The following is a 115,343-nucleotide window of genomic DNA, read 5'->3' as shown; positions in this document are numbered from 1 at the left end:
ACTACCGAAGGCGGTAAGGCTGAGGTTATTACGGCGTTAAAAGCCGGAGTTAATAACTATATAGTTAAGCCATTTACTCCGCAAGTACTTAAAGAAAAACTTGAAGACGTTCTTAATTAATGAAAGAAAAGTTTTTTGAACTAAAAGTTTTAAGCCGTAAAAGCGATGTTCTAAAAGAGTTTGCGTTTGAACTAGGCGCTACTTGCATAGAAGAGATAGAAAACGGCTTTATACTAAGAGATGAAGACGATCTAAGCAATATATCCTGGGGTTTAGAGGAATTTGCTGGACGAATCGGATCTGATATATCCACCAGCTTAGAGATCAAAGATAATATAGATTGGATCAATGAGTATAAAAAAGGCATTAAGCCTGTATCCTCCGGTAAATTCTATATAAGACCTAGCTGGGAAGAACAAAAAGATGGTTTTATAGATATAATTATAGATCCTGCTCTTGCATTTGGCTCTGGTCATCATGAAAGCACAAGCTCCTGCTTAAATTTGATTAGTAAATATATAAATTTAAAAGAGTGCAAGATAGCTTTAGATGTGGGCTGCGGGAGCGGAATTTTAAGTATAGCTTTAGCAAAATTAGGACTCGCGGTAGATGCTTGCGATACCGATGAACAAGCTGTTTTAAGCAGCACTGATAATGCAAGAAAAAACGGTATTAAATTTAATAACATATGGACCGGTTCTATCACAGACTCTAATGGCAGATATGATGTTGTAGTGGCAAATATCATAGCTGATGTGATTTTACTACTTTCTAAAGATCTAAAAATGCATGTAAATAATAATGGATATCTGATATTATCTGGTATATTAACAAAATACAAAGATAGAATCTTACAGGCTTTTGGGGATTTAGAGCTTGTTTGGAATATCACTCAAAATGAGTGGGAGAGTTTTATATTCAAAAATAAGGATAAAAATGGAAAATAATGAGAATAAAAACGGGCAAAATAATAATAACGGAAACTTTTTTAACAAAAATCCTATTATGGTTTTTGCGATTTTTGCAATAATAATAGTTGTCGTATTTAGAAGTTTTAACCCAGACGGTATGAACGAATTCGGAGATAGTACTAGTTCTAAAAATATTACATATTCGGAGTTAAAACAGCTTATAAAATCAAAGCAGATAAATAATGTAGTAATAGGACAGACTACTATAAAAGCCACCGGAAATGGTGTAACTTATGTAGCAAAGAAAGTAAATGACCAGACGCTTGTTCCGCTTCTTGAGAGTGAAGGAGTAAGCTACGGAGCTTATAATGAGACAAACTGGCTTAGCGATATGCTGTTTTCATGGGTAATTCCTATATTTATATTTTTTGGAATTTGGATGTTTCTTGCTAGCAGAATGCAAAAAAATATGGGCGGTGGAATACTTGGAATGGGTAGCAGTAAAAAGCTTGTAAACAGCGAGAGACCAAAGGTTAAATTTAATGATGTAGCCGGAGTCGAAGAGGCAAAAGAAGAGGTTAAAGAAATAGTTGATTTCTTAAAAAATCCAGATAGATATATAAGACTTGGTGCAAAAATTCCTAAAGGCGTACTTTTAGTAGGACCTCCAGGAACCGGTAAAACTCTTCTTGCAAAAGCGGTTGCCGGTGAAGCTGATGTTCCTTTTTTCTCAGTTTCTGGATCAAGCTTTATAGAGATGTTTGTAGGAGTTGGAGCTAGTAGAGTCAGAGATTTATTTGAAAATGCGAAAAAAGAAGCTCCTGCTATCGTATTTATAGATGAAATAGATGCTATAGGAAAAAGCAGAGCAGCTGGAGCCATGATGGGCGGGAATGACGAGAGAGAGCAAACTCTAAATCAACTTTTGGCTGAGATGGATGGATTTGATAGTGATAAAAGTCCGGTTATAGTTTTAGCAGCTACAAACAGACCTGAGGTTTTAGATGCCGCTCTCCTTCGTCCAGGACGTTTCGATAGACAAGTTTTAGTTGATAAACCTGATTTTAAAGGTCGTGTGGATATATTAAAGGTTCATAGTAAAGAGGTAAAACTTGCTAATAACGTAAATATGGATGATATAGGTCGTTTAACTGCTGGACTTGCAGGCGCTGATCTAGCAAATATCATAAATGAAGCAGCCCTTTTAGCAGGTCGTGCTAGCAAAGAGTATATTGAACAACAAGATCTTATAGAAGCCGTTGAGAGAGCTATCGCGGGACTTGAGAAAAAATCTCGCCGTATAAATCCAAAAGAGAAAAAGATAGTTACTTATCATGAGTGCGGTCACGCTCTTATCGCTGAAACTACAAAAGGTGCAGATAAAGTTACTAAAGTTTCGGTTATACCAAGGGGAATTGCAGCTCTTGGATATACGCTAAATGCTCCAGAAGAGAATAAATTTTTAATGCAAAAACACGAGCTTATCGCAAAAGTTGATGTTCTTTTAGGAGGTCGCGCGGCAGAGCATGTGTTTATAAAAGAGATAAGTACGGGAGCTAGCAATGATCTAGAGCGAGCAACAGATATCATAAAAGCTATGGTTTCTATGTATGGAATGACAGATGTTGCAGGTCTTATGGTGCTTGAAAAGCAAAGAAACGTATTTTTAAATGGTGGGCAAACTTTAAAAGATTATAGCGATGATATGGCCCATAAACTAGATGAGTATGTAAAAAACTTTTTAAATGAAAGATTTAATGCCGTAGTGGCCACTCTTGAGCTTTATCGCGGAGCTATAGAAAAGATGGTTGATTCTTTATACGAAGAAGAGACTATAGAAGGCTCAAAGGTTAGAGAGATTATCAGAAGTTATGAAGAAGAAAACAATATTCCAAGCCGTTTAATAGTCGAAGAAGACGGTAATAGCGATATAAAAAAAGCAAAAGATAAGGAATAGCTATGGATAATTTAAGAGTGATAAGTAAGTATGGATATTGCAGTATCGGTTTGTTTGGAGTCATATTTCTATTATCACTCTTATTTGATACTTTTATATTTCTATCTGCTATTTTGCTGATTTTTGTAGTGTTTATATATAGAAACCCAGAAAGACTTCCTAATGTGGAGAGTATGGACGCCATATTATCTCCTATAGACGGCGTTATCGAAGATATAAGAAAAAGTAGTTATAATGGTGTTTTATATACCGAAGTTGTTATAAAAAACTCTATTTTTGATTCTGGAGTATTGCGAGCTGTAGCAAATTTAAAAGTCGATGAGATTAAATCTAAAAACGGTCTAAATCTAGCGACAACTAGCTTAGATAAAAATCTATTAAATAATAGAATAGCTTATATATGCTCTGTTGGAGATAAGCAAGTTATCATAAGAATCAACTCCGGCGCAATGAGTAGAAAAATACATCTTGAAAAAACAAAAGAGTTAAAAGCCGGTAGAAGATTTGGGTTTATTTTAGATGGAAGGGTAAGCTTATTTTTACCTCTTACTACAAAATTAAATGTTTCGGTTGGTAACAGAGTAAAAGCAGCTGATTTAATAGGCTTTTTAGAGGAATAAAATAATGGAAAATAAGCCGAAATTAATATATATATTGCCAAATTTATTTACAGCAGGTAGTGCTTTTTTAGGTATTATCAGCATTTTAGCGTCTGCTAATGGTGAATATATGAAGGCTATAATTTATATAGTTTTATCTTTGATATTAGATGGTTTGGATGGAAGAGTTGCTAGACTTACGAAAACCACTTCTAAATTCGGAGTCGAATTTGATAGTTTAGCTGATTTAGTCGCGTTTGGCGTGGCTCCGGCTTTACTTTTTTATTTCAGTATAGGTTATAATTTCGGTCGTTTCGGAGCACTTTTAACAGCTATGTTTGTAGTATTTGGCGCTATAAGGCTTGCTAGATTTAATGTTATGAGCGGAACTTGTGAACCAAATGTTTTTATAGGGCTTCCTATACCAAGTGCTGCTATAGTGAGCGCTTTTTGGGTTGGAATTTATAATAATTATGATTTTATGCACGGTTTTGAGCCTATTTTTATAGTGATTATGGCCGGACTTTCCGTACTTATGGTATCAAATGTTAGATATCCGAGTTTTAAAAAAGTTGATTTTAAAAGAGCAAATTATTTAAAAACACTTGTTTATTTAGTAATAATATTTTCTATGTTATACTTATGCCCGTTAGAAAGCGCAACAATTCTTATTACTATTTACACAATTTATGGTATAATTAGAGCCATATGGGCAAGATTTTTTGCTAAAAATATAAAATTAACCAAGGAGAACAGATGACCACGCCATTTTCACAAAAAAAATATATATTTATCTACAAACTCTCTCTCCTTAACCTGCTGTAAAACTTAATTTTTTTAATAACCCCAATATACAAAACACAAGGTGATTTTAAATCTTTACACTTAGCAATATGCTAAATTTAAAAAAGAGGATAACAAAATGGATAATAATAAAATAATAGTTTTTGATACTACTTTAAGAGATGGTGAGCAAAGCCCGGGTGCTTCAATGAATACTGAAGAGAAAATTCAGATCGCATTGCAGCTTGAGCGCTTAGGTGTTGATGTTATGGAAGCAGGATTTGCCACGGCAAGCCCCGGTGATTTTGATGCTATAAATCAAATAGCAAAACAAATTCACTCCATTCGCATAGCAAGCCTTGCTAGGGCTTTAGAAAAAGACATTAAAGCCGCAGGGGAAGCGATATCTCCAGCAAAAAATAGGCGTATACATACGTTTATAGCTACGAGTCCTATTCATATGGAGCATAAATTAAAAATGACTCCGGATGAAGTTATTAAAAGAGCAGTCGAGGCTGTAAAATACGCTAAGACTTTTGTAGATGATGTTGAGTTTAGCTGTGAAGATGCTGGAAGAAGCGATATAGTATTTTTAAAAGAGATTTGTGCTGCTGTTGTTGAAGCTGGAGCTAGAACTCTGAATTTACCTGATACTGTTGGGTTTAGAATGCCAGACGAGATATATAATATGGTAAAATCAATGGTAGATTTTATAGGAGATAGAGCTATTATTTCTGTGCATAATCATAATGATTTAGGTTTGGCTGTAGCAAATACTTTAGCAAGTATCAAAGCTGGTGCAAGACAAGTAGAATGTACTATTAACGGACTTGGCGAGAGAGCAGGAAACGCCGCTCTTGAAGAGATTGTTATGACTATAAGAACTAGAAGTGATGAGTTTGCTCCGCTTTATACGGATATAGTGACAAAAGAGATCTACGCCACCAGCAGACTGGTTGCTAGTATAACAGGCATTGAGCCGCAACCAAACAAAGCTATAGTCGGTAAAAATGCTTTTGCTCACGAAAGTGGTATTCATCAAGATGGTATGTTAAAATGCGCTCAGACTTATGAGATCATAAAAGCTGAAGATATAGGCGCTGAGAAAAATAGTTTAGTTTTGGGTAAGCACAGCGGCAGACACGCATTCAAAGATAAACTTATAAATTTAGGTTTTGATCTTGATGATAATGAGATAAATGAAGCATTTATTAAATTTAAAGAGTTATGCGATAAGAAAAAAGAGATCTTTGATGATGATATAAGAGCGCTTGTTAGCCATGAGATTATAAAAATACCAGAAATTTACTCTATACAAACTTTAAGCACAAGCTCATGTAATGCCGGACACTCAAGTGCCGCTGTGAGCATCAAATTTAGCGATAATATAATAAGCGACGCAGCTCTTGGAAACGGTACTGCTGATGCGATATTTAAGGTGATTGATAGGATCAGTGGAATTAGCGGAGAGTTGAAAGATTATAAAGTCAATGCTGTTTCGCAAGGAAAGGATGCACTTGCAAAGATCACTGTTAAGGTTGTTTTTGAAGGTTCAAGCTGCGCTACAATCGGTCATGGGCTTGATATTGATACTATGATGGCAAGCGCTAAAGCATATGTAAGCGCTTTAAATAGCTACTTATCTATGAAAAATAGATAGTAGCCAAATTTAATTAATTTACCAGCTCAAAAGTGAAAAATTCACTTTTGTAGCTTGTATTTCCTATATTTTCGTATTGTGATATCGCCGCGTCTATATTTCCTACTTCTTGATAAAGCATACCAAGAGCTAATCTATCTTCTATAGATGTTGGATCTACTAATTTTGATAGCTCTAAATACCCAATCGCACTTTCTGGATGTCTTGCTCCTATACTTGCTACGCTAGCTAAGAATAGCGTGTTTGGATCATTTACGTTTTTATTATCTATTAGCTCATTGTATATACTGTACGACTCTTCAAAATTTGCGGTAAATAGATCTATATAAGCTAAAGTTTGGAGTATATTTTGTGCGTTTTGAGTAGAAATTTCTAAATCAGATTTTATGCGATCTCTTTCTACATTAAGAAGTCCCGCTATTTGCAATAGTTTGATATATTGAATTCTTATGATATTTGCTCCACCGTATAGCGCCTTTTTATTGACATTGTTATTAAAAAATCCATGTTGAATATCTCTAGCGTAATCTTTTATATTATTATCTGTAAATCTTGCTGTTGAGTAAAGAATATTTGCCATAATATCATTAGGTAAAATCTCTTTAAGCTTGTCTGTTTTTGATATTATAATATCTTTCCTGCCTGTTATCTGAGCCGCTATGATATCAAAAACTATATTTAAGATATTTGTACTATTATCCGTATCAAGCCATCTTTGAAGTACACCGTTATTGCCCAGTACTAGCTGCACCATTGAGTCATATATATTTTCTTGATTTAAATTTGAATCTTCGTTTAGATTATCAAGTATTTCTGATATAAGTTTTTTATTATCTTTTCCTATCATTGAGGATGTCATAACTGCATAAACTCCTGCTAAATAGTTTGTAGAATCTAAATGGTAGCTTGTGATAAAGTGTCTATATGCCTCAGAAAAATTACCGAGTTGAGCATAAGTTAGTGCTAGATTATAGTGGAGTATCGAGTGGCCCGAGTAAATTTTAATAATATTTAAGAACTCCTTATTTGCCTCTCTTAGGTTATAATTTAGTGCCGTTGCTATAGTTTTTGATAAATTTAAATTTACTTTTGATATAGCTCCGCTTGTTTTTAGATACTCATCGGCTTGCGTGTTCTCATCGATAAATACACTGATTCCGCCTTTTCTTATGTAATTTATAGTCTGCTTAGCATCAAATACTTTATATGGAGTAAAATAAAATAGTATCTGATATATGTTGTCTTTACTAAAAAGCATATCTACGCTGAATTTTTTTTGTGCCATATTTATATCAAACAGTTCAGGATTTAATATAGTTTTTATAGGATACGTTTCAGATATAAATGTAGAGTTTTTATCGTTTATATCTTTTAAATTTAGCGCAGCAGAGCCGAATTGTCCTGTTTTTATATCGATTAAAGCTAAAGCAAGTTTTGTTGAGTCGGCATTATTTTCATCAACTAAAGCTTTGTTCAGATATTTTCTTGCTAGATCATATTCGCCAAGCCTAGCATACAAAAGTCCCATAGGTATATTCGTATCGAACGTATTTGTGTTCTCAAGGGCTTTTATGGACTGTTTATCTTGATATATATAGCTTAGTATTTTTGATCTAAGATAGTTTTTTTGACCTTCATAATACCGATTTTTTGAGCTATCTAATATATGCAAAGCTTCTATATAGTAGCCTTTGTAGTAGTTTATTAACGCGTTATAATAGTCGTATAAACTAGAGTCTGATTCTTTACTTAAAAAAGCATTTGCTAATTCTATATAGTATTTAAACAACGGTTCGTTATTTATCTCAAGTGCACTTACGGCAGCGTTTAGAGCGCTTACGGAAGTGTTTTCATTGTTTTCTATAGCTTTTTTAAATGAACTGATCGCGTCTTCAAATTTTGATTGATTCATTTGAGATACGCCAAGATTGTAATTCGATAAGGCTTCATTATATATTGCTACGTTTTCATAAATTTTGAGTGCTTCGAATTTATTTCCGCTTTCATAGAGACTGTTTGCTTTTTTTAGCATATCATCGATTTTTGATGGGCTAAATTTTTGCGTTATGACTTGCGTCTGTTTGGGCTGCTCTAAATTTTTAGTTGGTTGCTCTTTTGTTTCATCTTTTTTTAGTAATAAAATAATCGCAATCAACAAAATTAAAGCTATTGCACCGCTTGCGGCTGCTATTATAAAAATATTTTTTTTAGGTTTTTTTTGCGGTTTCGGAGTTTCTACCTGCTCCTCTTTTTTATCTAGATCTTCAAGCGGAGTTATATCCCCATCATCTTTTTCTAGTATTACTATCTCTTCTTTTTGAACTTCATTTTGCTCATCTGCCAAAGCTTATCCTTACATATATTTTTTAAGAACTTCTGGGATATTTATAGAGCCGTCGCTATTTTGGTAATTTTCCATGATCGCTATAAGAGTTCTACCGACTGCCAAGCTTGAACCATTTAGAGTATGAACTAAAGCATTTTTTTACCGTCTTTATATCTGATTTTTGCTCGTCTGGCTTGAAAATCTCTGGTATTTGAGATAGAGCTTATTTCTCTGTATTTGCCTTGTCCTGGAAGCCAAACTTCAAGATCTATAGTTTTTGCCGCACCAAATCCAAGATCTGCGCTACAAAGCATCATATGACGATGAGGAAGCCCCAACTCTTTTAGCATATCAGAAGCGCAGCTTACCATTTCGTCAAGTATTTTCGCGCTATCTTCTGGTTTGCTTATGCTTACCAGCTCGACTTTTTCAAACTGGTGCTGACGTATCATTCCTCTGGTATCTCGTCCCGCGCTTCCTGCTTCTTGTCTAAAACATGCTGAGTAACAAGTCATTTTTATAGGTAAATTTTCAACCGGAATTATCTCGTTATTGTAGATGTTTGTAACTGGAACTTCGCTTGTGGGAATAAGATATAAGTCTTCATCTCTTATTTTATACAGATCTTCTTCAAATTTAGGAAGTTGTCCTGTGCCATAAAGCGTGTTTGAGTTTACCAAAAACGGTACGTTTACTAGCTCAAAACCTCTAGCGGTATTGAAATCTATCATAAAATTTACTAAAGCTCTACTAAGTCTAGCTCCATCGCTCCTAAGCACAGTAAAGCGACTACCTGAGAGCTTTGCTCCTGTTGCAAAATCCAACCAGCCGAGATTTTCTCCAAGCTCAAAATGCTCTTTTGGGGTAAAGTTAAACTCTCTAGGCTCAAGTATGGTTTTTATACAGACGTTATCGTCTTCGTCTTTGCCTAATGGCACGTCATCATCTATCACGTTAGGCACTCTACTAGCTACCGTGTCTAGTTTTGTTTCAAGCTCGCTTACTAAATTTGAAGCGGTTTGCATAAGTTTTTTATTTTCTTCGAGTTCGGTTTTTAGTAGCGTTGTGTCCGCGCCGCTTCTAGCTAGTATGCCTACTTCTTTTGATTTTGCGTTTTGCACGGCTTGAAGATTTTCTAACTCTTGTTTTTTGATTTTTAGTTCATTGTACGTATCAAGTAAATTTTTTAAAACGCCTTCATCAACTTTTTTCACTTTTAATTTAGCGTTAAACTCATCAAAATTCGTCTCTATTAGTTTTAAATTTATCATAATTTTCCTTTATCTATAAATTCCCACAGCGTCTCTTACTTTTTGCATCGTCTGGGACGCTACGTTGTTAGCTTTTTTTGCTCCAGCATCAAGAATATCATAAACTTCGTTTTTATGACTTAAGTAGTATTCAAATTTTTCTCTAGCTTCCGCAAAATAGTTCCAAACAAGCTCGTTTAGATACATTTTAAAATGTCCATAACCCTCGCCACCTTTTTCATATCTAGCTGCGAGTGCCTCTTGTTCTTCGGTGTTTAAAAATAGTTTTGCTATGTTAAAGATGTTGCAGTTTCTCCACTGCTTTGGAGCTTCTAGAGCAGTGGAGTCGGTCACTATGGAACTGCACTGTTTTTTTAGTGTTTTTGCATCGCTGAAAATATCTATCGTATTTCCGTAGCTTTTACTCATTTTAGCTCCGTCAATCCCTGGAACTGTAGCTACGTTTTGCTGAACCCCGGCTTCAGGAATAGTAAATATATCTCCGTGCGCATTGTTAAATTTGATAGCTATGTCGCGCGCTATCTCGACGTGCTGAATTTGATCTTTTCCTACCGGAACTATGTTTGAGTTAAAAAGCAAGATGTCTGCAGCCATCAAAACAGGATAGCTAAAAAGTCCGTGATGAGCTTCAAATCCTTTTGCGACTTTGTCTTTATAAGCATGAGCGCGCTCGACTAAACCCATGGGAGTTAGTTGGCTTAGTATCCAGTAAAGTTCAAGCACGTCTTTGACGTCGCTTTGAACCCAAAATGTAGATTTGTTCGGATCTATGCCAAGTGCTAAAAACGCGCACGCGGCTTCAAAAGTGCTCTCTTTTAGCTTTTTTGCTTCATTTACCGAAGTCATAGCGTGATAGTTCGCGATAAACATAAACATATCGTCATTGCCTAAGTTTTGAGTATCGACCATAGGTTTTATGCTAGCAAAATAATTTCCTAAATGTAGTTTTCCTGAAGGTTGAAGTCCTGTTAAAGTTCTCAAATTTTATCCTTTGGCTTTTTGTGAATTTAGTAATTTCACTATTTGATTTGTTATCTGTTTTGCTGTTTTATCTTCAACCAAAATAGAAAAATCAGCTTTTTTCTCATACTCTTTATCTCTACTAGCGTGTATATTTTTGGCTTCTTCTAAATTTGAAAGAAGTGGGCGTTTGGCGAATTTTTTCTCGCTATTGCTTGAGTTTTTTAAACGCTCGATTATCTTTTCAAAGCTTGATTTTAGATAGATCACGGTGCCTATTTTTTTTAAATTTTTTACCTTATAAAATCCGCCGCCTGTGGATATAACGGCTCCTTTTACTGAGTTTTCTAAAAATTTAGCTAAATTTTTTTCTATCTTTCGAAATGCTTCTTCACCGTCGTCTTCGAAAATAGTTTTTATTTTTTTATTTGCAAAACTTTCTATCATATCATCGCCGTCTATAGCAAATACGCCTAATTTTTCAGCCAAAGCTCTTGCTATAGTGCCTTTTCCGACTCCCATAAATCCTATTAAAACTATATTTTTATCAATTTTCATTTTCTGTGCTCTCTTTTTGACTACGATTTTTAGGTATTAAAATCACCGGGGTTCCGCTTAGCTCATAGTTTTCTCTTAATTTATTTAGCAGATATCTTTTATAACTAAAGTGTAAAGACCTCGGTTTATTCATTATGAGGGCGATTTTCGGAGGCGCGAATCCAAACTGAACTCCATAATAAATTTTAACTATTTTTCCATGATCTCTAGGGATCGGATGAGTTCTAATGGCTTCTTCTAAAACTTCATTTAGCCTTGAAGTTTTCATTTTTTGAGTGTAATTTTTATAAACTTCAAGTATAAGCGGATAGAGTTTATGAACTCTTTTTCCGCCGAGTGCGCTAACGCTGATGATAGGAGCGTAAGCTAGAAATTTAAATTTATCTCTTAGCTCATATACGACTTTATCAAATTCGCCATGATCTTTATCCCATTTATTTAAAACTATAATGAGTCCCAGCTCAAACTTAGCTCCAAGACCGGCTATCCTCTCATCTAACTCCGTAAGCGGCTCACTTGCATCAAGAACAAGCAATGCTATATCTGCTTCTTCTAATATTTTTTCTGTTCTATGTAGCGCAAGTCTTTCTATGCCTTCTATCTTTCCGCGTTTTCTGATACCTGCTGTATCAACAAATTCAAAAACCCTATCTTCATAAACATAGCTTTCATTAACAGGATCTATCGTAGTTCCGGCGATTTTGCTTACGACTGAACGATCTTCTTTGACAAGAGCGTTTAGAAGGCTTGATTTTCCTACATTTACTCTGCCGATTATCCCGATTTTTATATTTTTTGTTTCGTAATCAACAGACGGCAATCCCATTTCTCCGTTTTCATTAACACAGTCCAAAAATTCGTCAAAATCATCACTCGTATCAGCTTTTATCTTGCTTTTAGGAATAAGTTTATATATCCAATCACGTAGTTCGTCGGTTCCTAAATTATGGCTAACAGATAGGTTAAAAATGTATTTCGCGCCAAATTCGTTAAACTCCCAACTTCTCTCTTCGTCTTTTTTGCTATCGACTTTATTTACTACTAGAGCTATAGGTTTATTTAAATTTGAAAGCTCATAGAAAAATCTTTTGTCTATTTCATCTGGAAAATTTTTTCCATCTACCATAAAAACGATTATATCAGCATTTTTAGCCTCATTTAGCGTGTTTATTTTTACATTTTTAAATAGCTCATTACTATCATCAAGACCGCCGCTGTCTATCAAAATACAGTTTTTATCATCAATAAAAATTTCAGCTTTATTCGTATCTCTTGTCGTACCGCTAACGTCACTTGTTATGGCTATTCTCTGTTTTGCTAAACGATTAAATAGCGAACTTTTTCCGACATTTGGACGTCCTACTAGTATGATTTTTTTCATATTTTTCCTTTTAAAACTTTCAATTATAGCGAAAAATAGCTAAATTTATAAAAAATTATGTATCATCGTGGTAATATTGCAACTAAAATTTTCCATAAAATTTAAAAAATGAATGCAGGTTAGATCTATGTATAATCACTTTTTAATGAGGCACCTTGGTATATATTATATGCTTGTAGCTTCTATATGTTTTGCTGCTACTGGAGCATTTGCGAAGATGTTAAGTAGCGATATGAGTTCAATCGAAGTTGTATTTTTTAGAAATTTAGTAGGATTCATTCTTATTATTATCGCGCTTTATAAAAAACCGCTGCATCAAAAAGGCGGGCGTCCGTTCTTGCTTATTTTTCGTGGAGTCATCGGCACGCTTGGACTACTTGCGTTCTTTTACAATATAGCAAATATAAATTTAGCCGCAGCTTTCACGTTTTCAAAGACGAGTCCGATTTTTACCGCTCTTTTGGCTGCATTTATATTTAAAGAAAAATTAAGTTCCAAAGGTTGGTTTGCTATTTTTATAGGCTTTTTGGGAATTTTATTTATCATTCAACCAAATTTAGGCGTTAGTAAAAATGATCTTATAGGATTATTAAGCGGTATAGGCGCAGCTCTTGCATATACAAGTATAAGGGAGCTTAGAAAGTATTACAATACTGGAGTTATAGTGCTTTCATTTATGATATTTGGCACATTTATACCTTTGTTGTGCATGATTTTAGCCGAGTTTTATACTGTTTCTTATTTAGATTTTATGCTTGCCCCTTTTATAATGCCTGATACTAAAGGTTGGATATTTATAGCTTTGATGGGAATCTGCGGAACATGGTTTCAAATTTATATGACAAAAGCTTACGCAGCTAGCCGAAAAGCAGGAGCTGTTGCAGCTGTTAGTTATAGCGATGTTGTTTTTAGTATGATTTTTGGTTTGATGCTTGGAGATTCTTTTCCGAATTTTATAGTATTTTGCGGAATAGCCCTTATCGTTTTAGGCGGAGTTTTGGTCGCCAAAGAGAAATAGTAAGCAAATATTTATAGGATTTTGGCTATAATCGGTAAAAATTTAGGAAATATAATTATGGTTTTGATAGCAGGACCTTGTGTCATTGAAAGTAGGGATTTAGTTTTTAAAGTTGCCGAGAAGTTGTCTAAATTTAACGAAATGGGCTGGATAGATTTTTATTTCAAATCCAGTTTTGATAAAGCAAACCGCACAAGCATAAGCAGCTTTAGAGGACCGGGGCTTGAAGAAGGCTGTAAAATTCTATCTGAAGTTAAAAAAGAATTCGGATTTAAAATATTAACAGATATCCATGAAAGTTATCAAGCAACACCTGTTTCACAGGTCGCTGATGCTTTGCAAATTCCCGCTTTTTTGTGTCGGCAAACAGATCTTTTGGTAGCTGCTGCAAAGACAAAAGCTATGGTAAATATCAAAAAAGGTCAATTTTTATCTCCGGACGCTATGAAATATAGCGTTAAAAAGGTGCTTGAGACACGCGGAATTAATGAGTTTGGTTATGAGATCGCAAAACAAAACGGAGTGTATCTTTGCGAAAGAGGAAGTACGTTCGGTTATGGAAATTTGGTTGTAGATATGAGAAGTTTGGTTATCATGAAAGAATTTGCTCCGGTAATATTTGACGCAACTCATAGCGTACAAATGCCTAGCGCAAACGGCGCTACTAGCGGAGGAGATAGCAGATTCGTACCGTACTTAGCAAGGGCAGCAGCAGCTGTTGGAGTAGATGGATTTTTCTATGAAACTCACATAAATCCTTGCGATGCGCTTTGCGATGGAGCCAATATGCTTACTCTTGAAGCATTAGAAAAAAATATAAACGACATTAAAAATATTAAAGAGGTTTTATAGCCAGATGTCAAATAAGGGACTCTTTTTCGTAATATTTGGAGCCATAGTAGAAGGCGGCTGGGCTTATGGATTAAAATACGCTGATTCAAATTTAGAATATCTAATAACAATTATTTTAATATGCTGTAGTTTTTTCTCATTTATGGCAGCATTTAAATATCTTCCAGCTAGTGTGGCTTATACTCTTTTTATAGGATTCGGAACTCTTTTTATAGTAGGAACGGAGATAATAAGCGACTATTTTCGAGGAAGTAGCATAGACTTTTTGCGCATAGTTTTTATATTTACTTTGATAATTGGTGTTTTGGGGTTAAAAAGGAGTGAGAGTTAATGCATCTTTTGGCTCTTTTATTGGCTGGGGGATGTGAAGTTTTAGGAATTGTATTTCTAAATAAATTTTCACATTCAAACGGAATTAGAAAAATAGTTAATTTCATGTTTATAGTGGCCACATTCGGCTTTTCTCTTAGTCTTTTAAGATATGCTATGCAAGTTTTGCCCATGTCGGTGAGTTATGCTATTTGGACTGGAATCGGAGCAATCGGAGCCGTTTTTGTAGGCGTAGTGTTTAATCATGAAAAATTAGGGATAAAAAAGTGCGTTTATCTATTTTTGATAGTTTTTAGTGTTATAATGTTGAAATTAATTTAATGTTGCTTTGGATAAAGCTCGTTTGTTTAGTTATGAATTATTAAGGAGAAAATATGAATATAATAGAAGGAAATCTGCATTTAAACGGAGATGAAAAAGTAGCTATAATAAATGGTAGATTTAATCATATAATAACAGATAGATTAGTAGAAGGCGCAAAAGACGCTTTTTTAAGACATGGCGGAAAAGAAGAAAATTTAGATCTTATTTTGGTACCTGGTGCATTTGAAATACCTATGGCATTAGAAAAAGTTTTAAGTAGTGGGAAATGGGACGCTGTTTGCTGCGTTGGGGCCGTTATCAGAGGGAGTACGCCGCATTTCGATTATGTTAGTGCTGAGACTACGAAAGGTATAGCAAATGTTACTTTGAAATATGGTAAACCAGTTACTTTTGGAGTTCTAACTGTAGATAGTATAGAACAAGCCATTGAAAGAGCAGGTAGCAAAGCTGGAAATAAAGGTTTTGAAGCAATGACTAGTGTGGTTGAGCTTTTAAATTTATATAAAAATATAAAGGCTTAAGATGGCTACTAGACATCAGGTAAGACAGAGTGTTGTAAGCTTGCTTTATGCAAATGAAATGGGCAGTGAGATGGAAGAGTTTTCAAATGAATTTTTAGAAGAAAAAAAGATACGAAATGATCAAAAAAGCTTTACGCTAACTCTTTATAACGGTGTTTTAGACAATTTAAATTTGATAGACGAAGCGTTAGACGCTCATCTTGGAAAGTGGAAACTCGGCGAAATAGGAGCTGTTGAGCGAGCTATACTTAGACTCGGAGCTTATGAAATTAAATTTACTAATACCCAAAGTGCGATAGTGATTAACGAAGCAATTTTGTTGGCAAATGAGCTTGGCTCGGATTCATCTACAAGATTTATAAATGGCGTACTTGATGCTATAAGTAAGGTGAACTAATGAAATTATGCGTAGCATTAGATCTTGTGAACTCTGATGAGTGTTTAAGAGTGGCAAGAGAGCTAAAAGGTCTTGACGTATGGCTTAAAGTCGGACTTAGAGCTTATTTAAGAGATGGTTTTAAATTTATAAATGAACTTAAAAATGTAGATGATTTTAAAATATTTTTAGATCTCAAAGTGCATGATATACCAAATACTATGGCTGATGCTTGTGAGGTTATCTCACAAATAGGCGCAGATATGATAAATATCCATGCAAGCGCCGGAAGAGTTGCTATGAATAGTGTTATGGAGAGATTGTCGAAATTAAATAATCGTCCTTTGGTGTTGGCGGTTTCTGCTCTAACTAGTTTTGATGAAGAGAGTTTTAGTGAGATTTATGCAGCGCATATCAAAGAAAGTGTAGTTAAATTTTCAAAAATTTCTTATGAATGCGGTCTTGATGGAATGGTATGTTCTGTTTATGAGAGCTTAGATATAAAAAATGCTACTAGTAGCAATTTTCTTACTCTTACTCCTGGAATTAGACCTTTTGGCGAGTCAAATGATGATCAAAAGAGAGTAGCAAATTTAAAAACAGCGATGAGCAACAAATCGGATTTTATAGTTGTAGGACGACCTATATATCAATCTAAAAATCCAAGAGAAATTACTGAAAAAATCCTATATAATATAACTTAAAGCTAAATTAAGCATAATATAAGGAATTAAAAAGTATAATTTCATTTCACTTTTTATGGACAGATGGGTGAGCGGCTGAAACCACACCCCTGCTAAGGGTGCAAGTCTTAATCGGGCTTCGAGGGTTCAAATCCCTCTCTGTCCGCCACTACACTTTATATTTATTTAAATCAATAAAAATTATAGTTTAATTAGTTTTAGTATTTCATTAATTTATTCTCTATTTAATAATTACTGTTAAAATTTTCTTATATTTTAAAAATTAAAGGGGATATATGAGTAAAATAAGTTTTATTAGCGCATTGCTAGCTACTGCTTTATTTGGAGCAACTCATGGCGAACAAAGTTCTCCATTAAATAGCTTTGATCCAAAATCCGTAGATCATATCGTTATCAAAATGAGTGCTCTTAGCGCAAATGGAGATAAAAGCGTAGGCGAAGTCGTAGCTATAAATACAGCAGATGGCGTTGCATTTTTTCCTAGACTTTCTGGATTATCTGCACCAGGTATGCATGGATTTCATGTTCATACAAACCCAGATTGCGGATCTAGTGATAAAGGACTTGGTATGAAAGCTGGTGGTCACTGGGATCCTCAAAATACCGGTAAACACTCATTTTCTTGGGATAATGATGGTCATAAAGGAGATCTTCCCGCCTTATATGTAGATACAAACGGAGATGCAAATTATCCGGTTTTATCAACAAAAATTAAAAATATAAATGAGCTAAAAGGACACTCTTTAATGGTTCATTTAGGTGCGGATAATCATAGTGATAGCCCAAAACCTTTAGGTGGAGGCGGTGCTAGACTTGTTTGTGGAGTTATAAATTAATCTAAATTGCAGCCTAGTAATCAATTAGGCTGCTTTAAAATTTAAATTTATATTTAGTACTATTAAATTTGGAATTTTTAAATTTTAAAATAATATTCTTAATATCTTAATTGATTTTTATTAAATTTGTTAAAAACTCTTGACATAGTATAAAAAATAAGATATAATTCCAGCTCACAAGTTAAGGGTGCTGGTGTAGCTCAGTTGGTAGAGCAACTGCCTTGTAAGCAGTAGGTCGGCGGTTCGACTCCGTTCACCAGCTCCATTTATTTTAACAGTGTTTGACCAGATATTTATAGCAATCAAAAAAATTTTATTTAAGGTGAGATACTCAAGCGGCCAACGAGGGCAGACTGTAAATCTGCTGACTTTGTCTTCCGTGGTTCGAATCCACGTCTCACCACCATTGCTATTGCGGGAGTAGCTCAGTTGGCTAGAGCATCAGCCTTCCAAGCTGAGGGTCGCGGGTTCGAGTCCCGTTTCCCGCTCCATTTTGGATTTTGACTGGGAGCTGTATTCTAATTTACTATTCTTTAAATTATACAGTTATTCTAGTTGATTAAGTTATTGGTGTTTGTATTATTTTTGTAAAACTCTGTTTTGCCACACGAAGTTTCTTATTTAGAAACGCTCATATGGCTCAGAGGTAGAGCACTTCCTTGGTAAGGAAGAGGTCGTGGGTTCAAGTCCCACTATGAGCTCCATAAAAGTTAAAATAAGAAAATACATGATATACAAACTTTAAATTTTAAAAGTTAAAATTTATAACGGAGGATACAATGGCTAAGGAAAAATTTTCACGTAATAAGCCACACGTAAACATCGGTACTATTGGTCACGTTGACCACGGTAAAACAACTCTAACAGCTGCTATTTCTGCTGTTCTTTCAAGACGTGGTCTTGCTGAGCTTAAAGATTATGATAATATCGATAATGCTCCAGAAGAAAAAGAGAGAGGTATTACAATTGCTACTTCTCACATTGAGTATGAAACAGAAAATCGCCACTATGCGCACGTTGATTGCCCAGGACACGCCGATTATGTTAAAAATATGATTACAGGTGCTGCTCAAATGGACGGTGCCATACTAGTTGTTTCTGCAGCTGATGGCCCAATGCCACAAACTAGAGAGCACATTTTGCTATCTCGTCAAGTTGGTGTTCCATATATAGTTGTTTTTATGAACAAAGCTGATATGGTAGATGACGCAGAGTTGCTAGAATTAGTTGAAATGGAGATCAGAGAGTTATTAAGCGAATATGACTTCCCTGGTGATGATACTCCTATTATAAGCGGATCAGCACTTCAAGCTCTTGAAGAAGCTAAAGCTGGTAATGATGGCGAATGGTCAGCTAAGATTATGGATCTTATGGCTGCTGTTGATAGCTACATACCAACTCCAGTTCGTGCTACTGATAAAGATTTCTTAATGCCGATTGAAGACGTATTCTCAATTTCTGGCCGTGGTACTGTTGTTACTGGTAGAATTGAAAAAGGTATAGTTAAAGTTGGTGATACTATCGAAATCGTAGGTATTAGAGATACACAAACTACAACAGTTACCGGCGTTGAAATGTTTAGAAAAGAAATGGATCAAGGCGAGGCTGGTGATAACGTTGGTGTTCTTTTACGCGGTACAAAGAAAGAAGACGTTGAAAGAGGTATGGTTCTTTGTAAGCCAAAATCAATTACTCCTCATACTAAATTTGAGGGAGAAGTTTATATCTTGACTAAGGAAGAGGGCGGTAGACATACTCCATTCTTCAACAACTATAGACCACAATTTTATGTAAGAACAACAGATGTTACTGGATCAATCACTCTTCCAGAGGGTACTGAGATGGTTATGCCTGGTGATAACTTAAAAATCACTGTTGAGTTAATCAACCCAGTTGCTCTTGAAGATGGCACAAGATTTGCTATCCGCGAGGGTGGTAGAACTGTTGGTTCAGGTGTTGTTTCTAAGATAATAGCTTAATTTTAATTGCGAGCTTTGGCTCGCATTTAATATAAAAGGGAAATTAAATGGCAAGTGCAAATAGAGTTAAAATAGGTTTGAAGTGTGCTGAATGTAATGATATAAATTACACAACAACTAAAAACAGTAAAACAACAACTGAAAAGTTGGAACTTAAAAAATATTGCCCAAGATTAAAAAAACATACAGTCCATAAAGAAGTTAAGCTTAAATAAGGCATTCTTCTTTACTGTATGCCATTAGGGCAGTAGCTCCAACGGTAGAGCGCCGGATTCCAAATCCGATGGTTGGGGGTTCGAATCCCTCCTGCCCTGCCACAAAAGGTTAGATATGGAAAAATTTATAAGTTATTTTAAATTATCACGAGCAGAAATTGGCAAGGTTATTTTTCCTACCAAAGAACAGATTAGAAATGCGTTTATAACAGTTTTTGCTGTTGTAGCTATAGTTTCTCTATTTTTGGCTTTGGTTGATTTAATAATGTCATTTACTGTATCAAAACTTGCATAAGGATGCAAAATGGCACATAAATGGTATGCTATTCAAACCTATGCTGGTAGTGAGATGAGTGTCAAAAGAGCGATTGAAAATTTAGTCGTTGATCATGGTATAGAAGAGCAACTTTTAGAAGTTGTTGTTCCTACTGAAGATGTGATCGAGATAAAAAATGGAAAACAGAAGATCAATGAAAGAAGTCTTTATCCTGGATATGCTTTTGCACATTTAGATCTAGACACAGCACTTTGGCATAAAATTCAATCTCTTCCTAAAGTCGGTCGCTTTATAGGTGAGTCTAAGAAACCAACGCCTTTAAGCGATAAAGATATCAATTTGATATTAGAAAAAGTTAATAAAAGAGCAGCTCCGAAACCTAAAATTTCATTTGAAACAGGTGAGGTTGTTCGTGTTACCGAAGGTCCGTTTGCTAACTTTAATGGAACGGTTGAAGAGTATGATATGGTTCATGGTAAGCTTCGTTTAAATGTTTCGATATTTGGTAGAAGCACTCCAGTTGAGATTTTATATTCACAAGTTGAAAAGATAGTATAAGTTTAAGGAGAAAGTTTATGGCTAAAAAAGTTGTAGGCGAAATCAAATTACAAATTGCAGCTACAAAAGCAAATCCAAGCCCACCAGTTGGTCCAGCTCTTGGTCAACAAGGTGTAAATATAATGGAGTTTTGTAAAGCATTTAATGAGAGAACAAAAGATATGGCTGGATATAATATTCCAGTTGTTATTACAGTTTATGCGGATAAGAGCTTTACTTTTATCACAAAACAGCCGCCGGCTACAGATCTTATTAAAAAAGCTGCTGGTATCACAAAAGGTGCGGACAATCCGCTTAAAAACAAAGTTGGTCAATTAACAAAAGCTCAAATTCTTGAGATTGTTGATAAAAAAATTGTAGATATGAATACAAAAGATAAAGAGCAAGCAGCTAAGATAATTTCTGGTTCGGCTCGTTCTATGGGAATTACTGTAGTTGATTGATCCTATACCGCTGGGATTTTAAACATTAGTGGTAGCACTTTAAAAATGCGGAGAAATTGATGTCAAAAAAAGTTACTAAAAGATTTTCAGAGTTACTTAAAAAAGTAGATTCTGATAAAATATATACTCTTGATGAAGCAGTAAGTACAGTTAAAACTTTGGCTTCTGCTAAATTTGATGAAACAGTCGAAATAGCTCTTAAACTCAATGTTGATCCAAGACATGCAGATCAGATGGTTAGAGGCTCAGTTGTGCTTCCGGCTGGTACTGGTAAAACTGTAAGAGTAGCAGTTATAGCTAAAGATGCTAAAGCGGATGAGGCAAAGGCTGCTGGGGCCGATATAGTCGGTGCTGAAGATTTTGTAGATGAGATAGCAAAAGGCGTTATAAATTTTGATGTTCTTATAGCTACACCAAATTTAATGGGATTAGTAGGCAAAATAGGTCGTTTGCTTGGACCAAAAGGTCTTATGCCAAATCCAAAAACCGGTACAGTTACAATGGATGTTGCTCAAGCTATAAAAAATGCAAAAGGCGGACAAGTAAATTTCCGTGTTGATAAACAAGGAAATATACATGCTGGACTTGGCAAGGTAAGCTTTAGCAAAGATCAGCTAAATGACAATATATCAGCTTTTATTAAGATGATAAATAAACATAAACCAGCAGCTTCAAAAGGTAGATATATCAAATCTGCTGCGTTGTCATTAACAATGAGTCCATCAATAACTCTTGAGCCACAAGAGCTTATGGATCTTAAATAATTTAAATTTATATCTTAGATTGGAGATAGCCGAGGCGTTTTTCGCTTAATTGAGCTTGTGTTAGCTCTCTCTGCTTGAAATCGCCGGTCGGAAAGGAGAAAAAAGTGACTAGAAATGAAAAAGCCGAGATTATTTCAAACCTTGAAGCTGAATTTAAAACAAGCGATGCTATTGTTGTTTGCGATTATAAAGGTCTTAGCGTTAAGAAACTTGAAGCATTAAGAAATAGCGCTAGAGAGTTAAACGTTAAGGTTCAAGTAGTTAAAAATACTCTTGCAAATATTGCTTTAAATAATTGCGGAAAATCTGGTATGGAGCTTAAAGATACAAATATTTTTGTATGGGGCGAAGATCAATTAGCGGTTACAAAAGTAGTAGCTAAATTTGAAGAGTCAAATAACGAACTATTCAAGATTAAAACAGCTCACATTGATGGTGAAGTTGCTTCTGTTAGCAAAGTTGTCGCTCTTTCTAAAATGCCGTCTCGTGATGAGCTTATTGCAATGCTTTTGCAAGTTTGGAATGCACCGATACAAAACTTTACTATCGGCTTAAATGCGCTTAGAGAGAAAAAAGAGCAAACAGCTTAATTAATTATTAAAATAAAATTAGGAGAATTAAAATGGCAATAACTAAAGAAGATGTATTAGAATTTATTTCTAATCTTTCTGTATTAGAACTAAGTGAATTGGTAAAAGAATTTGAAGAAAAATTCGGCGTAAGCGCTGCTCCTGTTATGGTAGCTGGCGCAGCTGGTGGAGCTGCTGTTGAAGCTGCTGAAGAGAAAACTGAGTTTAATATCGTTCTAGTTGATGCTGGCGATAAAAAAATCAACGTTATCAAAGTTGTTCGCGCTCTTACAGGTCTTGGTCTTAAAGAGGCTAAAGACGCTGTTGAAGGAACTCCATCAGTTCTTAAAGAGGGTGTTAGCAAAGATGAGGCAGAGGCAGCTAAAAAAGAGCTTGAAGAAGCTGGCGCTAAAGTCGAACTTAAATAATTTACTTTTTTTGGAGGAGCAAGAGTTCTTGCTCCTAAAATTGCTTATACCACGTCATTGTGGTTTATTTTCTTTCAAACTATTCCATGAGGTAGTCAAATGCTAAATAGCCTATATTCTGGAAATCGTCTCAGAGTTGATTTTTCAAATGTTGCAAAAGAGATTGATGTTCCAAATTTATTACAATTGCAAAAAAAGAGTTTTGATCATTTTTTAAATCTTGATAATTCACAAACCGAAAGCGGAATTGAAAAAGTATTTAAGTCGATATTCCCAATACATGATCCTCAAAATAGACTTACATTAGAGTATGTCAGCAGCGAAATAAGTAAGCCAAGATATACAGTTAGAGAGTGTATGGAAAGAGGACTTACGTATTGCGTAAATTTAAAAATTAAAATTAGACTGATTGTGCATGACAGAGATGAAAAAACAAGTGAAAAAGTCGGTGTCAAAGATATAAAAGAACAAGAAATTTTTGTACGTGAAATTCCTCTTATGACTGATAGAATTTCATTTATAATAAACGGCGTAGAAAGAGTCGTAGTAAATCAGCTTCATAGAAGCCCAGGTGTTATATTTAAAGAAGAAGAGAGTCCAACTGTAGTAAATAAACTAATATATACAGCACAAATTATACCAGATCGCGGTAGCTGGCTCTATTTCGAATATGACACAAAAGATGTTTTATATGTGCGTATAAATAAAAGAAGAAAAGTTCCTATAACGATTCTTTTTAGAGCGCTTGGATATAAAAAACAAGATATAGTAAAGTTATTTTACCCTATCCAAACATTAAATATAAAAAATAATAAATTTTTAACCATGTTTAATCCGGATGATTTTTCTGGAAGAGTTGATTATGATATAAAAGATGAAGATGGAAATATTTTACATCAAGCAGGAAAGAGACTTACAAAGAAAAAAGCAGATAAGCTTATTGAAGATGGACTCAAATTTGTAGAGTACCCGATAGAAGTTTTGGTAAATAGATATTTGGCTAGTCCAGTTATCGATAAAGAGAGCGGCGAAGTTATTTATGATACTTTAACTCAGCTAGATGAAAATAAATTAGCAAAAATAGTAGCTGAACAAAATAGTATAGAAATAGCAAATGATCTTGCAAGCGGTGTTGATGATGCTATTATTAACTCATTTTTACAAGATTATGAAACGCTAAAATTACTTAAGCAAACTGAAGGCTTAGAAGATGAAAATGACCTGGCTGCTATTAGAATTTATAAAGTTATGCGCCCAGGAGAGCCTGTAGTTAAAGAAGCTGCAAGAACGTTTGTAAATGATCTATTTTTTAACCCAGAAAGATATGATCTTACAAAAGTAGGTCGTATGAAAATGAATCATAAATTAGGTCTTAGCGTTCCTGAGTATGTTACTGTACTTACAAATGAAGATATTATAAAAACTGCTAAATATCTGATAAAAGTAAAAAACGGACAAGGTTATATAGATGATAGAGATCACTTAGGTAACCGTCGTATCAGATCAATAGGCGAGCTTTTAGCAAATGAGCTTCATTTGGGATTTGTGAAAATGCAAAAAGCTATTAGAGATAAATTTACAAGTCTTAGTAATAACGTAGATGAGCTTATGCCTTATGATCTAGTAAATCCTAAAATGATAACTACGACTATTATGGAATTTTTTACAGGCGGTCAGCTCAGCCAATTTATGGATCAAACAAATCCTCTTAGCGAAGTTACGCATAAACGTCGTTTGTCGGCTCTTGGCGAAGGCGGTTTAGTAAAAGAGCGTGCGGGATTTGAAGTACGTGACGTGCATCCGACTCATTATGGTAGAATTTGCCCTGTTGAGACTCCAGAAGGTCAAAATATCGGTCTTATCAACACTCTTTCTACATATGCAAAAGTAAATGATCTAGGATTTGTTGAATCACCTTATAGAAGAGTAATAGACGGTAAAGTCACAAATGAGATTGTTTATTTAACAGCTACTCAAGAAGAGGGTCATATTATAGCTCCAGCTTCAACTGTATTAGATGCAAACGATATTATAAAAGAAGATCTTATAGAAGTAAGGCGAGATGGAGAAATGCTTCTTGCAAAAAGAGAAGACGTAACATTGATAGATCTTTGTAGTGGTATGGTTATGGGCGTTGCCGCTTCTTTGATACCGTTTTTAGAGCATGATGATGCAAACCGTGCACTTATGGGTTCAAACATGCAGCGTCAAGCAGTTCCTCTTCTTAGATCTACAGCACCTATAGTAGGAACCGGTATGGAAGCTATAGTTGCAAGAGACGCGTGGGAGGCTATAAAAGCTAAACGTGGTGGCGTTATAGAAAAAGTTGATAATAGAAACATATTTATTCTTGGTGAAGATGAAAACGGTCCATATATTGATCAATATACTATGGAAAAAAATTTAAGAACTAACCAAAATACAACTTTTAGCCAACATCCTATAGTTAAAAAAGGCGATATGGTAAAATCAGGACAGATAATAGCTGATGGCTCGAGTATGGAAAAGGGCGAGTTAGCCATAGGTAAAAATGCTCTTATAGCATTTATGCCTTGGAATGGTTATAATTATGAAGATGCTATTGTTATGAGTGAGAGAATGATACGCGCAGACGCATTTACTAGCGTTCATATATATGAAAAAGAGATAGAAGCAAGAGAGCTAAAAGACGGTGTAGAAGAGATAACTAGAGATATTCCAAATATGAAAGAAGAAGATCTTATGCACCTAGATGAGAGCGGTATAGTAAAAATAGGCACTCATATCAAACCAGGAATGATTTTGGTGGGTAAAGTTTCACCAAAAGGAGAGGTAAAGCCGACTCCCGAAGAGAGACTTCTTAGAGCAATATTTGGTGAAAAAGCAGGTCACGTTGTAAATAAATCTTTGTATGCCGGAGCTAGTCTTGAAGGTGTGGTTATAGATGTTAAGATATTTACAAAAAAAGGCTATGAAAAAGACGCTAGATCATTTAAAGCATATGAGGATGAAAAGAATATTTTAGAAAAAGAACATCATGACAGACTTTTAATGCTTGATCGTGAAGAGATGTTAAGAGTTACTGCTTTATTATCTAAAAATCCTCTTGAGAGTGAGCTAGAGATCGGTAAAAATAGCTATAAAAAAGGTGATAAGATAAAAAGATCAGATCTTGATAATGTAAATAGATTTACTCTTAACACCTATGTAAAGTGCTTTTCAAAAGAAATTCAAAAAACATATGAAGATATGAAAGCTTATTTTCAAAATGAGAAGAAGAAATTAAAAGACGAGCATGACGCTAAACTTGAAATTTTAGAAAAAGATGATATATTGCCAAGCGGCGTAGTTAAGTTAGTTAAAGTATATTTAGCTACAAAAAGAAAATTAAAAGTAGGCGATAAGATGGCAGGACGTCATGGAAATAAAGGTATTGTATCAAATATAGTTCCGGATGTTGATATGCCGTATCTTCCAAATGGACGTACGGTAGATATAGTTTTAAATCCATTAGGCGTTCCAAGTCGTATGAATATAGGTCAAATTTTAGAAAGCCACCTAGGTTTAGTTGGTATGAAATTAGGAGAGCAGATTGAAGAAATCTTTGAAAATAAAAAAGCCGAATGGATAAAAGAGCTAAGAGCAAAAATGACTGAGATAGCAGATGTATCTCGTCTTATGGATGCTAAAGCTATTTTAAGCAAAATTGATGATGATAAGCTCATAGATTATGCTAGGGACTGGGCTAGCGGGGTTAGATTTGCTACTCCTATTTTTGAAGGTGTTAAAGCTGATGAATTTAAAAAGTTATTTGAGATGGCAAAAATAGATATGGATGGTAAAACCGAACTTTATGACGGACGTACCGGATCAAAGATGGCTGAGCGTGTTAATGTTGGATGTATGTATATGTTAAAACTTCACCACTTAGTTGATGAAAAAGTTCATGCAAGAAGTACCGGACCATACTCTTTAGTAACACAACAACCAGTTGGTGGTAAAGCTCTAAGCGGTGGTCAAAGATTTGGAGAAATGGAAGTTTGGGCACTTGAGGCTTATGGCGCGGCTCATACTTTAAGAGAAATGCTGACTGTAAAATCTGATGACGTAGAGGGTCGTTTAGCTGCTTATAAAGCACTTACTAGAGGAGAAAATGTACCAAGTACTGGTATTCCAGAAACGTTTTTTGTTTTAACAAATGAGCTAAAATCTCTAGCACTTGATGTTGAGATCTATGATGAGGAAGAGAATAATGAGTGAGTTAAAACCTATTGAGATAAAAGAAGATGCAAAACCAAGGGATTTTGAAGCCTTTCAGCTAAGACTCGCTAGTCCAGATCGTATAAAAGCGTGGAGTCACGGTGAAGTTAAAAAGCCTGAAACCATTAATTATCGCACGTTAAAACCGGAGCGCGACGGTCTATTTTGTGCTAAGATATTTGGACCTATAAGGGATTATGAATGTCTGTGCGGTAAGTATAAAAAGATGCGTTATAAAGGAATTAAATGTGAAAAGTGCGGCGTTGAAGTAACTACTTCGAAGGTTCGTCGCTCACGCATGGGGCACATTGAGCTTGTTACTCCTGTAGCACATATTTGGTATGTAAATTCGCTTCCTAGTCGTATAGGCACTCTTCTTGGCATAAAAATGAAGGATTTAGAACGTGTTCTTTACTATGAAGCTTATATAGTAGAAAATCCGGGCGATGCATTTTATGACAATGAAAATAGTAAAAAAGTAGATCTTTATGATGTTTTAAATGAAGAGCAGTACGTATTACTTGAGCAGAAATTTAGTGAAAGTGGTTTTAAAGCTAGAATGGGCGGCGAAGTCATACGTGATTTACTCGCAAGTTTAGATTTAGTATCTATACTTGATCAGTTAAAGATCGAGATAGAAAGTACAAATAGCGAAGCAAAGAAAAAAACTATAGTAAAACGTTTAAAAGTTGTTGAGAGTTTTTTAAATTCAGGTAATCGTCCTGAATGGATGATGATAACAAACTTGCCTGTTTTACCACCTGATTTAAGACCTCTTGTCAGTCTTGATGGTGGTAAATTTGCAGTTTCAGATGTAAATGATCTGTATCGTAGAGTTATAAATAGAAATACTCGTTTAAAAAGACTAATGGAACTTGACGCGCCAGAAATTATTATTCGTAATGAAAAAAGAATGCTTCAAGAAGCAGTTGATGCTCTGTTTGATAATGGTAGGCGTGCAAATGCAGTAAAAGGTGCAAATAAAAGACCGTTAAAATCTCTAAGTGAAATTATAAAAGGTAAACAGGGTCGTTTCCGTCAAAATCTGCTTGGTAAACGTGTGGATTTTTCAGGACGTTCAGTTATAGTTGTAGGGCCAAAGCTTAGAATGGATCAATGTGGGCTTCCTAAAAAAATGGCACTTGAGCTATTTAAACCTCATTTGTTGGCTCGCCTTGAAGAAAAGGGATATGCTACTACTGTTAAACAAGCTAAAAAGATGATCGAAGATAAAACAAATGAAGTTTGGGAGTGCCTTGAAGAGGTAGTTGCAGATCATCCCGTTATGTTAAACCGTGCTCCTACTTTACATAAAATGTCTATTCAGGCGTTTCATCCGGTTTTAATAGAAGGTAAAGCTATTCAGCTTCATCCTCTTGTTTGTTCGGCGTTCAATGCAGACTTTGATGGCGACCAAATGGCTGTGCATGTACCACTTTCTCAAGAGGCTATTGCAGAGTGTAAAATTCTTATGTTAAGTTCGATGAATATCTTACTTCCTGCGAGCGGAAAAGCTGTAACGGTACCTTCTCAAGATATGGTTTTGGGAATTTATTATTTAAGTCTTGAAAAAAATGAAGCCGTTGGAGCTAATAAAATTTTTGCTAGTGTCGATGAGGTAATGATAGCTGTTGAAGCTCACTATCTTGACTTGCACGCAAAGATAAAAACTATGGTAGAAGGACGCACTGTATTTACAACTGCGGGTCGTCTTATTATAAAATCAATACTGCCAAATTTAAAAGAAAACTCTGTTCCAGAATCTATGTGGAATAAAGTTATGAAGAAAAAGGATATTGCTAATTTGGTTGATTATGTTTATAAAAATGGCGGTCTTGAAGTAACAGCCGGGTTTTTAGATAAGCTTAAAAATCTAGGATTTAGATACGCTACAAAAGCAGGGATAAGTATATCTATAGCTGATATTATCATACCTGAGAGTAAATATAGTTATGTAGATGAAGCAAAGAAAAGAGTTAGAGAAATTCAAAATCAATACGGCTCAGGTTTACTAACTGATTCAGAAAGATACAACAAAATAGTTGATATCTGGACAGATACTAACAATAAAGTTGCAGCTGAAATGATGAAACTTATCAAAACAGATAAAAGTGGATTTAACTCTATTTATATGATGGCAGACTCGGGAGCAAGGGGAAGTGCAGCTCAAATTCGTCAGCTTGCTGGTATGCGTGGACTTATGGCAAAACCTGATGGTTCGATCATTGAGACTCCTATCACATCAAATTTCCGTGAGGGACTAAACGTGCTCGAGTATTTCATCTCAACTCACGGTGCTAGAAAAGGTCTTGCAGATACTGCACTTAAAACCGCAAATGCCGGATATCTTACAAGAAAGCTTATCGATGTTGCTCAAAACGTAAAAGTTACTATGGATGATTGCGGTACTCACGAAGGTGTTGAGATAACAGAGATTACTGAAAACGGAGAGCTTATCGAAAGCTTAGAAGAAAGAGTATTAGGTAGAGTTTTAAGTGATGACGTAATTGATCCTATTACTAATGAAATCTTATTTACCGAAGGTACTCTTATAGATGAAGTAAAAGCTAGAACTATCACTGACGCTGGTATAAAATCAGTAAGCATAAGAACTCCTATAACTTGTAAAGCAAGTAAGGGCGTATGCTCAAAATGTTATGGTATAAACCTTGGCGAGGGTAAACTGGTAAAACCAGGAGAGGCCGTGGGCATCATCTCAGCTCAATCAATCGGCGAACCTGGTACTCAGCTTACTCTAAGAACATTCCACATTGGCGGTACCGCTTCAACGGAGCAACAAGATCGTCAAGTAGTGGCTCAAAAAGAAGGATTTATTAGATATTATAATCTTAAAACATATGAGAATAACAATAAATTTATAGTAATAAATCGTCGTAATGCAGCTATATTATTAGTTGAGCCGAAGATAAAAGCTCCGTTTGACGGAGAGATAAATATAGAAGTGGCACACGAAGATATAAATGTTATTATAAAAGGTAAAAGCGATGAGGTTAAGTATGTTTTAAGAAAACACGATTTAGCCAAACCGAATGAGTTAGCCGGAGTAAGCGGTAAAGTTGAAGGTAAGTTCTACATACCTTATATAAAAGGTGATAAAGTCAAGGAAAACGAGAGTATAGTAGAGGTTATAAAAGAGGGTTGGAATGTGCCAAACCGTATTCCTTTTGCTAGTGAAGTAAAAGTAGCTGATGGCGATCCTGTTACTCAAGATATATTATCTGGAGCAAACGGCGTACTTAAGTTTTATATATTAAAAGGTGACTATCTAGAGAGAATTAAAAACGTCAAAAAAGGTGATATGGTTAGTGAAAAAGGATTATTTGTTGTTATCGCCGATGATGACGATAGAGAAGCTGTTCGTCACTATATACCAAGAAATAGCGTTATTAAATTTAATGATAGCGATATAGTAAGCGCAAAAGATACTATAGCAAAACCGCAAGATGGCAGTAAACTTGTAATTGCCGAGTGGGATCCGTACTCAACTCCTGTTATAGCAGAAGAAGCCGGTACAGTCGCTTATGAAGATATAGAGCCTGGATATAGCGTAGCCGAGCAGTATGATGAAGCAACCGGAGAAAGTAGGCTTGTTATAAACGAATATCTACCAAGCGGAGTTAAGCCAACTATAGTTATATCAACTAAAAGCGGAAAACTTATTCGTTATCAGTTGGAGCCTAAGACTGCTATATTTGTAAAAGATGGAGCAGAGGTTTCTAGAGCCGATACTATAGCTAAAACTCCAAAAGCAGTTGCAAAATCAAAAGATATCACAGGAGGTCTTCCTAGGGTTTCAGAATTGTTTGAAGCAAGGCGTCCTAAAAATACAGCTATTATTGCAGAGATTGATGGTACTATCAAATTTGATAAACCTCTTCGCTCAAAAGAACGTATAATAATAATGGCTGAAGATGGCTCAAGCGCAGAGTATCTTATAGATAAATCTCGCCAAATTCAAGTAAGAGATGGTGAGTTTGTGCATGCTGGAGAAAAATTAACCGACGGTTTAGTTAGCAGCCATGACGTATTAAGGATATTAGGTGAAAAAGCATTGCACTATTACTTGATAAGTGAAATTCAACAAGTTTATCGCTCACAAGGTGTTGCTATAAGTGATAAACATATAGAGATTATCGTATCTCAAATGCTGCGTCAAGTAAAAATAGTAGATAGCGGTCACACAAATTTTATCGTAGGCGATATGGTAAGTAGACGTAAATTTAGAGAAGAAAATGATCGTATAATGAAAATAGGTGGCGAGCCAGCAATTGCCGAGCCAGTACTTCTTGGTGTAACAAGAGCTGCTATAGGAAGCGATAGTGTTATCTCAGCAGCTTCTTTCCAAGAGACTACAAAGGTTTTAACAGAAGCAAGTATCGCTGCTAAATTCGACTATCTTGAAGATCTAAAAGAGAACGTTATTTTAGGTCGTATGATACCAGTTGGTACCGGTCTTTATCAAGATAAAAAAGTTAAGATTAAAATAAACGAAGATTAAGCTTTTTTATCAAACAATATCGTTTTAAATTTAAAAAGCATAGATGCAACATTTTGCTGCATCTATGCTTTGTTGCTTCAAATGCTGCTTTATTCATAGACAAATTCAAATTCATATAATATTAAGTAATTTTTTAGTAAAATAAGCTCTTTTTAATAAATTTAGTTGAAAGGAATTATTGTGCCAACCATTAATCAATTGGTCAGAAAAGAACGCAAAAAAGTGATAGTTAAATCAAAATCGCCAGCGTTAAAAGAGTGTCCTCAAAGAAGGGGAGTTTGTACTAGAGTTTATACAACGACTCCTAAGAAACCAAACTCGGCTTTGAGAAAAGTTGCCAAAGTAAGGCTAACAAGCGGATTTGAAGTGATCAGCTATATAGGCGGTGAGGGTCACAACCTACAAGAACACAGCATAGTACTAGTTCGTGGCGGTAGGGTAAAAGACTTACCGGGTGTTAAGTATCATATCGTACGTGGTGCTCTTGATACTGCTGGTGTTGCAAAAAGAACTGTTTCTAGATCTAAATACGGTGCTAAACGCCCTAAAGATGCTAAAAAATAAAAATTCGTACAGACTAACTCGTTGTTTTAGTTAAGTTTGAGTAAAATTTAAATTTGAAGGAAAGTTATGAGAAGAAGAAAAGCCCCTGTTAGGGAAGTAATGCCTGATCCGATTTATGGCAATAAAATAATAACTAAATTTATTAATTCACTTATGTATGATGGTAAAAAAAGCGTTGCTACAGAGATAATGTACGGCGCACTTAAAACTATCGATGCAAAAGGCGGTGATCTAAAAGGTATAAATGTTTTTAATGACGCTATTGATAACGTAAAACCAATCATGGAAGTTAAATCACGCCGTGTCGGCGGTGCTACATATCAAGTACCTGTAGAAGTTCGTCCAGCACGCCAACAAGCTCTAGCTATCCGTTGGATCATAAGCTTTGCTAGAAAAAGAAGCGAAAGAACTATGATGGAAAAACTAGCAGCAGAGCTACTTGATGCAGCAAACAGTAAGGGCGCATCATTTAAGAAGAAAGAAGATACTTACAAAATGGCTGAGGCAAATAAAGCATTTGCTCATTATCGCTGGTAATAAGGAGCGTCTATGTCAAGAAAAACCCCATTAAATATGGTAAGAAACATAGGTATTGCAGCCCATATCGATGCTGGTAAAACTACTACTAGTGAAAGAATTCTTTTCTTCACCGGTATGAGTCATAAGATCGGTGAGGTTCATGATGGCGCTGCGACTATGGACTGGATGGAGCAAGAAAAAGAGCGTGGCATTACGATTACTTCTGCTGCTACAACTTGCTTTTGGAAAGATCATCAAATCAACCTTATAGACACCCCAGGACACGTCGACTTTACTATTGAAGTTGAGCGTTCTATGCGTGTTCTTGATGGCGCAGTAGCCGTATTTTGCGCTGTTGGAGGTGTTCAACCGCAAAGTGAAACAGTTTGGAGACAAGCAAACAAATACCGCGTTCCAAGAATGGTATTTGTAAACAAAATGGACAGAGTTGGCGCAAATTTCTTTAATGTTGAAGAACAAATCAAAAACAGGCTAAAAGCAAATCCGGTGCCTATTCAAATTCCAATTGGTGCCGAAGATGAGTTTAAAGGCGTAATCGATCTAATCGAAATGAAAGCTTTAGTTTGGGAAGATGATACAAAACCGACTGATTATGTAACAAAAGATATTCCTGCGGAACTATTAGAAAAAGCGCAAGAGTATAGAGCAAAAATGATTGAAGCGGTAGCTGAAACCGATGACGCTCTTATGGAGAAATTTTTCGGCGGTGAAGAACTAAGTGTAGAAGAGATCAAAAGAGGTATAAAAGCCGGATGTCTTGCCATGACTATGATACCTATGCTTTGCGGTACCGCATTTAAAAATAAAGGTGTTCAACCGCTTCTTAATGCCGTTGTTGATTATCTACCTGCTCCGGACGAAGTTGCTGCCATAAGAGGCGAACTCGAAGATGGAAGCGAAGTCGTAGTAGATAGTACGGATAATGGTGAGTTTGCAGGGCTTGCGTTTAAGATCATGACCGATCCATTTGTTGGGCAGCTAACTTTTGTTAGAGTTTATCGTGGACAACTTGAGAGCGGAAGTTATGCTTATAATACCGTAAAAGGTAAAAAAGAGCGTATTGGAAGACTTCTTAGAATGCACTCAAACAAAAGAGAAGAGATAAAAGTTCTTTACGCCGGAGAAATAGGCGCTGTCGTAGGTCTAAAAGATACTTTGACAGGTGATACTTTAGCAGGTGAAAAAGAGCATGTAATTCTTGAAAAAATGGATTTCCCGGATCCGGTTATCAGCGTTGCGGTTGAGCCAAAAACTAAAGCTGATCAAGAGAAAATGGGTATAGCTCTTCAAAAACTAGCTCAAGAAGATCCGTCTTTTAGAGTTAGCACGGATGAAGAGAGTGGTCAAACTATTATCTCTGGTATGGGTGAGCTTCACCTTGAGATCATCGTCGATCGTATGCTTAGAGAATTTAAAGTAGAGGCTGAGGTAGGACAACCGCAAGTTGCTTACCGCGAGACTATTAAAAAATCAGTTGAGCAAGAGTATAAATACGCAAAACAATCAGGTGGTCGCGGACAATACGGTCACGTATTCTTACGTCTTGAGCCACTTGAGCCGGGCAGCGGATTTGAATTTGTTAATGATATCAAAGGCGGTGTTGTTCCTAGAGAGTATATACCGGCAGTCGAAAAAGGTTGTCAAGAGGCACTTCAAAGCGGTGTTTTAGCAGGATATCCTGTTGAAGATGTTAAAGTTACACTGTTTGATGGTAGCTACCACGAAGTCGACTCATCTGAAATGGCGTTTAAATTAGCTGCTTCAATGGGCTTCAAAGAAGGTGCTAGAAAAGCCGGCGCTGTTATACTTGAGCCTATGATGAAAGTTGAAGTTGAAACTCCAGAGGAGTACATGGGCGATGTTATCGGCGATCTTAACAAACGCCGCGGACAGATCAACTCTATGGATGAAAGAGCTGGAAATAAAATAGTTACGGCTTTTTGTCCACTTGCCGAGATGTTTGGATATTCAACAGATTTAAGAAGCCAAACACAAGGTCGTGCTACTTATTCTATGGAATTTGATCACTATGAAGAAGTTCCAAAAAATGTTTCTGAAGAAATAATCAAGAAAAGAAACGGCTAAATTTAATCCTAAACCGCCTAGTTTTTGGCGGTTTTTCCACAGTTTTACTTTTGTCCTCATAGCTCAGCAGGATAGAGCGCAGAATTCCTAATTCTGAGGCCGTGAGTTCGAATCTCGCTGGGGACACCATTCTATTCAATTTTTATTATTGGGACTTTATTTGACACGGCATTCAAATCGTATATTGGTTCTTGATTCTATTAGATGACTTCTTTTGATGCATATGTTCATAGATCATTTTATTTGGGCAAACCTGTCTCAAAGTATATCTATGAGTGTTTTGTATTTTTCTGCAGCGGATAGTTTTTTATTTTTGTCTGTATGCTGGCTGTGATCAGCAAAACAAAACGTGGGCTTAATACATCGTGGATGAGAAAAAGGGTATTTAAATATGGCTATTTCATATAGGTACGATTTTGTTGCTTACGGTTTTTTCGGCTTTGTTTTTGCATGATTTACACGGTAGTCTAGCTATCGTTGTTAAGCACGAATTGACAGGTTGAGCATTGACTTTGATCTTGGCAAATACTCCGCCACGGCTAGATGTTTTGCCTATATATATGTTTTTAATGCTGTTTTGATCGTTTTTTTCCATCAATGTTTGGTAGCAAATTTGGACTGATTTTATGTCTATTTTGATTGATTCTTATCAGCTCTTGGATGGGAGTTAGGGAATTTATACTTGATATATATCCTAGTGAGCCTTGGATATTCAAGCTTTTATTTAGGACCGCTTCGTTGTATAAACTTCATAGCTTTTTGCTTTGTTCATATCTTATAGTATCAAAATAGTACTAAATTTGCTAAATTTTAATTTTTCTTCAGTTGTCGGTAAACATAGCTTGGAGGTTTATTCGCTTCTTCTTTTATTTTGGACAAATTTATAGAGCAAGTTTAATATCACTTATTATAGTTTCAAAAGTAATATAGCCCTATATGCTATAAATACGAGCACTCAAGCAGGGCAAATATACCATAACAAGATTAAAATAGCACATTTCCAGCTGCTAGATTTTCATATAAAATTTCTAATAAGCGTCATAGCTACCAAGAGTTGTACTGTGTAAGCTCCTGTTAGTAGAGTATTTATTCATATTGTCGTTGGTAGCCAAGACCTATTTTTAGGCTAAGTTTGATAATAAATTTTCAATAAGTGCCAAAAAGGCACTTATTGCTTAAAACTTCTTCCTCTTAACCTCACTAACCACTTCATTAGCTATAGTTTCTACTTCTATAGTAACTCTGTCCGTATTGCTAGCTATAGCAAGGTTTTGTTTAGTCTGTTCATCTACGTTAGCAACAGCTTCATTTATCTGGTTAATTGCTTCGGTTTGTTCGCTTATACTTTGGCTCATTTCATTTATGCTTTGGCTTAGTATATTAACATTGGCTTCAATCTCTCCTAAAGACTTTTGAGTTCTCTCAGCTAGCTGTCTTACTTCATCTGCAACAACAGCAAATCCTCTACCGTGATCTCCGGCTCTGGCTGCTTCTATAGCAGCATTTAATGCTAGTAAGTTTGTTTGATCTGCTATATCGCGTATAATAGTAATTATATTCTTAATATCCTCAGACTGTTTTATAACTTCTCCCGCTCTTTCATTGATAGAGCTCATAGAACTACTCATCTCTTCAACGGCTGCTGCGCTTTCTTGAAGTGAGTTAGCTTGGCTTCTTGCACTATCGTTTAACGTAGTTACGTACTCTTTTAAGCTATTTGCTTTTTCTTTAAGATTGTTAGCTTGATTTAAATTATCTTTTAGCATCTTAGTTATCTCATTACCTAAAAGATTAGTAACCTTTTCAACCTCTCCTTTGGCATTAGGTATATTAGAGGTAAAATCAAGATTTTTAAAATCATCAAATGTTTTTTGAATAACATTTATATCAGATCCTATCTTGCCTTGAAGAGTATTTAGCATACTATTTAATACGTCTTTTAACTTTTTAAGCCCAGGAGAGTCCGGTTCATGCATTATTCTAGCTCCTAGATTTCCTTTTTCAACTTCACTAGCTCTAACTAATGCTTCTTCTACTGCTTTAGCATCTTTATCTAAAGACTCTTTTATAGAGCTTATATTAGAATTAATAAGACTAGCCATAACTCCAAACTCATCATTTGATTTTAAGCTTATAGCTTTAGGATTATCATTTTTATGGTTTAAGAAGTCAAAGAAGTCTTTGAGACCAGATACTATCTTATCCATAGGTTTTAATAATTTCTTGGCTAACAGTAAAATGGTAAGCGATGCAAAGATCACAAATATAATAGAAAGTATTATCTGTTTATAAAATATAGTGTCTGTCTTTTTTTTGAAAAATTCTACGTCGATATTACTACAAATTATCCAGTCATTTATAGATGAATTTATACATTTACCGAGTTTTTGAGAACCATCGTGAGTATAACTTACTCTGCCGTATGCGTCAAAATCTTTATTTTGAATTTTTTGTATAATTTCTTTTGTGAAATTTAGTGTTTTACCTATGTATTCACTTGCTGGACTCATAATCACTTTTGCGTTTTTATCCATTAAAAGTATATATGCGCCTTCGGCATTTCCTATTTCTATAAACTCTTTGCTTAATACATCTATAGCCTTATCTGCACCGACAACGCCTATTAATTTGTTATTTGAATATATAGGGGCTGCAACTGTAACGCATAACTTTTGTACGGTTTTACTCATATAGGGATCTGAAACAATGGTCTTATTTTCTTTAATAGCTCTTTCATACCAAGCTCGTTTTCTAGGATCATATTCATTTGTAGGTAGGCTAGAATTACCGTTTGAACGTATTATCATGCCGTCATTTTGATAGCCGACGAATATTAAGTCAAAGCGAGAAGAGTTCTCTATAGCTTTTAGTATAGTTTCTACCTCTTGATTGCTATAGTTGTTTGCGCCAATTAGTTTGGCTAAATTTTCTATAGCGTCGATATCGTCCCCTAATTGTGTGTTCAATAATGATTGAGCTGATTGAGTAACCTTCGTCCTTTCGTTTACTAATAATTCGGTTGTATTGGCTTTTGAGTCCGAATAATTTATATAACTTAGAATAGCAAGCAACATTATAAAGAGTAATGATGCTCCAAGGGATACTTTTCTAGATACACTTTGTATTTTCATTGGTATTTCTCCGATAAATAATATTTTTTAGGTCAAAATTATATCAAATAAACTAATAATATAAATTTATTAAAAAAATAATATAAGGTAATTTTACTAAAAATAAATCTGTAAAATTATAAATTTAATTATATTTGTGATAAATTTGTCTTTAATTTCTTTGTGTTTGTCAAAAACTTCACGGATGATTTGAGGTATTTTATCTCTAATTTCATATTCTTAAACTCCTATTAATTCGCTAGATACACTATGGAAATTTAACACTACTCAAACAATATGTCTTTGCAAACGGCTTAATGTAATTTAAAGTTTTGGCTTTTTAATTGTAGTGCAATTATGGGATGATAAAATAAATCTTAAATTAGATAAATGTTTTTAACAAATATAATATAATTTTAAGATGAAAATAAATTTAAAAAATATATCCATTTTGTGAAAAATGAACATTGTAAGTGTAGAAGTGATAGCATATACCAAAAGCAGTATAATAAATTTAATCGTAATAATATGGATAAATTTTATCACCATAAAGTGTCCGAATCTATATATGAGAGTCGTATAATTTGCATCGTATGATTTTTACTTTTATCAAATATACTTCACACGGCAGCCGAGTCCTGTTTTTAGGCTAAGTTTTATAATAAATTTGAGCTTAATAAAAGCTCAAATTTAACTCGGTTAGAATTTCTTTTTATTGACTTCGTTAAATACTTCGTTTGCTATACTCTCCACCTCATTAGTTATCTTATTACTATTTTGAGCTATAGTGACATTTTGTTTAGTCTGCTCATCTACTGTAGCAACAGCTTCATTTATCTGGTTAATTGCTTCAGTTTGCTCATTTATGCTTTGACTCATCTCATTGATTCCTTGAGATAATATGTTTACGTTTGCTTCAATTTCTGCTAGAGATTTTCCGGTTCTTTCAGCTAGTTGTCTTACTTCATCTGCAACAACAGCAAATCCTCTACCGTGCTCTCCGGCTCTGGCTGCTTCTATAGCTGCATTTAATGCTAGTAAGTTTGTTTGATCTGCTATATCTCTGATTATTGTTATAATACTTTTTATATCTTCTGATTGTTTTATAACATCTCCTGCTCTTTCATTGATAGAACTCATAGAACTACTCATCTCTTCAACGGCTGCTGCACTTTCTTGAAGTGAGTTAGCTTGAGAGCTTGCGCTTTCATTTAGATTTTCTACGTATCCTTTTAGGCTATTTGCTTTTTCTTTAAGATTATTAGCTTGAGCTAGATTATCTTTTAACATCTTAGCTATCTCATCTCCTAAAAGATTTGTTACTCTTTCGACTTCACCTTTAGCGTTTGGAATTCTTGATGTAAAATCTAACTCTTTGAAACTATCAAATGTTTGTTGAATAACATTTATATCGCTTCCTATTTTTCTTTCTAACGTATCTAACATCTTATTTAATACTTGTCTTAACTTCTCAAGTCCAGGTGAAGATGGTATAGTATTTATCCTAGCTTTTAAATTTCCATTCTCAACTTCATTTGCTTTTTCTAAAGACTCTTTTACTGCTTTATTGTCTTGTTCCATAGAATCTTTTATATTAGATGTATTATCGTTTATAAGTTTAGCCATAACTCCAAACTCATCATTAGATTTTAAGCTTATAGCTTTAGGATTATCATTTTTATGGTTTAAGAAGTCAAAGAAGTCTTTGAGACCACTTTGGATAATCTGTATAGGTTTTAAAAATCTTTTTACTAAAATATATATTATTAGTGTTGCCAATATAATAAATGTTATAGATATGATAATATTTTTGTAAAGTATATCATCAGTCTTTTTGCTAAAAAAATCTATATCTACATTGCTACAAATAATCCAATCGTTTATTCCAAACGAAACACATCTGCCAAGTTTTTTAGATCCGTCTTCATGTGTGTATGGAAGCCTACCGTATTCATCTACATTGTTAGCTTTGTAATTTTTGAGAATTTCTTTTGTAGCATTTAATGTTTTTCCTATAAAATCGCTATTTGGATGCATTATTAGTTTTGCATTTTTATCCATCAAAAGCATATATGCTCCTTCGGCGTTTCCTAGTTCATTAAACTCTTTTTGTATCCCATCAATCGTAAAATCCGCACCTACTACGTATAGTAGTTTATTATCCTTATAAAAAGGAGTCGCTGCCGTTATTATCTGTTTTTTTGTTACGTTATCGATATACGGTTCTGTAATTAACGTTTTTCTTAAATTTGCTGCTTCTTGATACCAGTTTTGTTTTCTAGGATCGTACTCATCAGTCGGGAGCCCAGAATTTCCATCCGAAGCTACAATCATTCCGTTATCTTGATATGCTATATACATTGCTTCAAAATCCATTGAGCTATTGATATTTTTGAGTATATTTTCAACTTCTTTATAATCATAGTTATTTGAGCTAAATAGCTTTGATAAATTTTCAATACCTACAATGGCTTTTTTAAACTGTGTATCTAATAACATCTTACCAGCTTGTATGGATTTTGCTCTTTCACTTGATAAGAGTTGAGTCGTATTTACTTTTGAATTTGAATAGTTTATATATGTTAAAACTATAAGCAGAATCATAAATAATATGGATACTCTAATCGATACTTTTGTGGCAAGCCCTCTTTGTTGCATATATGCTCCTTAAAATATTTCTATTTTGAAATTATACTAGATTGTTTTTTAATTTATTATTAAATGATATATAGTATCATTTAAATCAAATTTCAGAGTAATATAATCTCCTATAAAATCAAAAGCTTTGGAAGTCGATAAAGATTATTTTTTGTTTTAGTTTTATAAAAATTTGTTAGTTAAAATACCAAACGATGCAAAACTTAATAATAGGAGTTATAATGAATAGAAGAACATTTTTAAAGCTAAATGCCTTAGGATTAGTTAGTTTTTGTAATGCATATGCAAATCACATTAATCATTTTGGTATGCACCATGAAATGATGAACGTCAATGATAGTATATTAAATATTGATACATCTTTTATTAACTTTTCTTCAAACAATTTAAAGCTTCTTGATGAAAAATATTTTCCGCAAAATCAAAATCTAAAAGCCTTGCCTTTGCTTAAAAATGAAAGCAAAACAAAAAATACGTTTAAAGCAACTTTACAAATTACTCAAAGCCAACTAGAGATAGTTAAAGGTAAAAAGACTAAAGTATATACATATAACGGTACAATACCAGCACCAAAAATTGAGGTTTTTGAAGGCGATAACGTAGAAATTTTAGTTAAAAATAGGTTAAGTGAGCCTACAACCATTCATTGGCACGGACTACTGGTAGCTCCAGAGCAAGACGGTAATCCGCATGATCATATTTTAGCTGGCGAAGAAAGAGTATATCGCTTTAACTTGCCTATGGGTAGCGCTGGAACATACTGGTATCATCCACATCCTCACCATATTGCTTCAAAACAGGTTTTTATGGGTTTAGCTGGAGCTTTTGTCGTTAAGTCTAAGCAAGATGTCTTAAGCGATTTAGTAGAAAAAGATTTGATGATAAGCGATTTAAGACTTGATGAGAATGCTCAAATTCCAAATAACAATTTAACCGATTGGCTAAATGGAAGAGAGGGAGAATTTATTTTAATAAATGGGCAGTATAAACCTAAAATACGCTTAGTCACAAATGAACGTATAAGAATATATAATGCTACTTCTGCAAGATATTTGAGATTAAAAATACACGGAGCAAATTTTATACTAGTAGGAACCGACGGTGGGCTGATTCAAAAACCGATTTATAAAGATGAGATATTTTTAACTCCTGCTTCAAGAGTTGAAGTATTAATACAAAGTAGTAAAAGCGGTGAGTTTAAGCTTGAAAGCTTATATTATAATAGAGATAAAATGATGGTACAAGAAGAGCCAAAAACATTATTTTTAGCTGATATCATCCTAGAGAATAAAGATATTAGTATTCCAGATAAATTAAGAGAATTACCAAGATTAGAAGAGCCTAAAAGCTTTAAAGAAATAATTATGAGTGAAAATCACTCAAAAATGATGCAAATAATGAATTCTAAAGATGACAATGAGATTAAAGCAGCCCTTGCATCAATGTTTTTGATGAATTCAAAGACTTATGATTTAAATAGGACTGATTTAATTTCTGAAGTTGGAGTAGTGGAAGAGTGGGTAGTAAATAACAACTCGCATATGGACCATCCATTTCACATACATGGAACTCAATTTGAAGTTATTAGCTCAAAACTAAATAACGTTGTATCAAAACCGGAGTTTAGAGCATTAAGAGATACAATCAATGTCAGACCAAATGAAGAGATAAGACTTAGAATGAAACAGGATTTTGTTGGAACTAGAATGTTTCATTGCCATATACTAGAGCACGAGGATTTAGGAATGATGGGAAATTTAGAAGTGAAAGAATATCATCTTAAGCATTAACTTAATGAAATGAATTGTTACCAAATTTGATATACTTTGTAACTCAATATCGTCTGATTTTTAATGTAAATATTATGACGTATATATGTCATAATATTTTAGTGCTTTATTTTTTATCATTAAAATGAAGCAAAGCTTTTTAGTATGCTGTTCTCAGCAAGTTAGTGGTATTAATATACCAAAAGGATATAAAAACGGTGCTGATATACCGCGTATATTTTTGGTTATTGCATCCACCTTTAAGCCAAAATATCTCGATGCGATAGTTTTGCACGGCTACTTATGTGATAATGCGAAAAGCAAGGCAGAGTATAGAACAGCGGATATACTGCTCAAATCATCTATGAAAAATCTATGAGCAAATAAATTAACAGTTTTTTATTTCTACAAATTGATTTTAATGCGGAGATTTTTGATCTACTTGATACGGATTTTGACAGGAGGGCAACTAGCCAAAGATAATCGGGCTATTATGGCGCGGGATTTGTATCTATATCTGCGCGAGATAGAGACGATCAACTGAAGCAAAAAAGAAGGAGAGATAAAACGGATGCAAATGAATATATCAAATTATCAAAGATAGACGATACCATAAGATATCAGCTTATCTTTTTTTAATCGATTTGGTAGATATTCACTAAATTTATTTGCAAAACTAACTGTATTGTTTTTACTTCTGTAGTTTGTTAATAAATTATATTGTTTCAATATATTATCTTGATCATTTATTTCATTGTATTCAATAATCTCTTTGAAATCTTTTTAATATTACAGATGATATAGAAGCTGTTTTGTCTGAAAATATAAAAGCTATAGCAAAAGCTAGTTCAAGTCTATAATTTTCTATAAAGAATTCAAGTCGTTCATTTGAGCACGTAATTTTATTTTTGATAGTTTCAAAAATATCTATTTGATTTTTTTGCAAATTTTTATATTTAAAGAAAGCATTAAAATATTTATTATCAGATGATAGATATATAAATATCTTTTAATGACTTAGGCAATGACTCAAATTTATCATTCAAAATTTTTAGAAGCTCTTGCGCATGTTCCACATCAATGAACGGCTGATTTTCTATATTTAGCTCTGTCTTATAAGGCTTATCTAATTTATGAGTTTTTTATTTGAAAATAGAAGCATTGATAACAGCAATGTGTCGATTATCGGTATTTTTTGGATATAACTATTAAAACTTTAACTTTTAATTCATCAATTACAATTCCTAAATTTTCTATTTTTTGACCATTTATATTTACTTCAATATACAAAAAGGCTATTTTTTCTAAATTCACTAAAGATAGCTTTTTATTGAATATGAGATATGGCGGTTATTTTTATTCATAATTGTTTTGCCTATTTTATTGTTTATTTTAATATAATTTACTTCTTATTTTATCTTTTTTTCATATATAATTATAATTAAATTTATATAAAGATAAATTTATCCATATTAAAAAATATAAAATTCCACACACAATAAAAGTCCAAATTTATGCAATAGTAAATTTAAAAATAAGCAGATAAAATATATGTTTTATTTTTGATCTGTATCTATATTTTATGAGAATTACTTCATGTTTTCTATAGATATATCTGTAAAATTTACTATTTTTAAATTTAACTTAGTTTATAGAATTCGGCAAAAGTCTTATCTAAATCCAAATAAGCTTTGCTTAAAATACCGTCTTTGCTAAATTTACTCATTGACGTACCTTCGGCCCTAACTATATAAAAATTGTTAAAACCCATGATCTCGCAAAACATCGCCTTTAGGTATTGGCATGCAAAATCAAGATTTGCATATCTTCCTCCATCTGTATAAACTGATCCGCTAGAACATAAAACAAGAACTTTTCTATCATCGTTCATCAGTCCTATCGAACCGCCGCTTGTGTAGGCAAACGTCTTTTTAGCGATAAGAATGTTGTCCATATAGTCCTTTAAACGTGCTGGGATATTAAAATTATGCAAAGGCATAACTATTACTATTCGTTTTGAGGATAAAAATTGCTCCATTATGCTATTCATCTGTGTTTGAAGTTCGTCATTTTGTTGATTTTGAAATAAATTTAACATATCTCTATCAAGTTTTGGTATTGCGCTATTGTATAAATTTATGCTACATAATGAGTTTGTATCAAATTCATTCTCAAATTTATTTTTAAATTTACTCTGCAAAGAGTAAGAAAACGTATCTTTCTCATCAAATTTAGGATGAGCGTTTATGAGTAGTGTTTTCATTGATTGTCCTTTTGATTGTTTATTTTAACTATAAATAATAAATTATTTTACGGGTCATGATTAAATCACGCTATATTTAAAAAAGTGATAACTTTATATGTAATAAACGCGAGTATCCAAGCAGCACTAAAAGTAAATATAACTAGATAAAACGTATATTTTTTACTTTCTGCTTCTTTTGAAAATACGGCAGTTGCTGCGAGACAGGGCAGATATACCATAACAAATACGATAAATGCCATAGCCGAGGCAAACGATATATTTTTAGCTAAAGTTTGCTGCAAAGTAATGTTACTTTCGCTAACCTCCCCGCCTAAAGAGTATAAAACTCCTAAAGTAGAAACTATAACTTCTTTTGCCGCAAGCCCGCTTACTGTGGCAACAGACATTTTCCAGTTAAATCCAAGTGGTGCAAATATAGGCTCTATAGTTTTACCAAACATTCCTAGATACGTATTTTCCATAAGCTCTTGATCTTTTTGATTAGTAAGCTCTAATTTTAGCTCGTCGCTTGACGCTGTTTGAATTTGTTGTTGGTATTTTTCTTCTATATGTGGATTTTGCGGAAAAGTGCTGATAAACCAGACCAAAATAGAAGCTGCTAGTATAAAAGTACCTGCCTTTTTTAAATACATCATGGATTTTGAGTATATAGTTAGCCAAATGAGCTTTATGCTCGGAAGTCTGTATTTCGGCATTTCCATAACAAATGGTTCATCATTGCCTTTGAAAACGAAAATGCGTAAAACTTTAGCTGCTATCAGTCCTAAAAGAGCACCTAATATATATGAAAAACAGCACGTTTCCCGCATTATCCGGTTTAAAAAATGCTCCAGCAAATAGTACATACACAGGAAGTCTAGCCCCACAGCTCATAAATCCTATGATAAACATAGTAAGAAGTCTATCTTTTTGACTTTTAAGAGTGCGCGCTGCCATATATGCAGGGATGGAACAGCCAAATCCGGTAACTAGCGGTATGAAACTTTTGCCGTGAAGTCCGAATTTGTGAAAAAATCCATCTAGTAAAAACGCAACTCTTGCCATATATCCGGTTGTTTCTAAAAGTGCTATACCTAAAAATAAAATTATTATGTTTGGTAAAAACAGTATCACTGTGCCGACTCCGGCTATGATACCGTCTACTATTATGGATTTTAGCATATCATCATTTAAATTTGCAGATACGCTATTGCTAAACCAAGCAAACGTCATCTCTATGTATTGCATCGGAACTTCGCCAAGAGTAAACGTGGCTTGAAACAGTAGCCACATAAAAAATAAAAATATAGGTAGTCCGAAAAATCTGTGTATAAGTATGCTGTCTATCTTTTTTGTGATATCCGTGCTTTTGCCGGCTTTTATATTTTGAGTTTCCAATGCCGCGCCTTTTGCAAACGAGTGGTATTCGTCGATAAGCACGTCCTCTATGGAGTTGTTTTGCGTTTTTTGTTTGATATTATCAAATACTTTTTTGATCTCGGGTATCAAAAACAGCATTTTTGGATCTTCATGAGACAGTGCGTAGAATTTCTTATCTTCTAGTAAAAATAGTATAGCCGCTTGTCTTGAGGAGATGCCTTCTTGTTGAAATCCTGTTTCGTCTATTATTTTGGTTAGATATATCAGTTCTTCTTCTATAGAATCACTAAATTTAAGTCTATTTTTCTTATACGGCGTGTTTAAAGTTTGAATAATTATATCAAGTAAAGTTTTGAGATTTGTCTTTTTTACCGATGATACCTTAATGGTCGGTATACCTAAAATAGAGCTCAAATGTTCACTATTTATATCTATACCTTCGCTTTTGGCTTCATCATCCATATTGAGAGCTATCGCCATTTTTTTACCAAGAGTCATAAGTTCTGCCGTTAAAAAGAGATTTCTTTCTAAATTTGTAGAATCTACGACATTTAGTATCATATCGTATTTGCTTTTCATCAAAAAATCTTTTGCTACGCTCTCGTCTTTTGAAAAATCGTCCATACTATAAAGACCAGGAAGATCTATAAAATGTAAAGTTATACCGTCTTTTATAAGAGTTGCTTCGTATTTTTCTACTGTTACGCCTGCGAAATTTCCGATTTTTGGATTTGATTTGCTAATCGCGCTTAAAAACTGACTTTTGCCTACATTGGGTTGTCCTACAAGAGCTATGATAAACTGTTGGCTCATTTTTCAGCCAACAGTTCACAGCTTAGCATTTTTGCCTCATTCTCTCTCAAAGCTATTAAACCGTGTTCGCTTAGTATCTCTATGTTTGAATTTGTTATGCTTTTTTGTTTGATTTGTATCTTAGATCCGATATCGAGTCCAAATGACCTAAATCTTCTTTTTGTATTTTTCAGTCCGTTTATCCCAGTGAGTATAGCTTTTTGATTTATTTCTAATTTAGATAAATCCATTTTTACCTCTTTAAATTAGCAAATTATTTATAAATTATATCTAAATCAGCTTAATATAGCTTTATCGATAATCAATACCATTAATAATAATATGTAGTTATATAATTTTTTATAAATTTTTAAAAAGTGATTTCGCACTCCAAACATATACGAGTGCGATTTATGTACTATCTTTTTAAATTTAAAAACGAATTTAGTTCGTTTAATTGCGTATCGACACTTTTATTGCCGGTGCCGCCCTCAGATTGTCTAGCTTCTTTTGAGTTTTCTAATTTTAACACTTCTAAAGCGTCACTTTTGATATCTTGGTGGATACTTTTTAGCTCATCTAAGCTGAGCTCGCTTATATCTTTACCAAGTTTTTCAGCTAATGCCACGCATTTCCCGGTGATAAAATGAGCTTCTCTAAATGGTATATCTAAATTCCTTACTAAATAATCCGCCAAATCAGTAGCGCTAAGGTGACCGTTTTTACAAGCTTTTAACATAAAATCTTTATTGAAAGTAGTCGTTTTTAACATCTCTTTAAGTATAATAAGAGAGTTGATCGCAGTTTTAACACTATCAAATACGCATTCTTTGTCTTCTTGCATATCTTTATTATAAGCAAGCGGAAGAGCTTTCATAACTGTTAAAAGTGAAATGAGGTTGCCGTATACTCTACCTGTTTTTCCTCTTATAAGCTCGGCAACATCCGGATTTTTCTTTTGCGGCATTATGCTTGAGCCGGTACTAAATTTATCACTTATAGTAATGTATCTAAACTCACTGCTACTCCATAGTATAAGCTCTTCACAAAGTCTTGATGTATGAGTAAATATAAGGCTTATATTAAAAAGAAGTTCAAGCGCAAAATCTCTATCGCTAACACTATCCATACCGTTTTGTGTGATATCTTTAAATCCGAGTTCTTCAGCTACCATTTTTCGATTTATTGGATGAGGAGTTCCGGCAAGTGCGCATGATCCAAGTGGACTTAAGTCGTTTCTTTGGTAGCAGCAAATCAACCTTTCATAATCTCTTTTAAACATAAAAGCATACGCTAATAAATGATATGCAAGGCTAATTGGTTGTGCGTGTTGAAGATGTGTAAAACCAGGCATTAACGTATTTTTATGCTCAGCAGCGATATCTTTTAAAACCACCATTAATTCTAATATTAAATTTGAAATTATAACGCTTTGTTGTTGCACAAAAAGTTTAAAATCAAGAGCTACTTGATCGTTTCTACTTCTTGCTGTGTGAAGCTTACCGCCAAGCTCTTTGCCTATAATCTCGGATAGTCGCTTTTCAACTGCCATATGTATATCTTCATTTTCTATTTTAAATTCAAACTCAGAGTTGTCTATTTCGCTTTTTACTTGTTGCAGTCCGTTTATAATTTTTTGCGATTGTTCTGTGGTTAAAATTCCGCATTTTCCCAACATTTTGGCGTGAGCTATTGAGCCCTCTATATCTTGTTTATACAACTCTTTATCAAATTCTATTGAGGCGTTAAAAGCTTCTAAAAGTTCGCTGCTACTCTCACTAAATCGACCTTCCCACATTTTTTGCATATGTTTCCTTTTTTTTGTTTTAAATTTAAAACAAATATTGTTATCGGTAAATATCTTTTTTATACAAAAATTGTCATTAGCAAAAGTTTTATATTTTTTGATAGTTAATTTTTTAAAAGCAGTCATCGCTGCTAATATACTAATCTTGCTTCTATATTAAATTTATTATTATTCATCAAAAAAGAGATTATTTTAACATTATTTATTTTAAAAGGTAATTTAATTTTTAAATTTAATAGATAAATTTCCGCAACCGAATTTTAAAATAGTTACGGAAATTTATATAAGTTTAATTTGTCGGACCGGCTTTTGCGAATTGCACGCCTTCTTCTACATCCTCGTATCTGTTGAAATTTTCCACAAACATATTTGCTAGCTTATCTCTAGCTGCTAAGTATTGGTTTTTATCATTCCAAGTATTTATAGGATTTAAAAGTTTTGTTTCTACTCCTTCTAGCTCTTTTGGAATAGAAAGATTAAATTTATCAAAGTTTTCAAATTCGCATTTTTTTATGCTTCCATCAAGTATAGCATTTATACAAGCGCGAGTAGCTTTTATGCTCATTCTCTTACCGATACCGTAAGCACCGCCGCTCCAGCCTGTATTTACTAAATATACATTTACTTGATGTTTGTCGATTTTTTCTCCAAGAAGTCTTGCATAAACTGTTGGATGCAATGGCATAAACGGTTCTCCAAAACATGCTGAAAAAGTAGCTTGAGGCTCGGTTATACCGCGTTCCGTTCCTGCTACTTTTGCGGTGTATCCACTTAAAAAGTAGTACATAGCTTGCTCTTTTGTAAGTTTTGAAACAGGAGGCAGAACTCCAAATGCGTCTGCTGTTAAAAATATAATGTTTTTTGGATGACCTGCTTTTAAGCTCGGTTCGTGATTTTCTATATGCTCTATAGGATAGCTTACTCTTGTGTTTTCTGTTTTGCTGGCATCACCGTAATCCACGCAGCCGCATTCATCGCAACAAACATTTTCTAAAAGTGCGTCTTTTTTTATGGCTGCATAAATTTCAGGTTCGCTTTTTGGATCTAAATTTATACATTTTGCGTAGCAGCCGCCCTCAAAGTTAAATACTCCTTCATCATCCCAACCGTGTTCGTCATCGCCTATTAAAGCTCTATTAGGATCTGTTGAAAGAGTTGTTTTTCCAGTGCCACTAAGTCCGAAAAATAGTGCGGTATCTCCGTCTTTGCCGACATTTGCTGAGCAGTGCATAGATAGTTTATTTTCTAGCGGAAGCCAGTAGTTCATCATAGAAAAAATACCTTTTTTCATCTCTCCGCCGTACCAAGTTCCACCTATGACGGCTATATTGTCTTCTATATTAAATACTACAAATACCTCTGAGTTTAGTCCATCTTCTTTATAATTATCATCAACACATTTGCAAGCATTATATACCACGAAGTCTGGTTTAAACTCAGCTAATTCGTTTTGATTTGGACGGATAAACATATTTTTTACAAAATGCGCTTGCCATGCTACTTCTGTTACAAATCTAACACTTTTTCTACTAGCTAAGCTAGAGCCGCAATATGCATCTTGAATATATATATTTTTACCGCTTAATTGTTTTTGTGCTTTGTGTAGTAGTTTGTCGAAGATCTCTTTGCTGATAGGCTTATTTACTTTACCCCAAGCTATATATTTTTGACTCGGGTCTTGTTTAACGAAATATTTATCTTTTGGGCTTCTGCCCGTGAATATACCGGTATCCACGCCGAAAGTTCCGCTATTTGTAATATATCCTTCACCATTTGCTTTTTCGTGTTCAAAGAGTTTGTCATAGCTTAAATTATGATAAATTTCTTTTATATCCTTAAGTCCTAGCTTATCTACATCCTTTATCATGGTTATACCTCTTGTAAATCTTTATTAATTGAAGTCTATATGAATTTTAGTAATTTTTTGCTTAATATCTCTTTTATTTTGTATATTTTGGATAATAAATTTCAAAATTTAAAAAGTAGCCATCTGCACGCTATGTGCAAACGGCTTTTTTTGGGGTTATAATTTTATTAGTATCTGTCCATCATCTACTGATTGACCTTGGGTTATAAGGATTTCGCTTACTACTCCAGCGCTTGGTGATTCAACCGGTATTTCCATTTTCATAGCCTCTAACACTACAACTGTTTGACCTTTTCCTACGGTATCTCCAACTTTTACAAGTATTTTAAATACTCCAGCAGACATTGTAGCTCTTATCTCGCTTGATCCATTGCCACTGGATATTTCGCTACTTTGTTCTGTTTTTGGCTCATCTTTTTTCTCTGTAGCTTGAGCTGGTTTGCTAGTTGCTGGAGTTACTGATTTTATTTGAAAATTATCAAATCCGTCAGAAACTTCAACATTATATTTGCTTCCGTTTACTACTACGCTATATTTGTTTGCTTCTGATTTTGTTTTAGGCGCTTGATTTAATACTTGTTTAGACATATTGCTTATTTTGCGAACCATAACTTTACCTTCACCTTTGAGATACGCTACGCCTTTTTCTTTACAAGCAGCTGCTATAAAAATATTTTCTTCGGTTTGCTCAATGCCTTCTTTTTCTAAAATAGCTTTTGTGTAAGAAAGTGATTTTGTCTCGTCGTTATCGGCGATATCTATAGCACTTTCATTTGTAGGTTCAAGCCCTAATTGTTTACTGGCAAGTTCTACTATATCTTGATGCGGCGTAACCGGAGTTTTACCAAAATATCCAAGAACCATTTTTCCATAGCCTTCTGCTATTTTTTTCCATGGTCCAAACATTACGTTATTAAATGCTTGTTGGAAGTAAAATTGGCTAACAGGGGTTACGCTTGTACCGTATCCACCTTTTTCTACTACTTCTCTCATAGCTTTTATAACTGCTGGGAATTTATCAAGTATATTATTGTCTCTCATCATTTGAGTATTAGCCGTAAGCGCTCCTCCTGGCATAGGAGAAAATGGTATAAGAGGACTTACTTGAGTAGCTTCAGGTGGCATAAAGTAGTCTTTTAAACAGCCGTGTAATACATCTTCGTATTTTAGGATTTTTTCTACATCAAGTCCGCCAAGATCATAGTTTTTACCTTTTACAGCGTGAAGCATAGTAAGGATATCTGGCTGACTTGTTCCACCGCTTACTGGAGACGCGGCAAGATCTATGCCATCTGCTCCGGCTTCAAGAGCAGCTAAATAACAAGCTACGCTAACTCCTGCGGTTTCATGAGTGTGAAGACGCAAATGCACAGAATCGCCAAGTAGTCTTCTAGCCATTTTTATAGTTTGATATACTTTTTCGGGACTGCTTGTACCGCTAGCATCTTTAAAACAAACGCTATGAAATTTGATATCCGAGTTTAAAATATCTCTCAAGCATTTCTCGTAAAATGCAGCGTCGTGAGCTCCTTCGCAGTTTGGCGGTAAATCCATCATAGTAACTACGACTTCATGTTTTAGACCGTGATGAACTATTCTTTCACCGCTATATTTAAGATTTTTTACATCATTTAACGCGTCGAAATTTCTAATGGTATTTGTGTTGTGTTTCGCAAATAATTTTGCGTGCAGATCTACTAACTCACGACTTCCTGTATCAAGAGTTACCGTATTTACGCCCCTTGATAGAGTTTGTAGATTTGCATCATTTCCTGCTGCTTGTCTAAATTTATCCATCATTAAGAACGCATCTTCATTTAGATAAAAATATAAACTTTGAAATCTAGCCCCACCGCCAAATTCAAAGTGGTTTATACCGGCTTCTTTTGCCGCGCTAACCGCGGGTAAAAAGTCATCCATCAAGACTCTAGCGCCAAAGACTGATTGAAAACCATCACGAAATGTGGTGTCCATCACATCTATAAATTTCTTTGCCATTTATTTTCCTTTTTACAATATTAGATATTAATTAAGCTTATTAATTAGCTGATAAACGCCGATAGCTATTATCGCGATCGGTGCGACATAACGAAGTGCAAAATACCAAATTTCAAACCAAGTTTTACTAATAAATCCTGAGAATAAGATATATAGCCCGTCGCGTTTTAAAATCCAACCGACAAAAATACTAAATGTTAATGCTCCAATCGGCATAAGCACATTTGAAGTCATAAAATCCAGCATGTCAAAAAACGGAACTGGTTTTTGAGTAGCAAAAATCTCTTTCGGAAGAGAAAATGAAGCAGATGTAGCTCCATAATATGATAATATACAACATATTCCAAGAATATAAACTAATACTCCTATAAAAGTTATTGACATTTTTCTAGATATATTAAATTTATTTATAAGATAAAGGGTAAATGGTTCAATCATAGAAACAGCTGAGGTTACGCCGGCAAAAAGTAAAGATATAAAAAATGCTATAGCTAAGACATTTCCCACAACTCCCATTTGTGCAAATAAAGATGTTAGCGAAACAAAAATAAGCCCGGCTCCTTCGCTGGCTGGCTGACCATCTTGTATAGGTATGAACGAGAATACAACAAGTCCCATCATTATACCGATTAAAATATTTATAGATACTATGGAGAAAGTTGATTTGATCAAATTCGTTCCATCCGGAAGGCTAGCAGCATATGTAGCAACAGTACCTACGCCCATAGACATAGAGAAAAAAGCAAGTCCTAAGGCTTGAAGTATGATACTAGGATTTAAAAGTTTGCTGAAATCTGGAATAAACAAGAACTGAACTGCGCTTACAAATCCTCCGCTTTGAAATATAGAGTATAAAAGTAGAAGTACAAGTAGTCCGAACAAAGATGGCATCATCCAAATATTTAGTCTTTCTATACCGCTTTTTATACCTTTTGATACTACATAAAAAACTAGTAAAAACACTAGCGTAAAACATATAAATACGCTTATAAAGTCATTTGTTATTAAATTACCAAACGCCGCGCCAGCCGCAGCCGTATCAGCTGGAAGAGTGCTAAAACTCATAAATATATATTTTAAAATCCATCCTATAACTATCATATAAAATGAAGCTATGAGCACAGCGGTTATCATAAAAAATCCAGCTAAACTCCACTGTTTTTTATGCTTTGGTGCTAGTTTGTAAAGAGAGCCTACTATATCTGTTTCACCGAGTTTTCCTATAGCAAGTTCTGCTAAAAAAACAACTACCGCTATACCAAGAGTTAGCAAAACATAAAGCAAGATAAATGCCGAACCGCCGTTATTGCCAACCATAGTAGGGAATTTCCAAGCATTTCCAAGTCCTACGGCGCTTCCTGCCATCGCAAGAACAAAGCCGATTTTAGAAAACTTTTCTATCATTTATAAAACCTTCTATTTAAATATGGTTAGTTTAACAAATTTTTTCTTTTAAATACTTTTACGGCGATAAAAAAATATTTTTTTTATCGATAATGTAACTTTTTGACAATCTTTTGATGCAAGGCTTATATTTAAACTCAAATAAGCTGGATATTTGCTTAAAATTTATTTAAATATAAGCAAATTTACAGCTCACGCCCAAACTCTAAGAGATTTTGGATAGAATTTATCTTTACTCGTTTATGGTTTTGTTTGAATTTGAGTTATTTAAATTTAAATTACTTGATTTATCAGAATTATCTAAATTTGAATTACCAAATATATATTTAGTATAGATATCGCTTACTGTTATGCTTTTATTGTTTTGTATATCAGTAAATAACTTATATCCTCCATTAGATAGTTTCTTTATCATCTCAACGCCAAGATCTTTTAAAGATATAAGTTCTATCTCTCCTGAACTATTTCTTATTTTAGCCGCACTTACGCTAAAGTCTAATTTAGTATTTAATTCTTCTTCGTTTAGTCTATTTATATTTAAGTTTAGTTCTATCCTTGCTTCAAATACTTTGCTTGTATCTTTATATAGTTTATCTACTACAAACTCTCTTCCACTATCAAATCTAAATAGCTGTGAGTTTGAGCTAAAGCTTCCTACTCTAAGTTTATCATTATCTCCTGCTAGATCTAAGAATAGTTCTGCTTTACCAAATTTAGTATTTATCAAATTTGAGTTAGCGTAGGAGTTTGGGTAGTAGTCTCGCGGAATTTCATTGTATTTATAATGATCTGAGGTCATAAAATATCCAGCTTCAGATGACGGATAATTTACATAATATATCTCCATTTAAAATACCATATGTTTGAGTTACCATAAAAAGTTCTAATACTTCTTCTTTTGCATATGTTTTGGTTCCATATTTTTGAAGTATATTTATATCGCTGTAATAAAAATCATAGTAATCTATAGTTTCTACTTCTCGCCCAAATCTATCGGTAAGTTTATTCGTAGATTTATCACTTATATTTTCTTTATTTATGTCATCTATTCTTAAATTTAGTTTTTTTGAAAATGTTTGGTTTACATCTATATAAAATACATTTGTCTATAGTGATCCGATATTCATCTTAAGTCATTTATCTATGTGTATATGGTAAATTTACTTACCCTATAATATTTATTAATATGCTCTGACATCAACAATTATGACGTTCATATTATCATCTACATACAATCTTAATTCATCTGCTTCAAAATAATTCGTAGTCCCTGATATATCTGATAATATTTTGTTTATCAAATTTGAATCTATGGATAAGTCTGGTTGCTATATAGGTTTATCACTGATATCCGTTTTATTCATATCTGCAAACATATTTACCTCATAACCCTAAAAAAATCTAGTCATACGATTATATTTAGAAAGAGTTTTATATTCAGTTTTTGTTTCGTCAAAAAAGTTTTGAATAAAAGGTGAAGATATCGTTATGCATCCTGATGTTTCTTTTGTAGCATTTTCGCCGCCGTCTGATGAACAATATTTTGAGTATTTCTACCAACTCTAGTATGATATAAGTCAAAATTGCAATCAGCTACTTGCTGAGCAATATAATCACAACCATAATTTTGCAATATGTTTTTAGACAAAAAAATTGTCGGATCGCCTTGGACTTTGTTATAAGCCAGATAAAATAACAATTGCCCACCATTATATATGCCTGTAAGTTCATCAGTATTTGAATCAAACACGAAATTACTAACATAAAATACTTTATAAGCACGAACTTTTGAGTATTGTTTAGCTTTTAAACCTTGTTTTGAGTGAGACTTTTGTAAATTACTCATAACTTCTTTTGTATTATTCGCTTTTTTAAAAGTAAAACTATCTGCTGAAAATAGGGCAGAAACTAAAAATATAACTCCTAAAATAAATTTATTCATATTTTTTTCTTTTGTAAAATATATTAATCCTATTGACTATATAATAAAAAACTTTATATTTAAGTCTCATATTAAGATAAATTTAAGTGAGTAGAAAGCGGTGTTTAGTATAAATTTAGATAGATAATTGATTATATCTATCTAAATATTTGAATATATAATTATAGTTTTATTTTAAGCAGTTTTTCGCCGACCATTTCTGGTACAAATAGATATTTTCCATCATAGAACATATCTGCTGGACCTTGCAAACCGTGTAGTTGTAGGATTTCATTTTTATCTTTTGATATTTTGTAGATGACTCCTTTTTTCGCGTCTTTCTAGTCGCTTAGGTATAAATTTGCGTTCTCATCGCTCACTAGACCATCAAACGTGCCTTTTAGCCCACCAACTGCTTTGATGTTTTTACCATCAAATTCGCCAAATATCGCTCCGTCAATTTTGATGGAAAATACGGGCTTTACGCTATTTACGTCAAAAACTTTTAGTTCGTCTATATCAAGAACGTAGAGTTTGCCGTCTTATATAAATAGACCTTTTGGCACATTTATATCTCTAATGAAAGCTTTTTGCAATATATTTCCATCATAATCCAGCTTTGAGATAAATCCGTCACCGTCTTTAGCAAGCGGCTCTATCTTTTCACCTACGTTTGGGACAAAAATATTACCGTCATAGACAAATACACTTTTTGGATGACTAAATCCTTCTATCTCTTTTATGATTTGTGGTTTTGCGTGCAAACTTAAGCCTATCAATGTTGTGCAACTGATTGCGATTAATGTTTTTCTCACTGTTTTTCCTTTTTAAATTTGATTAAATTTAAAAAGATTAAATAAGAAATTTGATATTATTTGTATAATTTTTATGGTAGATTATATAAGTTATTTGACTTTTTAAGTTCATTTGGAGTTAAGTTAAATTTCTTTTTAAACCTAGCTATAAACCAAGCAGGTGAGCTAAATCCACACTCTAAGCAGATCTGATTTATATTTTTATCGGAGTTTTTTATAAGATATAATGCTAGATCAAATCTTTTATTATCTATCCACTCTTTTGGGCTGATTTTAAACAGTGTTTTAAATTTCCTACTAAAACCACTCATATCCATTTTTTGCTTTTATATCGCTAAGAGTATAACTTTTTGAAGGTAGAAAAAGAATATCTCCATAGTTTATACCGTACTCTTTTTGCTTGTATAAACTATTTTTTACCGTTTTTTACAAAGATTACCGCATTTTTTCAAATTTGGCTTGGTATTTTAAATTTGTTATCTCAGAGCTGTGTATTAACAATAGCAGCTCATCATCGCCTATAAATTTATATTTATGCAGTAGATCATTTGGAAGTATCATATCAAATTTCTTCTATTTTTTTTATATTGTAGTGGAATTTGCACCGAATTTGGTGCAAAATCGTTTTAGTAGGCTAAATTTAGTATCTCTTCAAGTACGTCTTTTGTATAGATATCGGCTATACCAAAGGCTTTTGCGTGATGAAGCGCCGCAGTAGTGATGTCGCTCACGCTCATATCAAGTCCAAAATCTCTTAGTTTTGTAGGAGTTCCTATCTTTGCAAACCAAGTCTTTAAGGCTTCTATACCTTCATCCGCACTATTTTTACCAAAAATAACTTTTGCAAATCTACTAAATTGCGCTTCATTTTTATCTTTGTACCATTTCATCCAAGCAGGCATAACGACTGAAAGTCCGGCGCCGTGTGGAACGCCATAAAGTGCTGAAATAGAGTGCTCTATCATATGATTTGGATAAGAGTAACCACCGACGCCCACGTAAGTAGTGCCATTTAGTGCACAGGTCGCAGCCCATGCAAACTCGGCTCTAGCGTCATAGTTGTCTGGATCTGCTAGTAAAATTTCTGTTGTTTTGATGATAGTTGAGATGTTTGCTTCTACTAATTTACTGATGATCTCTGGATGATGAGTTGCGGTCAAATACCCTTCGATACTGTGAGCGATGATATCTGCAGCCGAATATACAAGGTAGTTTTTAGAGATTGATTTCATAAGTTCTGGATTTATGACTGAAACTTTTGGATTTACAAGGCTTGAAGTTATGGATATTTTTTCTTTTGTATCTTCGTTTGTTACAACGGCAAATGAGTTCATTTCGCTTCCAGTCGCCGCTAAAGTCATGATGTCAAATACCATGAGTGCATCTTTTATCGGTGCTTTTGCTAAAAATAGATCCCATACGTCGCCATCGTATTTTGCTCCGGCAGCTACGCTTTTTGCAGTGTCTAGCACAGAGCCGCCGCCTATGGCAAGCACGCTATCTACACCGTTTTTTCTAGCTAAATTTATAGCTTCATAAACTTTACTTAAAACCGGATTGCTTACGATGTCGCCTAGTTCGCTAAATTTGATACCGAATTTAGTTAAACTAGCGGTTACTTTATCGAAAAGTCCGTCTTTTTTCACTCTATCGCTGCCAAAAAGTATCAAAACATTTTTTGCGCCATACTCGTTCAAATACTCGCCAATACTATTTTCTTTACCTTTACCGAATTCTATTCTTGTCGGGTTGCAATATGAAAAATTTACCATTTTTCTCTCCTTGATCTGAATTTTTATTTTGATAATTATACTGTTTCTTTTGATTTTCGGATAGAAAAATATTCCATATTGATTGCCTGATTCTACAAGTTTATGCTATCTCTTAGAAAATTGCAGTGTGCTTTTGGAGACATTCCAAACATTCTTGCGTACTCTCTGCTAAATTGAGATGGGCTTTCATAGCCGACTTTAAAAGCGATTTGCGATGCTTCTAAATTTGTAGATATGAGAAGGTTTTTTGCTTCTTCTAAACGTATCTTTTTCTGAAATTGTAAAGGGCTTAATGAAGTTATTTTTTTGAAATTTTGATATAAAAGCGATTCGCTTATACCGATTTCTTTTGATAATTTTTTCATATTTATATTTTCATTAAAGCTGTTTTTTATAGCCATAATTGCTCTTGAAATTTGATTTGCCAGATTTCCTTCTAAAATATATTGTTTTAATAAATCTCCATTTTGCTTTAAAATAAGATATATAATCTCTTTTAAAATTAAATTCGATAGAAATTCCGCGTCATTTTTTGGCTTTTCTATCAGTTTAACAAATTTCGCAATAGCCTCTAAAAGTGTGTCGTCAAGGTCACTAAAGCATAATCCGTTTTTTATATTTTTTTTATTTTGGATCTTAAAATCACCAACTTCTTTTATAACCTCATATATACTTTCTGGCTTAAGTTTGATGACTAAAGAGATATATGGCTGATCTTTAGAGGCTTTTTCTATTTGAATTCTTGCTGGTATGTATGTAGTCGCAAGTAAGTATTTGTGGGGGTTGTAACTATAAAGATCATTTCCAAAACCTACTGCTTTTTGACCTTGAATTATCACGCAAATCGATGGCTCATATATAGTATTTAAAAATTCGGTAGGTTTTATGGCCGTATAAAAACTAAGCTGTTTTATATCGGTTTGTATTTCTCCATAGTTTGCTTTTGTTTTAAGTATTAGTTTTAAAATTTCATCTCTATAATCCATAAAACCTCCTGGTATAGAGTTATTTTACTACGTTTTTTCAAATTTTATATCCGTATGCTGTAAATATCTATCATTTTTTATATCCGTTGGTTAAAAATTTCTTGGTATTATTTTATAAATTTGATTTTTAAGGAGATAAAATGAAGTGTCCGGTCTGTGCAGATCAGAATCTTATGATGAGTGAGAGGCAAGGTGTGGAGATAGATTACTGTCCATCTTGTAGAGGAGTTTGGCTTGATCGCGGTGAGCTTGATAAAATTATAGAAAGAAGCGGCGCTGTAGAGCCAAAACAAAATGGTCAAATAGAGTATTTTGACAAACAAAATCATAAAGATGAATATAACAGCCATAGAGATAGCAGATATAGCGATAAATATTATCAAGACGGATATAGAAAAAAGAAAAAGGAGAGCTTTTTATCTGAGTTGTTTGATTTTTGATCGTACTTGATCAGTGATTTAAGGTTTGATCTATTTTGAGTTTCCAAAAAATATTACAAAAGCTCCAAGAAGTGCTAAAAATGAACCTAAAATATCCCATATATTAAAGCTCTCTTTTTCTACCAAAGCTAACCAAGCAAGAGAGCTTATGATATAAATTCCACCATAAATAGCGTAAATTCTTCCAGCGTGAGATATGTCTATTTTAGTTAAAGTATAAGCAAAAATCAGAAGTGAAATAACTCCGAGTGCAAGCCACCAATGGGTTTTATAATCTCTAAAATAGAGCCAAAAAGCAAAGCATCCAAGTATTTCAAAAAATGCCGCAATGAAAAATAGGGTAATATTTCGTATCATGATTGTGTTAGTAATGGTGCGATCAGCGAGACTCGAACTCGCACACCGTAGCGGCACTACCCCCTCAAGATAGCGTGTCTACCAATTCCACCATGATCGCAGTAGAGCAAAAGCCCCATTCGGGGCTAAAATTAACCTAAAAATGGGTTAGCGTAAAGTGCGATAAGAGCGATAACAAGTGCATAGATAACTTGCGCTTCGATCATCGCAAGAGCGATAAACATCGTAGTTAAAAGCTTTCCGCCAAGACCTGGGTTTCTAGCTGTTCCAAGGATAGTTGCTGCTGCAGTATGTCCCATACCGATAGCTCCACCAAGTGCCGCAACACCAAGACCGATGCCGGCTGCTACAACTGAAAATGCTTTGATTTGTTCGCCATCGGCACCAAAAGCAAAACTTGCTAAAGCTACTACAAGAAAAAGAACTTTTTTCATAAATGCTCCTAAAATTTTATGTTTAAGTTAGTTCGGATAAATTCCCTACTTAGAACTTAAAACGCGTAATTATATTTTAAATTTGCTTTGATTTGCTTTAAATTTAACATTTATGCTTGCTGCCATCTTTGCCATTCGCCGCTATCATCGATCTCGTTTGCCATTTTTTCATATTTTTGGTAGTAGAACTTCACAAATTCTAGCGTTTCTACATTTTTCGGTAGGTAAATTTCGCCTTCAAACTTAGCAAATTTAGCCAAAAACTCTCCTGCGTTAAGCTTGTTTGAATAATGCGTTGCTAGATTTATGTAGTTTTTCATAACTTCATTTTTAAAGTTTTGATAGCCGTTTTGAGTGAAGTCTATCTGCAGTTTTTTACCATCAAATTTTAAAACTCCGGATCTAAAAAGTAAGCTTAGATGGATGAGCCCCTCGCAATAATACGCCCTTGTTTCGGTGACTTTTTGCCACGCTATGAGTCCGACGCTTCTTTTGATAAGCTCGTGAAATACGGCCATTTTATAAGTATCGTCTTCATGTAAAAAGAAATTTATAAGTCCACCAGTAGTAGCTTTGTATTCTTCTATGAATTTAAACTCTCCACTTTTGTTCATAGCGCTTTCCGTGTCACTATCTATAAATAAAATATGTCCAAACTCATGTCCGATAGTTGAGATCTCATAGACTTTTTTCCAAATTTCAGGCTTTTTATACAAAATTTCTCTACCAAAATCCAAGAAATTTTTATCAAAAATTTCGCTTGCCAATTTCATAAAAGGCTTAGCCTTTGTGCTTTCATATACGAAATTTACAAAAGCAAATATCTTTTTGCCGCACTCACGGCTAACTATCTCATCATTTGGTACGACTTGCGCCGAAAAAAGACCGTTGAACTCAGCAGCGTAATACACCATAGGTCCTGATATATAAAGCTGGGTTTTATCTATGTTTGAATGTACTAAATTTACCATATTTTGGTTTTCTACGCCGGTTTTTGAGTAGATCTCGTCAAAGCTTTCTTTTATGCTATTTTTAAATTTAGTCTCATCGATACTTAGATCATCAACTAGTCTGATGTCCCATTCGAGCGCTACTGCGTGAGTATAAGCGTCTTCGTAATACTCTAAGGGATGACCGATCTGAATTTTGCCTTTAGTATCCATCCATGCACGCTCAGCATCTTGCCAGCTAGCTATCACAAGATCATTATCCGTTTGTAAAAATGCGTTTTTTAGCTTTGTTAAGTATATTACATAGCTTTCATCTTCTTTTATTTTGCTTAATTTTTCTAAATTTGCTAGACTAGTTTCAAAAGCGTCTTTTACGCTTTTCATCTCGTCTTTAAAAGACACTGCGTAAGGCACTAGCCTATAATTCTCACCGTTTTTTATAACTGCGCCATAAACCCTATCGCAGCGTGAATTATCCGGATTTATCTGATAAAGTTTGTTTTTGGTGATAAACTCGTTTGCTTTTGCGATACTTTCAAATTTGGTTTCAAATTCTCTGTTTGTAGTCTCTATGATGCTTTTTTGCCATGTTTTTTGCATTTTGCTTAGAGATACGCCGATGCGATGTACCGACTTAATAAGTTCTAGATAAAACGGCTCTAAAATGCCTTTTTCTTCTACCTCGTTTATCAAATTTAAGTGGCGATTTATATAAAACTCGCTTACAAAATCATACATTTTAGCTTTTATGATATCTATCTCTTCCTCGTTTTTACCACTGTTTTTAAGCTCGTTTATGATTCCTTCTTCTTTTAAATCTACGATCCGTCTCAAAACCGCTATTTTATTGACGCTAGAACTATCTAAAGAGCACAAATTTAGGGCTTTTGAAACTATCTCGTTGTCCATATTTTTATATAAATAGTTTAACTCATTTTTTTGTTTTTTTACCAGCTTATTTAAAGCTGCGAAATCATTCATTTTTATCCTTAATAAATATATTTTTGATAAATTTTATCACTAAATTGCTTAATATTTTTAAACAACTTACTAAATTTCAAATCTTAATGCTAAAATTCATGTTTATATAGTGCTAAAATCTTATTTAAAAAGTAGTGTTAAAATCATTTAAATTTAAACTAAAAAAAGGGGAAAAATGAAAAAAATATTGTTTGTGGTGGCGACTATATTTATGGCGCTGTTTTTAAATGCAAAGGAGAACGATATGAGAAATTTAAAAGATATATATCTAGCAGGAGGTTGCTTTTGGGGAACTCAAGCGTATTTTGATAAGATACGAGGAGTCATAAAAACCGATGTTGGATATGCAAATGGCAAGAGCGACAAGACTGATTACCACTCACTTCATTACTCAGGTCACGCAGAAACTGTTCATATAACATTTGATGAAAATATAGTAAGTTTGGCTGAGATTTTGGCTCATTATTTTAGGATAATAGATCCGTTTTCGGTAAATAAACAAGGAAATGACGTTGGTTCTCAGTATAGAACTGGAATTTATTATAATGATAGTAGCTTAAAAAACTCGATATCTGAATTTATAAAACACGAACAGACAAAATATGATAAAAAGATCGCAGTAGAAGTAGAACCGCTTAAGAATTATGTTTTAGCCGAAGATTATCATCAAAAATATTTAGATAAAAATCCAGGCGGTTACTGCCATGTAGATCTAAGCCTTGCAGACAAGCCGCTTTATAATGAAAGCAAATTTAAAGCGCCTTCAAAAGATGAACTTAAGGCAAAATTATCTGATTTACAGTACTCAGTAACTCAAGAAAAAGCTACGGAGCGACCTTATAGCAGCGAGTATGATAAATTCGATAAAAAAGGAATTTACGTAGATATCGTGAGCAAAAAACCACTTTTTAGTTCAAGCGATAAATTTGACGCAGGATGCGGCTGGCCGAGTTTTACGAAACCTATCACGACTGACGCGCTTGGATATAATCGCGATTTAAGCCATGGCATGGAAAGAGTAGAAGTCACTTCAAACCTTGCTAACAGTCATTTAGGTCACGTTTTTACCGACGGCCCAAAAGATAAAGGAGGGCTAAGATACTGCATAAACGGCGCTTCTTTGAAGTTTATACCGCTTGAAGATATGGAAAAGGAGGGCTATAAGGATTATATTATTTATGTTAAATAGTAATTTTTTTTAAATTTAAAATGTTATTAATAAATTTTAGATAAAATTCAGTCATTCAAAATTTGTTTGTAAAGGAAAAATAATGATGAAAGATATGGGCGAGCCACGTATAAAAATTGTCGCTATGCCTAGTGATACTAATCCGGCTGGAAATATATTTGGCGGGTGGATTTTGTCTCAAATCGACCTCGCCGGTTCAATCGCTGCTAGAGAGCTAGCTCCAACTAGAGTTGTAACTATATCTATGAAAGAAGTCATCTTTAAAGAACCTGTTTTCATAGGTGATATAGTAAGCTGCTATGCAAAAGTTGTTAGTGTTGGAAATACATCTATAACAACGGTCGTAAAAGTAGTTGTTCAGCGTTTAAATGATGGAGGCTTTGTAGAGTGCGTTCCTGTTACTACTGCTGAAGTAACGTACGTAAGCGTAGATGAGCAAGGTAATAAAAAACCTATTGATAGTGAATTAAAGCGACTTCATGGTTTTGTATGTTAAATTCGTATTTGGTCAGCAGTTTGCTGACCAAAATTTAATGAGTAGCTTCTTTGTTGGCTCCTATTCCGCTTTGCGCTCTGAAATACTGAGCTTCAAATCCGCTTCTATCGATCTTTGCTCTATATGAATTATCAAATTTAGATATCAAATACACAAGTATAAATGTTACTGGCATAGAAAAAATAGCCGGATCTTTATACGGAAATATAGCCTCTTCAAATCCGAAACTTTTTACCCAGATTCCAGGTCCTAAAATAGTTAGTCCGACTACGGTTAAAAGCCCTATAAGTCCGCCCCAAAATGCGCCTTTTGTAGTAAGATCTTTCCAATATATAGAGTAAAATAGTATAGGAAAATTTACGCTTGCGGCTATAGCAAAAGCAAGTCCTACCATAAATGCTACATTTTGACCTTGAAAAATTATACCAAGAAATATGGCAAATATTCCTATACCTATAGTTGCTATTTTTCCTATTTTTAACTCACTTTCCATAGATACTTTTCCATGTTTTATAACATTTGCATACAGGTCGTGTGCTATGGCGTTTGCTCCACTTATAGTTAGTCCTGAAACAACTGCAAGTATAGTTGCAAAAGCAACTGCACAAATAAAGCCGTAAAATGCATTTCCACCAAGGATTCTAGCTAATTCTATACTTATCATATTTGTTCCGCCCATAACATCTTTTCCTGTTAAAAATGCTATAGCTCCAAATCCTATTATAAATACTAAAACATAAAAATAGCTCATAAAAATTGTTGCCCAAAATGTACTTTTTCTAGCTTCTTTTGCAGAATTTACGGTAAAAAATCTCATCAAAATGTGCGGTAATCCTGCAGTTCCGAACATAAGAGCCATGCCAAGAGAAACAGCACTTACCCAGTCTGTTATAAATCCACCTGGATTTAATATGGCTTCGCCTTTTGGATGTACTTTTATAGCGTCGTTAAAATAAGTCGTAATATCAAAATTGCTTGCTTTTAGTACTAAAAACGCTAAAATACTAACTCCTATTAGAAGAAGCCCCGCTTTGATTATCTGCACCCAAGTAGTTGCGTGCATACCTCCAAAAAACACATATACTACCATAAGAAGTCCGACTATGACAACAGCGATATTATAATCTAGCCCAAAAAGCATTTTTATAAGTTCGCCTGCTCCAACCATCTGAGCTATTAGATAAAAACATAAACACACTAGAGCAGAGATAGCAGAAATAGCCCTAATAGGCCGTTGTTTTAATCTAAAAGCCGCTATATCCGTAAATGTGTATTTACCGAGATTTCTAAATTTTTCAGCTATCAAAAACAAAACTACAGGCCAGCCAGCTAGAAATCCTATAGCATATAAAAGTCCATCAAATCCATTTGTAAAAACAAGTGTCGAGATACCTAAAAACGATGCCGCGCTCATAAAATCTCCGGCCATCGCCATACCGTTGTTAAATCCCGAAATTCCTCCGCCTGCTGTGTAAAAGTTGCTTCCGGAAGCTTTTCTAGCTGAAAAGTATGTGATGATTAGTGTTGCAAATACAAATATCAAAAACAGAGTTATGGCTGTTAAATTTAGATCGCTTTTTTCTCCTGCTACTATCTCGGCCGCGTTAATGGAGCCGGCAAATATCGGTAAAAATAGTATTTTTTTCATTTATCGTCCTTTTTTAAAGTCCCATCTTCATTTATAAGTCCGGCTTTTTCTAAACGATCTATGGCTCCTGCAAATTCTCTATCTAAAAATGTGTTTGCGACGTATGTATAAAGCCCTGTTAAACTAACACATGTTACGATTATAAAAATGCCTATTATTATGGCAAGACTAACAGGATTTGAACCTATCTTGAGTCCTAAGAATTCAGGTGCAAGCCCTATGAGAAGCATTAAAGTGTAGTATAAAATTGCCACTACTGCAAATAAAAACCATGCGAAATGACTTCTTATTTCTACTAATATATTGAAGTTGGCTATTTCAGCTTTCATTTTATCTCCTTATTTAAAAATTAAGCATATTCTATCGTAATTATTAAATTTAGAGATATATTTTTTATCAAAATATGTTACAAATAGTAATAAATAATATATTAGTTACAAATAGTAACATAAATTTAATCTAATGTTGATTAAATTTATAGTTATAGAGGATTAAATTCTAAAAATATAAATAAATTTAGTAAAAATTTGAGATAAAGTATGAAATTGTAATATATGTTATTTTAGTTATATCATTATTGATACAACTAAAATAATTAGTAAAATTTAAAAGTATATAAGATAAAATAGTTTATTTTATCTCTTCCAAAATCTCATCATTGCTTTTTATAGCAATTCCTGAGCCGTGTATTATCGTAGGCATACAAGATGTGCATATATCGACAATTTCACCTTTATGAGTTGCTTGTATAAAAACTTTGTTTGGCTCTTCACTGTCATTTGCAAGACAGATATTGCAATAAACTTTTGATTTGTATTTCATTTTTTCTCCTTTTGTTTTATAGCATTTTAGCTAGTTTGTGTAAAAAAACGGTTGATTAAACTCAACTTTCTCCTATACTTTGTTTGATAAACTCGAAATCCTCTTTGCTATTGTTGTGAATAAATATAACTTCTATTATTCTTAGCATATTTTTTGTTATATTTTGTATCAAGGCAGTATCGTTCATGAGAGACGTTGCCATTTTATTCGTGATTTTTTTACCGCCTAGAAGCGTATCTAGGTTTATCTCATCTTTTTCATAGTCATAATATATCTGTTTGAGCTCTTTTAACTCTGTTTTTAAGCTGCTTCCATCATTTATATTTGCTATTTTATCCATAATTCTTAAACTTTTTAGCATTTTTATTCTTAATTTGTCATACTCGTTTTTGGCATCTATATTGTTTGAAGTCATAAATTTATATATATTTGGCTGAGAGTTTTTCATATCTTTTAGCGCTTCAGCTAGCATCAACGTTACGCGTCTTATATCCATAAATTTACTTACATCTTCTTTTTTAGCTTTTGAGCTTGCTGTTATAGCGAAGTCTATTATCTGACTGTAGATCTCTTTAAATCTGTTGTTATATAGCTCGTCAAAATTTATTTGTATAGGATTTTGGCGCATAGATATTACCTCTTCTGCGCTTAAATTTGAAGTTATATCGGATTTGCTTATACTTATGGATTTTGCTATGATCGAACTTGCGTTTGCATATAGGTGTTTCATCTCTTTTGTTAAAACTTCAAGTGCGCTATCGCTGAACTGCATTGAATCCGTATTTAGATAATACGCTCTATCTACTTTACTTCTTTTGTATTCAAATTTGATATATTTATTTAAAAATTTCTCCATCAAACCAGTTAATGGATAAAATATAAAAACTCCAGTAAGGTTAAAATAAGTATGAAAAATCGCAAGTTTCATCGTATAATCATCATTTCTTATGCCGATGACTTTTGCCGTTTCATCGGTGATAAATATGAAAAAGTTTATGAAAATCAGCGTGATTATAGCGCTTGTGACGTTAAATATCACGTGAGCTACCATCAGCTTTTTGCCTTCTTGATTTGCATTTATCGAGCCGATGATCGCCATAATCGTACTTCCTACGTTTGATCCTATAGCTATAGCGACCGCATTTTCATAGCTGATTTGATTTACGCCAAGAGCTGTTATAGCTATGGTAATAGTCGCTGTGGAACTTTGTAAGATCACGGTTACGCCAAGACCGATCAAAGTATAAACCAAAAGCCCACTTATACCTGTCATAGCGTATTTTGAGAGATCTATAGTTTCTTTGATGTTGTCAAATCCGGATTTCATGTAAGCGATACCTAAAAACAGAAGTCCTATACTAAGTAAAAAATATCCACAGCCTTTTAATTTTTCGGATTTATTAAATATAAATAAAACGCCTATTATGATAAGAGGCATAGCATATAATGCTATATCTACTTTCAATCCAAGTCCCGCAACTAGCCATGCTCCTACAACGGTACCTAAATTTGCTCCGTATATGATAGAGAGTCCTGAAGCAAGGCTTATAAGTCCGGCGCTTAAAAACGATATTGTTAAAACGCTAATCAAGCCGCTTGATTGCATAATGACAACCGTAATAAATCCAAATCCAAATCCGGAAATTCTGCTGCTAGTGGCCTTTTTAAGAAAATTCTCTATAGCGGTAAACATAGAAAAGCTACTTTCTAAAACCACCATGGCATATAAAAATATGCAGACTCCGCATATTATAACTAAAAAACTTTTGCTTATATACATAAGCACACATAGTATTGACACGAGTAGAAAAATTAATATTTTATTCAATGTTGAAACCTATTGATTTTGATTTTTTTTAAATAGTAAATGCGTAAAAAACATAACAAAAAACAGCTGGAAAAACAGTCCTATAAACGGTATCAAGCATAGCAGGTAAAATAAAATCGCGCTAAGAGCGAATCCTAAGCCAGCACCTTTTATCATAGTTATTTCAAACATTGTTTTATCCATACAGTTTGAAGCAACATCTATGAGCATAAATTTATAAAATAGATAAAAAAACGGTAAATTTATGATAAATAAATTCAAAAACGGAACAAATAAAAACGGTATACAAATTAGCAAAATAGCTATAAACTTTAAAAAAGTTATTATAGAAATTTTAATAACTCTAGAAGTTGTTACTTCAGAATCTATGTTTATGTTGTAGTATTTTTTATTTACATATTTAGTTACTATGGGTGTTAAAAATCCGGCTATAATTCCTGCTAATGCACTGCTTAAGATAATTACGAAAAATCCGCTAAATATATAAAATGATGATAAAATAAGTGCTTTTACGATGCTAAAAGATAGTATAGTTGCCACTATGCCATCTTTATCCAAAAATTCTCCGTTACTAGCTAAATTTTTTAACGCTATAAGTAGTTCGCTTCCGCCAAATATCATAAGCGAACTAAATACGATAACGGAAAATACCGTCGGCAAGAGCGATAATAGTATAAATTTTTTCTTAAAAAAATCGCCTATGCAAAGATTTATTATATTTATCATTTAACTTTGCTATACTCAATCTTAAGTTTTGCGTAAATTTCATCCATAGAGTTTATACCTGATTCTAAAATTTGGCTCATTACTTCGTTATCTTCTTTACCGTTCCAGTTTTTATTATAAGTTCCGGCTTTGTATCCGTGATCTTGTCTAAATTTATTTAGTACGTTTTTCCCCATATAAACTTCAAAAAGCCTACTTAAATTTACACCACATTTAAGCGATAGTCTAAAATAGTCTTTTAAAAGATCGAAAAAATTTATATCAAATCCGCTACATCTGTTTATAATAACTTCGATATCGTTTATGATCTCGTAGATATTGTACTCTTTTATGTTATAAGCTTCTTTGCAAAACTCGCTAAATCCGCTGCAAGAGCTTATATCGATAGCTAAAGTATGGATATCGCCGAGTTTATTTGTATGATAATTCTCAAGTCCTAAACTCATAATAAAATGCCAGATATCGACTATTTCGATAGTTACGTTTTCTAAATTTGGATCTTTGTTTATAGCTTTCCAGTGTTTCCATGCAAAGCTATCTACAAGTTCCGCGCATTCCATATAGATGCATCTTTTCCAGCTTATGAGTTTTCCGTCTTTTGTTATACCCGTTTCCCAGTTTGTACCGTTTGTTTCATCGTTTAGTTTTTGTTGCAAAAGAAGCATTTCTTCTATCGGCTTTATATATGTCATAAAATTTTCCTCTATTTTTTATAAATTATACAAAAAATATGACAATAAAGCAATATTACGCATATATGCTAAATCTCTCCATCTGTTTTAGCATCTCTTCAAATAGTTTATTTGCAGGATATAAGATATTTTTATCTAACACGTTGTTATCTGTGTTTTTAGTGATTATATTATCAAAAAGATCTAAAAGACTGCTGGATACCGCATTTTTTTGATTTTCACTTTTTACATTCGGAAGATCTTTTTTAAGTGAGTTTGCTAAGTTTGTTATAGTGTCATCTGAAAATGGTTCATTTTCTTTGATTTTTTTCATAAAATCTTCAAGTTTCGGCTTTAAATCCTCCATAGCTTGTGCGATTTCGGCTCTATCTTGTTCACTAAGACCGTTTGAGTTGAACTCAAATTTATATCCGTATTGATGAGAAAGAGTAAGCTCTTTTGAGCTGCTAGAACCGTCTTTTTGGCTTGAATAGTTTAATTTTTTATTATCGTATAACGATAAGTTTATACTATCTCCGGAGCTGGTTTTAAAGTTAAAAGCAAAATTATTATAAGATGCATTAGCGTAGTTTTGTGTTGTCATTTGAAAACTCCTTGAGCTCTAAATCGGTATAATCAAAAAATATTTAAGTGCTTTTGTGATAAAATATTTTTAAATTTGAAAAGATAAAAAATGGATGAAAATATATCTAAGTTTTTGGATAAAATACATATCTTGACTCTTGGAGTTATAAGCGATGGATTGCCTTATCTTTGTAGCTGTTTTTATGCTTATGATCCGGATTTAAACTCGTTTATAGTAGCTAGTAAATCAAGTTCAAAACATATACAAAGTATCAAAAATCAGCCAAATATAGCCATAAATATAGCATTAGATACAAAAATAGTCGGTAAAATAGAAGGAGTTCAAGCAAACGGAGTTATGAAACTTTTAGATGATGAACGACTAGAAAAACTATATTTTAAAAGATTTCCTTATGCAAAATTGCTAAACCCGGAACTTTATGTCATAAGAATTGATTATATCAAATATACGAATAACAGACTTGGATTTGGTAAAAAAATAGTTTGGCAAAGATATTAAAATAAACTAAAGCAAGATATTCATCGCATTTTCTACTACCATGTTAAGCTCTTTTTGTCTGATCGGTTTTAGTATAAAATCATAAGCTCCTAGCTTAAAAACCTCTTGTTTTTTGGTTTCGTCCGTGCTTATAACAACTACTGGTATCATAGAAAGATACTCTCTACTTTCTAAATTTATCAAAAATTCTATTCCGTTCATTACCGGCATAGATAAATCAAGTAAAATTAGCCCAGTATCAAATTTGCTTTCTAAGATATTTATCCCTTCAAGTCCGTTTTTTGCTTTTATGATTTGAGCTACTAAAGGATTGTTTTTTAGCATCAGTTCAAGCAGTTTTAGGCTTATTTCATCATCATCTACTACTAGAACATTAATCTTTTTCATATTTTCTCACTTGATATATGGTTTGATACGAGCTTCTAACTGAGTTTTATTGATAAGACTTGTGAGTATTTCATCAAATTTATCATCTAAACTCTCGTCTATTTCTACATTTGGATCGATAAAAATTATAGTTTTTGTATCAATTTTGTATTTTTGTCTTGAACTATTTATCCATGAATATATCAGGTTTGATTCAAAATTTGGTATTTTGTAATCCAATAAAACTAGTCTATAAGCTGAGTTTTGAAGATATTCTTTTAGCTCTTCAAAGCTGCAAACTACATCGACACTACTGCAAAATCCGTTTAAAACCGTGCTGAATATTTTATTTTCTATATTGCTTTTTTTAAACAGCAATACGTCTTTTAAATTTGCTATCTCCTCTTTGGCTTCAACTTTTTTATTTATAGGAGCTATTATTTTAGCTCGTAAATTTATCGCGTTTTGCGGTGTAAAATTATTTAAAATTTGTAATATTTCATTTTTAGAAGAGCGTTTTTGTATATAGTCGTCAAGATAGTTTTTTTCTACGTTAATTTGGTTTAAATTTGAAATAGTATTTACTATACCGATAATATGAGTATGTGGCAAGTTGTTTTGTTTTTCATGATGAATCATATTTTTAGCACATAAAATAGCGTTCATTTCATCTAGCACCATATCTAAAAATATAATATCATAATGGCTTATTTGCGTATACTCAATGACACTTTTTGCATCATTTACCACTTCTACTCTTTCGCAAAGCTCTTTTAAGATATGTTCTATGTCTTTGGTTTTATTTTCATTATTTGTTGCTAATAAAACGCTGATATTGTATTTGTGAGAGTATGCGTCGTTGGATTTTTGTCTTTTTTTATAATCTGCTTTTTCTAATGCTTTTTTTAATTTAGTTATAGATAGAGGCTCATTTATAAAGCTTATATTTCTATCTTCTACTAGGCTTGTTTGCATCTCTTTGGTATTTGCTAAAACCAGAACGAATGCATCTGTTTTTAGGCGTGCGTAGTTTTTAAATTTAGTAACCACTATATCTTCTTTGTTTAATTTTAAAAGCTCATTGCTATCATATACTATATTTGTTTCAATGCCTAAAAAATCAAAGTATTTTTCTAGATATTCGTCATATAAACTATCTTTTCTGGTTGTAAAAACAGTAACTGTTTTGCCCGCAAAATCCATAAAATAATTTTGATCCTTAGAGTCTGCGCCTTTAAATTTAATAACAAAACTAAACTCGCTTCCTTCTCCAAGTTCGCTTTTTACTTTGATAATCGAGTCCATCATTTTTATATATTCATTTGATATGCTAAGCCCGAGTCCGGTGCCGCCGTAAATTTTTGTTATGTCTTTATTTGCTTGAATGAAACTATCAAATATTTTTTCCAGCATATTTTTATCGATTCCGATTCCGTTGTCTTTTACGCTAAATTTAATTGTAGTTTTTCCATCTTCATTTTCATCTAATTTTGTTATATCTACTATGATTTGTCCATTTTGAGGAGTAAATTTAATCGCATTGCCGATAAGATTTATAAGTACTTGTTTTACTTTAAAATAATCGCCTTCTAAATGCTTGTTTAGCGATGGATCGATATAACATATAAATTCTATATCTTTTTCATACGCTTTTTGCGAGTAGAGTTCCACAGCGCTACTAAACTCTTTAATAGGCGAAAATACTTCATTGTCTAGCTCAACTTTACGGCTTTCTATCTTTGATATATCAAGTATATTATTTATAATTCTAAGTAAATTTTCACTGCTTTGTTCTATCACTCCTACAAGCTCTTTTTCTTGTTTTTTTAAATTTGAGTTTTTAAGTAGATCCGTAAAGCCTATTATCCCATTTAAAGGAGTTCTTATTTCATGAGATATGTTGGCTAAAAACGCAGATTTTGATCTGTTAGCATCGATTGCCGCTTGTTTTTGAGTTGTTATAAGCTCAAGCGCTTTTGCTATCATATCGTACGCTCTGCTTATACCGCTGTTTGTGCTTAGGTCTATATTTTTATTATCGGTTAGATTTGCTATTTGTTTTAGTATATTTTTGAGTTCAGATATATTTTTCTTTATGCTTGTTTTTGTGAGACATCCTATTATAAATAGTATTATATTTACAATCCAGATGAAAGCTCCTATGATAACATGATTGAAAAAAGATGATTTAAACTCTATTATCTCATAATCGATCTGATTTTTTAATATATCTTGTATCTCGTATGATATCGCTAACTCATCACTAACTGTATCAAAATAAGAAGCAAAATTCGCCTCTGCCGTGTTTGATGAGTTTCTTATGATCTGCGTTGCGTAATTTTCAAGTCTTGATATTAAATTTGCATATTCAATACTGTTATATATATCATCAATTATATTTTTTGCTTGAGATTCGGGAATATATTGATAATGAAATTTATCTCCTCTTATGAGACTTAGCCAAACTTTTACTTCGTTTGATTTAAAATCTCTATTTTGGATTAGAATTTGAGATACAAAATCTCTTTTTGTGCTTATTAAATTGCTATTTGCGTAAGCTAAAGTAAATGATGTTAAAAACGTTGTTAGATGAGGAGATAAAGTATGATCTTTAAGCATCATAAGTTCTTCTTCTATCGCTTTATTTATTATTTCAAAATATTCAAAAAATATCTCATCAAAGCTGATAGATAAAGAGTCTATTTTATCTCTTATCCGATTTATATCAAGAAGTCTATTTTTTATGATATTTGCGTTTTTATCGTTTGGTATATTTTCATATATTTTAAGAGTTTGTTTTATAAGCTCATCTGAATTTTTCCTCTGTTGTTCTATATTTTCACTATCAAAAATTCCTCCAGTAGCCATATATAGTACGCTCATACTTTTTTCTTGATTTAGCTCTTTTGATAGCTTTGTTAATGTTTGAGATATACCAAATTCATAGTTTAGTTGATTCAAATTTAAATAGGTTTTATATGAATTATATAGATAAAAACTAGATAAGAAAAATATGATAAGAAGCGGAATGGTGCTTATAAGCCTTAGTATATTTATGGTGCTAAAAAAGGTCTTCATAACATCTCTTTTTTTGTGATTTCATTTAATTTTTTAATAAAGTCTTTGTATTTGTTAAAATACTCGTTTATCTCTTCGTCGTTGCAAGATATTTGAATATTGATTAAAATGTTCAGAAAATCACTAAATTTTAGTTCATAAGCGTAATTTGCTAAATCTTTTACCGTTTTATTGATAATATCCATCTGGTTAAATAACTTTGCTTCGTATAATTTTTCATAAGAATGTTCGGCTTTTTTTATAAATTCATGCATAAGTTTTATAAATTTATCTTTTGATATATTTGAAAAAGAAAAAGTATCCCAAAACCATATCCTATCGACTTTATACTCTTTTGTTAGCTCTTCATCTATACTTTGGGCATTGGAATTTGAAAAGTTAAAAATAGAATCGGAGTTTAAGTTTTGAGAGTTAGTCGGATTTTTCTCATAAAGCATAGTTTTAGTTATGCTTACTCTATAGAAATATTCCGTTTTGTATTTCTGATATACTATTTCGACATCCATATAAGCATTTAGTATATCTCCGTTATAAAGTTTGAAAACCATGTTTTGTATATTGTATTCTGGGTTATTGCATATAAGGTCTATAAAATGTCTATTTTTATCATAAATAGAGATATGTTTTACAAAAAACTCCGATATATCGCTATGTGTTTTGAAAAATAGGGTTGGATCGCTAAATCCAAACATATTAAGCGTCTCTCTGCTTATAGCGATCATCTCGTAGTGCTGATTGTAAAGTATCATTTAAAATCCAGTTTATAATTTGCTTTTATATTTTAGCAAAGTATAATTTAAAAATATCTTATTTAAGGCTTTTTAATGGCTAGTATTTTATTTGCAACGGTTTTATTCGTTACTTTTTTTATATCGTCCCAGCTTGCTTTATGAATATTTTCAAAACTACCAAAATAGCTTAAAAGTTTTTTTATGCTTCCGTCAGATACGCCTAAATTCATAAGTTCGCTGCTTTGTAAATCCTGCTTTTTTCTGCTATTTTGGTGAAACGATATGGCAAATCTGTGAGCTTCATCGCGCAAACGTTGGAAAAATTGTAGTTTTTTATCGTTTGAGCTTAAGCTAAGTTTTCCAAATTCTGTATAAATTTTATCATTCGCGTTACCTTTGGCTCGGTGAGCTTTTGCATCTATTTTTTCTTTTGAAATAGCAATTATGTCAACATTTGCGCCACTGCTTTGTACTATATTTTTAGCAAGTTTTAAAAGTGCGTCTCCGCCATCTAAAACCCAAAGATCAGGAGGATTTAGTTTATCAAAACGTAAAGCTCGATTTGTAAGCATCTCATTCATCTGATCGTAATCGTTTGTACTATTTAGATGAATATGACGGTAATGCTCTTTTTTAAATTTATCCAGTTCCCATGAGATCATGCCACCAACAGGAGCTGTTCCAAATAGATGTGAGTTATCAAAACATTCGATTTTAATCGGTAAATTCGTTAGTTTAAAATACTCTTTTATCTCATTTAAGAACTCGTAACTATGTGTTTTTAAATGTTTTTCTATAAAAATATCGCAGTTTTTTAACGCGACTTCTAAGAGTGATTTTTTATCTCCTGCTTTTGGAGAGATGATATGAAATTTTTTAGAATGTCTTTTAGATAGTATTTGCGATACTAACTCCATATCTTCAAACTCACTGTATGTATAAATTTTTGTAGTATTTATAGGTAGATCATCTGGAAATGCTTCTAATATAACTTGTTTATAAATTCCTGATAGATCTAAGTTTATAGTATCTTTAGCCGGAGTTAAACTATGATTTGCAAATGATACTTTTCCATCTCTTATAGAAAATCTCACAGAGCATACGAAACCTTTTGCACAGCTTATGGCTATAGCTTCAAAATCTTCAAGTTTTGCGATATCTATCTGCACTTTTATGCTTATATCTTTTATGGTATTTATCTGATCTCTTAGTTTTGCTGCTTCTTCATAATTCTCCCGTTCGGCAAAGTTTTGCATTAAATTTGAAAGATTTTCTACCAAAAGTTCAGGATTTTTTAGTTTTTTTATGGCACTAGAGACGATTTTTGCATATTCTTCTTTTTTTATAGCCCCTATGCAAGGCGCGTGACATCTATTTATCTGATGAAAAAGACATGCTTTTTTATCCTTTAAGCATGATTTTTTCTGTACTAACTTAAACTCAAGATATAAAGCTTCTAGTATCTCTTTTGCTCCTTTAAAAAATGGTCCGAAATACTTTATATTTTTGCCTTTTATAACCTTTCTGGTTATCTCAAAACGAGGAAAATTGCTGCTCAAATCTACGTATATATACGGATAGGTTTTATCGTCTCTTAGTAAAATATTATATTTTGGTTTTAGTTGTTTTATAAATGAGTTTTCGAGTATTAAAGCGTCTGATTCGCTTGAAGTAGTTATCCATTCTATATGAACGGCTTCATTTATCATCTTTGCTATACGCGGACTTAGGCGAGAACTTGGACTCAAAGTTCCAGTAAAACTAAAATAACTTTTTACTCTGTTTTTTAATACTTTTGCTTTTCCTACGTATAACAGTTTTGAGTTTTTATCAAAGTATTGATAGACTCCTGGTTCATTCGGAAGAGTTTTTAGCTCATCTATTAGCATTTATGCTCACTCTTAATTTTTCAAAAAGTTCGTATATAACTCTATCTTTTGCTAAATTTAAAAACTCTCCGTCTGATCTCTCTAAAATTCTACTTTTGATTTCGGAAGCTTTTTTAAATTTAGATAATTTTGTTATAAATATTTTTACTTCATCTACGCGTTTTAAACTAGTATCCTCTTTAAAAATTATATATTTATTTAACAGAGTTTTTATCTGATTTATGATATTATCATTTTTTAGTTCTTGTAAAGCGAGTGGATGAGCAACTGCTATAAATAGCGTATTTTGTCTTTGATATGCGAATTTTATAAGTAAGCTTCTGCTTTTTCCAAGCATCAAAAGAGCCTCTTTGCATTCGCGAGCGGCTTTTAAATTTCCGTATAAAGGATTTTGCAAAATATGATTAATAATTTCAGAACTTTTCATTTGGCGATTTTAACATCTTTTTTATTAATTTTTCTTGTTGGTTGCGGATATAAGGACAATCCCAGATATAATATATCGCAAGAAACTACTTTAGAAAGTAAATAACCAAAGTTTCAACTCTTTTTAGATAGAATTGCGCAGTTTTACTATAAATACTATGTTTATGGTTTAATATTTAAATTTAGGTTGGTAAATAATGAAAAATGCAGATATATTGGTTCTAGACTTTGGATCACAATACACTCAACTTATCGCTAGAAGGCTTAGAGAGCAAGGCGTTTATGCTGAGCTTATGCCTTTTAATGTAAGCATCGAAGCTATAAAAGCAAAAAATCCAAAAGGTATTATTTTAAGCGGCGGACCAGCTAGCGTGTATGCAAAAGATGCGTATTTTTGCGATGAAGGCGTATTTACTTTAGGACTTCCGGTTCTTGGAATTTGTTATGGAATGCAGCTTTTAGCGCATAAAAATGGAGCAGACGTAGCTCCAGCAGGTCATAAAGAGTATGGGAAAGCAAATTTAAATATAGTTAAAAAGTGCGATTTTTTTAAAGGAGTTCCAGATACAAGTGTTGTGTGGATGAGTCATTCTGATAAAGTAAATGAACTTCCGCAAGGTTTTGAAGTATTAGCAAATTCGGAAAATAGCGAGTTTTGCGTATTTGCAAATTTAGATAAAAAACTCTATGCTTTGCAATTTCATCCAGAAGTTGCTCACTCTGAGTTCGGTGATAGTATGCTTAAAAATTTTGCTAAAATTTGTGGATGCGAAAGTACTTGGAATATGGGAAGTTTTGCAAAAAAAGAGGTTCAAGCTATCCGTGAAAAAGTAGGAAACGACAAGGTTTTATGCGCAGTAAGTGGCGGTGTCGATAGCTCTGTTGTAGCCGCGCTTTTAGCTCACGCGATACCGGATAATTTAATAGTAGTTTTTGTAGATAATGGTCTTCTTAGAACAAACGAAGCAAAGCAAGTTGAAGAGATGTTTAAGCTAAAATTAGGAGTAAATTTAATAAGCATAGATGCAAGCGAGCTATTTCTAAGTAGATTAAAAGGTGTAAGAGATCCTGAGAAAAAGCGTAAAATTATAGGTGAGACTTTTATAGAGGTGTTTGATAAAGAGGCAAAAAAACACTCTAATGTAAAATACCTTGCCCAGGGTACTTTATACACGGATGTTATAGAAAGCAGTGTTGCAGGATCTAGTAAAACTATAAAAAGCCATCATAATGTAGGCGGACTTCCTGAGTGGATGGAATTTGAACTAATCGAACCTTTAAGAGAAATTTTTAAAGATGAAGTAAGACGTCTTGGACTTGAGTTAGGACTTAGTAGAGATATAGTTTATCGTCATCCTTTTCCGGGTCCAGGGCTTGCTATACGCATTATGGGAGAGGTAAATACTTCTAGTTTGGAGCTTCTTAGAAAGGCTGATGTAATACTAAGAGAAGAGTTGAAAAGCAGCGGCTGGTACGATAAAACTTGGCAAGCATTTTGTGTACTTCTAAATGTAAATTCAGTCGGAGTTATGGGAGATAATAGAACATACGAAAACGCAGTTTGCTTAAGAGTGGTGGATGCAAGCGATGGCATGACGGCAAGTTTTTCTAGGCTTCCGTATGATCTGTTGGAAAATTGCAGCCGCCGCATTATAAATGAAGTCGATGGCATAAACCGCGTAGTTTATGATATCAGCTCAAAACCGCCAGCAACTATAGAGTGGGAATAGTTCTTAGTTTTGCAATGCCGACTCACCCATTTAAACCGGTTTTTGATAGCAGATCAAAAATACTCATTTTAGGCTCATTTCCATCGGTAAAGTCTCGGGAAATGGGCTTTTATTACGCTCATTCGCAAAATAGATTTTGGAAGGTTTTAATCGCGCTTTTTGGTTCTGAACATTTACGAAACGTTCAAGATAAAATAGACTTTTTGCTTAAACATCAAGTGGCGATTCACGACGCAGCTTATAGCTGTTCGGTAAAAGGCTCATCGGATAATTCTATATCGAGCGTTAAGCCGGCAAATTTGGATCTAATTTTTGAAAATGCAGATATAAAGGCTGTTTTTGCAAACGGAAATACGTCTTATGCGATTTGCAAAAAATTTTATGATTTTGAAGTGATAAAACTTCCTTCCACTAGCCCCGCAAATGCTAAGTTTAGTTTAGAAAAACTTGTAGATGAATGGAAAATTATATTAAAGTATCTGGAGTAAAATTATGATATATTTAGTGTCAAATACGCCATATAATCTTGATGAGGTGATAAATTTAAAAGTATGCGAGATAGTATTTTATAAATTTAATTTAAATTTAAATGATTTTGACGCGGCTGTTTTTACCAGTAAAAACGGTGTAAATGCACTTAAATTTAATAATATAAAATGTGAAAATTTAGATATATTTGCCATAAGCAATTCAACTGCGCAAGCTTGTAAAGAGTTTGGTTTTAAGAGGATTTTTGAAGGTTTTAATGCTCACGGAAACGAATTTGCCAAAGAGATTTACCCTTGTTTAAGAGGCAAAAAAGTACTTTATATAAGCGCAAAAGATACTGTTTCTGGTTTGAGTAGTTTTTTGCAAAGTAACGGCGTGGATATAAACACTTTGATAGCTTATGAAAATAGACTTTTAAAGTTAAATTTAAAAAAACCTGAAGACGGATCTATCATTATTTTCACAAGTCCAAAAAATGTAGAAGGATTTTTGAGCAATTTTAGCTGGAATGATAGCTATAAAGCTATTGCGATTGGTAAAACTACGGCTAAAGCGTTAGACTTCGTTACTGAAGCAATTATAAGCCCTACTCAGCAGATAAGCGAATGTGTAAATATTGCAAAAAGTTACAAAATATAAAAATATTCTTTGATTTTTAAGCTAAACTTTTATATAATTTTATAACCTGGATGGTTCGATAGCGTTTTTATGAGGGTCCAACACATTAGTATGGGCGGAAAAGTACGCAAATGGTGTGATGCGATCTCGTTTGTAGCCATTTTTAGCGAGAGATTGCGACCTAAAGTTTGAGTCTATCTGCAAGGTTGGCTTTTTATTAGGGCCGATTCTACTGCGTAACGGCCATTTGGGTTTTTATTTAAACTCTAGGAAAAATATGAATATTTTAATTATAGGAAGCGGTGGCAGAGAATACGCCATAGCGCTTAGATTAAAACAAGATGAAAATGTTAAAAATATATACTTTAGCCCCGGAAACGGCGCAACAACTAAAATCGGTCAAAATATAATCACAAAAGATTTTCATGAGTTGGCACAATTTGCTAAATCAAATAATATAGATTTAACTATAGTCGGACCTGAAAATGCTTTAAGCGCAGGAGTTGTTGATATATTTAAACAAAATGGTTTAAATATCTTTGGTCCTAGCAAAGCAGCAGCAATGCTTGAAAGCTCTAAAGCGTATATGAAAGAGTTTTTGGCTAAAAACTGTATAAGAACTGCTAAATTTATTAATACAGATAGTTATGACGAAGCTTCTAAATTTATAGATAGCTTAAGCAGCACGGTAGTTGTAAAAGCCGATGGATTATGCGCAGGGAAAGGCGTTATAATAGCTAAAAATCACGAAGAAGCTAAAAAAGCCGCACTAGATATGCTTAGCGGAGAAAGCTTTGGAGATGCCGGCAAACGCATTATCGTAGAAGAGTTTTTGGATGGTTTTGAGCTCTCGTTTTTTGCTATTTGTGATGGCGAAAATTTCGTATCTTTACCAGTAGCGCAGGATCACAAACGTCTTTTAGATAATGACAAAGGTCCAAATACGGGAGGAATGGGAGCTTATGCGCCAAGTCCTCTTGCAGACGCTAAGCTTATAAAACGTGTTGAAGATGAGATAGTGCATACGACTTTAAAAGGTATGCAAGAAGAAGGGGCACCGTTTTGCGGAGTTTTATTTGTAGGACTTATGATAGTAAATAATACTCCTTATGTTCTTGAGTTTAACGTAAGATTCGGTGATCCCGAATGCGAGGTTCTTATGCCTTTGATAGATGGGAATTTAAGCCAAATTCTACTAGACGCCGCAACAAAAAAATTAACAAACATAAGCCTAAAAAATAGTGTTGCTATAGCAGTTGTGCTAGCTAGTAAAAATTATCCGTATAGTTCAAGCCAAAAGGCTAAAATCATAGTAGAACATGTTCCAGACGGTACCCATATAGATTACGCCGGAGTAAGTAGTAATGGTGATGAACTTTACGCTGATGGCGGCAGGGTTTTAGTCGCTGTAGCAGTAGGGCAAGATATAAAAGAGGCTCATAAAAAAGCTTATGAACTTGTAAAGAATATTAAATTTGACGGTATGCAATACCGCAAAGATATAGCGTATCAGGCACTTAAATGAGTGAAAATTTATTAGATAAATTAGATAGAGAAAATATAGAAGTAGCAAGCATAAATAAAAGACTTTGGGCTTACTGCGTAGATGAAATTCTGATAAGTTTGTTGTTCATGTTAGCGTACTATAACGCGTTAGCTAAAGCTTCAGATGATATAGAGGCTCTCATGCTTATGATATCAAATATGGTTTTTCAGATTGCACTTTTAAGAGTTATTTATCAGACGTTTTTCATCTGGTACTATGGTGCGACCCCCGGAAAAATGATCTTTAAAATCATATGCATAGATACTGTTATGCTATCTAAGCCTAGTTTGCAGGCTAGTTTTTTAAGAGCTGTTGTAAGAGTGCTTAGCGAATGGCTGTTTTATTTAGGATTTGTGTGGGCTCTTAGCAATCAAGCTAGACAAACTTGGCACGATAAGTTGGCTAAAACAGTGGTTTGTAATGCTTATTAAGAAAATACTTTTATCTTTTTTGTTTGTTTCTTTTTTGTTTGCACGAGTGGAAAATATTGAATTTTTGGCTGATAGTGTTGAAAAAAACGGAAACATAGTTAATGCAAACGGCAACGTTCTTTTATATTCTCAAAATTATTTGGTTACTGCTGATAGAGCTATATATGATCAAAAAAGTGAAATTGTAGAGCTTTTTGGAAATGTAAATATGTTAAGAGGCGATAGCGAAACATCGCGTTCAAACTATGTGATGATAAATTTAAAAACAAATGATTTGAATTTTGACGGTAGTTTTGCTATGGATAAAAATAAAGAGATCTGGATACAAAGCGATGAAAGCTGTAGTACTGAAGAGACGTATTTTGCTTCTAAATCTATCGTATCTAGTTGCAATGTTCAAGATCCAGATTGGCATATAAATTTTAGCAGCGGTGAGTTAGATAAACAGAGCAAATTTATGCATCTTTATAATCCTGTTTTTTATATAAAAGATACGCCTGTTTTTTATATGCCGTATTTTGGATTTTCTACCGATAAAACTAGAAGAACAGGCTTTTTGTCGCCTCAAATAGCATACAGCAAGAGTAACGGAGTTATGTACTTACAACCGTTTTATATAGCTATAGCCGACGAGTGGGACTTGGAGTTTGATCCGCAAATAAGAACAAATAGAGGAAGCGGTATTTACTCTACATTTAGATTTGCAGATTCGCCTTATTCTGGTGGACTTATCAGAAGTGGTATATTTAATGAAAAAAATAGTTATAAAGAAAAAGAGAATTTAAAAAATAGAAATCATACGGGTTTTGAAGTTCAATATGATAGAGATAGATTGGTAAAATATCTAATAGACGGTGATTTTACTGAAGGTTTATGGCTTAGATATACAAAGTTAAATGATATAGATTATCTTAATTTACGCGGTAAAAAAAATGGAGATTATGATTCGCTTGTGCAGTCTAAATTAAATTATTTTATAACTACCGACGAAAATTATTTTGGTGCTTATGCAAAATACTATATAGACACTGCAAAAATCAGTTCGAAATACGGAAACGACGATACTCTTCAAGAGCTTCCAAAGTTACAGTATCACAATTTCACATCAACTTTTATAGTGCCGAATTTAATATATTCATTTGATGCTAAATATCATAATTATACAAGAAGTATCGGAACTAGAGCATCTCAATACGAGATAGATTTTCCAGTCGGTTTAAATTTTAATATTTTAGATGATTACGCAAACTTTTCAATAACGGAAAATATATATGCGACTCATATAGCATATAAAAATAATAGACTTTATGCAAATGGTGAGTTTATAGATGATAATTTTAATGACTACATAAACCATTACCATAAATTTCTTATAGAAACAGATTTAGCAAAAGCTTATAACAACTTCTATCATACCATAAATTTAAAACTTGATTATATAAAACCCGGTTATTCTAATGGAAATATAGAAAATAATTTACTAAAATACTATATGATAGATCAAAGTGGTAATAATATAAAATTAACCGATTCAAATTTATTTGAAGAAAATTTTGTGAGCGGACTTGACAAAAAATATAGCAAAGAAAGCACTACTGCTGATTTTGTACAGTTTTTTTATGGCTCTGATGGACAGAAATTTTTAAGACATAGTATAAAACAAGGATTTAATATAGACGACAGTGATTTTGAAAATTTAGAAAATAGGCTGAATTTATATTTTGGTAATTTTAATTTTGCAAATAAGATTGAGTATTCACACATAGATAATAGTTTGGCGAAAATTCAAAGCGGAACTAGCTACGCGAATTCACGTTTTAACGTCGCTTTGTGGCATACATACGATAAAAATAGCGACAATAAATTAATTTATGATAAAGAGAGTTATTTGAGTTCGTCTTTGAGTATAAATTTACCTAGAAATTATAGGTTTTTTGCGGGTTTTGACTATGACGTTCAAAGAAGTTATACGAAGATGTGGAGAACCGGTATCAATTACAAAAGAAAATGCTGGGATTATAGTCTTGTATATCAAGAAGATATAGAACCGAAAAATACCAGCGCCGGTTTAGAATCCAAAAAAAGTCAAGGGTTCTATCTGTATTTTAGTTTTTATCCATTAGGCGGGGTTGGATATGACTTTTCTATAGAGCAAAATAATGAGGCGAAACAGTGATAAGTCCAGATGATCTTAAATTTGAAAATGAGCTTGACGCCGCTGAAAAGCTACTTGATATACTGCCAAAAAACGAGCTTATAGACAATGATTTCGTTGTTGTTGGATCATCTTTAGATTCTGTTGTATTGACAGATAAAGTAGCTTCATCTTTGCAGTTGAGTTATGAGCTACTTTTTAGTGAACAAATTTTAGCACCAAATAATCCAGAATGCGAGATAGGAATGGTGAGCGAAACTGAAGAGATAGTCGTAAATGATGAGCTTATAAAAGCTTTTAATATATCTTTGGATTTTATATATGGAGAGGCTCATAGAAAATATGAAGAAAAAATATTAAAAAATGTGTATAGATATAGAAAAGGAAAGTTGTTAGGTGATTTAAAAGGAAAGAATATTTTGCTCATAGATGAGGGTTGCCAGACAGGTGCTACGGCTTTGGTATGTATAAAAACTCTTATAAATTTAGAAGCTAGATCCATTGTTTATGCTACACCTCTTATGCCTTTAAATATAGTGCCATATCTAAATACCTTAGTCGATAGTATATTTTGTGTTAAAAAGATAGCGAATTTTGTTGACGTGGATTTTTATTATAAAGATAAAATATCCCCCTCATCAGAAGCCATTATGTCTATTTTAGAAGATAGTCCGTATTACTTACCATTACAAAAATAAGGAGTTTTTATGCAGTGTTCAATAGAAGTAAATAATCAAATTGAAATTTTTGATCTTAATAAGGTTGCCAAACAAGCAGCCGGCGCAGTGTTAATGCGTGTAAAAAATACAGTTGTATTAGCCGCGGTTGCTAGAGAAGATGCTCAAGTAGAAGAGGATTTTTTACCTCTTACCGTGCAGTATATAGAAAAACAATACGCCGCTGGTAGAATACCAGGAGGATATGTCAAAAGAGAGACTAAACCAGGAGATTTTGAGACATTAACAAGCCGTATTATAGATAGAAGTTTAAGACCTTTATTCCCTAAAGGCTATGCATATCCGACTCAGATTGTCGTAATGGTTTTAAGTAGCGATCCAGAAGTGGATTTGCAAGTAGTGTCGCTAAATGCTGCGAGTGTAGCTTTATATCTTAGTGATATTCCGGTTAACAGTCCGGTTTGCGGTGTTAGGGTAGGGCATATAAACGGTAAATTTGTTATAAATCCAAGCAATTCAGAGCTAAAAAACTCTGCTCTTGATCTTTACGTGGCAGGCGTAAAAGATGAACTTCTTATGATAGAAATGAGAAGTTTACCCAATGAACAAAATGAAATTGTACCAGTCATCGCTATAGATCCTATGATGGATCCTAGTTTAAATGAAGGTTTCGTTTCAAGACAAAAAATGAATGAATTTAGTGAAGATCTTATGATAGATGCTATAAAATTAGCTACAGAAGCTATATTAAAAGGAAGCAACGCATATGAAGAGGCGTTTCGTAACTACAAAAAAGAGACTGCAAATTTAGAGTACAAGCCAGAGATAGAAAATGAAAATGTTGCGATATATATAAATGAATTTTACAAAGAAGATGTAAAAGCGGCTATAAATCAAATGGCTAAAAGCGAAAGAGCGAGTGAGCTTTCTAAAATAGCTAAACAAATAGCTCTTAGTGAAGTTGCTCAAAAAGAGGGCTGGGATGAAGCTCTTATCTCGAATATACTTGGAAAATATAAGAAAAAGTTAGTTAGAACAGGTATTATAAAAGATAAAAAAAGAGCCGACGGAAGAGGTCTAAAAGATGTTAGGCCGATCAGTATAGAGACGAATATTTTGCCAAATGCACATGGAAGTTGTCTATTTACCCGCGGTCAAACTCAAGCTCTTGTTGTAACTACTTTAGGTACCGATAATGATGCTCAAATGAGTGAGTACTTGACAGAAAAAAATGCAGTTGCCGATAAATTTATGTTTAATTATAATTTTCCTGGATTTAGCGTAGGCGAGGCAAGTCCTTTAAAGGCTCCTGGACGACGCGAGTTAGGACATGGAAATTTAGCAAAAAGAGCTCTTTATCCAAGTATAGATTTAAATAGTCCGTACTCGTTAAGAGTTGTTAGCGAAATTTTAGAAAGTAACGGTTCAAGTTCTATGGCTAGTGTATGTGGCGGCTCTTTGTCACTTAGAGCAGCAGGAGTCGAAACGATCAAGCTTGTAGCCGGAGTAGCGATGGGGCTTGTATTTGAAGGTGATGAGCACGCTGTTTTAACAGATATAATGGGGCTTGAAGACCACGATGGAGATATGGACTTCAAGGTCGCAGGCTCAAAAGACGGCATCACCGCTCTTCAGATGGATATCAAATTAGGCGGAATTAGTTTAGATGTATTAAAAGAAGCGCTATACCAAGCAAAAGAAGCTAGAGATCATATTTTAAATTTAATGGTTAAAGCAGATGAAGAAATAGTCGTGAATGAGGATGTTTTACCAAAGTTAGAGTTATTTAGCGTAGATCCTAGTAAAATAGTTGATATAATAGGACAGGCCGGAAAAACCATAAAAGAGATTATAGAAAAATTTGAAGTTAGCATAGATCTTGACAGAGATAAAGGCGAAGTAAAGATAGCCGGGGGAGAGAGACAAAAGGTAGAAGCTGCTAAAGATTATATTATACAAATTACGCAAAAAGAGCAGAGAAGCGGCGGTTTTAGGAACAAAAGAGAGTATAAAAACGTAACTCCTTTTAACATAGGTGATGAGTTTGAAGGCGAAATTAAAAAAATGGCTGCTTTTGGTGCATTTATATCTTTAAGAGATGGAGTTGACGGGCTTTTACATATTTCAAAAATAGTTTCACCTTTAAAAGAGGGTGATACGATAAAGGTAAAAGTTTCAGATATTAAAGGCGGAAAAATATCATTGGATCTTAATTAAATTTAATAACGGAGGTTTATCATGGAGATTAAAAAACTGTTCTTCCCTATAGGCGGCGGAGATAATTTTGAAGATAGATTATACGGTGCTTTGCTAGTTAGTAAAGCTTTAAAAACACACATAAGCTTTCTTGCTTCTCAGATGGATTTTAGTCTAGTGTGCAATCTTGAAATGGCTTTAAATAGAGGAAATATATTTAGCACTTTTAAAGATACCGTAATTTCGGAATTAGATGATGAGAAGAAGAGAAATTATGAGATATTTAGTTCTCTTTGCGATAAATTAGGTATAACTATCAGTGATAAACCTGTAGCAGGCGTACCAACTGCCGAGTTCCATACTAAAGAAGGCGTTAGAAGCAAAGTTGTAGAGTATGAAGCGAAGTTTTGCGATATGATAGTCGCTGCTTGTCCGCCAGAAGGAGAACCTACTGCTACTTTTGATTCTGCTGTTATAAAAAGTGGAAAAAATGCGATAGTAATCCCAAGAACTTTAACAGAGTTTAAAGCAGATAATATTTTAATCGGTTGGAATGGGACTTCTAGTATATCAAGAGCTATAACTCAGTCTATGTTTTTAGTAAAAAATTCAAAAAAAGTACATATTATAGTTACAAATAAGTATTTTCAAAATGAACAAACCATAGAAAAAGATATTTTAGAATATCTATCTTTTCATGGCATCAACGCTACTTTTGAAGTCGTAAAAACTACATCGGTTCCAGGAGAAGCACTTCTTCAAAATGCTTTAAATGGCAAATTCGATATGGTTATAGCAAGCAGTTATGGTGAAAATGGATTGAAAGAGATGTATCTTGGCGGAACAACTAAGTACTTCTTGCAAAATACTCCGATTCCTGTTTTTATGTAGTATTAAGAGCCTTATGGCTCTTATATCAAAAACTATCTTTTGGATCGTTTGAGTGACTATCCGTCCATTTTAATATAGTTCCGCCTAGTAGATGAAAATGCAAGTGCATAACTTCTTGTCCTCCATTTTCACCACAGTTTGTAACTAGTCTATAACCTGTCTTATCTACACCGATAGTAGCTGCAACTTCTTGAATAAATTTCGTCATTTCCTCCATAAGGCTAGGATCCATTACTTGAAAATTTTCATAGTGCTTCTTTGGTATGATAAGTATATGTACAGGCGCTTTAGGATTTATATCGTGGAATGCGAGAAATTTATCATTTTCAAGTACTTTATTTGATGGTATTTCACCGGCTACTATTTTTTCAAAAATGCAAGGCATTGCTATCTCCTAATTTAAATTTAAGCACAATTATATCTAATTATTTGTTAATTTATAGATGCTTTTATAGATAATTTAATCAATTTTAGGGTACAATGATAGCGAAATTTTAGACAAGGTAGGTAATTTGCAAGAGATAATTGATAAGATAGATCAAGCTTTGAGCCTTGACGAACTTGAAAAAATAAGAGTTGAACTTTTCGGAAAAAAAGGCATTATAACGAACGAATTTGCAAAGTTAAAAGATATTCCTTCGGATGAAAAAAAAGCTTTTGCCGAGAATTTAAATATCAAAAGAGATACTTTAACCGTTCATATAAATGATAAAAAATCTATTCTTGAAAAAGAATTTATAAAAGCTAAAATGCGAGCTAGCGCTGTAGATATTACGCTTTTTAACGAGCCGTTAAATACCGGTGCACTTCATCCTGTTATGGATACGATGGATAGGATAATTGAGTATTTTGTAGCGCAGAATTTTAGCATAGAAAGCGGACCTCTCATCGAGGATGATTTTCATAATTTTGAAGCTTTAAATCTCCCAAAATACCACCCAGCAAGAGATATGCAAGATACGTTTTATTTAAAAGATTTTAGACTTCTTCGCACTCACACAAGTCCTGTTCAAGTAAGAACCATGTTGAATAATAAACCGCCTATTCGTATGATAGCTCCGGGAGCTGTTTTTAGACGCGATTTAGATCTAACTCATACTCCTATGTTTCACCAAGTAGAAGGACTTGTTGTAGAAGATGAAGGGAGTGTCAGCTTTTCAAATTTAAAATATATTTTAGAAGATTTTTTAAGATATATGTTTGGAGAGGTAAAAGTTAGATTTAGACCTAGCTTTTTTCCATTTACAGAACCTAGCACAGAGGCTGATATTAGCTGTATATTTTGTGGAAGTAAAGGCTGTAGAGTATGCAAGCAGACTGGCTGGCTTGAGGTATTAGGAAGTGGCGTTGTAGATCCAAATGTATTTAAAGCCGTAGGATATAAAAATGTAAGCGGCTATGCGTTTGGTCTTGGAGTAGAGAGATTTGCTATGTTGCTTCATCAAATTCCAGATTTAAGAAGCCTATTTGAGGGTGATATCAGACTTTTGGAGCAGTTTAAATGATAATAAGTAAAAATTGGCTAAATGAGTGGGTCGATGTTTCCCATATCAGCACAGAAACAATATGTGATAAATTAAATTCTATAGGCTTAGAAGTTGATAGTTTAAAAAGTATTGCTGCTCCTAAAAAAGTGGTTGTAGGACAAGTTAGAACTTGCGTTGAACATGAAAATAGCGACCATTTGCATGTTTGCGAAGTAGATGTCGGTACTGAAGTGCTTCAGATAGTTTGTGGAGCAAAAAATGTAGCTTCAGGACAGTTTGTAGCTTGCGCTTTAGTGGGAGCTATCATGCCTAATGGACTTGAGATAAAATCTGCAAAATTAAGAGGAGTAGCAAGTTTTGGAATGCTGTGTTCTAGTAGCGAGCTTGGACTAGCTAAGATAAATGATGGCATAATAATCCTTGATGATAGTATCGGCGAGCTTATATTAGGTAAAGAGCTTAGAGAGTATCCTATATTTAACGATGATATTATAGAGATTGATCTTACGCCAAATAGAGGGGATTGTCTTAGTATAAACGGTGTAGCAAGAGACCTTAGCGTTGCTTTGGATATTCCTATGAGAGATAGAACTCCTAGAGAAGAAGAGGAGAAACTTCTTGGTATAGGTAGAATACTTAGCATACATTGCGACGAGAAGATCGACGGCTCATTTTTATATAGGGCTATTGAGCTTAAAAATAATTTTGAAATTAGCTTAAAAACAGATCTCAGATTGGCTTTAATAGATTGTTCTAAAACAAATTCTATACAAAAAGTTTTAGAGTATGTTACTCATGCGACTGGAGTTTTATTTAGAGTTTATGATTATCATAAGATAGCAAAAGATGATGAAGATAAGATAAATATTGATATAAAGATAGAAGCAAACGGATCTTACGGCGTTTATTCCGACGGAAAGTGTCTTGGTCAAGCCGGAATTTGGCAAACGGACGAAGCTAGACTTGATGAATGCTCAAGAGTAATAATAATCGAAGCAAGCTATACCGAGCCAGATGTGATAGCATCTGCCATAGGAGGCGATAAAAAGCAGCCAAAAGACGATGCTACTTATAGGTCTAGTAGGGGAAGCGAGCCAAAACTCAGCATAGGTATGGATCTTCTTTTTGATCTATTTTCTAAAAATAAAAAAATAGCTCCATATGCAGGAGCGCAGCAAATTTTACTTGAAAAAGAGCAGACCATAGTGAGTTTTAATTGTCCTGAAATTTGCAATATGATAGGTAGTGAAATTTCAAGAAATGATGTTATTAAGATACTTAAAAAGCTCGGTTTTGATATAACTTTTAATGTTGAACAAGAGCAAATTTATGCAAGAGTGCCATTTTATCGTCACGATATACGCAATACTCATGATATTTGTGAAGAAATAGTAAGGATAATAGGTATCGATAATATACCTTCAACTCCGTTGATATTTAGTGAAAAAAACAGAATAAATCCTACATTTGAAAGCTATAAACACTCTAAAGATCTACGTCATAAAGCTGCTATGGCTGGATTTTTTGAATGCGTACATTATATATTTGATAACGCCGAAGAGCTTGAGGCGCTTGGATTTAAACCAAGTCGCACTGAAATCTTAAATCCTATAAATAACGAATTAGCAGTCTTAAAACCTACTTTGATAAATCATCTTTTAAATTCATGCGAAAGAAATGTTAAAAATTCGAAAAGATCAGTAAGGCTTTTTGAATTTGGAGATGTATTTGATGAAACAGGTATTCAAGGTTCTAAATTTGGATTTATAGCTAGCGGTCTTATAAATGAGCCGACTCTTTTAAATGGTGCAAAACCAGCCGAAATCGACTTTTTTACTTTTGCAAATTTGATTCAAGATATAATCGGAAAAATAGAGCTAAAAAACGGTAAAAATATAGTTTTTTTAAGCGAATTCGAACAAGCATCTATATATAAAAATGGCAATTACATAGGCTATATAGGAAGATTAGATCTTAACTTAGAGCTAAAAAGAGATCTGCCTAAAACCTATGTTTGCGAACTTGATTTTGATAAGATCAAATTTAGTGCAAAAATGGCTAAAAATTACTCTAAATTTCCAAGTATAAGTAGGGATTTAAGTTTTATAGTTCCTAAAGATCTACCATATATCGAAATTAAAAATTGCATAGAAAACTTAAATATACTTACTTTAAAAGAGTTTTTACCTGTTGATTTGTATAGCGATGAGACTCTTGCTGACAAAGTTAGCTTAAGTGTTAAATTTACGTTTCAAGATATGCAAAAAACGCTTGAAGATGAAGAAATAGCAGATACAATAGATAAAATTTTAGCTGCTCTAAACGATAAGCTGGGCATAGGTTTAAGATGATAGTAGAAGCGTTAAATAATCCATTTGATGCTGAGTTTAATAAGGTTTCGAGCGATAAATCTATAAGCCATAGATGTGCTATATTTTCACTTCTTAGTGATAAAGTAAGCAAAATCAGTAATTATTTAGAAGCCGAAGATACTATGAACTCATTGAAAATTATAGAGAAACTCGGTGCTAAAGTGGAGTTTAAAAACGGAGTTTATCTCATTACTCCTCCAAAAAAGATTGTTTCCCCAAATGCTATTTTGGAATGCGGCAACTCGGGTACTGCTATGAGAATTTTTATGGGACTTTTAGCGGGATGCGATGGCTTTTTTGTCTTAAGCGGAGATAAATATTTGAATGAGCGTCCGATGAAAAGAGTAGCTTCTCCATTGATGCAAATAGGCGCAAAAATAGATGGTAGAGACTGCGCAAATAAAGCTCCATTAGCAATTAGGGGCGGAGAGCTTAATTATTTTGCATACAATAGTTCAGTTGCTTCAGCTCAAGTAAAAACCGCTCTTATTTTAGCCGGGCTTTGCTCGGCTGGTTGCAAATTTAAAGAGCCTGAACTAAGTAGAGATCATAGTGAGAGAATGCTTTTAGGAATGGGAGCTCAAATATCTCAAAGCGGGCTTGAAATAGAAGTTAAACCTCTAAAGGGAGCTTATTTAAAACCTCTTATTTTAGATGTGCCTAATGATCCTAGCTCATGCTTTTTTTACGCCGTAGCAGCGGCTATAATCCCCGGCTCGAAGATAATTATAAAAAATATTTTGCTTAATAAAACTCGCATAGAAGCGTACAAAGTACTAGAAAAAATGGGCGCCAAAATAACATGTACAAAAACTAGTAGCACATATGAAGATATAGGCGATATTTGTGTACAGTATTCAGAATTAAAATCCGTAGATGTAAATCAAAATATATCTTGGCTTATAGATGAAGCCCCCGCTCTTGCTATAGCTTTTGCATGTGCCAATGGAGTTAGCACATTAAAAAATGCAAAAGAGCTGCGTGTAAAAGAGTGTGATAGGATAGCCATAACCGTAGCTGCATTAAAAAAGTGCGGTATAGAAGCAGTTGAATTAGAAGATGGATTTAGCATTAAAGGCGGCAAACCAAACAGTGCTACCATAGATAGTCATGGGGATCATAGGATAGCTATGAGTTTTGCTATTTTAGGTTTAAAATGTGGTATGAATATAGAAAAAAGTGAGTTTATAGCAACGTCCTTTCCTAAATTTAGTTATTTTTTAAGAGAGTTGGGAGCTAGAGTTGAAGATTGAGTTAGCTAAAAGTTATGGATTTTGCTTCGGAGTAAAAAGAGCCATAAAAATAGCCGAAAATTCAAAAAATGCATCTACAATAGGTGAGCTTATACATAATAGCCTTGAGATTGATAGACTAAAAAATAATTTTAATGTTAAAACATTAAAAGATATAAGTGAGCTTAAAAATGAAAAAAAAGCTATTATAAGAACTCACGGTATAACAAAAGAAGGTTTGGCAAATTTAAAATCGCGCAACGTAGAGATTATAGATGCAACTTGTCCATTTGTTACAAAACCACAACAAATAGTAGAAAAAATGAGTAGCGAAGGATATGAGATAGTATTTTTTGGAGATATAAATCACCCAGAAGTTAAAGGTGTGATGAGTTACTCTAGTAAAAATGTTTATGTGATTTTAGATGAAAGTGAGCTTGAAACAGTTAAGCTTCCATCAAAAATAGCAGTAGTATCTCAAACTACCAAGAAAATAGAAAAATTTACTAAAATTGTAAGTTATTTAATGCAAAGAGTAAAAGAAGTAAGGGTTTTTAATACTATTTGTAATGCTACATTAGAAAATCAAGAAGCCGTAAGAGAACTTTCAAGTAGAGCCGATGTGATGGTAATCATAGGTGGAAAAAATTCATCAAATACAAAACAGCTGTATTTAATATCAAAAAATCTCTGTCCAGATAGTTATCTTATAGAAAGTGAAAATGAGCTTGAATTAAAGTGGTTTCAAAATAAAAAATTATGCGGTATCAGCGCAGGGGCCAGTACCCCTGAATGGGTGATACAAAATGTTATAAATAAACTAGAAAATTTAACTCATAAAGATAGCTAAGGTTCATATAGTTAATGTAATTCAAAGCTAAAATGAGATACAATCTGATACTTGTAGTCAATAGTGACACTAAGGAAAATCTATAGATAAAAGGACCAAGATGGCTGAGGTGAACAAGATTGTTCGTAATGACATGAGCGATAAAATTGATGTTGAGGAAGATTTTGCCGCTATGTTTGAGGAGTCTTTAAAGGCTGAAGAAAGTACTATTTGTGATGGTGTCATCGTTAATATAAAAGATGACGAGGTTTTTGTTGATGTTCGTAAAAAATCAGAAGGTGTGATGAATATATCTGAGATTACGGATGACAGTGGTAGTTTGCTATATAATATAGGCGATACAATCAAAGTTGCTATAACAGGTTCAAGAAATGGTAGACCTATAGTTTCTCATAAAAAAGCTCTTAGAAAAGAAAAAGTAAAAACTTTTATTGACAATTTTGATGAAAATGCTGAGAATATTTATGATATTAAAATAATCTCTAAAAACAAAGGCGGTTTCGTAGCTATAAGCGAAGATGGCATTGAATTTTTTATGCCAAAATCACAAAGTGGCTTTAGAGATTCAAATCAAGTTATGAATAAAACATTTAAGGCTAAGGTTTTAAAAGTAGATAAAAATGATCAAAGCATCATTGTATCTCGTAAAAAATTACTTGATGAAGATAGAAGAAAACGCAAAGAAGCTATAGCAAATATCATTGATAATACAGATATTATTGAAGGTACAATCAAAAAAATCACAACTTATGGTATGTTTGTTGATGTAGGCGGTATAGATGGTTTAGTTCATTATAGCGAAATCAGTTACAAAGGTCCGGTAAATCCAAACACTCTTTATAAAGAGGGTGATAAAGTTGACGTTAAGATTATAAAATACGATAACGATAAAAAACATCTTTCATTATCTATAAAAGCAGCTACTCCAGATCCTTGGGATGAGATAAAAGATGGTCTTGAAGTTGGTGACACTATAAAAGTTATAGTTAGCAATATCGAGCCTTATGGTGCTTTTGTTGATTTAGGAAATGATATCGAAGGATTTTTGCATATTAGTGAAATTTCTTGGGATAAAAATATAAAAAATCCAAAAGATTTTATAAAAGAAAATGAAGAGTTAGATGTTGAAGTTATTGAAATTGATGTAAATGAGAGAAGACTTAGAGTTAGTCTTAAAAATTTACTTCCAAAGCCGTTTGACGAGTTTAGTTCTAAATTTAAAGAAGGAGATATCGTAAAAGGTGTTGTTACGACTCTAACAAATTTTGGAGCATTCGTACGTGTTGGAGCTCTTGAAGGTCTATTGCATAATGAAGATTCATCTTGGGATAGAAATGATAAATGTAAAGATATACTAAAAACAGGCGATGAAATAGATGTTAAGATTATAAAAATAGATGATAAAAATCAAAAGATATCTCTTAGCCAAAAAGATTTAAAAGATAGCCCTGTAACGCAATATGCTAAAGTTCATTCGGTTGGAGATATCGTAACTGGTACTGTAAGGGATATTAAAGATTTTGGTATTTTTGTTAGCCTTGAGGGTAATGTTGATGCTCTTATAAGAAAAGAAGATATCGGTTCTCTTGATCCTCTTACACTAAAAGCCGGTGATAAAATAGAGGCTGCGATAGCTTTCATAGATGAGAAGAAAAATAGAATTAGATTGAGCGTAAAAAGACTTGCTAGACAAAAAGAGCGAGAAGTTTTAAACGAAATAAATGATGATGATAAAATGACGCTCGGCGATATTATAAAAGAGCAGTTAGCTTAATTCACCTATGAGATTAAATAGTCTCTTTATAGTATTTATTATACTTTTACTACTCGTTTTAAGCGGCGGAGCACTTCTTTGGAAATTTTCTCAAGTAGGAGCTCCTCATACGGCCGCTGTACAAAACATTAGTAATGATTTAGGTTATTCGTATAAAGAGGCTGGAAATTGGTTTGAAAAAATTGCCGCTTTTACAAAGAACGACTCTATTTTACCTACAAATTTAATGTTTATCGAAATAAACGATAATGCTAAATTTGATCAGTCACAAAAATATTTTGAACTTGTTATAGATAGATGTGATTTCTACTCTGTATTTTGTATAACTAGAGTTGCTAATGAGTTCAAAGTAAATTTAACCATAGTAAAAAAGGGTGACGATGCTATTATACATCTCAATACGGACGATAAAAAAGCAGCACAGGATATAGTTTCAAATTTAAAAAAATACAATATTCATTCTAAGATAAAGGAAGATTGAATTATGAAAACAGTTATAGTTTGCGATGCAATACATCCGGTTGGTTTTGAGCTATTAAATGCGCAGAGCGATTTGCGTGTAATTGATGCAGTAGATCTGCCTAAAGATAAACTTTTAGATATTTTACCTCAGGCCGATGTGGCAATCACTAGAAGTTCTACTGATTGCGGTGATAAATTTATCGCGGCTTGTAAGAATTTAAAAGCGCTTGTTAGGGCTGGAGTAGGCGTAGATAATGTAGATATAGACGGCTGTTCTAAAAAAGGGATTATCGTAATGAATGTCCCTACGGCAAACACTATAGCCGCAGTTGAAATGACTATGTGCCACTTATTAAATAGTGCAAGAAAATATATAAATTCAGTTAATGATTTGCAGCAAAACAGAACTTGGAAACGAGAAAAATGGTACGGAAATGAGCTCTACGGAAAGACTCTTGGCGTAATCGGATTTGGAAATATAGGCTCAAGAGTAGCTTTTAGAAGTCTTGCTTTTGGTATGAAAGTTATAGCTTATGATCCATATATCGATCCTAGTAAAGCTACTGATATGGGCGTTACTTATACTATGAATTTCGATGATATTTTAGCATGTGATTTTATTACTATCCATACTCCAAAAAATAAAGAAACAGTAGATATGATCGGTGACGAAGAGATCTCTAAAATGAAAAATGGAGTTCGTTTGATAAACTGTGCCAGGGGAGGACTGTATAACGAAGATTCGCTTTTAAAAGGTTTACAAAGCGGAAAGATATCTTACGCAGGGATTGATGTATTTGTTAAAGAACCTGCCATAAACCATCCTTTGCTTGATCTTGAAAATGTAAGTGCTACTCCTCATCTCGGTGCAAATACATACGAATCTCAAAAAAATATAGCGATTGCGGCAGCCGAACAAGCTATAAGCGCAGCTAAAGGAATTTGTTACCCAAATGCGCTAAATTTGCCTATCAAAACAGAAGATTTACCTCCTTTTGTTGCTCCTTATGTAGAGCTTATATCTAAAATGTCATACTTTGGAGCCCAGCTAAATAAAAAACCTATAAAAGCTATTAGGATAGAGGCCGAAGGATCTATCGCAGAGTATGCAAATTCAATGCTTACTTTTGCTATAGTTGGTTGCCTTAAAGAGACTTTGGGCGATACTATAAATTATGTAAATGCTAAATTTAAAGCCGAAGAAAAAGGCGTCGAAGTATCTGCAACTACTTTACCAGAAAGCGGATACAAAAACAAATTAACAGTTAAAATCATAACAGATAAAGATGCTACTGCCATAAGCGGAACTGTTTTTGGCGAGACTGAACAAAGAATAGTAAATGTTAATGGATTTAAGACTGATTTTAAGCCAAAAGGCAGAATGATAGTATTTAAAAATACAGATGTACCAGGCGTTATCAGCTCTATCAGCTCTATATTGGCCGAAGAGAAAATAAATATAGCAGACTTTAGGCTTGGTCGCGATGATAATGGTTTTGCTTTGGCGGTTATATTAGTCGACGATGATATTAAAAAAGATATTTTAGCAAAGCTAAATGCACTAGAAACTTGTGTTTGGGCTGAATACGCAGTATTATAATTTAAGGAGAATATATGGCTTCATATTCAATGGGTGATTTAAAAAAAGGTTTAAAGATAGAGTTAGACGGCGTTCCATATAAAATAGTTGAGTATCAACATGTAAAGCCTGGAAAAGGCGCCGCATTTGTTAGAGTAAAAATTAAGTCTTTTGTAAATGGAAAAGTTTTAGAAAAAACTTTTCATGCGGGGGATAAATGCGAATCTCCAAATTTAGTAGAAAAAGAGATGCAATACCTTTATGATGATGGAGAATTTTGTCAATTTATGGATGTTGAGAGCTATGAGCAAGTTGCTATATCTGATGAAGATATCGGCGAGGCAAAAAAATGGATGATAGATGGGATGATGGTTCAAATTTTATTTCATAACGGTAAAGCTATTGGTGTTGAAGTGCCTCAAGTAGTGGAGTTGAAAATTGTTGAAACTCAGCCAAACTTCAAAGGCGATACTCAAGGAAGTAATAAAAAACCAGCCACATTAGAGAGTGGTGCCGTAGTTCAGATACCGTTTCACGTATTAGAAGGCGAAGTTATTCGCGTTGATACCGTGCGAGGCGAGTATATAGAAAGAGCAAACAAATAGATTAAAAGCCCTATATTAGGGCTTTTAGTTTTTATATATTAAATTCTTTTTTTATAATTTCAGTTACTTCTCCAGCATCTGGAAATCTAGGTCTTGGAAAATCATGATTATTATAAATCACCTTTCCATCAACTTCAACTATAAAATCGCCTTTGTTGCCTATCTCTTTAGAAACTTCCACACCAGGAAAATTGTTTATTAGCTCATCTTCTAACCTAGAAGCTTTTGGACGGAAATTTCAAGAGTTACAGTAAAATATTTTTATTTGCATCACTTATCCTTTATGAAAATATTTTGTTATAATAGCATAATATGCATAAATATTTTATAATATTTAATATAATTTTTTGATATATATTTAATATAATAATAAATTATCATTATCAAAAAGGCTATTTAAATTTAAATAGCCTTTGAATTACAATTCAAAGGCTTTGTTATATTAGAGATTAAATTCTCTTATGATTGTAGCAGTTATCTCTCCATTGTCTGGAAATTTCGGTCTAGGGAAACTATTATAGTCATAAATTAGTTTTCCATCAGCTTCAACTTTAAAACCGCCTTTTTCGCCAACCTCTTTAGAAACTTTCGCACTAGGGAAATTCTTGTTTAATTCGTCTTCTACACTAGAAGCTTTTGTGAGAAAGTTAACTCAAGAGTTGCAGTAAAATATTTTTACTTCCATACTAAATCCTTTCATAAGATATCAAATATAATAGCACAATGCATAAAAATATTGTGTGATATTTGCTACAATTGGCTATAATTTTTTAATTCATATAAGGAGTATTAATGAAAGTAGCTGTTATGTTAGTAGATGGATTTGAAGAGATTGAGGCAACAACTATTATCGATGTGCTAAGAAGAGCAGGTATAGACGCCGTATTTGTTGGGCTAAATAGTGATACGGCTATCGGTGCTCATAATGTTAGTATGAAAGCCGATGTTGCTTTCGACGATATCAATTTTGATAATTTTGATATGATAGTTTTACCGGGCGGACTTCCTGGAGCCGAATATTTAGCTAAAAGTGAAAAACTTCAAAAAGTTTTAAAAGATTTTGATGAGAAGGATAAATTTATAGGAGCCATTTGCGCCGCGCCATGGGCTCTTAGTACCTCCAATGTTTTGGGAGATAGTTATACTTGCTATCCCGGTTTTGAAAAAGTAGTTGCAAAAGGCGGCTATGTATCAGATAAAAATGTTGTTATAGATGGGAATATCATTACTTCTAAAGGACCTGCTACTGCTATGGAATTTGCTTTAGAGTTAGTTAAAGTTTTACAAGGCAATGAAAAATATATAGAAGTAAAAGACGGACTTTTATTTTGATACGAATTTAAAAACTAAAAAGAAATTTTGTAGTTATATAAATTTGATTATCTAAATAAATTTTTAAAGCCAGACCTCATATGAAGTCTGGCAAAATCAGCTTTTAAGAGCTTATTTTTTATCTACAACGTTATAGTTGTATGGTTTTAAATTCTTATCATCTTCTATAAGATTAGAAGGTGGATTTCCGTTTATATAGTCATGCTCATAGTATCTATCGCCTGCTTTATGTCCGTTTAGATCTACTTTATAGCGTATCTCGCCCGGATTTAGTTTTTGCATATCTTCAAAACCGAGATTAGATGTTTTGAAGCCGGTTATACCGTTTTTAGCAGCGATTTGCACAAGCTGAGTTTGACCTTGTCTAGCCATATCCACAGATTGAAGAAGCATTCTCGAAGCCTCTCTTGGGTTATGGAATCCAGTAGAGTTCTCAGCGCCGACAAAGTCAGCTCTCATTTGAGATTTTCTATGAAGTTCTAGGACGTCTTTTAGTTCAGCAGAAATTTTACCTTCATCAGCCTTACCGTCTTTTTGGAATGCCGGCATAGCACTTAAAGCGTCTCTTAGATTTTTGATATCTGTTATAAGACTTACGATGCTGTATTCAGCTGTTCTAAGATCAAACGCTACAGAGTTTTGGATATCTTTTATCTGTGATTTTAGATAATCTTCACTTTGAGTATGGCAAGTTTTACAAGCCGCATTTATGTTTGCAAGCGGAGATGTAACATTGTGATTTGTCATTTTCTTAGAACCTTTTCTGATATAAGGCATATGACAATCAGCGCAGCTTACGCCGTTTGCGGCATGTACGCCGCCGCTATATAGCTCGTACTCTGGGTGTTGGATTTTTAGCATAGGAGCTTTTGTTATTTTATGAGGCCAGTCTTTATCAAATACACCGCGTACCGCTTCATAATGATCATCGAACATTTCAATTCTAAATGGAGTTCCTTTTTTCCAGTACGACCAAGGGTATATAAGCTCTATACCATCAACTTCGATCTGTGTAGGTTTATTTCCGTCTCTCCAAGAATCAAATTCGTCATAAGTTTTTTGTTTTCCGTTCCACCATGTTTTAGTAGCGTCTTTTGCTATGCTCTCACCCATTACTTTTACTTTTTCACCAGTAGGTTTAAAGTAATACTCGACGTGACATTGTGCACAAACTAGAGTTCTCATCTCTTCTCTAGTGGCTTTTACGCCTTGTTCTTTGTCTGCTTCATAACCTCTCATGATTAAAGAGTTTATAGCTGCTTGTCTAGTAAGTCTTAGGCTCATATCTTTTGGATTGTGACAATCAGCACATGTTAAGCCCATTCTTTTACCACCGTGAGGACCGCTGTGTTCAACAGAGTTTTCTTCCATACCATTTACTGCTGGAACGTTTTTTATCATAGTCCAGTATTTTGTAGAGTTAAATGCTATCCAGTCGCCTTTTGCAGCATTTTTGTATAGCCAAGGAGACCAGCCGCTATGACAGTTCATACATGCAGCAGGTTGTCCGCCAAATGCTGCAAATCCGTGTGCATTTAAAAAGTCTTTGTTGTTTCTTGCTGTGTCCATTTGGTCGACTTGAACCCAGAAGTGACCTCTTTCTTCATTTGCGTCTATAGAAAACGGATATCCGGCCCATAACATAGTAAGTTGTGGATAGCGTATAAGCTTAGAGTAAGCTAAGTTACCTCCGAACTCGGTACTAACAGGTTTTTCTGTTTCTACAGTTAAGTACATATCAAGATAATCTGGGAAGTTTTTACCCCAATGATCGAAAGTAGGGTTATTATCGCTAAGCTCTACAAATTCCTTAGAGGCTATGCCTCCTGTACCTTCATTTTGTTTTTTACTAATATCTTTATTTAGCATCAATACTGCTGCTATCGCTATGATAACAACAATAATTGCAAAATAGATAACACCTTTTTTATTCATATTTTCTCCTTTATTTTAAAATCCTCTTTTATGTCCGACACCGGTATGACATGATACGCAGCTTAGAGATCTGTCATTGTGTGGATTTGTTGTTGAGTTGATCACGTTAGATGCTATTTCTGTGTGGCACTCGATACAGTTATTTTGCACCATCATTTTACTGTTGTTGGTTGCGCTTAAATTTGTCGGTAACTCATCTAATTTAAATGTAAATGAGTAAGCATGGCTCAAACCGCTTTTGCCTTTTGCGATCCATTTATCTATGAAATTATGCGGTAAATGGCAGTCTACACAGCTTGCTCTTGGCTTGCCCGCGACTTTTTTAGAGTGTGGCGCATTTAGATAGTCGTTATATACGTCATTCATTATATGACAGTTATTACAGGATTTACTATCGTTGCTAAAGTATGAAGTACCTTTGGCGTTATAAAACGTATAAAAGCCTACGCCAAATAGGACAAATAGCAACACGATAAACACGCCAAAAAGATTTGTAAATGCTTTGCATTGTCTCAAATTCGATTCCCTCCTTTTTGTTTAATTTTTATTTGTTAATTATTTTATACAAATAAGTTTTAAAATTTATTTAATTTTATACTTAATATTAAATAATAATTTAAATTAGTGGCTAATATATGCAGAAAATAGTGATTATTAGGGAATTATAGATATTAAATTCGAATCTTAAATTTACAAATATTTTTTAAATTTTTAATATTTATCTATAAAATAGTATCACCAAAATCGGTGATACTAGATATATTGTTATAACTCTTTAATCATAGTTTCATAAGCTGCTTTTGTACCGGGCCTTACTTTTGTACATAAACTTACTACAATGATCGCCAAAGATGCAAATATAAATCCGGGAACTATCTCATAAATATCTAAATATGCAGATAAAAAGTTTTTATAAACTACTACTGTTATAGCTCCTACTATCATACCCGCTATAGCTCCTAGTCTAGTCATATTACTCCAAAACAGCGAGAATAGCATAACGCTTCCAAAACTAGCGCCAAATCCAGCCCAAGCGTAAGCTACTATAGATAATATGCTCGAGTTTTTATCTGTTGATATGATAAAAGCTACTAGAGCGACTATCAGTACTCCTACTCTTCCTAAGTTCATAACTGTTTTTGAAGACGCTGTTTTATTAAATATCCTTCTGTAAAAATCCTCGGCTATAGTAGAGCTAGATACCAAAAGCTGAGAACTTGCTGTACTCATAATCGCAGCCAAAATAGCTGAAAGAAGTATACCGCTTATCCAAGGATTAAAAAGCAGTTGACTCATCACGATAAATATTTTTTCAGGATCACTCAAACTAAGATTAAATTTATAAACGTAAGCTATTCCCACAACTCCTATAAGGCAAGCCCCAATCAGAGAAATAACCATCCAAGATATGCCTATAAAAGTAGCAGTGGGTATATCTTTGACAGATCTTATAGACATAAAACGTACTAATATATGAGGCTGTCCAAAATACCCAAGTCCCCAAGCAAGAGTTGATATCAGTCCAAGAACGCCTATGCCTTCATTCATTAAAAGTGCCCCCGGTTTTATATTTTCTATTATATTAATAGCTTCACCAAAACCGCCTATATGATAGATCATAGCTATGGGGACTATGATCAGAGCCGACATCATAAGCAGACCTTGCACAAGATCTGTCCAACAAACAGCTTTATATCCACCTAAAAATGTGTATATAACTATGATTAGAGTACCTGTTGTCAAAGCATTTTCGTATGCAAAACCGAATGTTGTTTCAAAAAGCTTAGCTCCTCCGACTAATCCTGCCGATACGTAAAATGTAAAGAATATCAAAATGACGATAGCACAAAGTATCCTTAAAATATGAGATTTATCATCAAATCTCGTTTCAAAATAATCAGGTATAGTGATAGAATTTGCTACTACGCTAGTATAAATTCTAAGCCTTTTTGCTACAAATTTCCAATTTAAAAATGCGCCTACAGTAAGACCTATAGCTATATAGCTTTGTGAAAATCCGCTTACGTACAAAGCTCCAGGAAGCCCCATGAGCAGCCATCCGCTCATATCAGAAGCTCCTGAAGATAGGGCAGATACTGCAGGCCCCATGCTTCTTCCACCTAAAAAGTAGTCTTCTGTGCTTTTATTTTGTTTGAAAAAATAAAATCCTATAAACAACATCAAAGCTGAGTATGCTACAAATGTTACTGCTATTTCTATACTAAAATTTACTGATTCCATGTCTTATCCTTTCATATGTTGTAAAGCTCTTGCGCCTAAATTTCCATATCTGTGATACGAGATACTCAAAGATTTTTCATTGTGGTAGTAAAGCAGCTCAAATCTACCGTTTGATAGAGGTTTGGCATTTGCTATTATCTTTGCATTTTTAGCGGCTTTTTGGTAAACAATATCATTTTTAGATGCTTTACTCAGATATCTTATTCTATCAAATTCATGTATTTTCTTAGAAAAATCTACAATATCTTCTTGTTTTAAATTTAAAGCGATCCCTAAAGCGTCTGCTATTTTTAATACTATTTGTATATTACTATTTTCTTCAAAACTTATATATAAAGGTATTTCTAAAATTTCGTGAGCTATAATGATCGCAAAAATATCTCTTAAACTATCGTCTTTGCTGATTCTGTATCCTGTATTTTTTACTTTTGTGTATGAAAATATATTATCTTCGCCGGTTATATTTACATAGTCTTTTTTGGTTTTAAACTCATTTTCATTATGATAAGCATAGCTTTTAGCTATAAAAGATAGCTCTTTTAAACTTTTCAAAATGTTTGATTCATAACCTTGTATATCTAGTTTTTCTAACTTATCTGATATATCGCACGGTTTTAAATTTATATCGCATCCATCTTCTGTGATATCGGTAAATTGCGTGATATAATTGTATATTCCGACTTTTCTACCAAATCCTATGGCAGACTTTTTAATTCCTCCAAAAGGTTGACGAAGTACGATAGCTCCTGTTGTTGGCTTATTTATATAGATATTTCCAGCTTCTATATTTTGATGAAATACCTCCCACTCTCTTTCATCTAAACTTTCAAATCCGGCCGTAAGTCCATATCCGGTGCTATTTGCTAAGTGCAGGGCATGATTTAGATCTTTTGCGCACATAACCGTTAAAATCGGTGCAAAAAGCTCCGTCATATGCGTAAAATCTCCCTCTTTTGTTCCATATTTTATCGCAGGAGTCATAAAATGCGGATTATCATTTATAAATTGCGGTTTTAATGCCCATTGCTCATAAGATTTTAGCTCATTGATCGCTTTTATCAGTTTTGTGCTTGGTTTGCTAGCTAATGCTGCAAGTTTGTTTTTAAGCTCAAAAGGACTTCCTATTTGTAAAGATGAAGCTGCTTCTACTAAAGATTTTTTAAAATTATTATCGTTATAGACCTCTTCTTCTAGTATCAAAAGTGAAGTTGCGGAGCATTTTTGACCTGAATTTGAAAAAGCCGAATGGATTACGTTTTTTATCGCTTGATCTTTATCTGCCATTTTACTAACTATTGTAGCATTTTTTCCGCCGGTTTCTGCACTTAGCATCAAGCAAGGATTTGCTTCTAGTATAGTTTTCGCCGTATCTTCCGAACCTGTTAGTATAGTAAATTTTATGCTATCGTTTGTTAGTAAATGTTCTGATATCAGTGCTCCTTGCGCAGGTAAAAATATAAGCGCGTCTTTAGGAACTCCAGCCTCCCAAAAGTATTCGCATATTTTATATCCGGTTATGGCTGAAAGACTTGATGGTTTATAAATAACTCTATTTCCTGCTGCAAGAGGAGCTGCTATAGTTCCGGTCGTTATGCCTATAGGGAAATTCCACGGAGCTATAACTACGCCTACGCCTTTTGGTGTAAATTTAATATTTTGATATTCATTTTTTAGCTTTTTTAAAGAGTGTGGATAAAACTCTAAAAAGTCTATAGCTTCGCTTACTTCGGGATCTAGCTCTAAAAATGTTTTGCCTACTTCTAGAGCGGCTATTCCTATAAGATCTCCTCTTTTTTGTCTAAAAATTTCAGCTGCTTTTGATAGTATTTTATAAATTTCATCATGACTTAAATCGCTGTAATTCGACTCATTTGCTGTTTTTAATGCTCTATTTATCTGATCTATATTTGCTAAATGCACGGTTCCTATTTTTCTGTTAAGAAGTTTATCGAAAACTTTATAAGAGTCCATATCATCGGTTTTTAGGATATCTTTTGCTACTGGGTAGATTTCTAAATTTTGCATATTTTCAAATTTAGATTTTATATCTTGTGCCCATTTTCTATTTTTAGCTAAGATAAAATCAGTATCTGGCTCGTTTTCAAACTCATCATATGAACCGTTTGTGTGCGAATTAACGCTTCTATCTTGAGTTCTGCGTGCAGAGTTGTCTATATTTGAAATATTATCTATAGATTTTAAGAATAACTCTTTTTGGGTATTCCACTCGCGGCTTCCTACTTCGAGATTGAAAAAATATCGCATAAAATTATCCGTACTACTGTTTTCATCAAGTCTTCTTACTAGATACGCGACTGCGTTATTAAAATGTTCTTCGCTGCAAACAGGAGCATAAAGTATGATATCATGCAGTTTTGATAGTTCATATGAACATTGGATACTCATACCTTCTAACATCTCAAAGCTAAATGACTCAGTCGCGCCGGCTTCTTTTATTTTGATATAAGCGTGAGCTATCTCAAAGATATTGTGACTAGCGATACCGATATTTATAAATTTGTAATTATCTTTACTTAATACGAAATCAAGCATTTTTTTGTAATTTGAATCCGTATCTATTTTTCTATCAAATGTCGGCAAAGCCCATCCTTTTTGAGAAGATATTGCTTCTTCACTCTGTTTATTTGCACCTTTTACAAGGCGAATTTTTATCGGTGCAAATCCTTTTAAAACGCGCTCTTTAGAGAATTCAAATAATCGTTGTAAGTAGTGATATGAATCTGGAATATAAGCTTGCAATACGATTCCTGCTTTTATATTAAATTTAGAAATACTATCCATAAAAGCTTCTACCGTAAGTTCTAAATCCCTGTATTCTTCCATATCGAGATTTATAAATTTAGAAATTCCGCTTATTTTTTCTTCTTCTAAAGCCAGTTGATAGAGCCTATCTAATCTTTTTACTATCTCTTTTTTAGAGTACTCAAAGTCTATAATGTTTATTTGAGAAAATATAGTAGTTATTTTGATGGAGATATATGTTATATACTTTGATTTTATCGCCTCTTCGTACTTTTGTATTCGGTATAAACTTTCTGCTTCGCTAAGGACTTCTTCCCCAATTAGGTTTATATTTAATGTTATATTATCTTCATTTCTTAGTTTTATATGCTTTTTTAAACTATTTTCGTTGGCATCTAAAACCATATCTTTTGTTTCATTTCTTAAATGAGATATAAAAAACGGAACGCTGATATCAGGCATAAATTTGCCTAAATTTAAAAAAGCTAAAAGCAGAAATCTTTCATAAGAAGTGAAAAAATCCGCTATACCGTATTTGTTTAGCGTGTATTGTATGAGTTCAAAACTGGATTTTTTATCTTTGCATCTAAATGAGCGGTCTAAAAGCTCTATTAACATTACTTTGTTTTGTGGATTTAGCAGAAGTTTTTTCATTTTTTGATGAAAAACTTTTTCGTGCCTAGAGATATTTTGCACAATTTTATTTTGTAGCTCACTTGCCAACTCTATGGTTTTGTTTATCATATTTCCCCCTATATTTTTTTAAGGTATCAATATAAATAATACAAAAAAATATAATAATAAGTAATATTAAATTTAATATTTGAATAAATTTATAAAAATATATGTGTAAATTTGTAACAATATGTGATAAATTTAAAATATATCTTATTTTTTTTGTATAAATTTTATAATATTGCTTTTTATAAGTAATGTATAAATGAAAGTTATTATATAAATATTATTAATATAAAAAGTATAATTTTATATTGCTTTGTAACAAATTTTTACAAATTTTGAAAATATTTACGAAAAGTTTAGATTTACTATAGCTTTTTATGGTTAATTTAGGTATTATTATATCAACCGAATTTATACGGAATAAATAGCAGTAAGGAATAGTAGTTGTGATTAACATTTATGTTGGTAATCTGTCATATCGAATGACAGAGTCTGAGCTTAGAGAAGTTTTTAGTAGTTTTGGTGAAGTTACACGCGCAAAAATTGTAAAAGATAAAGAAACAAATCGTTCTAAAGGTTTTGGATTTGTCGAAATGAGTAGTGATGAACAAGCAAAAAAAGCTATTGAAGGAACCAATGGCAAAGAAGTTGGCGGTAGAGCACTTAGAGTAAATGAGGCTAGACCAAGAGATTAATCTCAAACGGGCTTGTTTCAAGCCCTTTTTTTCTACAAAATTTAATACGAGTAAGCTTTATTTTAGTACTTATATGATACAATTTATCAAATAAGGAAAACTAATGAGCGATTTCACACATTTACATTTACATACCGAATATTCATTGTTAGACGGTGCAAACAAGATAAAAGTTTTAGCCAAAAGATTAAAAGAGCTAAATATAAAATCATGCGCTATAACCGATCACGGAAATATGTATGGGGCGCTTGATTTTTATAAAACTATGAAAGCCGAGGGTATAAAACCTATCATAGGACTTGAAGCTTATATACATAATCACGAAGATATAAGCAACAAAGAGAGTAGGCAGAGATTTCACCTTTGTCTATTTGCTAAAAATGAGGTAGGATATCAAAATCTTATGTATCTTAGCTCAATGTCGTATATAAAAGGATATTACTACTATCCAAGAATCAACAAAAAACTTTTAAGAGAACATAGCGAAGGTTTAGTATGCAGCTCTGCATGCCTTGCTGGAGAAGTAAATTTCCATTTAAATTTGAGTGATAGAAATTTAAAAAGAGGAGCCGGCGGATATGAATCTGCCAAAAGAGTTGCTTTGGAATATAAAGATATATTTGGCGATGATTTTTATCTTGAGATTATGAGACACGGTATAGGTGATCAACAACGAATAGATGATGATATAATCAGGCTTTCTATGGAAACCGGTATAAAACTAATAGCTACAAACGATGCCCATTATACCACAAAAGATAGTGCAGTGGCTCAAAAGATATTTGTATATATCTCAGCAAATAAAAATTTCGATGATAAAGTACGAGAACAAGTTCTAAGCGAGTTTTATGCCAAATCGGCTGATGAGATGAGCGCTATTTTTGCCGATATGCCAGAAGTTATAGAAAATACAAACGAGATAGTAGAAAAGTGCAATTTAGAAATAAAATTAGGAGACGCTACTCCACCAAATTTTAAATTTACTCAAGAATATGCAAAAGAGCGCGGTATAATCCTGCCTCATCCGCAAAATGAATATGATTTAGAAAATGATAGTTTTTTGTTTGAGTATGAGTGCAAACAAGGACTTGAAAAAAGACTCGAGTTTATCGATCCGTCTAAGCATCAAATTTATAAAGATAGATTAGATCTTGAGATAAATACGATAAATAATATGAAATTTCCGGGCTATATGCTTATAGTGGCCGACTTCATAAACGAAGCAAAAAGACGAGGAATTCCAGTAGGTCCTGGGCGTGGAAGTGCAGCTGGAAGCCTTGTAGCTTACGCTCTTCGCATTACTGATATTGATCCGTTGCCTTATAACTTGCTATTTGAAAGATTTTTAAATCCAGAGCGTATAAGTATGCCAGATATCGATGTGGATTTTTGCCAAAATAGGCGAGGGGAAGTTATAGATTACGTCATAGAAAAGTATGGGGAATACAACGTCGCCCAAGTAGCAACATTTGGTAAGCTTTTGGCAAAAGGCGTTATAAGAGACGTTGCAAGAGTTATGGGTATGCCATATTCCGAAGCAGATGCTATGGCAAAACTTATACCAGATGAGTTGGGAATTACTTTAAAAGCGCATAAAAATAAAAAAGGCGATATGGAAGATGGAGCGTTCGAAAAAGAGCCGAAAATAGGTGAACTTATAGCAAAAAATGACTTAGCAAAGCAGGTTTGGGAATATTCTTGTGAGCTTGAAGGATTGAATAGAAACCCCGGAATGCATGCTGCAGGTATTGTTATAAGCAATGAAGAGCTATGGAAAAAGGCTCCTTTGTGGAAACAAAGCAATGCCGAAGCCGGTCATTATGTAACTCAATACACAAAAGATTACCTTGAAGATGTTGATCTTATCAAATTTGACTTCTTGGGACTTAAAACTCTAACAGTAATCGATAATGCAAAAAAACTAATTAAAGAGCGTTTTGGCGTAGATATTTTATGGGAAAAAATAGATTTCAACGATCAAAAAACTTATGAAACTATTCAAAGCGGAAATACTCTGGGTATATTTCAGATAGAGTCAAGCGGTATGCAATCTCTTGCTGCGAAGCTTAGACCGGATTGTTTTGAAGATATCATAGCTATGATAGCGCTTTATCGTCCCGGACCTTTGAATTCCGGAATGGTTGATGATTTTATAGATATTAAGCACGGTAAGAAAAAGATAGAATACGCTTTCGCCGCTTTAAAACCTATACTCGAACCGACGTACGGAGTTATAGTTTATCAAGAGCAAGTTATGCAAGTTGTTCAAACAGTCGGAGGATTTAGCCTTGGAGGCGCGGATCTTGTAAGGCGCGCTATGAGTAAGAAAAAAGAAGATGAAATGTTGCATCTCAAAACTCAGTATTTAGAAGGAGCAAAAAGAAACGGCTTTGATGAAGGCAAAGCAGACGCACTTTTTGAGCTTATTATGAAATTTGCAGAGTATGGATTTAACAAATCCCACTCAGCGGCTTATGCGCTTATAACTTTTCAAACAGCGTATTTAAAAACATATTATCCGGCAGAATTTATGGCTGCTTTGCTTACTAGCGAAGAGAACAATATAGATAAAATTATAAAATATATCGATGAGATAAAAAGACTTAATATAAAGCTACTTCCTCCAAATGTAAATTATTCGGTAAGGGAGTTTAGCGTTATACAAAAAGATGGAAGCGACTCTATTATATACGGCATGGCAGCGATAAAAGGCGTTGGAGTAGGCGCTGTGGAAGATATCATAAAAGCTAGAGAAGACGGTCCTTTTGAAAGCGTTGATAGCTTTATATCAAAAACAGATTGCACGACTGTAAATAGACGCGTTTTTGAATCTCTTATAAAATCTGGCGCATTTGATGACTTTGGTTTTACTAGAAAGATGCTCATACATAATCTAGAAACTATCATAGAAAACTCAAAACGTATATCGGATATCAAAAAGAATGCTACAAATTCTCTATTTAGCGATGATGATAGTATGAGTGAGATAAGCGTTGATCTTGTTAATATCAAAGATGAATTTGATAAAAAAGAGATATTGAAATTCGAGCAAGAGATACTTGGAGTTTATGTTTCGGGTCATCCATTAGACGAGTATAGAGATAAAATAGATAAGATAAATTACACAGTATCAAGTGAATTTGAAAATGTAGAAGATGGAAGTGAGATATTAGTAGTAGGTAAGATAGAAGATACAACTACAAAGATAACAAAAACAGGTAAAAAAATGGCTATCATAAATATCCTTGATATTCATGGGAATATAGAAGCTACCGCATTTGACGAGTATAAAAAAATAGAATCTATGAGTCAAAATGAGCTTGATGAGCCACATGCGTTTAAAATTATTTTAAATAAAGACGGTCAGCAGTTCAAGCTAAAAATAAATGACATAATAAGCCTTGATGATGCTTTATATAAGAGATTTACGCTGAAATCAAGCAAGCTTACGGATGACGAAGTATTTAAATTTCAAAATTATTTTGATACTATCAAGCACGCTACAATAAAAGATATTCCAAATTTAACTAAAGAAAGTGAAATACTTATCATAGGGAAAATGAGTCATATAAATATTAGAACAACTAAAAGCGGTATGGAAATGGCTATATTAAATATAGTTGATATAAGCGGTAATTCCGAGATGATAGCTTTTGATTCTACTAGTAAATTCATAGCCAATATGAGCGAAGATGAACAAGATACAATATACGCTTTTAAAGTTGCTCCAAATAAAGACGCTCAGTCAAAACCTATAATAAATCAGATCATCAGTCTTGATGATGCAAAAGATGGAAATTTCACTCTTAAAACAAATAGAAGACGATATGAGTCTAGAGTGAATGAACAAAGCGCCTCTGCTACTATAATAGGAAAGCTTGAAGTTGATATAGATATTATAAGTTTAGATAAGCAAAAAATAAATTATATTTATCAACTTGCTCACTCTTATCATCAAAAAAATGGAAATAAAAGATTATTACTTAGAATAACTAATAATTACGATAAAGAAGTGATGATTTTCAGCACTGAATTTATTGTTAGTGATGAGTTCAAATCAGAGTTAGATGCTATACTAAACGAAGCTAAGGCAGGCTAATAGTAAATACTTTTGGATCATTTTGCAAAGCAATGCTTCCTTTGTGGGCTGAGATAATCTCTATACTAAGAGCGAGTCCTAGCCCGTTTCCTTTTAATTTTGTCGTTTTAAACGGCTCAAAAACGATATCTTTATCTATTTTTACTCCGCTATCGCTTATATAAAAATTATGTTCATTATTTTCAAATTTATGCTCTATTTTTATCGTTCCGCTTTCGCTTTCATCCTCTTCTATGGCGTCTATAGCATTAAATATAAAATTACTAAAAACCATATCGAGCAGATCCATATCGCCTATGATTTCTGAATTAAATCCACTAAAGACAAACTTAATTTCTTTACTAAAAGCATATTGAGAGATTGCTACTTTACAGTTTTGCTCAAGCTTTTCTAAGTTAAATACCTGCTTGTTTATACATACGCCTTTTGTAAATAGCAGAGTTGCTTTAATGATGCGCTCAACTCTAAAAATAGCTTTTTGTATCTCCTCTATGAGGGGTCTATTTTTGTCATCGGCTCTTTTTAAAAGAGTGCTTGTGAGCAAAGAAATAGATCCTATAGGATTTCTAATCTCATGCGAGAGATGAGCTGCTACTGCTCCCATGGATACGAGTCTTGCACTTCTTTTTTCATCGCTTATATCTGTTGCTAGGATTATTTTATTTCCGTCATTTTGAGTGATTTTTATAGCATAAAATTGCGAGCCAAATTCTACTTCTTGATTTGTTTTTCTAAAATCTATTAAGCTTAAGATATGCTCGTTTTCATCTGCTTTTGCATTTTTTAGTACGGCTTTGCCATCTATATCTATCACCCATAAAGCCGCACCTAAGCTCTCAACGATGTCTTGGATAAATTTTTGTAAATTTGCATATGAAGTGGTTAAAGTTTTATATTCTTTTTCTATAAGATAAGTCTGTTCTATAAGACTTTTTAATCCATCTTGAATATGTTTTGTTTCGCTGTTGTTTGTCAATAATTCACTCATAAATATCCTTAAAATCGTTTATTTCAAATAATAGTATTTTATCATTTTTTAAATTTAAAAGTTCATTGCTAAAGCCTGATTTTGAAAATAGTGCTATTAAATTTGGATTTAAATTTGATCTTTTGCATTTTGCTTGAAGTATATTTAATACATTCTTGCATATTTTTCTATCTTTGTACTTTGCTTCTCCAACTACGGTAAATCCATCGAATTCTACAAAAATATCAATTTCGTTTTCTTTATCCCAGTAGCTTGTAATTAACTCTTTTTGTATATTTAACTCTTTTGCTAAAAGCTCCATACACGCTAGTTCAAAAGGCAGCGAACAGTATAGTTCAAATCCTTGCTTTATTAAATTTAAAACAGTTTCAAACTCATTTTTATCTAATAGTTCTAAATTTGGCTCACAAAATCTAAACCAAAATCTTGTAAAGTTGTTTTTAAAATGTATTTTGTCTTGGACTTGATAGTGTCTTAGTTCTTTTTTGATTTTGTGATGTTTGGTTGATTTCGGTTTTATCTCTCTGGATTTTTCGATTTGTATAATATTTTTTGATAATAAGTTATTTATTATTACGCTTCCTATTCTACGTGGAATTTGCTTTAATGTGTTAAATCGCTTTCTATCGCTTCTTGCAAGTTTTTTGAGAAATATTTTTATCTCTTTATCATTTTCATCAAAATCAAAGTGTTTAGATATATTTTTATAATTACGCAAAATTTCATACTCGATAGCTTCAAAAATATTATCATAATTTTTCAAAATTCTATCAAACACAAAGTAAAACTCAAGTATGTTTTGTACTCCAGTATCGTTGCCGGAGTCTAAAAATTTACTTGTTATAACTATCTCCTCATTGTTTTAGTAATTATACAAAAAACTAGTTTAAATTTGAAATCTTAATCTTGTTTGTTGTATAATTATATAAAAATAATTAGGAAATATTGTTGCTAAATTTAGAAAAAGTAAGAGAAAATATAATTTTAAAAGAGGGGATTTATTATTTTGATTGGACGGCTTCTGGACTTGGATACAAAGGCGTCGAAGATGAAATTTTAAGAGTATTGCATACATATTCGAATACTCATAGTGAATGTAGCGATTGTGCGAAAATTACTACAAATTATTATGAAAATGCTAGAAACGGATTGAAAACGCTTTTGGAAATTAGTGATGATTTTTATCTTTTGCCTTGTGGATTTGGGAGTACCGCAGCCATAAAAAAATTTCAAGAAATTATGGGAATTTATCTTCCTCCTGCGACTAAAACCATACTTCAAAACGTAATTTCAAATTTAAAAAACGACTCTTTACCTCTTGTTATAGTTAGTCCTTATGAACATCATAGCAACGAAGTTAGCTTTAGAAGCGGTCTTTGTGAAATTTATAGAGTTCCTTTAGCTCTTGATGGCGGTATCCACTGGGGTGAGCTAGATAGAGTTTTGAAAATAAATAGAAATAGAAGAATTATAGCGAGTTTTAGCGCTGCTTCAAATGTAACTGGCGTCAAAACCGATATTGCAAATTTATATAAAATGGTAAAGAAATATAACGGTATAGTGGCATTAGACGCTTCAAGTATTTCTCCTTATGAAAATATACCCTGTGATCTATATGATGCACTTTTTATTTCTCCTCATAAACTTTTAGGCGGCGTTGGTAGTTCTGGGCTTTTGGTTATTAAAAAGGAGCTTTGTAGCAGCGCTCAGCCTACATTTGCAGGTGGTGGTACTGTAAGCTATGTAAGTAGAAAAAGCGTAAAATATTTAGATAATGTCGAGCTTTTAGAAGATGCGGGAACCCCTGGAATAATAGAGCTAATAAGAGGTTATCTAGCTTTTAAACTAAGAAACGATATCGGTTTAGATAGGATTAAAAAGATAGAACAGCAGCATCTCGAGTACTTTGAAGATAGTCTAAAAAGTATAAAAAATATGATTTGCTACTGTCCGAAATCCGCTTTAAAACTACCCATATTTTCGTTTAATATAAAAGATATCTCTCCATACGTATTGGCAAATACTTTAAGCGCTAAATTTGGCGTTCAATCACGCGCCGGTTGCGCTTGCGCCGGACCATACGGACACGACTTGCTCGGGCTTAAAGATGATGATGAGTTTTTAAATAAGCCCGGTTTTGTAAGAGTTAGTCTGCACTATACTCATACAAAAGATGATATAGATTATCTTTTAAATTCTATAAAAGAAGCCGTTAAACAAACCATATAAAATTATTAAATTTTTTCTAACTTATGATCATTTCATAGAGTTGCTTTTATATTTATTTTAAGGGTTATTATTTCTAAT

General features: G+C 33.4%; 96 protein-coding genes, 8 tRNA genes and 11 pseudogenes (1 of these 115 running past the window's edge). 61 read left to right on the top strand and 54 right to left on the bottom strand.

Annotated features, from left to right (window positions below; all coding sequences use genetic code 11):
• The 6 genes from DQN38_RS06585 to DQN38_RS06560 form a co-directional block, all read left to right on the top strand.
• On the top strand, positions 1 to 120 hold the 3' end of the coding sequence (locus DQN38_RS06585; protein ID WP_002850168.1) for a chemotaxis response regulator CheY. It extends 246 nt beyond the left edge of the window; the window shows 120 of its 366 coding nt (coding positions 247-366); the start codon falls outside the window, past its left edge; the stop codon is at positions 118 to 120.
• On the top strand, positions 120 to 947 hold the full coding sequence (locus tag DQN38_RS06580; protein WP_065843742.1) for a 50S ribosomal protein L11 methyltransferase: 828 nt from the start codon (positions 120 to 122) through the stop codon (positions 945 to 947). The genes DQN38_RS06585 and DQN38_RS06580 overlap by 1 nt, the downstream gene beginning before the upstream one ends.
• Positions 937 to 2,868, top strand: a complete 1,932-nt coding sequence (gene ftsH, locus DQN38_RS06575) for an ATP-dependent zinc metalloprotease FtsH (RefSeq protein ID WP_002850165.1) — start codon at positions 937 to 939, stop codon at positions 2,866 to 2,868. The genes DQN38_RS06580 and ftsH overlap by 11 nt, the downstream gene beginning before the upstream one ends.
• A 2-nt stretch (positions 2,869 to 2,870) precedes the next feature.
• Positions 2,871 to 3,488, top strand: coding sequence for a phosphatidylserine decarboxylase (locus DQN38_RS06570; RefSeq protein WP_002850163.1), 618 nt, complete (start codon positions 2,871 to 2,873; stop codon positions 3,486 to 3,488).
• A gap of 4 nt (positions 3,489 to 3,492) precedes the next feature.
• Positions 3,493 to 4,227, top strand: coding sequence for a CDP-diacylglycerol--serine O-phosphatidyltransferase (gene pssA / locus DQN38_RS06565; protein ID WP_002850161.1), 735 nt, complete (start codon positions 3,493 to 3,495; stop codon positions 4,225 to 4,227).
• Between the two features lie 162 nt (positions 4,228 to 4,389).
• Positions 4,390 to 5,910: a 2-isopropylmalate synthase gene (locus DQN38_RS06560; RefSeq protein ID WP_065843971.1), complete on the top strand. Its 1,521-nt coding sequence runs from the start codon at positions 4,390 to 4,392 to the stop codon at positions 5,908 to 5,910.
• 13 nt (positions 5,911 to 5,923) lie between these two features.
• Here DQN38_RS06560 and DQN38_RS06555 read toward each other — a convergent pair whose 3' ends face one another.
• From DQN38_RS06555 to der, 5 genes and pseudogenes are all read right to left on the bottom strand, one after another.
• Complete coding sequence (locus DQN38_RS06555; RefSeq protein WP_111738224.1) at positions 5,924 to 8,254, bottom strand: tetratricopeptide repeat protein; 2,331 nt, start codon at positions 8,252 to 8,254, stop codon at positions 5,924 to 5,926.
• A gap of 9 nt (positions 8,255 to 8,263) precedes the next feature.
• Positions 8,264 to 9,507 (bottom strand): annotated as a pseudogene (gene serS / locus DQN38_RS06550) (serine--tRNA ligase).
• A 9-nt stretch (positions 9,508 to 9,516) separates the two neighbouring features.
• Positions 9,517 to 10,488 carry a tryptophan--tRNA ligase gene (trpS, locus tag DQN38_RS06545; RefSeq protein ID WP_065843969.1) on the bottom strand — a complete coding sequence of 324 codons (972 nt, stop codon included), beginning with the start codon at positions 10,486 to 10,488 and terminating at the stop codon, positions 9,517 to 9,519.
• A 3-nt stretch (positions 10,489 to 10,491) separates the two neighbouring features.
• Entirely contained in the window at positions 10,492 to 11,025 is a 534-nt protein-coding gene (locus DQN38_RS06540; protein ID WP_111738223.1) for a shikimate kinase, read from the bottom strand.
• Complete coding sequence (gene der / locus DQN38_RS06535) at positions 11,015 to 12,406, bottom strand: ribosome biogenesis GTPase Der (RefSeq protein ID WP_065843968.1); 1,392 nt, start codon at positions 12,404 to 12,406, stop codon at positions 11,015 to 11,017. The genes DQN38_RS06540 and der overlap by 11 nt, the downstream gene beginning before the upstream one ends.
• A gap of 127 nt (positions 12,407 to 12,533) precedes the next feature.
• On the opposite strand from der, the gene DQN38_RS06530 reads away from it, so the two are divergent.
• The 28 genes from DQN38_RS06530 to DQN38_RS06395 all read left to right on the top strand — a co-directional run bounded on the left by DQN38_RS06530 (position 12,534) and on the right by DQN38_RS06395 (position 34,676).
• Entirely contained in the window at positions 12,534 to 13,424 is an 891-nt protein-coding gene (locus tag DQN38_RS06530; protein WP_065843967.1) for a DMT family transporter, read from the top strand.
• A gap of 57 nt (positions 13,425 to 13,481) precedes the next feature.
• A complete protein-coding gene (gene kdsA, locus DQN38_RS06525; protein ID WP_024305412.1) occupies positions 13,482 to 14,276 on the top strand; it encodes a 3-deoxy-8-phosphooctulonate synthase in 795 nt (264 codons plus the stop codon).
• Positions 14,277 to 14,280: 4 nt separating this feature from the next.
• Positions 14,281 to 14,607: a DMT family transporter gene (locus tag DQN38_RS06520; RefSeq protein WP_002850143.1), complete on the top strand. Its 327-nt coding sequence runs from the start codon at positions 14,281 to 14,283 to the stop codon at positions 14,605 to 14,607.
• The gene (locus DQN38_RS06515) at positions 14,607 to 14,927 is read left to right on the top strand and encodes a DMT family transporter (RefSeq protein ID WP_002850141.1); all 321 of its coding nucleotides are present in this window, start codon (positions 14,607 to 14,609) and stop codon (positions 14,925 to 14,927) included. Before DQN38_RS06520 ends, DQN38_RS06515 begins: the two co-directional genes overlap by 1 nt.
• A 53-nt stretch (positions 14,928 to 14,980) precedes the next feature.
• Positions 14,981 to 15,451, top strand: a complete 471-nt coding sequence (gene ribH, locus DQN38_RS06510) for a 6,7-dimethyl-8-ribityllumazine synthase (protein WP_002850139.1) — start codon at positions 14,981 to 14,983, stop codon at positions 15,449 to 15,451.
• 1 nt (position 15,452) lies between these two features.
• The gene (nusB, locus tag DQN38_RS06505) at positions 15,453 to 15,848 is read left to right on the top strand and encodes a transcription antitermination factor NusB (RefSeq protein WP_002850137.1); all 396 of its coding nucleotides are present in this window, start codon (positions 15,453 to 15,455) and stop codon (positions 15,846 to 15,848) included.
• Positions 15,848 to 16,531, top strand: a complete 684-nt coding sequence (gene pyrF / locus DQN38_RS06500; protein ID WP_065843966.1) for an orotidine-5'-phosphate decarboxylase — start codon at positions 15,848 to 15,850, stop codon at positions 16,529 to 16,531. The genes nusB and pyrF overlap by 1 nt, the downstream gene beginning before the upstream one ends.
• 57 nt (positions 16,532 to 16,588) lie before the next feature.
• Positions 16,589 to 16,679 (top strand) — tRNA-Ser (locus tag DQN38_RS06495).
• A 127-nt stretch (positions 16,680 to 16,806) separates the two neighbouring features.
• Entirely contained in the window at positions 16,807 to 17,367 is a 561-nt protein-coding gene (locus tag DQN38_RS06490) for a superoxide dismutase family protein (protein WP_011732164.1), read from the top strand.
• Between the two features lie 189 nt (positions 17,368 to 17,556).
• A tRNA-Thr gene (locus DQN38_RS06485) sits at positions 17,557 to 17,632 on the top strand.
• Positions 17,633 to 17,688: 56 nt separating this feature from the next.
• A tRNA-Tyr gene (locus DQN38_RS06480) sits at positions 17,689 to 17,773 on the top strand.
• Positions 17,774 to 17,781: 8 nt separating this feature from the next.
• Positions 17,782 to 17,858: transfer RNA gene (locus DQN38_RS06475), tRNA-Gly, on the top strand.
• Positions 17,859 to 17,996: 138 nt separating this feature from the next.
• Positions 17,997 to 18,071, top strand: a tRNA-Thr gene (locus DQN38_RS06470).
• A gap of 75 nt (positions 18,072 to 18,146) precedes the next feature.
• Entirely contained in the window at positions 18,147 to 19,346 is a 1,200-nt protein-coding gene (gene tuf / locus DQN38_RS06465; protein ID WP_002850129.1) for an elongation factor Tu, read from the top strand.
• A 47-nt stretch (positions 19,347 to 19,393) separates the two neighbouring features.
• Complete coding sequence (gene rpmG, locus DQN38_RS06460) at positions 19,394 to 19,561, top strand: 50S ribosomal protein L33 (protein WP_010401324.1); 168 nt, start codon at positions 19,394 to 19,396, stop codon at positions 19,559 to 19,561.
• 26 nt (positions 19,562 to 19,587) lie between these two features.
• Positions 19,588 to 19,663, top strand: a tRNA-Trp gene (locus DQN38_RS06455).
• Positions 19,664 to 19,676: 13 nt separating this feature from the next.
• On the top strand, positions 19,677 to 19,856 hold the full coding sequence (secE, locus tag DQN38_RS06450) for a preprotein translocase subunit SecE (RefSeq protein ID WP_002850125.1): 180 nt from the start codon (positions 19,677 to 19,679) through the stop codon (positions 19,854 to 19,856).
• 9 nt (positions 19,857 to 19,865) lie between these two features.
• On the top strand, positions 19,866 to 20,396 hold the full coding sequence (nusG, locus tag DQN38_RS06445) for a transcription termination/antitermination protein NusG (RefSeq protein ID WP_002850123.1): 531 nt from the start codon (positions 19,866 to 19,868) through the stop codon (positions 20,394 to 20,396).
• 17 nt (positions 20,397 to 20,413) lie between these two features.
• A complete protein-coding gene (gene rplK / locus DQN38_RS06440) occupies positions 20,414 to 20,839 on the top strand; it encodes a 50S ribosomal protein L11 (protein WP_002850121.1) in 426 nt (141 codons plus the stop codon).
• 59 nt (positions 20,840 to 20,898) lie between these two features.
• Complete coding sequence (gene rplA / locus DQN38_RS06435) at positions 20,899 to 21,603, top strand: 50S ribosomal protein L1 (protein ID WP_002850119.1); 705 nt, start codon at positions 20,899 to 20,901, stop codon at positions 21,601 to 21,603.
• A gap of 104 nt (positions 21,604 to 21,707) precedes the next feature.
• The gene (rplJ, locus tag DQN38_RS06430; RefSeq protein WP_002850117.1) at positions 21,708 to 22,193 is read left to right on the top strand and encodes a 50S ribosomal protein L10; all 486 of its coding nucleotides are present in this window, start codon (positions 21,708 to 21,710) and stop codon (positions 22,191 to 22,193) included.
• 32 nt (positions 22,194 to 22,225) lie between these two features.
• Complete coding sequence (gene rplL / locus DQN38_RS06425; protein WP_002850115.1) at positions 22,226 to 22,600, top strand: 50S ribosomal protein L7/L12; 375 nt, start codon at positions 22,226 to 22,228, stop codon at positions 22,598 to 22,600.
• 99 nt (positions 22,601 to 22,699) lie between these two features.
• The gene (gene rpoB / locus DQN38_RS06420; RefSeq protein ID WP_011732163.1) at positions 22,700 to 26,839 is read left to right on the top strand and encodes a DNA-directed RNA polymerase subunit beta; all 4,140 of its coding nucleotides are present in this window, start codon (positions 22,700 to 22,702) and stop codon (positions 26,837 to 26,839) included.
• Positions 26,832 to 31,358 (top strand): DNA-directed RNA polymerase subunit beta', encoded by a 4,527-nt coding sequence (rpoC, locus tag DQN38_RS06415; RefSeq protein WP_111738222.1) that lies wholly within the window; start codon positions 26,832 to 26,834, stop codon positions 31,356 to 31,358. Before rpoB ends, rpoC begins: the two co-directional genes overlap by 8 nt.
• A gap of 180 nt (positions 31,359 to 31,538) precedes the next feature.
• Entirely contained in the window at positions 31,539 to 31,922 is a 384-nt protein-coding gene (gene rpsL, locus DQN38_RS06410) for a 30S ribosomal protein S12 (RefSeq protein WP_002850111.1), read from the top strand.
• Positions 31,923 to 31,988: 66 nt separating this feature from the next.
• The gene (gene rpsG, locus DQN38_RS06405) at positions 31,989 to 32,459 is read left to right on the top strand and encodes a 30S ribosomal protein S7 (RefSeq protein ID WP_002850109.1); all 471 of its coding nucleotides are present in this window, start codon (positions 31,989 to 31,991) and stop codon (positions 32,457 to 32,459) included.
• A 12-nt stretch (positions 32,460 to 32,471) separates the two neighbouring features.
• Entirely contained in the window at positions 32,472 to 34,547 is a 2,076-nt protein-coding gene (gene fusA, locus DQN38_RS06400; protein ID WP_002850108.1) for an elongation factor G, read from the top strand.
• 52 nt (positions 34,548 to 34,599) lie between these two features.
• Positions 34,600 to 34,676: transfer RNA gene (locus DQN38_RS06395), tRNA-Arg, on the top strand.
• 271 nt (positions 34,677 to 34,947) lie between these two features.
• Here the strand turns inward: DQN38_RS06395 and DQN38_RS06390 are convergent.
• The 5 genes and pseudogenes from DQN38_RS06390 to DQN38_RS09330 form a co-directional block, all read right to left on the bottom strand.
• Positions 34,948 to 35,142 carry a hypothetical protein gene (locus DQN38_RS06390; protein ID WP_010401894.1) on the bottom strand — a complete coding sequence of 65 codons (195 nt, stop codon included), beginning with the start codon at positions 35,140 to 35,142 and terminating at the stop codon, positions 34,948 to 34,950.
• Positions 35,143 to 35,722: 580 nt separating this feature from the next.
• A pseudogene (locus tag DQN38_RS09345) lies at positions 35,723 to 36,124 on the bottom strand (methyl-accepting chemotaxis protein); the annotation flags it as partial.
• 894 nt (positions 36,125 to 37,018) lie between these two features.
• A pseudogene (locus DQN38_RS09340) lies at positions 37,019 to 37,621 on the bottom strand (cache domain-containing protein); the annotation flags it as partial.
• Between the two features lie 735 nt (positions 37,622 to 38,356).
• Positions 38,357 to 38,758, bottom strand: a pseudogene (locus DQN38_RS09335) (methyl-accepting chemotaxis protein); the annotation flags it as partial.
• A gap of 813 nt (positions 38,759 to 39,571) precedes the next feature.
• Positions 39,572 to 40,156: pseudogene (locus DQN38_RS09330) on the bottom strand (PDC sensor domain-containing protein); the annotation flags it as partial.
• Positions 40,157 to 40,536: 380 nt separating this feature from the next.
• On the opposite strand from DQN38_RS09330, the gene DQN38_RS06375 reads away from it, so the two are divergent.
• Together DQN38_RS06375 and DQN38_RS06370 are read left to right on the top strand one after the other, a co-directional pair.
• The gene (locus DQN38_RS06375) at positions 40,537 to 42,105 is read left to right on the top strand and encodes a multicopper oxidase family protein (RefSeq protein ID WP_065844210.1); all 1,569 of its coding nucleotides are present in this window, start codon (positions 40,537 to 40,539) and stop codon (positions 42,103 to 42,105) included.
• 124 nt (positions 42,106 to 42,229) lie between these two features.
• Complete coding sequence (locus DQN38_RS06370; protein ID WP_065844211.1) at positions 42,230 to 42,463, top strand: DUF1353 domain-containing protein; 234 nt, start codon at positions 42,230 to 42,232, stop codon at positions 42,461 to 42,463.
• Positions 42,464 to 42,678: 215 nt separating this feature from the next.
• Here DQN38_RS06370 and DQN38_RS09155 read toward each other — a convergent pair whose 3' ends face one another.
• From DQN38_RS09155 to DQN38_RS06300, 16 genes and pseudogenes are all read right to left on the bottom strand, one after another.
• Positions 42,679 to 42,813: a hypothetical protein gene (locus DQN38_RS09155; protein ID WP_259459121.1), complete on the bottom strand. Its 135-nt coding sequence runs from the start codon at positions 42,811 to 42,813 to the stop codon at positions 42,679 to 42,681.
• Positions 42,814 to 42,844: 31 nt separating this feature from the next.
• Positions 42,845 to 43,030 (bottom strand): hypothetical protein, encoded by a 186-nt coding sequence (locus DQN38_RS06365; RefSeq protein ID WP_038453909.1) that lies wholly within the window; start codon positions 43,028 to 43,030, stop codon positions 42,845 to 42,847.
• A 693-nt stretch (positions 43,031 to 43,723) separates the two neighbouring features.
• Positions 43,724 to 44,347: an FMN-dependent NADH-azoreductase gene (locus DQN38_RS06360; RefSeq protein ID WP_065844085.1), complete on the bottom strand. Its 624-nt coding sequence runs from the start codon at positions 44,345 to 44,347 to the stop codon at positions 43,724 to 43,726.
• Positions 44,348 to 44,412: 65 nt separating this feature from the next.
• Positions 44,413 to 46,522, bottom strand: a pseudogene (gene feoB, locus DQN38_RS06355) (ferrous iron transport protein B).
• Complete coding sequence (locus DQN38_RS06350) at positions 46,519 to 46,752, bottom strand: FeoA family protein (RefSeq protein ID WP_002850087.1); 234 nt, start codon at positions 46,750 to 46,752, stop codon at positions 46,519 to 46,521. Before DQN38_RS06350 ends, feoB begins: the two are co-directional and overlap by 4 nt.
• A gap of 167 nt (positions 46,753 to 46,919) precedes the next feature.
• Positions 46,920 to 48,308, bottom strand: a complete 1,389-nt coding sequence (gene argH / locus DQN38_RS06345) for an argininosuccinate lyase (RefSeq protein ID WP_002850086.1) — start codon at positions 48,306 to 48,308, stop codon at positions 46,920 to 46,922.
• 289 nt (positions 48,309 to 48,597) lie between these two features.
• A complete protein-coding gene (gene pckA / locus DQN38_RS06340; RefSeq protein ID WP_024305386.1) occupies positions 48,598 to 50,172 on the bottom strand; it encodes a phosphoenolpyruvate carboxykinase (ATP) in 1,575 nt (524 codons plus the stop codon).
• Positions 50,173 to 50,331: 159 nt separating this feature from the next.
• On the bottom strand, positions 50,332 to 52,173 hold the full coding sequence (locus DQN38_RS06335; protein ID WP_011732153.1) for a biotin/lipoyl-containing protein: 1,842 nt from the start codon (positions 52,171 to 52,173) through the stop codon (positions 50,332 to 50,334).
• Between the two features lie 27 nt (positions 52,174 to 52,200).
• Positions 52,201 to 53,577, bottom strand: a complete 1,377-nt coding sequence (locus tag DQN38_RS06330) for a sodium-dependent transporter (RefSeq protein ID WP_111738220.1) — start codon at positions 53,575 to 53,577, stop codon at positions 52,201 to 52,203.
• A gap of 232 nt (positions 53,578 to 53,809) precedes the next feature.
• Entirely contained in the window at positions 53,810 to 54,424 is a 615-nt protein-coding gene (locus DQN38_RS06325) for a hypothetical protein (protein ID WP_111738219.1), read from the bottom strand.
• A 639-nt stretch (positions 54,425 to 55,063) separates the two neighbouring features.
• Complete coding sequence (locus DQN38_RS06320) at positions 55,064 to 55,519, bottom strand: hypothetical protein (protein WP_038453891.1); 456 nt, start codon at positions 55,517 to 55,519, stop codon at positions 55,064 to 55,066.
• Positions 55,520 to 56,040: 521 nt separating this feature from the next.
• A complete protein-coding gene (locus tag DQN38_RS06315; RefSeq protein ID WP_170117947.1) occupies positions 56,041 to 56,313 on the bottom strand; it encodes a hypothetical protein in 273 nt (90 codons plus the stop codon).
• 71 nt (positions 56,314 to 56,384) lie between these two features.
• Positions 56,385 to 56,624, bottom strand: a complete 240-nt coding sequence (locus DQN38_RS06310; protein WP_158004955.1) for a helix-turn-helix domain-containing protein — start codon at positions 56,622 to 56,624, stop codon at positions 56,385 to 56,387.
• A 124-nt stretch (positions 56,625 to 56,748) separates the two neighbouring features.
• Positions 56,749 to 56,874 (bottom strand): hypothetical protein, encoded by a 126-nt coding sequence (locus tag DQN38_RS09150; protein WP_011732149.1) that lies wholly within the window; start codon positions 56,872 to 56,874, stop codon positions 56,749 to 56,751.
• Between the two features lie 65 nt (positions 56,875 to 56,939).
• Positions 56,940 to 58,085 (bottom strand): iron-containing alcohol dehydrogenase, encoded by a 1,146-nt coding sequence (locus tag DQN38_RS06305; protein ID WP_065843924.1) that lies wholly within the window; start codon positions 58,083 to 58,085, stop codon positions 56,940 to 56,942.
• 92 nt (positions 58,086 to 58,177) lie between these two features.
• Positions 58,178 to 59,071: an AraC family transcriptional regulator gene (locus DQN38_RS06300; protein ID WP_011732147.1), complete on the bottom strand. Its 894-nt coding sequence runs from the start codon at positions 59,069 to 59,071 to the stop codon at positions 58,178 to 58,180.
• A 140-nt stretch (positions 59,072 to 59,211) separates the two neighbouring features.
• Here DQN38_RS06300 and DQN38_RS06295 point away from each other — a divergent pair, with 140 nt between their 5' ends.
• Positions 59,212 to 59,511, top strand: a complete 300-nt coding sequence (locus DQN38_RS06295; RefSeq protein ID WP_065843923.1) for a TFIIB-type zinc ribbon-containing protein — start codon at positions 59,212 to 59,214, stop codon at positions 59,509 to 59,511.
• 30 nt (positions 59,512 to 59,541) lie between these two features.
• On the opposite strand, the gene DQN38_RS06290 is transcribed toward DQN38_RS06295, so the two are convergent.
• From DQN38_RS06290 to ciaB, 4 genes are all read right to left on the bottom strand, one after another.
• Complete coding sequence (locus DQN38_RS06290) at positions 59,542 to 59,868, bottom strand: YnfA family protein (protein ID WP_024305165.1); 327 nt, start codon at positions 59,866 to 59,868, stop codon at positions 59,542 to 59,544.
• A gap of 14 nt (positions 59,869 to 59,882) precedes the next feature.
• A tRNA-Leu gene (locus DQN38_RS06285) sits at positions 59,883 to 59,968 on the bottom strand.
• A 31-nt stretch (positions 59,969 to 59,999) separates the two neighbouring features.
• Complete coding sequence (locus DQN38_RS06280) at positions 60,000 to 60,302, bottom strand: F0F1 ATP synthase subunit C (protein ID WP_002850080.1); 303 nt, start codon at positions 60,300 to 60,302, stop codon at positions 60,000 to 60,002.
• Positions 60,303 to 60,412: 110 nt separating this feature from the next.
• Positions 60,413 to 62,233: an invasion protein CiaB gene (gene ciaB, locus DQN38_RS06275; protein ID WP_065843922.1), complete on the bottom strand. Its 1,821-nt coding sequence runs from the start codon at positions 62,231 to 62,233 to the stop codon at positions 60,413 to 60,415.
• 175 nt (positions 62,234 to 62,408) lie between these two features.
• On the opposite strand from ciaB, the gene msrB reads away from it, so the two are divergent.
• Together msrB and DQN38_RS06265 are read left to right on the top strand one after the other, a co-directional pair.
• On the top strand, positions 62,409 to 63,422 hold the full coding sequence (msrB, locus tag DQN38_RS06270; RefSeq protein WP_111738218.1) for a peptide-methionine (R)-S-oxide reductase MsrB: 1,014 nt from the start codon (positions 62,409 to 62,411) through the stop codon (positions 63,420 to 63,422).
• A gap of 85 nt (positions 63,423 to 63,507) precedes the next feature.
• Complete coding sequence (locus tag DQN38_RS06265; protein WP_002850076.1) at positions 63,508 to 63,918, top strand: acyl-CoA thioesterase; 411 nt, start codon at positions 63,508 to 63,510, stop codon at positions 63,916 to 63,918.
• A 34-nt stretch (positions 63,919 to 63,952) separates the two neighbouring features.
• On the opposite strand, the gene DQN38_RS06260 is transcribed toward DQN38_RS06265, so the two are convergent.
• From DQN38_RS06260 to DQN38_RS06230, 7 genes are all read right to left on the bottom strand, one after another.
• The gene (locus DQN38_RS06260) at positions 63,953 to 65,566 is read right to left on the bottom strand and encodes a cation acetate symporter (RefSeq protein ID WP_065843921.1); all 1,614 of its coding nucleotides are present in this window, start codon (positions 65,564 to 65,566) and stop codon (positions 63,953 to 63,955) included.
• Positions 65,563 to 65,895: a DUF485 domain-containing protein gene (locus DQN38_RS06255; protein WP_002850072.1), complete on the bottom strand. Its 333-nt coding sequence runs from the start codon at positions 65,893 to 65,895 to the stop codon at positions 65,563 to 65,565. The genes DQN38_RS06260 and DQN38_RS06255 overlap by 4 nt, the downstream gene beginning before the upstream one ends.
• A 301-nt stretch (positions 65,896 to 66,196) precedes the next feature.
• Entirely contained in the window at positions 66,197 to 66,388 is a 192-nt protein-coding gene (locus DQN38_RS06250; protein ID WP_002850070.1) for a hypothetical protein, read from the bottom strand.
• A 61-nt stretch (positions 66,389 to 66,449) separates the two neighbouring features.
• A complete protein-coding gene (locus tag DQN38_RS06245; protein ID WP_170117946.1) occupies positions 66,450 to 68,168 on the bottom strand; it encodes a Na/Pi cotransporter family protein in 1,719 nt (572 codons plus the stop codon).
• 57 nt (positions 68,169 to 68,225) lie between these two features.
• Positions 68,226 to 68,942, bottom strand: coding sequence for an EI24 domain-containing protein (locus DQN38_RS06240; RefSeq protein WP_002850066.1), 717 nt, complete (start codon positions 68,940 to 68,942; stop codon positions 68,226 to 68,228).
• A complete protein-coding gene (gene dut / locus DQN38_RS06235) occupies positions 68,939 to 69,634 on the bottom strand; it encodes a dUTPase (RefSeq protein WP_002850064.1) in 696 nt (231 codons plus the stop codon). The genes DQN38_RS06240 and dut overlap by 4 nt, the downstream gene beginning before the upstream one ends.
• Before the next feature lie 55 nt (positions 69,635 to 69,689).
• On the bottom strand, positions 69,690 to 70,217 hold the full coding sequence (locus DQN38_RS06230) for a hypothetical protein (RefSeq protein WP_002850062.1): 528 nt from the start codon (positions 70,215 to 70,217) through the stop codon (positions 69,690 to 69,692).
• A 90-nt stretch (positions 70,218 to 70,307) separates the two neighbouring features.
• Here DQN38_RS06230 and DQN38_RS06225 point away from each other — a divergent pair, with 90 nt between their 5' ends.
• Positions 70,308 to 70,718, top strand: coding sequence for a pyridoxamine 5'-phosphate oxidase family protein (locus DQN38_RS06225; protein WP_065843919.1), 411 nt, complete (start codon positions 70,308 to 70,310; stop codon positions 70,716 to 70,718).
• A gap of 6 nt (positions 70,719 to 70,724) precedes the next feature.
• Here the strand turns inward: DQN38_RS06225 and DQN38_RS06220 are convergent, their stop codons facing one another.
• The 5 genes from DQN38_RS06220 to DQN38_RS06200 all read right to left on the bottom strand — a co-directional run bounded on the left by DQN38_RS06220 (position 70,725) and on the right by DQN38_RS06200 (position 77,209).
• Positions 70,725 to 71,105, bottom strand: coding sequence for a response regulator (locus tag DQN38_RS06220; protein WP_011732143.1), 381 nt, complete (start codon positions 71,103 to 71,105; stop codon positions 70,725 to 70,727).
• Positions 71,106 to 71,111: 6 nt separating this feature from the next.
• Entirely contained in the window at positions 71,112 to 74,162 is a 3,051-nt protein-coding gene (locus tag DQN38_RS06215) for an ATP-binding protein (RefSeq protein ID WP_038453877.1), read from the bottom strand.
• Entirely contained in the window at positions 74,159 to 74,911 is a 753-nt protein-coding gene (locus DQN38_RS06210) for a hypothetical protein (protein WP_170117945.1), read from the bottom strand. The genes DQN38_RS06215 and DQN38_RS06210 overlap by 4 nt, the downstream gene beginning before the upstream one ends.
• Before the next feature lie 62 nt (positions 74,912 to 74,973).
• On the bottom strand, positions 74,974 to 76,782 hold the full coding sequence (gene uvrC / locus DQN38_RS06205; protein WP_065844187.1) for an excinuclease ABC subunit UvrC: 1,809 nt from the start codon (positions 76,780 to 76,782) through the stop codon (positions 74,974 to 74,976).
• Positions 76,769 to 77,209, bottom strand: coding sequence for a hypothetical protein (locus tag DQN38_RS06200; RefSeq protein WP_002850056.1), 441 nt, complete (start codon positions 77,207 to 77,209; stop codon positions 76,769 to 76,771). The genes uvrC and DQN38_RS06200 overlap by 14 nt, the downstream gene beginning before the upstream one ends.
• 196 nt (positions 77,210 to 77,405) lie before the next feature.
• Here DQN38_RS06200 and guaA point away from each other — a divergent pair, with 196 nt between their 5' ends.
• The 9 genes from guaA (at position 77,406) to DQN38_RS06155 (ending at position 87,941) form a co-directional block, all read left to right on the top strand.
• Entirely contained in the window at positions 77,406 to 78,938 is a 1,533-nt protein-coding gene (gene guaA, locus DQN38_RS06195) for a glutamine-hydrolyzing GMP synthase (RefSeq protein WP_111738217.1), read from the top strand.
• A 14-nt stretch (positions 78,939 to 78,952) separates the two neighbouring features.
• Positions 78,953 to 79,426: a DNA-deoxyinosine glycosylase gene (locus tag DQN38_RS06190; protein WP_038454464.1), complete on the top strand. Its 474-nt coding sequence runs from the start codon at positions 78,953 to 78,955 to the stop codon at positions 79,424 to 79,426.
• A 4-nt stretch (positions 79,427 to 79,430) separates the two neighbouring features.
• On the top strand, positions 79,431 to 80,066 hold the full coding sequence (locus DQN38_RS06185) for a uroporphyrinogen-III synthase (RefSeq protein WP_065844074.1): 636 nt from the start codon (positions 79,431 to 79,433) through the stop codon (positions 80,064 to 80,066).
• Between the two features lie 256 nt (positions 80,067 to 80,322).
• A complete protein-coding gene (purD, locus tag DQN38_RS06180) occupies positions 80,323 to 81,570 on the top strand; it encodes a phosphoribosylamine--glycine ligase (RefSeq protein ID WP_042960372.1) in 1,248 nt (415 codons plus the stop codon).
• Entirely contained in the window at positions 81,567 to 82,022 is a 456-nt protein-coding gene (locus DQN38_RS06175; protein ID WP_038453867.1) for an RDD family protein, read from the top strand. The genes purD and DQN38_RS06175 overlap by 4 nt, the downstream gene beginning before the upstream one ends.
• Positions 82,023 to 82,068: 46 nt before the next feature.
• A complete protein-coding gene (locus DQN38_RS06170) occupies positions 82,069 to 84,198 on the top strand; it encodes an LPS-assembly protein LptD (RefSeq protein ID WP_228600371.1) in 2,130 nt (709 codons plus the stop codon).
• Positions 84,195 to 84,875 carry a phosphoribosyltransferase family protein gene (locus DQN38_RS06165; protein ID WP_002850043.1) on the top strand — a complete coding sequence of 227 codons (681 nt, stop codon included), beginning with the start codon at positions 84,195 to 84,197 and terminating at the stop codon, positions 84,873 to 84,875. The genes DQN38_RS06170 and DQN38_RS06165 overlap by 4 nt, the downstream gene beginning before the upstream one ends.
• 9 nt (positions 84,876 to 84,884) lie before the next feature.
• Complete coding sequence (locus DQN38_RS06160; protein WP_002850035.1) at positions 84,885 to 87,071, top strand: polyribonucleotide nucleotidyltransferase; 2,187 nt, start codon at positions 84,885 to 84,887, stop codon at positions 87,069 to 87,071.
• Positions 87,072 to 87,092: 21 nt separating this feature from the next.
• Positions 87,093 to 87,941, top strand: a complete 849-nt coding sequence (locus DQN38_RS06155; protein ID WP_065844076.1) for a universal stress protein — start codon at positions 87,093 to 87,095, stop codon at positions 87,939 to 87,941.
• A 25-nt stretch (positions 87,942 to 87,966) separates the two neighbouring features.
• Here DQN38_RS06155 and DQN38_RS06150 read toward each other — a convergent pair whose 3' ends face one another.
• The gene (locus tag DQN38_RS06150; protein ID WP_002850031.1) at positions 87,967 to 88,326 is read right to left on the bottom strand and encodes a histidine triad nucleotide-binding protein; all 360 of its coding nucleotides are present in this window, start codon (positions 88,324 to 88,326) and stop codon (positions 87,967 to 87,969) included.
• 127 nt (positions 88,327 to 88,453) lie between these two features.
• Here DQN38_RS06150 and pheS point away from each other — a divergent pair, with 127 nt between their 5' ends.
• From pheS to efp, 8 genes are all read left to right on the top strand, one after another.
• Positions 88,454 to 89,446 (top strand): phenylalanine--tRNA ligase subunit alpha, encoded by a 993-nt coding sequence (gene pheS / locus DQN38_RS06145; protein WP_002850029.1) that lies wholly within the window; start codon positions 88,454 to 88,456, stop codon positions 89,444 to 89,446.
• The gene (gene pheT / locus DQN38_RS06140) at positions 89,443 to 91,779 is read left to right on the top strand and encodes a phenylalanine--tRNA ligase subunit beta (RefSeq protein WP_065844387.1); all 2,337 of its coding nucleotides are present in this window, start codon (positions 89,443 to 89,445) and stop codon (positions 91,777 to 91,779) included. The genes pheS and pheT overlap by 4 nt, the downstream gene beginning before the upstream one ends.
• Positions 91,776 to 93,053 (top strand): 3-phosphoshikimate 1-carboxyvinyltransferase, encoded by a 1,278-nt coding sequence (aroA, locus tag DQN38_RS06135; protein ID WP_065844099.1) that lies wholly within the window; start codon positions 91,776 to 91,778, stop codon positions 93,051 to 93,053. The genes pheT and aroA overlap by 4 nt, the downstream gene beginning before the upstream one ends.
• Positions 93,043 to 93,882, top strand: a complete 840-nt coding sequence (locus tag DQN38_RS06130; RefSeq protein ID WP_065844100.1) for a 4-hydroxy-3-methylbut-2-enyl diphosphate reductase — start codon at positions 93,043 to 93,045, stop codon at positions 93,880 to 93,882. Before aroA ends, DQN38_RS06130 begins: the two co-directional genes overlap by 11 nt.
• 100 nt (positions 93,883 to 93,982) lie before the next feature.
• Entirely contained in the window at positions 93,983 to 95,656 is a 1,674-nt protein-coding gene (locus DQN38_RS06125) for a 30S ribosomal protein S1 (protein WP_111738216.1), read from the top strand.
• 7 nt (positions 95,657 to 95,663) lie between these two features.
• A complete protein-coding gene (locus DQN38_RS06120) occupies positions 95,664 to 96,137 on the top strand; it encodes a hypothetical protein (protein WP_065844101.1) in 474 nt (157 codons plus the stop codon).
• A 3-nt stretch (positions 96,138 to 96,140) separates the two neighbouring features.
• Positions 96,141 to 97,718 carry a phosphoglycerate dehydrogenase gene (gene serA / locus DQN38_RS06115; RefSeq protein ID WP_065844102.1) on the top strand — a complete coding sequence of 526 codons (1,578 nt, stop codon included), beginning with the start codon at positions 96,141 to 96,143 and terminating at the stop codon, positions 97,716 to 97,718.
• Positions 97,719 to 97,732: 14 nt separating this feature from the next.
• Complete coding sequence (gene efp / locus DQN38_RS06110; protein ID WP_002850016.1) at positions 97,733 to 98,302, top strand: elongation factor P; 570 nt, start codon at positions 97,733 to 97,735, stop codon at positions 98,300 to 98,302.
• Between the two features lie 31 nt (positions 98,303 to 98,333).
• Here efp and DQN38_RS09145 read toward each other — a convergent pair whose 3' ends face one another.
• Together DQN38_RS09145 and DQN38_RS09205 are read right to left on the bottom strand one after the other, a co-directional pair.
• Complete coding sequence (locus DQN38_RS09145; protein ID WP_257719961.1) at positions 98,334 to 98,573, bottom strand: SelT/SelW/SelH family (seleno)protein; 240 nt, start codon at positions 98,571 to 98,573, stop codon at positions 98,334 to 98,336.
• 171 nt (positions 98,574 to 98,744) lie between these two features.
• Positions 98,745 to 98,936 (bottom strand): annotated as a pseudogene (locus DQN38_RS09205) (Rdx family protein); the annotation flags it as partial.
• Positions 98,937 to 99,094: 158 nt separating this feature from the next.
• Between DQN38_RS09205 and DQN38_RS06100 the strand changes: the two are divergent.
• The gene (locus DQN38_RS06100; protein WP_065844244.1) at positions 99,095 to 99,634 is read left to right on the top strand and encodes a DJ-1 family glyoxalase III; all 540 of its coding nucleotides are present in this window, start codon (positions 99,095 to 99,097) and stop codon (positions 99,632 to 99,634) included.
• A gap of 111 nt (positions 99,635 to 99,745) precedes the next feature.
• On the opposite strand, the gene DQN38_RS06095 is transcribed toward DQN38_RS06100, so the two are convergent.
• The 7 genes and pseudogenes from DQN38_RS06095 to DQN38_RS09310 form a co-directional block, all read right to left on the bottom strand.
• Positions 99,746 to 101,569 carry an ammonia-forming cytochrome c nitrite reductase subunit c552 gene (locus DQN38_RS06095; protein WP_002850011.1) on the bottom strand — a complete coding sequence of 608 codons (1,824 nt, stop codon included), beginning with the start codon at positions 101,567 to 101,569 and terminating at the stop codon, positions 99,746 to 99,748.
• Positions 101,570 to 101,584: 15 nt separating this feature from the next.
• Positions 101,585 to 102,085 (bottom strand): cytochrome c nitrite reductase small subunit, encoded by a 501-nt coding sequence (nrfH, locus tag DQN38_RS06090; protein ID WP_002850009.1) that lies wholly within the window; start codon positions 102,083 to 102,085, stop codon positions 101,585 to 101,587.
• Positions 102,086 to 102,334: 249 nt separating this feature from the next.
• Positions 102,335 to 103,810 carry a sodium/proline symporter PutP gene (gene putP, locus DQN38_RS06085; protein ID WP_002850007.1) on the bottom strand — a complete coding sequence of 492 codons (1,476 nt, stop codon included), beginning with the start codon at positions 103,808 to 103,810 and terminating at the stop codon, positions 102,335 to 102,337.
• Positions 103,811 to 103,813: 3 nt separating this feature from the next.
• A pseudogene (locus DQN38_RS09325) lies at positions 103,814 to 104,044 on the bottom strand (hypothetical protein); the annotation flags it as partial.
• 176 nt (positions 104,045 to 104,220) lie between these two features.
• Positions 104,221 to 104,329 (bottom strand): annotated as a pseudogene (locus DQN38_RS09320) (hypothetical protein); the annotation flags it as partial.
• Positions 104,330 to 104,451: 122 nt separating this feature from the next.
• Positions 104,452 to 105,766 (bottom strand): annotated as a pseudogene (locus DQN38_RS09315) (aldehyde dehydrogenase family protein); the annotation flags it as partial.
• Positions 105,767 to 105,834: 68 nt separating this feature from the next.
• A pseudogene (locus tag DQN38_RS09310) lies at positions 105,835 to 107,317 on the bottom strand (proline dehydrogenase family protein); the annotation flags it as partial.
• Positions 107,318 to 107,703: 386 nt separating this feature from the next.
• Between DQN38_RS09310 and DQN38_RS06075 the strand changes: the two are divergent.
• On the top strand, positions 107,704 to 107,949 hold the full coding sequence (locus tag DQN38_RS06075; protein WP_024305159.1) for an RNA-binding regulator: 246 nt from the start codon (positions 107,704 to 107,706) through the stop codon (positions 107,947 to 107,949).
• 103 nt (positions 107,950 to 108,052) lie between these two features.
• Positions 108,053 to 112,048, top strand: coding sequence for a DNA polymerase III subunit alpha (gene dnaE, locus DQN38_RS06070; protein WP_038453838.1), 3,996 nt, complete (start codon positions 108,053 to 108,055; stop codon positions 112,046 to 112,048).
• On the opposite strand, the gene DQN38_RS06065 is transcribed toward dnaE, so the two are convergent.
• Together DQN38_RS06065 and DQN38_RS06060 are read right to left on the bottom strand one after the other, a co-directional pair.
• Positions 112,035 to 113,036, bottom strand: a complete 1,002-nt coding sequence (locus tag DQN38_RS06065) for a sensor histidine kinase (RefSeq protein WP_002850001.1) — start codon at positions 113,034 to 113,036, stop codon at positions 112,035 to 112,037. The genes dnaE and DQN38_RS06065 overlap by 14 nt on opposite strands.
• Positions 113,029 to 113,799, bottom strand: coding sequence for a DUF234 domain-containing protein (locus DQN38_RS06060; RefSeq protein ID WP_152789355.1), 771 nt, complete (start codon positions 113,797 to 113,799; stop codon positions 113,029 to 113,031). The genes DQN38_RS06065 and DQN38_RS06060 overlap by 8 nt, the downstream gene beginning before the upstream one ends.
• Positions 113,800 to 113,984: 185 nt before the next feature.
• Here DQN38_RS06060 and DQN38_RS06055 point away from each other — a divergent pair, with 185 nt between their 5' ends.
• The gene (locus DQN38_RS06055) at positions 113,985 to 115,265 is read left to right on the top strand and encodes an aminotransferase class V-fold PLP-dependent enzyme (RefSeq protein ID WP_002849997.1); all 1,281 of its coding nucleotides are present in this window, start codon (positions 113,985 to 113,987) and stop codon (positions 115,263 to 115,265) included.
• Positions 115,266 to 115,343: the final 78 nt, after the last annotated feature.

The sequence above is a fragment of the Campylobacter fetus subsp. fetus genome, from assembly GCF_900475935.1.
GTDB lineage: Bacteria > Campylobacterota > Campylobacteria > Campylobacterales > Campylobacteraceae > Campylobacter > Campylobacter fetus.
This window is presented reverse-complemented; position numbering and strand designations above follow the sequence as displayed.

Coding starts and splice junctions, on each gene's coding strand:
- DQN38_RS06580 (WP_065843742.1), top strand. CDS start 120: ATGAAAGAAAAGTTTTTTGAACTAAAAGTTTTAAGCCGTAAAAGCGAT.
- ftsH (WP_002850165.1), top strand. CDS start 937: ATGGAAAATAATGAGAATAAAAACGGGCAAAATAATAATAACGGAAAC.
- DQN38_RS06570 (WP_002850163.1), top strand. CDS start 2,871: ATGGATAATTTAAGAGTGATAAGTAAGTATGGATATTGCAGTATCGGT.
- pssA (WP_002850161.1), top strand. CDS start 3,493: ATGGAAAATAAGCCGAAATTAATATATATATTGCCAAATTTATTTACA.
- DQN38_RS06560 (WP_065843971.1), top strand. CDS start 4,390: ATGGATAATAATAAAATAATAGTTTTTGATACTACTTTAAGAGATGGT.
- DQN38_RS06540 (WP_111738223.1), bottom strand. CDS start 11,025: ATGAAAATTGATAAAAATATAGTTTTAATAGGATTTATGGGAGTCGGA.
- der (WP_065843968.1), bottom strand. CDS start 12,406: ATGAAAAAAATCATACTAGTAGGACGTCCAAATGTCGGAAAAAGTTCG.
- DQN38_RS06530 (WP_065843967.1), top strand. CDS start 12,534: ATGTATAATCACTTTTTAATGAGGCACCTTGGTATATATTATATGCTT.
- kdsA (WP_024305412.1), top strand. CDS start 13,482: ATGGTTTTGATAGCAGGACCTTGTGTCATTGAAAGTAGGGATTTAGTT.
- DQN38_RS06520 (WP_002850143.1), top strand. CDS start 14,281: ATGTCAAATAAGGGACTCTTTTTCGTAATATTTGGAGCCATAGTAGAA.
- DQN38_RS06515 (WP_002850141.1), top strand. CDS start 14,607: ATGCATCTTTTGGCTCTTTTATTGGCTGGGGGATGTGAAGTTTTAGGA.
- ribH (WP_002850139.1), top strand. CDS start 14,981: ATGAATATAATAGAAGGAAATCTGCATTTAAACGGAGATGAAAAAGTA.
- nusB (WP_002850137.1), top strand. CDS start 15,453: ATGGCTACTAGACATCAGGTAAGACAGAGTGTTGTAAGCTTGCTTTAT.
- pyrF (WP_065843966.1), top strand. CDS start 15,848: ATGAAATTATGCGTAGCATTAGATCTTGTGAACTCTGATGAGTGTTTA.
- DQN38_RS06490 (WP_011732164.1), top strand. CDS start 16,807: ATGAGTAAAATAAGTTTTATTAGCGCATTGCTAGCTACTGCTTTATTT.
- tuf (WP_002850129.1), top strand. CDS start 18,147: ATGGCTAAGGAAAAATTTTCACGTAATAAGCCACACGTAAACATCGGT.
- rpmG (WP_010401324.1), top strand. CDS start 19,394: ATGGCAAGTGCAAATAGAGTTAAAATAGGTTTGAAGTGTGCTGAATGT.
- secE (WP_002850125.1), top strand. CDS start 19,677: ATGGAAAAATTTATAAGTTATTTTAAATTATCACGAGCAGAAATTGGC.
- nusG (WP_002850123.1), top strand. CDS start 19,866: ATGGCACATAAATGGTATGCTATTCAAACCTATGCTGGTAGTGAGATG.
- rplK (WP_002850121.1), top strand. CDS start 20,414: ATGGCTAAAAAAGTTGTAGGCGAAATCAAATTACAAATTGCAGCTACA.
- rplA (WP_002850119.1), top strand. CDS start 20,899: ATGTCAAAAAAAGTTACTAAAAGATTTTCAGAGTTACTTAAAAAAGTA.
- rplL (WP_002850115.1), top strand. CDS start 22,226: ATGGCAATAACTAAAGAAGATGTATTAGAATTTATTTCTAATCTTTCT.
- rpoB (WP_011732163.1), top strand. CDS start 22,700: ATGCTAAATAGCCTATATTCTGGAAATCGTCTCAGAGTTGATTTTTCA.
- rpoC (WP_111738222.1), top strand. CDS start 26,832: ATGAGTGAGTTAAAACCTATTGAGATAAAAGAAGATGCAAAACCAAGG.
- rpsG (WP_002850109.1), top strand. CDS start 31,989: ATGAGAAGAAGAAAAGCCCCTGTTAGGGAAGTAATGCCTGATCCGATT.
- fusA (WP_002850108.1), top strand. CDS start 32,472: ATGTCAAGAAAAACCCCATTAAATATGGTAAGAAACATAGGTATTGCA.
- DQN38_RS06390 (WP_010401894.1), bottom strand. CDS start 35,142: ATGGAAAAAAACGATCAAAACAGCATTAAAAACATATATATAGGCAAA.
- DQN38_RS06375 (WP_065844210.1), top strand. CDS start 40,537: ATGAATAGAAGAACATTTTTAAAGCTAAATGCCTTAGGATTAGTTAGT.
- DQN38_RS06370 (WP_065844211.1), top strand. CDS start 42,230: ATGAAGCAAAGCTTTTTAGTATGCTGTTCTCAGCAAGTTAGTGGTATT.
- DQN38_RS06360 (WP_065844085.1), bottom strand. CDS start 44,347: ATGAAAACACTACTCATAAACGCTCATCCTAAATTTGATGAGAAAGAT.
- DQN38_RS06350 (WP_002850087.1), bottom strand. CDS start 46,752: ATGGATTTATCTAAATTAGAAATAAATCAAAAAGCTATACTCACTGGG.
- argH (WP_002850086.1), bottom strand. CDS start 48,308: ATGCAAAAAATGTGGGAAGGTCGATTTAGTGAGAGTAGCAGCGAACTT.
- DQN38_RS06335 (WP_011732153.1), bottom strand. CDS start 52,173: ATGGCAAAGAAATTTATAGATGTGATGGACACCACATTTCGTGATGGT.
- DQN38_RS06330 (WP_111738220.1), bottom strand. CDS start 53,577: ATGATAGAAAAGTTTTCTAAAATCGGCTTTGTTCTTGCGATGGCAGGA.
- DQN38_RS06325 (WP_111738219.1), bottom strand. CDS start 54,424: ATGGAGATATATTATGTAAATTATCCGTCATCTGAAGCTGGATATTTT.
- DQN38_RS06320 (WP_038453891.1), bottom strand. CDS start 55,519: ATGAATAAATTTATTTTAGGAGTTATATTTTTAGTTTCTGCCCTATTT.
- DQN38_RS06310 (WP_158004955.1), bottom strand. CDS start 56,624: ATGAGTGGTTTTAGTAGGAAATTTAAAACACTGTTTAAAATCAGCCCA.
- DQN38_RS09150 (WP_011732149.1), bottom strand. CDS start 56,874: ATGATACTTCCAAATGATCTACTGCATAAATATAAATTTATAGGCGAT.
- DQN38_RS06305 (WP_065843924.1), bottom strand. CDS start 58,085: ATGGTAAATTTTTCATATTGCAACCCGACAAGAATAGAATTCGGTAAA.
- DQN38_RS06300 (WP_011732147.1), bottom strand. CDS start 59,071: ATGGATTATAGAGATGAAATTTTAAAACTAATACTTAAAACAAAAGCA.
- DQN38_RS06295 (WP_065843923.1), top strand. CDS start 59,212: ATGAAGTGTCCGGTCTGTGCAGATCAGAATCTTATGATGAGTGAGAGG.
- DQN38_RS06290 (WP_024305165.1), bottom strand. CDS start 59,868: ATGATACGAAATATTACCCTATTTTTCATTGCGGCATTTTTTGAAATA.
- DQN38_RS06280 (WP_002850080.1), bottom strand. CDS start 60,302: ATGAAAAAAGTTCTTTTTCTTGTAGTAGCTTTAGCAAGTTTTGCTTTT.
- ciaB (WP_065843922.1), bottom strand. CDS start 62,233: ATGAATGATTTCGCAGCTTTAAATAAGCTGGTAAAAAAACAAAAAAAT.
- msrB (WP_111738218.1), top strand. CDS start 62,409: ATGAAAAAAATATTGTTTGTGGTGGCGACTATATTTATGGCGCTGTTT.
- DQN38_RS06265 (WP_002850076.1), top strand. CDS start 63,508: ATGAAAGATATGGGCGAGCCACGTATAAAAATTGTCGCTATGCCTAGT.
- DQN38_RS06260 (WP_065843921.1), bottom strand. CDS start 65,566: ATGAAAAAAATACTATTTTTACCGATATTTGCCGGCTCCATTAACGCG.
- DQN38_RS06255 (WP_002850072.1), bottom strand. CDS start 65,895: ATGAAAGCTGAAATAGCCAACTTCAATATATTAGTAGAAATAAGAAGT.
- DQN38_RS06250 (WP_002850070.1), bottom strand. CDS start 66,388: ATGAAATACAAATCAAAAGTTTATTGCAATATCTGTCTTGCAAATGAC.
- DQN38_RS06245 (WP_170117946.1), bottom strand. CDS start 68,168: ATGTATATAAGCAAAAGTTTTTTAGTTATAATATGCGGAGTCTGCATA.
- DQN38_RS06240 (WP_002850066.1), bottom strand. CDS start 68,942: ATGATAAATATAATAAATCTTTGCATAGGCGATTTTTTTAAGAAAAAA.
- dut (WP_002850064.1), bottom strand. CDS start 69,634: ATGACATATATAAAGCCGATAGAAGAAATGCTTCTTTTGCAACAAAAA.
- DQN38_RS06230 (WP_002850062.1), bottom strand. CDS start 70,217: ATGACAACACAAAACTACGCTAATGCATCTTATAATAATTTTGCTTTT.
- DQN38_RS06225 (WP_065843919.1), top strand. CDS start 70,308: ATGGATGAAAATATATCTAAGTTTTTGGATAAAATACATATCTTGACT.
- DQN38_RS06220 (WP_011732143.1), bottom strand. CDS start 71,105: ATGAAAAAGATTAATGTTCTAGTAGTAGATGATGATGAAATAAGCCTA.
- DQN38_RS06215 (WP_038453877.1), bottom strand. CDS start 74,162: ATGAAGACCTTTTTTAGCACCATAAATATACTAAGGCTTATAAGCACC.
- DQN38_RS06210 (WP_170117945.1), bottom strand. CDS start 74,911: ATGATACTTTACAATCAGCACTACGAGATGATCGCTATAAGCAGAGAG.
- uvrC (WP_065844187.1), bottom strand. CDS start 76,782: ATGCTAATAGATGAGCTAAAAACTCTTCCGAATGAACCAGGAGTCTAT.
- DQN38_RS06200 (WP_002850056.1), bottom strand. CDS start 77,209: ATGAAAAGTTCTGAAATTATTAATCATATTTTGCAAAATCCTTTATAC.
- guaA (WP_111738217.1), top strand. CDS start 77,406: ATGAAAAATGCAGATATATTGGTTCTAGACTTTGGATCACAATACACT.
- DQN38_RS06190 (WP_038454464.1), top strand. CDS start 78,953: ATGCCGACTCACCCATTTAAACCGGTTTTTGATAGCAGATCAAAAATA.
- DQN38_RS06185 (WP_065844074.1), top strand. CDS start 79,431: ATGATATATTTAGTGTCAAATACGCCATATAATCTTGATGAGGTGATA.
- purD (WP_042960372.1), top strand. CDS start 80,323: ATGAATATTTTAATTATAGGAAGCGGTGGCAGAGAATACGCCATAGCG.
- DQN38_RS06175 (WP_038453867.1), top strand. CDS start 81,567: ATGAGTGAAAATTTATTAGATAAATTAGATAGAGAAAATATAGAAGTA.
- DQN38_RS06160 (WP_002850035.1), top strand. CDS start 84,885: ATGCAGTGTTCAATAGAAGTAAATAATCAAATTGAAATTTTTGATCTT.
- DQN38_RS06155 (WP_065844076.1), top strand. CDS start 87,093: ATGGAGATTAAAAAACTGTTCTTCCCTATAGGCGGCGGAGATAATTTT.
- DQN38_RS06150 (WP_002850031.1), bottom strand. CDS start 88,326: ATGCCTTGCATTTTTGAAAAAATAGTAGCCGGTGAAATACCATCAAAT.
- pheT (WP_065844387.1), top strand. CDS start 89,443: ATGATAATAAGTAAAAATTGGCTAAATGAGTGGGTCGATGTTTCCCAT.
- aroA (WP_065844099.1), top strand. CDS start 91,776: ATGATAGTAGAAGCGTTAAATAATCCATTTGATGCTGAGTTTAATAAG.
- DQN38_RS06125 (WP_111738216.1), top strand. CDS start 93,983: ATGGCTGAGGTGAACAAGATTGTTCGTAATGACATGAGCGATAAAATT.
- DQN38_RS06120 (WP_065844101.1), top strand. CDS start 95,664: ATGAGATTAAATAGTCTCTTTATAGTATTTATTATACTTTTACTACTC.
- serA (WP_065844102.1), top strand. CDS start 96,141: ATGAAAACAGTTATAGTTTGCGATGCAATACATCCGGTTGGTTTTGAG.
- efp (WP_002850016.1), top strand. CDS start 97,733: ATGGCTTCATATTCAATGGGTGATTTAAAAAAAGGTTTAAAGATAGAG.
- DQN38_RS06100 (WP_065844244.1), top strand. CDS start 99,095: ATGAAAGTAGCTGTTATGTTAGTAGATGGATTTGAAGAGATTGAGGCA.
- DQN38_RS06095 (WP_002850011.1), bottom strand. CDS start 101,569: ATGAATAAAAAAGGTGTTATCTATTTTGCAATTATTGTTGTTATCATA.
- putP (WP_002850007.1), bottom strand. CDS start 103,810: ATGGAATCAGTAAATTTTAGTATAGAAATAGCAGTAACATTTGTAGCA.
- dnaE (WP_038453838.1), top strand. CDS start 108,053: ATGAGCGATTTCACACATTTACATTTACATACCGAATATTCATTGTTA.
- DQN38_RS06065 (WP_002850001.1), bottom strand. CDS start 113,036: ATGAGTGAATTATTGACAAACAACAGCGAAACAAAACATATTCAAGAT.